Annotated in this window: 98 protein-coding genes and 1 other RNA gene (1 of these 99 running past the window's edge); 48 read left to right on the top strand and 51 right to left on the bottom strand. The window is 61.6% G+C overall.

Going from position 1 to position 115,343, the window contains the following annotated elements:
- Positions 1-513: 513 nt before the first annotated feature.
- The 5 genes from QWI18_RS16365 to QWI18_RS16385 all read left to right on the top strand — a co-directional run bounded on the left by QWI18_RS16365 (position 514) and on the right by QWI18_RS16385 (position 6,948).
- Positions 514-1,347 carry an aldo/keto reductase gene (locus QWI18_RS16365; RefSeq protein WP_192130100.1) on the top strand — a complete coding sequence of 278 codons (834 nt, stop codon included), beginning with the start codon at positions 514-516 and terminating at the stop codon, positions 1,345-1,347.
- Positions 1,348-1,454: 107 nt separating this feature from the next.
- The gene (locus tag QWI18_RS16370) at positions 1,455-2,471 is read left to right on the top strand and encodes a transporter (protein WP_065988674.1); all 1,017 of its coding nucleotides are present in this window, start codon (positions 1,455-1,457) and stop codon (positions 2,469-2,471) included.
- Positions 2,472-2,601: 130 nt separating this feature from the next.
- On the top strand, positions 2,602-4,218 hold the full coding sequence (locus QWI18_RS16375) for an inorganic phosphate transporter (protein WP_065988675.1): 1,617 nt from the start codon (positions 2,602-2,604) through the stop codon (positions 4,216-4,218).
- A 344-nt stretch (positions 4,219-4,562) separates the two neighbouring features.
- Positions 4,563-5,699 carry an FMNH2-dependent alkanesulfonate monooxygenase gene (ssuD, locus tag QWI18_RS16380; RefSeq protein ID WP_369319271.1) on the top strand — a complete coding sequence of 379 codons (1,137 nt, stop codon included), beginning with the start codon at positions 4,563-4,565 and terminating at the stop codon, positions 5,697-5,699.
- A gap of 145 nt (positions 5,700-5,844) precedes the next feature.
- A complete protein-coding gene (locus QWI18_RS16385) occupies positions 5,845-6,948 on the top strand; it encodes a sigma-54-dependent Fis family transcriptional regulator (protein WP_065988758.1) in 1,104 nt (367 codons plus the stop codon).
- 31 nt (positions 6,949-6,979) lie between these two features.
- Here QWI18_RS16385 and QWI18_RS16390 read toward each other — a convergent pair whose 3' ends face one another.
- Positions 6,980-7,321: an antibiotic biosynthesis monooxygenase gene (locus QWI18_RS16390; protein WP_369319272.1), complete on the bottom strand. Its 342-nt coding sequence runs from the start codon at positions 7,319-7,321 to the stop codon at positions 6,980-6,982.
- Positions 7,322-7,500: 179 nt separating this feature from the next.
- Between QWI18_RS16390 and soxR the strand changes: the two genes are divergently transcribed.
- The gene (gene soxR, locus QWI18_RS16395) at positions 7,501-7,962 is read left to right on the top strand and encodes a redox-sensitive transcriptional activator SoxR (RefSeq protein ID WP_065988678.1); all 462 of its coding nucleotides are present in this window, start codon (positions 7,501-7,503) and stop codon (positions 7,960-7,962) included.
- Positions 7,963-8,051: 89 nt separating this feature from the next.
- On the opposite strand, the gene QWI18_RS16400 is transcribed toward soxR, so the two are convergent.
- Both QWI18_RS16400 and rlmM read right to left on the bottom strand, forming a co-directional pair.
- Positions 8,052-9,479, bottom strand: a complete 1,428-nt coding sequence (locus tag QWI18_RS16400) for an FAD/NAD(P)-binding protein (protein ID WP_369319273.1) — start codon at positions 9,477-9,479, stop codon at positions 8,052-8,054.
- 76 nt (positions 9,480-9,555) lie between these two features.
- A complete protein-coding gene (rlmM, locus tag QWI18_RS16405; protein WP_369319274.1) occupies positions 9,556-10,623 on the bottom strand; it encodes a 23S rRNA (cytidine(2498)-2'-O)-methyltransferase RlmM in 1,068 nt (355 codons plus the stop codon).
- A 235-nt stretch (positions 10,624-10,858) separates the two neighbouring features.
- Here rlmM and acnA point away from each other — a divergent pair, with 235 nt between their 5' ends.
- The 5 genes from acnA (at position 10,859) to QWI18_RS16430 (ending at position 18,379) form a co-directional block, all read left to right on the top strand.
- Positions 10,859-13,600, top strand: a complete 2,742-nt coding sequence (acnA, locus tag QWI18_RS16410) for an aconitate hydratase AcnA (RefSeq protein WP_369319275.1) — start codon at positions 10,859-10,861, stop codon at positions 13,598-13,600.
- 276 nt (positions 13,601-13,876) lie between these two features.
- Entirely contained in the window at positions 13,877-14,668 is a 792-nt protein-coding gene (locus QWI18_RS16415; protein ID WP_369319276.1) for a lysostaphin resistance A-like protein, read from the top strand.
- A 101-nt stretch (positions 14,669-14,769) separates the two neighbouring features.
- On the top strand, positions 14,770-16,335 hold the full coding sequence (locus tag QWI18_RS16420) for a methyl-accepting chemotaxis protein (RefSeq protein ID WP_369319277.1): 1,566 nt from the start codon (positions 14,770-14,772) through the stop codon (positions 16,333-16,335).
- Between the two features lie 284 nt (positions 16,336-16,619).
- Positions 16,620-17,291, top strand: a complete 672-nt coding sequence (locus tag QWI18_RS16425; RefSeq protein ID WP_369319278.1) for a hypothetical protein — start codon at positions 16,620-16,622, stop codon at positions 17,289-17,291.
- A gap of 422 nt (positions 17,292-17,713) precedes the next feature.
- On the top strand, positions 17,714-18,379 hold the full coding sequence (locus tag QWI18_RS16430) for a hypothetical protein (RefSeq protein ID WP_369319279.1): 666 nt from the start codon (positions 17,714-17,716) through the stop codon (positions 18,377-18,379).
- Between the two features lie 76 nt (positions 18,380-18,455).
- Here QWI18_RS16430 and QWI18_RS16435 read toward each other — a convergent pair whose 3' ends face one another.
- A complete protein-coding gene (locus QWI18_RS16435; RefSeq protein ID WP_369319280.1) occupies positions 18,456-20,768 on the bottom strand; it encodes an autotransporter outer membrane beta-barrel domain-containing protein in 2,313 nt (770 codons plus the stop codon).
- A 355-nt stretch (positions 20,769-21,123) separates the two neighbouring features.
- Here QWI18_RS16435 and QWI18_RS16440 point away from each other — a divergent pair, with 355 nt between their 5' ends.
- The 3 genes from QWI18_RS16440 to QWI18_RS16450 all read left to right on the top strand — a co-directional run bounded on the left by QWI18_RS16440 (position 21,124) and on the right by QWI18_RS16450 (position 25,637).
- Positions 21,124-22,995, top strand: coding sequence for a hypothetical protein (locus QWI18_RS16440; RefSeq protein WP_192130090.1), 1,872 nt, complete (start codon positions 21,124-21,126; stop codon positions 22,993-22,995).
- 64 nt (positions 22,996-23,059) lie between these two features.
- On the top strand, positions 23,060-24,970 hold the full coding sequence (locus QWI18_RS16445) for a hypothetical protein (RefSeq protein ID WP_369319281.1): 1,911 nt from the start codon (positions 23,060-23,062) through the stop codon (positions 24,968-24,970).
- Positions 24,971-25,139: 169 nt separating this feature from the next.
- Complete coding sequence (locus QWI18_RS16450) at positions 25,140-25,637, top strand: hypothetical protein (RefSeq protein WP_369319282.1); 498 nt, start codon at positions 25,140-25,142, stop codon at positions 25,635-25,637.
- Here QWI18_RS16450 and QWI18_RS16455 read toward each other — a convergent pair.
- Positions 25,612-26,301 carry an alpha/beta family hydrolase gene (locus QWI18_RS16455; protein ID WP_296308309.1) on the bottom strand — a complete coding sequence of 230 codons (690 nt, stop codon included), beginning with the start codon at positions 26,299-26,301 and terminating at the stop codon, positions 25,612-25,614. The genes QWI18_RS16450 and QWI18_RS16455 overlap by 26 nt on opposite strands.
- 856 nt (positions 26,302-27,157) lie before the next feature.
- On the opposite strand from QWI18_RS16455, the gene ccoN reads away from it, so the two are divergent.
- The 12 genes from ccoN to QWI18_RS16515 all read left to right on the top strand — a co-directional run bounded on the left by ccoN (position 27,158) and on the right by QWI18_RS16515 (position 39,017).
- A complete protein-coding gene (gene ccoN / locus QWI18_RS16460; RefSeq protein WP_369319283.1) occupies positions 27,158-28,600 on the top strand; it encodes a cytochrome-c oxidase, cbb3-type subunit I in 1,443 nt (480 codons plus the stop codon).
- Positions 28,600-29,211 carry a cytochrome-c oxidase, cbb3-type subunit II gene (ccoO, locus tag QWI18_RS16465; RefSeq protein WP_369319284.1) on the top strand — a complete coding sequence of 204 codons (612 nt, stop codon included), beginning with the start codon at positions 28,600-28,602 and terminating at the stop codon, positions 29,209-29,211. The genes ccoN and ccoO overlap by 1 nt, the downstream gene beginning before the upstream one ends.
- A gap of 5 nt (positions 29,212-29,216) precedes the next feature.
- Positions 29,217-29,438, top strand: a complete 222-nt coding sequence (locus QWI18_RS16470; RefSeq protein ID WP_369319343.1) for a cbb3-type cytochrome oxidase subunit 3 — start codon at positions 29,217-29,219, stop codon at positions 29,436-29,438.
- The gene (gene ccoP, locus QWI18_RS16475; RefSeq protein WP_369319285.1) at positions 29,435-30,421 is read left to right on the top strand and encodes a cytochrome-c oxidase, cbb3-type subunit III; all 987 of its coding nucleotides are present in this window, start codon (positions 29,435-29,437) and stop codon (positions 30,419-30,421) included. The genes QWI18_RS16470 and ccoP overlap by 4 nt, the downstream gene beginning before the upstream one ends.
- A 56-nt stretch (positions 30,422-30,477) precedes the next feature.
- Positions 30,478-31,893 carry a cytochrome c oxidase accessory protein CcoG gene (gene ccoG, locus QWI18_RS16480; protein ID WP_369319286.1) on the top strand — a complete coding sequence of 472 codons (1,416 nt, stop codon included), beginning with the start codon at positions 30,478-30,480 and terminating at the stop codon, positions 31,891-31,893.
- 12 nt (positions 31,894-31,905) lie between these two features.
- Complete coding sequence (locus QWI18_RS16485) at positions 31,906-32,439, top strand: FixH family protein (protein ID WP_369319287.1); 534 nt, start codon at positions 31,906-31,908, stop codon at positions 32,437-32,439.
- 19 nt (positions 32,440-32,458) lie between these two features.
- Entirely contained in the window at positions 32,459-34,924 is a 2,466-nt protein-coding gene (locus QWI18_RS16490) for a heavy metal translocating P-type ATPase (RefSeq protein WP_369319344.1), read from the top strand.
- Between the two features lie 25 nt (positions 34,925-34,949).
- Positions 34,950-35,165 carry a cbb3-type cytochrome oxidase assembly protein CcoS gene (ccoS, locus tag QWI18_RS16495; RefSeq protein ID WP_296316103.1) on the top strand — a complete coding sequence of 72 codons (216 nt, stop codon included), beginning with the start codon at positions 34,950-34,952 and terminating at the stop codon, positions 35,163-35,165.
- A gap of 138 nt (positions 35,166-35,303) precedes the next feature.
- Positions 35,304-36,050, top strand: a complete 747-nt coding sequence (locus tag QWI18_RS16500; RefSeq protein WP_369319288.1) for a sulfite exporter TauE/SafE family protein — start codon at positions 35,304-35,306, stop codon at positions 36,048-36,050.
- 89 nt (positions 36,051-36,139) lie between these two features.
- Positions 36,140-37,522 carry an oxygen-independent coproporphyrinogen III oxidase gene (gene hemN / locus QWI18_RS16505; RefSeq protein ID WP_369319289.1) on the top strand — a complete coding sequence of 461 codons (1,383 nt, stop codon included), beginning with the start codon at positions 36,140-36,142 and terminating at the stop codon, positions 37,520-37,522.
- 148 nt (positions 37,523-37,670) lie between these two features.
- On the top strand, positions 37,671-38,405 hold the full coding sequence (gene fnr, locus QWI18_RS16510) for a fumarate/nitrate reduction transcriptional regulator Fnr (RefSeq protein WP_065988695.1): 735 nt from the start codon (positions 37,671-37,673) through the stop codon (positions 38,403-38,405).
- 63 nt (positions 38,406-38,468) lie between these two features.
- Positions 38,469-39,017, top strand: a complete 549-nt coding sequence (locus QWI18_RS16515; RefSeq protein ID WP_065988696.1) for an adenine phosphoribosyltransferase — start codon at positions 38,469-38,471, stop codon at positions 39,015-39,017.
- A 179-nt stretch (positions 39,018-39,196) separates the two neighbouring features.
- Here the strand turns inward: QWI18_RS16515 and recR are convergent, their stop codons facing one another.
- From recR to dnaX, 4 genes are all read right to left on the bottom strand, one after another.
- Positions 39,197-39,799 (bottom strand): recombination mediator RecR, encoded by a 603-nt coding sequence (recR, locus tag QWI18_RS16520; RefSeq protein ID WP_065988697.1) that lies wholly within the window; start codon positions 39,797-39,799, stop codon positions 39,197-39,199.
- A 69-nt stretch (positions 39,800-39,868) separates the two neighbouring features.
- Positions 39,869-40,897, bottom strand: coding sequence for an NADP-dependent oxidoreductase (locus QWI18_RS16525; RefSeq protein ID WP_369319290.1), 1,029 nt, complete (start codon positions 40,895-40,897; stop codon positions 39,869-39,871).
- Between the two features lie 180 nt (positions 40,898-41,077).
- Positions 41,078-41,404 carry a YbaB/EbfC family nucleoid-associated protein gene (locus QWI18_RS16530; RefSeq protein WP_065988699.1) on the bottom strand — a complete coding sequence of 109 codons (327 nt, stop codon included), beginning with the start codon at positions 41,402-41,404 and terminating at the stop codon, positions 41,078-41,080.
- A 96-nt stretch (positions 41,405-41,500) separates the two neighbouring features.
- Positions 41,501-43,666 carry a DNA polymerase III subunit gamma/tau gene (dnaX, locus tag QWI18_RS16535; protein WP_369319291.1) on the bottom strand — a complete coding sequence of 722 codons (2,166 nt, stop codon included), beginning with the start codon at positions 43,664-43,666 and terminating at the stop codon, positions 41,501-41,503.
- A 231-nt stretch (positions 43,667-43,897) separates the two neighbouring features.
- Between dnaX and QWI18_RS16540 the strand changes: the two genes are divergently transcribed.
- Together QWI18_RS16540 and acpA are read left to right on the top strand one after the other, a co-directional pair.
- Complete coding sequence (locus QWI18_RS16540) at positions 43,898-44,653, top strand: substrate-binding periplasmic protein (protein WP_369319292.1); 756 nt, start codon at positions 43,898-43,900, stop codon at positions 44,651-44,653.
- A 391-nt stretch (positions 44,654-45,044) separates the two neighbouring features.
- Entirely contained in the window at positions 45,045-46,751 is a 1,707-nt protein-coding gene (gene acpA / locus QWI18_RS16545) for an acid phosphatase (protein WP_369319293.1), read from the top strand.
- A gap of 46 nt (positions 46,752-46,797) precedes the next feature.
- On the opposite strand, the gene QWI18_RS16550 is transcribed toward acpA, so the two are convergent.
- The 5 genes from QWI18_RS16550 to ffs all read right to left on the bottom strand — a co-directional run bounded on the left by QWI18_RS16550 (position 46,798) and on the right by ffs (position 50,596).
- On the bottom strand, positions 46,798-47,994 hold the full coding sequence (locus QWI18_RS16550) for a nitrate/nitrite transporter (protein ID WP_369319294.1): 1,197 nt from the start codon (positions 47,992-47,994) through the stop codon (positions 46,798-46,800).
- A 100-nt stretch (positions 47,995-48,094) separates the two neighbouring features.
- Positions 48,095-48,463: a Rap1a/Tai family immunity protein gene (locus QWI18_RS16555; protein ID WP_065988704.1), complete on the bottom strand. Its 369-nt coding sequence runs from the start codon at positions 48,461-48,463 to the stop codon at positions 48,095-48,097.
- On the bottom strand, positions 48,463-49,389 hold the full coding sequence (gene coaA / locus QWI18_RS16560) for a type I pantothenate kinase (protein WP_065988705.1): 927 nt from the start codon (positions 49,387-49,389) through the stop codon (positions 48,463-48,465). Before coaA ends, QWI18_RS16555 begins: the two co-directional genes overlap by 1 nt.
- A gap of 102 nt (positions 49,390-49,491) precedes the next feature.
- The gene (locus tag QWI18_RS16565) at positions 49,492-50,163 is read right to left on the bottom strand and encodes an HAD-IA family hydrolase (RefSeq protein WP_296315473.1); all 672 of its coding nucleotides are present in this window, start codon (positions 50,161-50,163) and stop codon (positions 49,492-49,494) included.
- 336 nt (positions 50,164-50,499) lie between these two features.
- Positions 50,500-50,596: signal recognition particle sRNA small type (ffs, locus tag QWI18_RS16570), an RNA gene on the bottom strand.
- A 235-nt stretch (positions 50,597-50,831) separates the two neighbouring features.
- On the opposite strand from ffs, the gene QWI18_RS16575 reads away from it, so the two are divergent.
- A complete protein-coding gene (locus tag QWI18_RS16575) occupies positions 50,832-51,326 on the top strand; it encodes an N-acetyltransferase (RefSeq protein WP_192130074.1) in 495 nt (164 codons plus the stop codon).
- Positions 51,327-51,330: 4 nt separating this feature from the next.
- Here QWI18_RS16575 and QWI18_RS16580 read toward each other — a convergent pair whose 3' ends face one another.
- From QWI18_RS16580 to QWI18_RS16610, 7 genes are all read right to left on the bottom strand, one after another.
- Positions 51,331-53,136, bottom strand: coding sequence for a putative bifunctional diguanylate cyclase/phosphodiesterase (locus QWI18_RS16580; protein WP_369319295.1), 1,806 nt, complete (start codon positions 53,134-53,136; stop codon positions 51,331-51,333).
- 171 nt (positions 53,137-53,307) lie between these two features.
- Complete coding sequence (locus QWI18_RS16585; RefSeq protein WP_192130072.1) at positions 53,308-54,474, bottom strand: putative zinc-binding metallopeptidase; 1,167 nt, start codon at positions 54,472-54,474, stop codon at positions 53,308-53,310.
- Between the two features lie 700 nt (positions 54,475-55,174).
- On the bottom strand, positions 55,175-56,278 hold the full coding sequence (locus tag QWI18_RS16590; protein ID WP_369319296.1) for an IS110 family transposase: 1,104 nt from the start codon (positions 56,276-56,278) through the stop codon (positions 55,175-55,177).
- Positions 56,279-56,955: 677 nt separating this feature from the next.
- Positions 56,956-59,304 (bottom strand): NAD-dependent DNA ligase LigA, encoded by a 2,349-nt coding sequence (gene ligA / locus QWI18_RS16595; protein ID WP_369319297.1) that lies wholly within the window; start codon positions 59,302-59,304, stop codon positions 56,956-56,958.
- A 74-nt stretch (positions 59,305-59,378) separates the two neighbouring features.
- Complete coding sequence (gene zipA / locus QWI18_RS16600) at positions 59,379-60,227, bottom strand: cell division protein ZipA (protein WP_065988711.1); 849 nt, start codon at positions 60,225-60,227, stop codon at positions 59,379-59,381.
- Positions 60,228-60,501: 274 nt separating this feature from the next.
- Entirely contained in the window at positions 60,502-63,990 is a 3,489-nt protein-coding gene (gene smc, locus QWI18_RS16605; protein WP_369319298.1) for a chromosome segregation protein SMC, read from the bottom strand.
- 3 nt (positions 63,991-63,993) lie between these two features.
- Positions 63,994-64,653 carry a GntR family transcriptional regulator gene (locus QWI18_RS16610; protein ID WP_065988713.1) on the bottom strand — a complete coding sequence of 220 codons (660 nt, stop codon included), beginning with the start codon at positions 64,651-64,653 and terminating at the stop codon, positions 63,994-63,996.
- Between the two features lie 318 nt (positions 64,654-64,971).
- On the opposite strand from QWI18_RS16610, the gene xdhA reads away from it, so the two are divergent.
- The 4 genes from xdhA to guaD all read left to right on the top strand — a co-directional run bounded on the left by xdhA (position 64,972) and on the right by guaD (position 71,186).
- Positions 64,972-66,441 carry a xanthine dehydrogenase small subunit gene (xdhA, locus tag QWI18_RS16615; protein WP_369319299.1) on the top strand — a complete coding sequence of 490 codons (1,470 nt, stop codon included), beginning with the start codon at positions 64,972-64,974 and terminating at the stop codon, positions 66,439-66,441.
- On the top strand, positions 66,434-68,842 hold the full coding sequence (gene xdhB, locus QWI18_RS16620) for a xanthine dehydrogenase molybdopterin binding subunit (protein ID WP_369319300.1): 2,409 nt from the start codon (positions 66,434-66,436) through the stop codon (positions 68,840-68,842). Before xdhA ends, xdhB begins: the two co-directional genes overlap by 8 nt.
- 163 nt (positions 68,843-69,005) lie before the next feature.
- The gene (gene xdhC / locus QWI18_RS16625; RefSeq protein WP_369319301.1) at positions 69,006-69,845 is read left to right on the top strand and encodes a xanthine dehydrogenase accessory protein XdhC; all 840 of its coding nucleotides are present in this window, start codon (positions 69,006-69,008) and stop codon (positions 69,843-69,845) included.
- Between the two features lie 24 nt (positions 69,846-69,869).
- Positions 69,870-71,186, top strand: a complete 1,317-nt coding sequence (guaD, locus tag QWI18_RS16630) for a guanine deaminase (protein WP_369319302.1) — start codon at positions 69,870-69,872, stop codon at positions 71,184-71,186.
- Positions 71,187-71,445: 259 nt separating this feature from the next.
- Here the strand turns inward: guaD and QWI18_RS16635 are convergent, their stop codons facing one another.
- The gene (locus QWI18_RS16635) at positions 71,446-72,210 is read right to left on the bottom strand and encodes a GntR family transcriptional regulator (protein WP_192130065.1); all 765 of its coding nucleotides are present in this window, start codon (positions 72,208-72,210) and stop codon (positions 71,446-71,448) included.
- 356 nt (positions 72,211-72,566) lie between these two features.
- On the opposite strand from QWI18_RS16635, the gene QWI18_RS16640 reads away from it, so the two are divergent.
- Complete coding sequence (locus tag QWI18_RS16640) at positions 72,567-73,913, top strand: NCS2 family permease (RefSeq protein WP_296311766.1); 1,347 nt, start codon at positions 72,567-72,569, stop codon at positions 73,911-73,913.
- 1 nt (position 73,914) lies between these two features.
- Here QWI18_RS16640 and QWI18_RS16645 read toward each other — a convergent pair whose 3' ends face one another.
- The 4 genes from QWI18_RS16645 to uraH all read right to left on the bottom strand — a co-directional run bounded on the left by QWI18_RS16645 (position 73,915) and on the right by uraH (position 78,079).
- Positions 73,915-75,504: a gamma-glutamyltransferase family protein gene (locus QWI18_RS16645; protein WP_369319303.1), complete on the bottom strand. Its 1,590-nt coding sequence runs from the start codon at positions 75,502-75,504 to the stop codon at positions 73,915-73,917.
- Between the two features lie 23 nt (positions 75,505-75,527).
- Positions 75,528-76,799, bottom strand: a complete 1,272-nt coding sequence (gene oxlT, locus QWI18_RS16650) for an oxalate/formate MFS antiporter (RefSeq protein WP_369319304.1) — start codon at positions 76,797-76,799, stop codon at positions 75,528-75,530.
- A gap of 450 nt (positions 76,800-77,249) precedes the next feature.
- Positions 77,250-77,675, bottom strand: coding sequence for a DUF3830 family protein (locus tag QWI18_RS16655; protein ID WP_065988722.1), 426 nt, complete (start codon positions 77,673-77,675; stop codon positions 77,250-77,252).
- A gap of 50 nt (positions 77,676-77,725) precedes the next feature.
- Complete coding sequence (gene uraH / locus QWI18_RS16660) at positions 77,726-78,079, bottom strand: hydroxyisourate hydrolase (RefSeq protein WP_065988723.1); 354 nt, start codon at positions 78,077-78,079, stop codon at positions 77,726-77,728.
- Positions 78,080-78,463: 384 nt separating this feature from the next.
- Between uraH and puuE the strand changes: the two genes are divergently transcribed.
- The 7 genes from puuE to QWI18_RS16695 all read left to right on the top strand — a co-directional run bounded on the left by puuE (position 78,464) and on the right by QWI18_RS16695 (position 85,652).
- A complete protein-coding gene (gene puuE / locus QWI18_RS16665) occupies positions 78,464-79,390 on the top strand; it encodes an allantoinase PuuE (protein ID WP_369319305.1) in 927 nt (308 codons plus the stop codon).
- Positions 79,387-79,902, top strand: a complete 516-nt coding sequence (gene uraD / locus QWI18_RS16670; RefSeq protein WP_369319306.1) for a 2-oxo-4-hydroxy-4-carboxy-5-ureidoimidazoline decarboxylase — start codon at positions 79,387-79,389, stop codon at positions 79,900-79,902. Before puuE ends, uraD begins: the two co-directional genes overlap by 4 nt.
- 41 nt (positions 79,903-79,943) lie before the next feature.
- Positions 79,944-80,939: an allantoicase gene (gene alc / locus QWI18_RS16675; protein ID WP_369319307.1), complete on the top strand. Its 996-nt coding sequence runs from the start codon at positions 79,944-79,946 to the stop codon at positions 80,937-80,939.
- A gap of 172 nt (positions 80,940-81,111) precedes the next feature.
- Positions 81,112-81,615 carry an ureidoglycolate lyase gene (locus QWI18_RS16680; RefSeq protein WP_122622636.1) on the top strand — a complete coding sequence of 168 codons (504 nt, stop codon included), beginning with the start codon at positions 81,112-81,114 and terminating at the stop codon, positions 81,613-81,615.
- Positions 81,616-81,662: 47 nt separating this feature from the next.
- Positions 81,663-83,018, top strand: a complete 1,356-nt coding sequence (locus tag QWI18_RS16685; protein WP_369319308.1) for a urate hydroxylase PuuD — start codon at positions 81,663-81,665, stop codon at positions 83,016-83,018.
- Positions 83,019-83,149: 131 nt separating this feature from the next.
- Positions 83,150-84,505 (top strand): nucleobase:cation symporter-2 family protein, encoded by a 1,356-nt coding sequence (locus QWI18_RS16690; RefSeq protein WP_296309575.1) that lies wholly within the window; start codon positions 83,150-83,152, stop codon positions 84,503-84,505.
- 358 nt (positions 84,506-84,863) lie between these two features.
- Complete coding sequence (locus tag QWI18_RS16695) at positions 84,864-85,652, top strand: hypothetical protein (protein WP_296309577.1); 789 nt, start codon at positions 84,864-84,866, stop codon at positions 85,650-85,652.
- A 131-nt stretch (positions 85,653-85,783) separates the two neighbouring features.
- Here QWI18_RS16695 and QWI18_RS16700 read toward each other — a convergent pair whose 3' ends face one another.
- Complete coding sequence (locus QWI18_RS16700) at positions 85,784-86,008, bottom strand: hypothetical protein (protein WP_065988731.1); 225 nt, start codon at positions 86,006-86,008, stop codon at positions 85,784-85,786.
- 239 nt (positions 86,009-86,247) lie between these two features.
- Here QWI18_RS16700 and QWI18_RS16705 point away from each other — a divergent pair, with 239 nt between their 5' ends.
- Entirely contained in the window at positions 86,248-86,856 is a 609-nt protein-coding gene (locus QWI18_RS16705; protein WP_192130053.1) for a TetR/AcrR family transcriptional regulator, read from the top strand.
- 3 nt (positions 86,857-86,859) lie between these two features.
- Here QWI18_RS16705 and QWI18_RS16710 read toward each other — a convergent pair whose 3' ends face one another.
- Positions 86,860-87,258 (bottom strand): response regulator, encoded by a 399-nt coding sequence (locus QWI18_RS16710; RefSeq protein ID WP_369319309.1) that lies wholly within the window; start codon positions 87,256-87,258, stop codon positions 86,860-86,862.
- 620 nt (positions 87,259-87,878) lie between these two features.
- On the opposite strand from QWI18_RS16710, the gene QWI18_RS16715 reads away from it, so the two are divergent.
- The 4 genes from QWI18_RS16715 to QWI18_RS16730 all read left to right on the top strand — a co-directional run bounded on the left by QWI18_RS16715 (position 87,879) and on the right by QWI18_RS16730 (position 92,068).
- Positions 87,879-89,510 (top strand): methyl-accepting chemotaxis protein, encoded by a 1,632-nt coding sequence (locus QWI18_RS16715; RefSeq protein ID WP_369319310.1) that lies wholly within the window; start codon positions 87,879-87,881, stop codon positions 89,508-89,510.
- A 207-nt stretch (positions 89,511-89,717) separates the two neighbouring features.
- Positions 89,718-90,584 (top strand): ion transporter, encoded by an 867-nt coding sequence (locus QWI18_RS16720; RefSeq protein WP_369319311.1) that lies wholly within the window; start codon positions 89,718-89,720, stop codon positions 90,582-90,584.
- Between the two features lie 134 nt (positions 90,585-90,718).
- A complete protein-coding gene (locus QWI18_RS16725) occupies positions 90,719-91,720 on the top strand; it encodes a sulfate ABC transporter substrate-binding protein (RefSeq protein ID WP_369319312.1) in 1,002 nt (333 codons plus the stop codon).
- A gap of 156 nt (positions 91,721-91,876) precedes the next feature.
- Positions 91,877-92,068, top strand: a complete 192-nt coding sequence (locus QWI18_RS16730) for a hypothetical protein (RefSeq protein WP_369319313.1) — start codon at positions 91,877-91,879, stop codon at positions 92,066-92,068.
- Positions 92,069-92,722: 654 nt separating this feature from the next.
- Here the strand turns inward: QWI18_RS16730 and QWI18_RS16735 are convergent.
- From QWI18_RS16735 to ccmA, 10 genes are all read right to left on the bottom strand, one after another.
- The gene (locus QWI18_RS16735; protein WP_369319314.1) at positions 92,723-93,139 is read right to left on the bottom strand and encodes a hypothetical protein; all 417 of its coding nucleotides are present in this window, start codon (positions 93,137-93,139) and stop codon (positions 92,723-92,725) included.
- Positions 93,140-93,170: 31 nt separating this feature from the next.
- The gene (ccmI, locus tag QWI18_RS16740) at positions 93,171-94,376 is read right to left on the bottom strand and encodes a c-type cytochrome biogenesis protein CcmI (RefSeq protein WP_369319315.1); all 1,206 of its coding nucleotides are present in this window, start codon (positions 94,374-94,376) and stop codon (positions 93,171-93,173) included.
- A complete protein-coding gene (locus QWI18_RS16745; protein ID WP_369319345.1) occupies positions 94,373-94,843 on the bottom strand; it encodes a cytochrome c-type biogenesis protein in 471 nt (156 codons plus the stop codon). Before QWI18_RS16745 ends, ccmI begins: the two co-directional genes overlap by 4 nt.
- 98 nt (positions 94,844-94,941) lie before the next feature.
- Positions 94,942-95,478: a DsbE family thiol:disulfide interchange protein gene (locus QWI18_RS16750; RefSeq protein WP_369319316.1), complete on the bottom strand. Its 537-nt coding sequence runs from the start codon at positions 95,476-95,478 to the stop codon at positions 94,942-94,944.
- The gene (locus tag QWI18_RS16755; RefSeq protein WP_065987326.1) at positions 95,475-97,448 is read right to left on the bottom strand and encodes a heme lyase CcmF/NrfE family subunit; all 1,974 of its coding nucleotides are present in this window, start codon (positions 97,446-97,448) and stop codon (positions 95,475-95,477) included. Before QWI18_RS16755 ends, QWI18_RS16750 begins: the two co-directional genes overlap by 4 nt.
- A gap of 3 nt (positions 97,449-97,451) precedes the next feature.
- The gene (gene ccmE / locus QWI18_RS16760) at positions 97,452-97,925 is read right to left on the bottom strand and encodes a cytochrome c maturation protein CcmE (protein WP_369319317.1); all 474 of its coding nucleotides are present in this window, start codon (positions 97,923-97,925) and stop codon (positions 97,452-97,454) included.
- Entirely contained in the window at positions 97,922-98,098 is a 177-nt protein-coding gene (gene ccmD / locus QWI18_RS16765) for a heme exporter protein CcmD (RefSeq protein WP_065987324.1), read from the bottom strand. The genes ccmE and ccmD overlap by 4 nt, the downstream gene beginning before the upstream one ends.
- Complete coding sequence (locus QWI18_RS16770) at positions 98,095-98,874, bottom strand: heme ABC transporter permease (RefSeq protein ID WP_369319346.1); 780 nt, start codon at positions 98,872-98,874, stop codon at positions 98,095-98,097. Before QWI18_RS16770 ends, ccmD begins: the two co-directional genes overlap by 4 nt.
- 165 nt (positions 98,875-99,039) lie before the next feature.
- Positions 99,040-99,711, bottom strand: a complete 672-nt coding sequence (gene ccmB / locus QWI18_RS16775; protein WP_369319318.1) for a heme exporter protein CcmB — start codon at positions 99,709-99,711, stop codon at positions 99,040-99,042.
- Positions 99,708-100,343, bottom strand: coding sequence for a cytochrome c biogenesis heme-transporting ATPase CcmA (gene ccmA / locus QWI18_RS16780; protein WP_192130044.1), 636 nt, complete (start codon positions 100,341-100,343; stop codon positions 99,708-99,710). The genes ccmB and ccmA overlap by 4 nt, the downstream gene beginning before the upstream one ends.
- Positions 100,344-100,504: 161 nt before the next feature.
- On the opposite strand from ccmA, the gene QWI18_RS16785 reads away from it, so the two are divergent.
- Together QWI18_RS16785 and QWI18_RS16790 are read left to right on the top strand one after the other, a co-directional pair.
- Positions 100,505-102,133 carry a flagellar hook-length control protein FliK gene (locus tag QWI18_RS16785; protein ID WP_369319319.1) on the top strand — a complete coding sequence of 543 codons (1,629 nt, stop codon included), beginning with the start codon at positions 100,505-100,507 and terminating at the stop codon, positions 102,131-102,133.
- Entirely contained in the window at positions 102,133-102,453 is a 321-nt protein-coding gene (locus QWI18_RS16790; protein WP_065987321.1) for an EscU/YscU/HrcU family type III secretion system export apparatus switch protein, read from the top strand. The genes QWI18_RS16785 and QWI18_RS16790 overlap by 1 nt, the downstream gene beginning before the upstream one ends.
- Before the next feature lie 130 nt (positions 102,454-102,583).
- Here the strand turns inward: QWI18_RS16790 and QWI18_RS16795 are convergent, their stop codons facing one another.
- The 13 genes from QWI18_RS16795 to flhF all read right to left on the bottom strand — a co-directional run.
- Positions 102,584-102,988: a DUF2802 domain-containing protein gene (locus tag QWI18_RS16795; protein ID WP_065987320.1), complete on the bottom strand. Its 405-nt coding sequence runs from the start codon at positions 102,986-102,988 to the stop codon at positions 102,584-102,586.
- Positions 102,989-103,468: a chemotaxis protein CheW gene (locus tag QWI18_RS16800; protein ID WP_065987319.1), complete on the bottom strand. Its 480-nt coding sequence runs from the start codon at positions 103,466-103,468 to the stop codon at positions 102,989-102,991.
- An 84-nt stretch (positions 103,469-103,552) separates the two neighbouring features.
- On the bottom strand, positions 103,553-104,509 hold the full coding sequence (locus QWI18_RS16805) for a chemotaxis protein CheW (RefSeq protein ID WP_369319320.1): 957 nt from the start codon (positions 104,507-104,509) through the stop codon (positions 103,553-103,555).
- Positions 104,510-104,622: 113 nt separating this feature from the next.
- Entirely contained in the window at positions 104,623-105,411 is a 789-nt protein-coding gene (locus QWI18_RS16810; RefSeq protein WP_065987317.1) for a ParA family protein, read from the bottom strand.
- A gap of 37 nt (positions 105,412-105,448) precedes the next feature.
- Complete coding sequence (gene motD / locus QWI18_RS16815) at positions 105,449-106,330, bottom strand: flagellar motor protein MotD (RefSeq protein WP_065987316.1); 882 nt, start codon at positions 106,328-106,330, stop codon at positions 105,449-105,451.
- Between the two features lie 7 nt (positions 106,331-106,337).
- Entirely contained in the window at positions 106,338-107,078 is a 741-nt protein-coding gene (locus QWI18_RS16820; protein WP_065987315.1) for a flagellar motor protein, read from the bottom strand.
- Positions 107,078-108,250, bottom strand: a complete 1,173-nt coding sequence (locus QWI18_RS16825) for a chemotaxis response regulator protein-glutamate methylesterase (protein ID WP_065987314.1) — start codon at positions 108,248-108,250, stop codon at positions 107,078-107,080. Before QWI18_RS16825 ends, QWI18_RS16820 begins: the two co-directional genes overlap by 1 nt.
- A 415-nt stretch (positions 108,251-108,665) precedes the next feature.
- The gene (locus QWI18_RS16830; RefSeq protein ID WP_065987313.1) at positions 108,666-111,008 is read right to left on the bottom strand and encodes a chemotaxis protein CheA; all 2,343 of its coding nucleotides are present in this window, start codon (positions 111,006-111,008) and stop codon (positions 108,666-108,668) included.
- Between the two features lie 144 nt (positions 111,009-111,152).
- Positions 111,153-111,941 (bottom strand): protein phosphatase CheZ, encoded by a 789-nt coding sequence (locus QWI18_RS16835; RefSeq protein ID WP_065987312.1) that lies wholly within the window; start codon positions 111,939-111,941, stop codon positions 111,153-111,155.
- Between the two features lie 19 nt (positions 111,942-111,960).
- The gene (locus QWI18_RS16840; protein WP_172612850.1) at positions 111,961-112,335 is read right to left on the bottom strand and encodes a chemotaxis response regulator CheY; all 375 of its coding nucleotides are present in this window, start codon (positions 112,333-112,335) and stop codon (positions 111,961-111,963) included.
- A gap of 243 nt (positions 112,336-112,578) precedes the next feature.
- On the bottom strand, positions 112,579-113,322 hold the full coding sequence (gene fliA, locus QWI18_RS16845; RefSeq protein WP_065987311.1) for an RNA polymerase sigma factor FliA: 744 nt from the start codon (positions 113,320-113,322) through the stop codon (positions 112,579-112,581).
- A complete protein-coding gene (gene fleN, locus QWI18_RS16850) occupies positions 113,319-114,152 on the bottom strand; it encodes a flagellar synthesis regulator FleN (RefSeq protein ID WP_037011520.1) in 834 nt (277 codons plus the stop codon). Before fleN ends, fliA begins: the two co-directional genes overlap by 4 nt.
- 117 nt (positions 114,153-114,269) lie before the next feature.
- Positions 114,270-115,343: the 3' portion of a flagellar biosynthesis protein FlhF gene (gene flhF / locus QWI18_RS16855; protein WP_065987310.1), read on the bottom strand. 270 nt of this gene lie beyond the right edge of the window; the window shows 1,074 of its 1,344 coding nt (coding positions 271-1,344); its start codon lies off the right edge, out of view; its stop codon occupies positions 114,270-114,272.

Genomic DNA, 115,343 nt, shown 5'->3' on the forward strand with positions numbered 1-115,343 from the left:
AGCCGGTCCTACTGGGCTAGCAGGTCCCAATGACTGATCGCGTTCGTTGTAGGACTGGCTTTAGCCGGGAAGGCGTCATGTGTCACACCGCGAGATTGTTGTCGCCTACACCGGCCTCTTCCCGGCTGAAGCCGGTCCTACTGGGCTAGCAGGTCCCAATGACTGATCGCGTTCGTTGTAGGACTGGCTTTAGCCGGGAAGGCGTCATGTGTCACACCGCAAAACTGATGTCGTTCACGCAGGCCTCTTCCCGGCTAGAGCCGGTCCCGCTATGGGTGCGCAGTCCCGCTGACTGACCGGGTTCGTTGTGGGACCGGCTTTAGCCGGGAAGGCGTCATCTGTCACGCTGCAAAACTGATGTCGTTCACACAGGCCTTTTCCCGGCTGAAGCCGGTCCTACATTAGATACGCAGTCACGCTCACGCACTGCGAACTCGCTTGAAATTGAACCCCTGCCGGCCAGTACTGCCTGACTCTTAATCAATCAGTCCTATCCGCCCGGAGGCACCCCCGATGCGCACGCTTGAACTGGCAGACAAAACCGTCCCCGTTATCGGTCAGGGCACCTGGCACATGGGTGAGGACCGCCATCAGTTCGAGGCGGAAGTCTCGGCGCTGCAACTGGGCATCGACCTCGGTCTGACGCTGATCGACACCGCCGAGATGTACGGCGAAGGCGGCGCCGAGAAAGTCGTCGGCCAGGCCATCGCCGGGCGGCGCGACGAGGTCGTGCTGGTGAGCAAGGTCTACCCGCACAACGCCAGCCGCGCGGGCATTCCGGCGGCGTGCGAGCGCAGCCTCAAACGCATGAACACCGACTATATCGATCTGTATTTGCTGCACTGGCCCGGTCAGTACCCGTTGGAAGAAACCGTTGAAGCCTTCGAGCGTCTGCGTGAAGCGGGCAAGATCGGTCGCTGGGGCGTGTCCAATTTCGACGTGTCAGACCTGCTTGAGCTCGACGCGTTGGGCCTCGGCGGCGGGTGCGCCACCAACCAGGTGCTGTACAACCCGGAAGAACGCGGCATCGAATACGACCTGCTGCCCTGGATGCAAACCGCCCGGATGCCGCTGATGGCGTACTGCCCGATCGGCCAGGCCGGCAACTTGCTGATGAACCCTGCCATCCTCGAAGTCGCCGAGCGCCATGACGCCACCCCGGCGCAGATCAGCCTGGCGTGGGTACTGCGTCAGGACGGCGTGATCGCCATTCCCAAGGCCGTCACTCCCCATCACCTGGAATTGAACGCTGCGGCGGTTGATATCGAGCTGTCCATCGAGGATGAATTGCTGATTGATACCTCATGGCCGGCGCCCCTGCGCAAGACGCGGCTGTCAATGGTCTGAACAAGATCGCTGCCGGACACAAACCGTCACAAAACTGTCAAAACCCCTTGCGATGATGCCGCTTTCGATCTCGTGCCCTGCGGGGCACTTCCCGTCTGCGAGCCTTCATGAATCAACGCATTGCCCATCACCAGGACTCGGATCTGTTTGGCTTGCTGTACGGGTTCCGCTTCCGTCCCGAGGAACCCGGCCGTGAGCTGGATTCGACGTCTGCGCTGGAGTGCCTGCGCCACCCGACCGAGCCCGACGAGTTCGTCTGGCTGCACCTGAATCTCGCACACGCCAGCTGCGAACGCTGGCTGAAAACCAACCTCGACCTGCCCGACGAATTCCTCGAAGCGCTGCACGAAGGCTCACGCTCCACGCGCATCGAACACGTCGACTCCGCCCTGCTCGCGGTGGTCAACGACGTGGTCTTCGACTTCAACCGCATCTCCACCGACATCGCCACATTGTGGGTGTGCGTGCGCAGCAACCTGATGATTTCCGCACGCCATCAGCCGCTGCGCTCGGTAGACCGGCTGCGCTCCTCGGTCAAACAAGGCGAAACCTTCCGCTCCCCCCTTGAACTGCTCGCCCACCTGCTGCGCGATCAGAGCGACGTGCTGAGTCAGTTCATGCGCAAGACCAGCCTCAGCGTCGACAAGATCGAAGACCAACTCCTCTCCCAACGCCTGAGTAACAACCGCTCGGAGCTCGGCGCCATGCGTCGGGTGCTGGTGCGCCTGCAGCGGCTGCTGGCGCTGGAGCCCGGCTCGCTGATGCGCCTGCTGCACCGACCGCCGCAATGGCTGCTGGAAGACGACCTGCAAGAACTGCGGCAATCCACCGAAGAGTCGGCGCTGGTGATCAGCGACCTCACCGCCCTGGGCGAACGGATCAAACTGCTGCAGGAAGAAATCGCCGCCAACCTCAACGAACAAAGCAGCCGCACGCTGTTCACCCTCACCGTCGTGACCGTGCTGGCGCTGCCGATCAACATCGTCGCGGGTTTCTTCGGCATGAACGTCGGCGGCATCCCCCTGGCCAGCGATCCCCACGGGTTCTGGGTGCTGGTCGCGCTGGTGGCAACCTTTACGTTTATTGCGGGACGGTGGGCGTTTCGCAAGAGTCGGGATTATTGACGGCAGCATTATTGGCGCGCCCACTGGTCCCTAACCCCAGTAAATCCAGCCAAAACGTGACCCGTGTCGCATCTCTGTCACATTTTGTAATGATCATGGTCACCATCCCACCTCAACAGGATCGCGACCCATGGCAACCCCCTCACTGGCTCAACGCCCTCTGCAACAGGGGCCCGGACTGAGTGCTCAATTCGGGCGCAAGCCTGGCGTGCTGACGATGGTGATTTTCTGCGTCGTACTGGTATTGGGCCTGTTTTACACCGGCTACAGCCTCAAGCAGGACATGGACGATCTGGGTACCGTCGTGCTGACCTGGACGCCTTTCATTCTGCTCGGCGTGGCGCTGGTCATCGCGCTGGGCTTTGAGTTCGTCAACGGTTTCCACGACACCGCCAACGCCGTCGCCACCGTCATCTACACCCATTCCCTGCCGCCGAACTTCGCCGTGGTCTGGTCGGGAACGTTCAACTTCCTGGGTGTGCTGTTTTCCAGCGGCGCGGTGGCGTTCGGCATCATTGCCTTGCTCCCGGTCGAGCTGATCCTGCAAGTCGGCTCATCGGCGGGTTACGCGATGATCTTCGCCCTGCTCATCGCGGCGATCCTGTGGAACCTCGGCACCTGGTGGCTGGGTCTGCCGGCCTCCTCTTCCCACACACTCATCGGCTCGATCATCGGCGTCGGTATCGCCAACGCCTTGATGCACGGCCGCGACGGCACCAGCGGCGTGGACTGGTCTCAGGCGACCAAAGTCGGTTATTCCCTGCTGCTCTCACCGCTGGTGGGCTTCACCTGCGCCGCGCTGTTGCTGATGGCGCTGCGCATGTTCGTGAAGAACCGCGCGCTGTACAAGGCGCCGGAAGGCAACAAGCCGCCACCGATCTGGATTCGCGGCCTGCTGATCCTGACCTGCACCGGCGTGTCCTTCGCCCACGGCTCGAACGACGGTCAGAAAGGCATGGGCCTGATCATGCTGATTCTGGTGGGCACGCTGCCGATGGCCTACGCGTTGAACCGCGCCATGCCGGCTGATCAGTCGGTGCAGTTCGCGGCGGTCGCCCAAGTCACCCAACAGGCCCTGAGCAAAGCGGCGCCCCTGCCCGCGCCGGCCGATTCCAGACAGACACTTTCCGTTTACATCCGCGACAAGCAGGCGACCCCTGAACTGGTCCCGGCGCTGGCCGTCATGGCCGGCAAGATCGGCGATCAGGTCGCCAGTTACGGGTCACTGGCCAAGGTGCCGGCCGAGGCCACCGCCAACGTGCGGAACGACATGTACCTGACCTCCGAAGCCATCCGCCTGATGGACAAAAACAAGGTCGGCAACTTCGACGCGGACACCCAGGCCAAGGTCGACACGTTCAAACAGCAGATTGATACCGCGACGCGCTTCATTCCGCTGTGGGTCAAGGTGGCGGTAGCGATCGCGCTGGGCCTGGGCACCATGGTGGGCTGGAAACGCATCGTGATCACCGTCGGTGAGAAAATCGGCAAGACTCACCTGACCTACGCCCAGGGCGCATCGGCGGAAGTCGTCGCGATGCTGACCATTGGTGCAGCGGACATGTATGGATTGCCGGTGTCGACCACCCACGTTCTGTCCTCCGGGGTGGCCGGCGCCATGGTCGCCAACGGCTCCGGCCTGCAGATGCGCACCCTGCGCAATCTGGCGATGGCATGGGTGCTGACCCTGCCTGCCGCGATCCTGTTGTCGGGCAGCCTGTACTGGCTGTTCACCCAGATTTTCTGATTTCGAAGAGTCTCCCGTACTCTCTTTCAGGCGCTTCGGCGCCTGTTTTTTTTGCGCGGTGCTTTTCAGTGGGACCGGCTTCAGCCGGGAAAAGGCCAGCGCGAACGCCATCAATGTTGCGGTGTGACACATGACGCCTTCCCGGCTAAAGCCAGTCCCACAAAGAGCGCTCCTGCAGGTTTATTCGCCACTCAAGCATTCTTTTCCCTCTTGATAAGCAAGAAACAGGGCATATCACTAACGGTTATAAAAATATGGGATTCAGTTCTTTTACGGAATAAATCGGAGCCTTTATAACGGGTGCACTTGTCACAAGCCCACCGATTCCGCTCGAAGGATTTCTCATGGATGTTTTCTGGTTTCTACCGACACACGGCGACGGCCATTACTTGGGCACGACCAAGGGCGCGCGCCCGGTCACGCTCAATTACCTGAAGCAGGTCGCCCAGGCCGCCGATGATCTGGGTTACCACGGCGTGCTGATTCCGACCGGCCGTTCCTGCGAAGACTCCTGGGTGATCGCATCGGCCCTCGTGCCGTTGACCGAGCGTCTGCGTTACCTGGTGGCGATTCGTCCGGGGATCATTTCTCCGACCGTTTCTGCGCGCATGGCCGCGACCCTGGATCGCTTGTCCGGCGGACGCCTGCTGATCAACGTCGTGACCGGCGGAGACCCTGATGAGAACCGTGGCGATGGCAGCTTCCTCGATCACAGCGAACGTTACGAAGTCACCGACGAATTCCTGAAGATCTGGCGCCGCGTGTTGCAGGGCGAAGCCGTGGACTTCGAAGGCAAGCACCTGAGAGTGCAGAACGCCAAAGCCCTGTATGCGCCGATCCAGAAGCCCTATCCGCCGCTGTATTTTGGTGGTTCCTCCGAGGCAGCCCACGAACTGGCCGCCGAGCAGGTCGATGTTTACCTCACTTGGGGCGAGCCCCCCGCCGCCGTGGCCGAGAAGCTGGCGGACGTGCGTGAACGCGCTGCGCGCAACGGCCGTACCGTCAAGTTCGGCATCCGTCTGCACGTGATCGTCCGCGAGACCAGCGAAGAAGCCTGGAAAGCCGCCGACACCCTGATCGAGCACATCAGCGACGACACCATCGCCGCCGCACAGAAATCTTTTTCCCGTTTCGACTCCGAAGGCCAGCGCCGCATGGCCGCATTGCACGACGGCCGTCGCGACAACCTGGAAATCGCCCCCAACCTGTGGGCCGGCGTCGGGCTGGTACGGGGCGGTGCGGGCACGGCGCTGGTGGGTAATCCGCAGGAAGTCGCCGAGCGGATCAAGGAATACGCGGACCTGGGCATCGAAAGCTTCATCTTCTCCGGCTACCCCCATCTGGAAGAAGCCTACCGCTTCGCCGAGCTGGTGTTCCCGCTGTTGCCCGAGCCGTATCGCAGCCTGGCAGGCCGCGGCATCACCAACCTCACCGGCCCGTTCGGCGAGATGATTGCCAACGACTTGCCACCGCAGAAGTAAGTTTCGCCGCCCCCCTGGAAACACCCGTTTGCTGCGCAACCGCGCAGCGCGTGGGAAACGGTTGATCTGCCATCGCGACAACGGCCATCGCGACAAGGAGTCCTTCATGACAGCCAGCTTACCGTTCCAACCACAAGTGACCCCCATGCAGCTATTGACCCTACCGCCCTCGCCGGCCCTGGCGACTTCGATTCGTGCCACCGCGCAGGTGTTCGAAGACCCGAGATCCCAGGCGCTGCTGGCCCATATCGAACAAGTCGCGCCCAGCGATGCCAGCGTGCTGATCATCGGCGAAACCGGCACCGGCAAAGAGCTGGTGGCGCGTCACATTCACAACTTGAGCAGCCGTCGTCATCAGCCGTTCGTGGCGGTCAACTGCGGCGCGTTTTCGGAATCACTGGTGGAAGCGGAGCTGTTCGGCCAGGAAAAAGGCGCGTTCACCGGTGCCCTCACCGCCAAGGCCGGCTGGTTTGAAGAAGCCAACGGCGGCACGCTGTTTCTCGACGAAATCGGCGATCTGCCCCTGGCCATTCAGGTCAAGCTGCTGCGCGTCCTGCAGGAGCGCGAAGTGGTGCGGCTGGGCTCGCGCAAAAGCACGCCGATCAACGTGCGGGTGCTGGCCGCGACCAACGTGCAGCTGGAACGCGCGATCAACGCCGGGCACTTTCGCGAAGACCTGTTCTACCGCCTCAACGTCGTCAATCTGGAGCTGAGCACCCTGCGCGAACGGCCGGGCGACATCATGCCGCTGAGCCGGCACTTCATCGACGTCTACAGCCAGCGTCTGGGCTGCGGACCGATCCAGATCAGCGCCGAGGCCGAGCACAAGTTGCGGACCTACGGCTGGCCGGGGAATATTCGCGAGCTGGAAAACGTCATTCACCACACCCTGCTGATCTGCCGCAACGGCGTGATTCAGTCCAGCGATCTGCGCCTGTCGAACCTGCGCCTTGAGCGTCAGGAAGATTCTGCCCCCATCGTCGACGATTCAACCGAAGCGCTGCTGGCCAGGGCGTTCCAGCGCCTGTTCGAAGAGCAGGCCGGCGCGCTGCACGAAAAGGTCGAAGACGCCTTGTTGCGCGCGGCCTATCGCTTCAGCCACTGCAACCAGGTGCACACCGCGCAGTTGCTGGGGTTGAGCCGCAACGTAGTGCGTGCGCGGCTGATCAAGATCGGTGAACTGGCCGTCAACAAGCGCCGCCCCGGCGAGCAGACCCAGGGTGAACGGATGCTGCATTTGTCGGTGTGAACCCACAGCGATGCAACCTGTGGGACTGCGTTCACCCGTGACGCGGTCCTACGATTTCCCCCGCCACTTCGTACGCGTTGAAGATCATCGACGTCGCCCGGTGTTGACGAATCAACTCCCACAAATCCCCTTCGCCCTGCTCGGCATTTTCGAACGCCCGCTCGCAGTCGGTCTTCGACAGCCATTGCACGTGGCTCAGCACCCGCTGGCGGTCTTCACTGACCTGCACGCTGGCGCGGACAAAACCTGGGTAGGTGCGGGTGAATCGCTCGAAACGCTCGTTGAGCGCCCCGACCAGCCCGGCCTGATGTCGGGGGTCGACGGCGAACTCGACGAATTGACTGAAAGGGAGATGAGCGGCTGCTGGTGTCATGAACGTTCTCCACGGATGACGGTTGTTGCTGAACAGGATGCTGCGCAAACCGGCATGGCCCCATACGTTTCTTGCGCCGGTGCCCCACTTGCCAAGCCGGTCCGGCCAAGCGATGCTGCGCAGGATAAAACCTCCAGTTAACTGGAGGTCAAGCGTCGTTCGGCACACAGGAAGATTGCATGCTCACCCAGGACATCCCGCCCATCGCCCGCGAACTCACCGTCGGCCAGTTGTCCGCGCGCAGCGGCGTGGCCATCACCGCGCTGCGCTTTTATGAGGCCAAAGGCCTGATCAGCAGCCAGCGCAACGCCGGCAATCAGCGGCGCTACCCCCGGGATGTGCTGCGTCGGGTGGCGTTGATCAAAACTGCCCAGCGCCTGGGCATTCCGCTGGCGACCATTCAAACCGCGCTACAAACCCTGCCCCAGGACCGCCCGCCCAGCCTTGACGACTGGACGCGGCTGTCCGAGCGCTGGAAAGCCGATCTGGATGAACGCATCAACCGTCTCACCGCTCTGCGCGACCAGCTCAGTGGCTGCATCGGTTGCGGCTGCCTGTCGATGGAGGCCTGCCCGCTGCGTAACTTCGGTGACAGCCTGAGCGAGCAAGGCGCCGGGCCGCGCCTGCTGGATCAGGATTGAAGGTTTTGCGGACTGACCCGGGTATCGGCAAGAGTCTGGTCGACCAGTGACAGATAATTGCGTCGTGGGGGACGCAATCTCCTGGTTATTCAGATTGGCACGTTGCACACCGCCGCCAGTCGCGCCGCCAGCAGCTTGGCCTGCAACGCCACGTCGGTCACCGCGGTGCTTTCCCACCACAGCCCGCGCAAGGGCGGGCCCATGGCGTAGAGCCGCGCCGAAATCCGTCCTTCGGCGTCCATGACCGCACCACCCGCGTCGGCGGCAATGCCAAGCGCCAACGGCCCCGGCTGAATCAGGCCACGGGCCAGCAGATTGCGCGGCAAGGCCCGGTCAACCCGGCGCCAGTCGTATTGAATGCCGGTCGAGTTGATCAGCGCTGCGCCACTCTCCGTCGTGGCCATGTCCTGCCCGCGATAGCTAACGCTGATGGAAATCTGCCCGGCCTCGGCGCCCTCCACCCTGAGCAACGAGGCGGCGTGGATGTGCAGGCGCCCTTCGTCGATCAGCCGCTCCAGCAACTTCGCACTGGGCGGCGGCGAGCGGTGATGATGGCTTTCCCACCACGGCCGCACGTGGCGTACGAATTGGCGGCGCTGCAGGTCAGAGGCCTGACTCCACAGCCGTGGAATATGCACGCGCACAGTGTCGAGCGGCGCCTGCCAGTCGATGCCCTGCTCCGCCGCTTGCGCGCACTGCTCGCGCAAGGCCCTGACCAGTTGCCGGGTGCTGCGTATGTTCAGGTCGGCGGCGAGAAAGTCCGGCCATGTCGGCGGTTGGCGGCGAACGTGGGGCAGCAGGCCGTGGCGGGAAAACACGTCAATGGGCCCACGGTGACCGGCTTGCTCCAGGGACACCACGGCGTCGACCATGGTCAGGCCCGAGCCGATGATCAGCACCCGGCCCTGGGGGTCGAGCTGGCCCATAGCATCGACATCCCATGGATCGACGGCAGCGGCGTTGAGGGCGTTTGAATCGCGCTGAGGCGTGCGCGCGGCGGCGAACATGCCCGTTGCCAATACGCCGAATCGGCCAGTCAGGTGTTCGCCGCTGGCGAGGGTCAGGCGCACGCCGGCTGCGTCAGCCTGCAGGTCGGTCACTTCGCCGCGCACGTGCTCGACGGTGGAACCATAGCGCTCGCCGACCACCCGTGCCTCGGCCAGACGCTGCTGAACGTACAGCCCGAAAATCCCGCGGGGCGGAAACAGCTCGGCCACCGGCACGTGCTGCTGGTCAGACTCCGGCCAGCCACCGGCGGCAATGTAGTCGGTCAGCCAGCGGGTGAGATCGTCGACGTCGTCCGGGTCGACGCTCATGCGTGCGGCGTTGCCGTTCAGCGTGTGGCCCGGCTCGGTGGCGCTGTAGGCCTCACCCCGGCCCAACTCGCTGCGTGACTCGACGATAACGATGCGCCGTTGCCCCGGCAGGCGCAGCAGCTGCACCGCGAGCATGGTGCCGCTGAGGCCACCGCCGACGATGAGGATGTCGGCATCAGGTCCATTGTGTTCAGCGCTCATTGCTTCCCCCCTTCTCTTCGCCCCGCAGGCGCGCATGGCTGATTATGGACAGCGTGGCACCGGATTCAACCCAACGTCAGCCCTTGCGTTTCATGTCCAGGCGCCGCAGATGGCAGGTCACTTCTTCGCGGTCGTGGTACAGCTGCTTGCAGCCGATGGAAACCTTGACGCCGCGGGCCTTGAAGCCGTCTTCGATGCGCTCCAGCAAGCGTCGCACTTCGGCGTAACGCTGCTTCATCGGCAATTTGAGGTTGACCACCGCCTCGCGGCACAAACCCTCGCCCAGCCAGGTTTCCAGCAGCGCGGCGTTGCGTGCGGGCTTTTCGACGATGTCGCAGACCATCCAGTCCACCGGCTGACGGGGCTTGAAGGTAAAGCCGTCGGCCATCAGGTGCTGCACCAGCCCGGTGTCCATCAGGCTTTCGGCCATCGGACCGTTATCGATGGCGGTGACCAGCATGCCGCGCCGCACCAGCTGGTAGGTCCAGCCCCCGGGCGCCGCGCCCAGGTCGACGCCGGTCATGTCGCCCGACAGGCGCTCGTCCCACTGATCCCGGGGGATGAAGTGGTGCCAGGCCTCTTCCAGCTTGAGGGTCGAGCGGCTGGGCGCTTCCCGGGGGAATTTCAGGCGCGGAATGCCCATGGGCCACATCGCCGAGTTGTTCGCGTCGGCCAGCCCAAGGAACACTTCGCGCCCGCTTTTGAACGTCAGCAGCAAACGCGGCAGGCTCGGGTTGTCGACCAGTTTGCCGGCCTTCTCAAGCGCCTTGCGCAATGGCGCCTCGAACTTGCGGCAGAACGTCGAAAGCTCCTTGCCGTCGTTGGTGTCGACCACTTCCAGCCACAGGCTGCCGCACGGCGCGAACCCGGCCATGTGTTCGAGTATCACGCTGATGCGGTCGGTTTCCGGCAGCTGGACAAACACGCCACGGGCCCACTGCCGGGGGAAAATCAGTTCGCGGAACTTCAGGCTGTTCATCAGCCGCTCTGCCCCCTCGGGCTCGGTGCAGATGAATTCGGCAAAAGCGGCGTCGGTCTTCGCCTTGGCGTAGCCGGACACCTCAAGGCGGGCGGCGTGCTCGCTGAGCTCCGAGCAGACCTCGCTTTCGAAGCCGGGGCGGCAATGCATGAAAAGGGTGTTCACGGGACGGTCTCCTCGCGCGCCACGAATCGAGTCGCGGCGCAAGCTGTACATGAGGATTAACCTCAATGACTCGAAAGCGGCGCATGATAGCCGAATCAGGAACCACTGGCTCAGCCGGTGGGTCCAGTACTACTCAACGATCATTTAAAGCCGCCAACCAGAGCGCTGCTGCAAGCCCCGTCTTACCGTCGATCGCCCGTCCGCGCGTGCTGCGCGGACCGTCAAGGAGTCAGTCATGCCCTCCCTCGATAGCCTGAAAAGCCTCAAAACCCTCGAAGTCAGCAACAAGACCTACCACTACTTCAGCCTCCCGGATGCCGCGCGCACGCTGGGCAATCTCGACAAACTGCCGATGTCGCTCAAGGTGCTGCTGGAAAACCTGCTGCGCTGGGAAGACAACCACACGGTGACCGGCGACGACCTCAAGGCCCTCGCCGACTGGCTGACCGAGCGCAAATCCCACCGGGAAATCCAGTACCGCCCCGCGCGCGTGCTGATGCAGGATTTCACCGGCGTGCCGGCCGTGGTTGACCTGGCCGCCATGCGCGCCGCCGTGGCCAAGGCCGGTGGCGATCCCCAGCGCATCAATCCGTTGTCGCCAGTGGATCTGGTCATCGATCACTCGGTCATGGTCGACCGCTTCGGCGACGACAAGGCCTTCGGCGAGAACGTCGACATCGAGATGCAGCGCAACGGCGAGCGTTACGCGTTTCTGCGCTGGGGCCAGAACGCGTTCGATAATTTCAGCGTAGTACCGCCGGGCACCGGGATCTGCCATCAGGTCAACCTGGAATACCTTGGCCGCACCGTGTGGACCAAGGAAGAAGACGGCCGCACCTACGCCTTTCCGGACACGCTGGTCGGTACCGATTCCCACACCACAATGATCAACGGCCTCGGCGTACTTGGCTGGGGCGTCGGCGGCATCGAGGCGGAAGCGGCCATGCTCGGCCAACCCGTGTCGATGCTGATTCCGGAAGTCGTCGGCTTCAAGCTCAGCGGCAAACTGCGCGAAGGCATCACCGCCACCGACCTGGTGCTGACCGTGACGCAAATGCTGCGCAAGAAAGGCGTGGTTGGTAAGTTCGTCGAATTCTATGGCGATGGCCTGGCGGACTTGCCGCTGGCGGATCGGGCCACCATTGCCAACATGGCCCCGGAATACGGCGCGACTTGCGGCTTCTTCCCGGTCGACGACGTCACCCTGGATTACCTGCGCCTGTCGGGCCGTCCGGACGAAACGGTGCAATTGGTCGAGGCCTACTGCAAGGCCCAGGGCCTGTGGCGTTTGCCCGGTCAGGAACCGGCGTTCACCGATGCGCTGGAGCTGGACATGGGCTCGGTGGTCGCGAGCCTCGCAGGGCCTAAACGTCCGCAAGACCGCGTCGCCCTTCCCGATGTGTCCAAGGCCTTCAGTGACTTCCTGGGCCTGGCAGTCAGCCCGAGCAAACACGAAGAAGGCCGACTGGAAAGCGAAGGCGGCGGCGGTGTCGCGGTGGGCAACGCCGCCCAGGTGGGCGAGGCCGAGTATGAATACAACGGCCAGACCTATCGCCTGAAAAACGGTGCAGTGGTCATTGCCGCTATCACCTCCTGCACCAACACGTCCAACCCGAGCGTGATGATGGCGGCCGGTCTGCTGGCGAAAAAGGCCGTGGAGAAAGGCCTGCAGCGTAAACCGTGGGTGAAGAGTTCGCTGGCGCCCGGCTCGAAGGTCGTGACCGATTACTACAACGCCGCCGGCCTGACCGAGTACCTCGATAAGTTGGGCTTCGACCTGGTGGGCTACGGCTGCACTACCTGCATTGGTAACTCCGGGCCGCTTCCTGACCCGATCGAAAAAGCCATTCAGCAGTCGGACCTGACCGTCGCGTCGGTTCTGTCGGGCAACCGAAATTTCGAGGGCCGCGTGCACCCGCTGGTGAAGACCAACTGGCTGGCCTCACCGCCGCTGGTGGTCGCTTACGCCTTGGCCGGCACCGTGCGCACGGATCTGAGCAGCGAACCCCTGGGCGAAGGCAGCGACGGCCAGCCGGTTTACCTCCGTGATATCTGGCCGACCCAGCAGGAGATCGCCGACGCGGTCATGAACGTCAGCACAGGCATGTTTCACAAGGAATACGCGGAGGTCTTCGCCGGCGACGAGCAGTGGCAGGCGATTGAGGTGCCCGAGGCGGCGACCTATGTATGGCAGCCGGACTCGACCTACATTCAGCACCCGCCGTTCTTCGAGGAGGTCGCCGGGCCATTGCCGGTCATCGCCGACGTGCAGCAGGCTCGCGTGCTGGCGGTGCTGGGGGATTCGGTGACCACTGACCACATCTCCCCCGCTGGCAACATCAAACTGGACAGCCCGGCCGGGCGCTACCTGCGCGGCAAGGGCGTGGAGTACAAGGACTTCAACTCCTACGGCTCGCGGCGCGGCAACCATGAAGTGATGATGCGCGGCACCTTCGCCAACATCCGCATTCGCAACGAAATGCTCGGCGGCGAAGAAGGCGGCTACACGCTGCATGTCCCCACCGACGAGAAGCTGCCGATCTATGACGCGGCCATGCGTTACCAGGAAGAAGGCACGCCGCTGGTGGTCATTGCCGGTCAGGAATACGGCACGGGCTCCAGTCGCGACTGGGCGGCGAAAGGCACGAATCTGCTGGGCGTCAAAGCGGTGATTGCCGAGAGTTTCGAGCGTATCCACCGTTCCAACCTGGTCGGCATGGGCGTCCTGCCGCTGCAGTTCAGGGCGGGCGAAAGCCGCAAAACCCTGGGCCTGACCGGCAAGGAAGTGCTGAACATCACCGGGCTGACCGGTGCCACGCTGCAACCGGGCATGGGCCTGGCGGTGCAGATCACCCGCGAGGATGGTCAGCAGGACAATATCGACGTGCTGTGCCGGATCGATACCCTGAATGAAGTGGAATACTTCAAGGCGGGCGGGATTCTGCATTACGTGCTGCGGCAGTTGATTGCGTCCTGAGGCGATGTCTGGCTAGAAGATGATGGCGCTTGTTCGGGCCTCTTCCCGGCTGAAGCCGGTCCTACATGTGGGACCGGCTTTAGCCGGGAATGCGTCGTCTGCCTCACCGCAAATTGCCAGTGTCCAAACCAAATCCGTCGTTATCAGAAACGCCCTACACAACCTCCGCCCTGCATCCCCGAAATAATCGGACCAACTCCACGTTTGATCCGACATACACCCGTGTTTAATCAACGTTAAAATCGCCAGCCTATTCCGACACTCAAGGTCGACTCCATGTCGGTGCAACGCTGGACTTCCCTCTTTTTGCTCTCTCTCGGCTACTGCCTGGCGCTGCTCTACGGCCAGCTCAGCGTGCCCGTGGTTATCACGTTCGGACTGCTGATCATGGCCGGCATCTGCGTCGGCCATTTCCAGCACCGCGCCGTGCGCCTATTCGGTCACGCCCTGTTCATCGTCATTGCAGCGGGGCTGGCCAGTCACTGGTTGCCCGGTTTCCTCAGCGCCAGAGCGATTGCCGGCGTGCGCCTCAGCCCCGAGGCCGCGCCGTATTCGATGTACCTGAACCTCGACAAACCTCTCATCGGCTTCTGGATCGCCATCGCCTGCCCCTGGGTGTTTATCGCGTTGAGTCCCAAACGCTGGCTGGGCGTCACCAGCATCGCGCTGCCCGTCACCGCCGCCGCGTGTTTATCAACCGCGATGTTGATGGGTCTCGTCGGTTGGTCGCCCAAGTGGCCCGAGCAAACGGGCATCTGGGCGCTGAATAACCTGCTGCTGGTCGCGCTGACCGAGGAACTGCTGTTTCGCGGTTACCTGCAGGGCAGTTTGAAAAGATGGCTGCAACACTTCCCCTGCCACGACGCCCTCGCAATCGGGGCGGCATCTGCGCTGTTCGGCCTCGCGCACATCGGTGCCGGGTGGGAATGGGCGCTTGTGGCGGGCATCGCGGGCGTGGGTTATGGCGTTGCCTGTCGACTGGGCGGTCTGCCCGCTGCCGTGCTCACCCACTTCGGCCTGAACCTGCTGCATTTCAGCGTGTTCACCTACCCGATGTTCGACCGGTAAACGCCTCCACCACACCCGACCTATGACGCAGTTCACAAAAGCTTAATATTTTTTCGCTTCGGGCCGATAACCCTTCACAGCCTTCCTGGATCGAATAGCTCATGCGAAATAACCAGCCCATCACTCAACGCGAACGGACCTTCCCGGCGCAGCAACGGTTGATCTCTACCACCGATGCGCGCGGCGTCATCACCTACTGCAACGACGCCTTCATTGAAATAAGCGGTTTTTCCCAAGATGAACTGATCAAGTCGCCCCACAACACCGTGCGTCATCCGGACGTGCCGGCGGCGGTCTTCGAACACATGTGGGCCACGCTCAAGCAGGGCCTGCCGTGGATGGGGATCGTCAAGAATCGCTGCAAGAACGGCGACCACTATTGGGTCAACGCTTACGTCACGCCGGTCTTCGAGAACAAGCAGGTGGTGGGCTTCGAGTCCGTGCGCATCAAGCCAACCGCTGAACAGGTGCGCCGCGCCGAAGCACTCTACAAACGCCTTAACAGCGGCAAAAGTGCCGTGCCAAGCCGCGACAAATGGCTGCCGATGTTGCAGGACTGGCTGCCGTTCATTCTGGTCAGCCAAGTGAGCTTTTTGATTGGTGTGTGGCTGAATTCCCATTGGGGCTTCCTGCTCGCCGCCGCGCTGTCGGTCCCCCTTGGCCTGCTGGGGTTGAGCTGGCAACAGCGTGGCCTCAAGCGCCTGCTGCGCCTGGCCGAGCAAACCACGTCCGACCCGCTGATCGCGCAGATGTACACCGACAGTCGCGGCGCACAGGCGCGGCTGGAAATGTCGATCCTCAGCCAGGAAGCGCGTCTCAAGACGTGCCTCACCCGCCTGCAGGACACCGCCGAACACCTCAACGCTCAGGCGCGTCAGTCCGACACCCTGGCCCAGGCCAGCTCCTCCGGCCTGGAACGTCAGCGCGTCGAAACCGAACAGGTCGCCACCGCTGTCAACCAGATGGCTGCGACCACCCAGGAAGTCGCCAATCACGTGCAGCGCACCGCTGACGCCACACAGCAGGCCAACGAGCTGACCCGTCGCGGCCGCGAGATCGCCAGTGACACCCGCGAAGCCATTCAGCGCTTGTCCACGTCGGTGGGCGAAACCGGCCTGACCGTGACTCAGCTGGCCAAGGACAGCAACGAAATCGGTGGCGTCGTCGATGTCATCAAAGGCATCGCCGACCAGACCAACCTGCTGGCCCTCAACGCCGCCATCGAAGCCGCTCGTGCGGGCGAAATGGGTCGTGGCTTCGCCGTCGTCGCCGATGAAGTCCGGCAACTCGCCCAACGCACCACCGAATCCACCGGCCAGATCCACGCCCTCATCGCCAAGCTGCAACAGACGGCCACCAACGCGGTGCAGACCATGGACACAGGCCGGCGCCAGGCTGAAGAAGGTGTCGAGCAGGTCATGGAAGCCGACAGGGCGCTGGTGGGCATCAGCGACGCAGTGGCCAACATCACCGACATGACCACGCAGATCGCCGCTGCCACTGAGGAGCAAAGCTCGGTCGCGGAAGAGGTCAGCCGCAACATCAGCACCATCGCGCATCTGGCCGACCAGACCTCCGACGAGGCCCGTCGCTCTGCCGCGCTCAGTGCGGAACTGACCCACACAGCCAACACGCAATACTCATTGGTGGAGCGCTTTAACCGCTGAGTGATTGACGGGTTAAAAGAAGGCCCCGGCAGATCGTCTGCCGGGGCCTTTTTGTTTGTGTCGGGGTTTAAGTAGGACATTTCTGAAAATCATTTGGGAGTGCGGTTTTTGGTTTGTAGCGGGGGGTTGGGTGTTGACAGGATTTGTAGAACTCTATTAGTTGATTATTGAAAGACGATAGATAGTTACCACCATTGGTGGGGTATTTGTTGATCTGGATAATTATTTAACCCGCACTCTTTCTACGGATAGAAGTGGTGAGATGTGCTTGATGGAGTTTTGTTATGAATGACGCTGTATTGAGACACCCTATCCCCCTGCCACCCCCTGTTGTTCCCAGTGCTGCCCCTGAAGACGGTTTACTCAACATCTCAGCGCTCGAAAACCCAATCCCGGTCGAAGTACAGGTGTGGGAAGCAGCAGAACCCGGCTACTACTTTCAATTGGTGCTTGATGGTGCACCACTGGGCAACATCCGAGTCATTACGGAAGATGATCGGGTTGGAGACATGATCACTGTGCATCTGAGTGAAGTGCTCTTTAACCATGATGGCTTCTATGAAATGGGCTACATGACAACGAGCCCAAACACGGAGGTTTCGGATTACTCCCCTCCAATCACATTAAGGGTCGACCGCACAAAACCCGGCGCCACCCTCCTCGCCCCACTTATCTTCCCCACCGCCACCCTCGGTGATCAACTCATTGGCCTCCTGCCAAGCTACGCCGGCATGGCACCTGGCGATGTCATCCAGACATTACTCAACGGCGTTGCAGGCCCGTCCCATAAGGTCGAGGCGGATGAGCTCACCCTCAGACCCGTCGAAATCGCGTTCAGCCGCGAACACCTGCAAGCCCATGCAGCCGAAACGGTGTCCGTCGAGTACTTCGTCACCGACCGGGCGGACAACGTCTCCATCACCAGCCTCCCGACCCTGGTTTCAATTAAATTGTAACCGGCGTTCGCGCCATTCATCTGAATACCAAAAGTAACCACCTCCACGCTAATGCGTGGAGGTTTTGTCAACAAATTCACCCCAAGAAAATAATTTAAATTATTTTTGGGCATCTCGATTCCACAGAACCTACATCTCCGTAGGAAGTGTCTGATGGACTACCAAAATTTTATAGACTACGCGCGATATATAATTATTTAAATCGCTCAAAAAACCACTGAAAACGGCCGGACTCACACATTAAAGATCTATTCAACCGCGAATTTTTTTCAAAGAAGCCATGCAATCCCATGCACTTCGCTTGTTTGACAGTACTATTTTTCGAATCGATCATAGGCATGTGCAGCGCCGCAGTCCTACAAGCAAGCGCACAACACACAATCCTGTAATCCTCGCACTAGCGATCTGATCAAGGAGTTCCAATGGAAGATGAAACGGATATCCAGCCGTCACCCCACTCACAACCGATCGAGTCAGATAACAATAAAAAATTAACAGTACCAAACCCGAAAAATACCCGCAGGACCAAACGCAAACCACCCGGCAAGAGTTCAATCCCGCTCTACGAAGATCTGCAGGCGGTGCCGCCCGTGGCCAAGAGTGCGGCTGAACAGGCGATGGTCTACGCCGGCCAGCTTCAAAACGCCCCGGGATTTCCCTGGCATCACGAAATGAAGGACCCACCTCCGGCGCCTGTATTCGAAGCGCCCTTCATCACCGGTGCCGACCCCGAAGGCCCGACCGACGCCCAGTTGAACGTGGGCATCTACATCAACATCCCGCGCTCTCCGAAACTGTGGTTTGGGGATCACCTGAAGCTGCGCTGGGGTCACAACACGTTCTACACCACCGTCGGCAAGGTAGAAGGTCGCAAAGGCCCTCGCCTGGTTCAGTACCTCAACAATGAAACCCTCGCGGACTACGAGAGCGGGTGCGTCGAGGTGCGCTACGAAGTGGTGAGGCGCGCCAGGCTCGTGGGCATTTCGGAAACGCTCACCGTCAACCTGCCCCGCCTGAGGAAGCGACGCGGCAAAGGCTCGCCCCTTGGCCGTCTACAGCGACGGCGCCGGATGCAGCCCAAACCCTGAGCCCACGTAAAAAAGCCCCGACTGCATCGCTGCAGCCGGGGCTTTGGAACCGCGTTTCAATCAACTGACGCGAATGTCAGAACGCCAGACGCACCCCCACGTTCGCACCCCAAGGCTGCTCAACATGCTCACCCTTCATGTAATCGAAATCAGCGTGCACCTGGAGTCGCTCGGACAGCGACACCGAAACACCTGCACCCAATTCCGCGCGGGAGCCGAACAAGTCGTTGTCAAAACGCTGACCGTTCACGCTGACGTCATTACTGCGGGAGAACTCGTGGGCCATCGCCACTCGCGCGTACGGTTTAACAATGCCGCCGTCTTTCAGCGTGAAGCTGCGCCCCACGGTAGTGCCGACCTTGCCCAGCATAGACTGCGTCTGGTTGGTCCTGGCCTGCATGCCGTTGTCCAGCGCGTAGCTGCTGCCATCGATCCAGACGCTGGACACCTGCGCGAACGGCTCGACGAAATACTCATCGCCCAGCTTTATATGCTTGCCGACTTCCACCGACCCACCCAATGCCTTGTTGCTGTAATCGCCTTTGGCTTTGGTGCCATCGCTCATCGCCACCTTGGACTCGTTATGGAACTGGTTCAGTTTCACCACGCCGTCCAGGTAATAACCGCCCTCCGACAACCACGTGCCATACGCGCCGACGTAGTAGCTGTCGACCTGACCCGACGTGCCTCGGCCGATGTCCAGATCCGACTTGCTGTATCCCCCCATCAAACCGAGCAACAGCTGACCGTTGCTCACGGGCACGGGCGCATCCGCACCGAACGACAGACCCTGCTGCTTCTGACTGTAATCAACGCCGGAATCCAGCGCCGCATTGAAACGACTGCCATAGGTACGCATCCAGCCGCCGCCCTGCCCTTGGCCGCGCACCTCCCCCATGCGACTGCGCAACGTCGTCAACTCGCTGTTCCATACCGTCGGTGCGGTATTGAACAACGCCAGCGCACTTTTCGTGGAAGGGCTGATCTCCTTGCCGGAGCCGACGATAAACCAGTCAGTGCCCTGGCGTTCGAGCTCGTAGGAATACACCCCAAGATCTGCCCGACCGCCCACCAGCCCGAACTCCGCATCCCCGCCTTCGGTGTGAACCACCCGAAGCGGGTCGAACTCGGCGGGGACGGCTTCAGTGCCGGTGTTCTGGATACGCAGTCGATGCTTGCCCGACGCCTCCCCATTCACGCTGAGCAGGTCGCCGGTGCCGTCGTCGAGGTTGATACGCATATCGAACAGCCCGGAGCCGGACAGCTTGCCCAGCGAAAGCGAATGAAAGCCGTCTCCGGTGAAGCCAACGCTGCCGCCGTCCAGCGCGAGCGAATTAACGCTGTTATCCGCCGCAAGCTGCCAGCGACCACTGGAATCGATGGTCACGGAATCGCCATTGACGATATTCCCGTTCAACTGCCCGTGATTGCGCAGCACCACGTTGAGGGTGCTGGTGTCGTCGGCGACGAAATCACCGGAGAGGGTGCTGTTGATCACTTTTACGTTGGCGGTACTTTCCTGATCCACGTCGACAAGGCGACCATTGCCCGCCTGCAGTACAGCATTATCGGTAATAATTATTTGGCCAATCGTCGTCTCTGTTTCAAAGATAGAACTCTTCGTTACCTTGATAGCAGAGCCCACAGTTGCCGAAACAGTGGAGCCGTCGATTTGCACCCGATTATCTTGCTCGCTGAGACCGTGAGAGCCATTAATTATGCGGATCCCTGATTCGCTTCCTGATACATGGCTTCCTTCGCTGATCCGCGCGATTCCACCTGCGAGCTTCAACCCTGCATTACCCTCTTGATCGCTAAGTGTGCCAATCCCTGTTACCAAGGAGTTTGCCAAACGAATCTCACCCGTCGTCCCCACGGCGGCTCCAAAACCTACGCCAGTAACGCTACTGCTTTTGAGAGTCACAACTGATGGTGATACGAGATCAGAACCTGTGAGGTACAGACGTATCCCGATACCATCGGCGTTACTTACATCTGAATCCTGGATCAGGACTTCTCCAGAGTGGACGCCGATCCCATCACGCACAAAGCTGCGACTGACATTCAAAGTAGAGTTTTGGATCTCGACCCAGTCGATGGTCGAACCGTTTACTAAATTCAACTCGCCGCCGTTGATCACTCTGAAATTTCCAGCATTGGAAACACCATCAAGGGTATGAGGTACTCCGTCGACCTCATGCACCAGTATTTTTTTTCCATCAACGAGCTCAGTTTTGGTCCGACTCAATTCTACATCACTCCCCGCTGAGAGGCCGACAGTAAAGTCCAAGGTAGATTTAGCGAGCAAGAGTGGGGAAAAAAAGCCCACCGATAAGGCCAGCACATTCCGTTGAAACGTTACAGGCGTGATATTTATGAGTGACAGCATAGGACCTCCATTACATGAGGCCTAGATTCTGCGAGGCAATAAATCTTCAATGAAATAATTTGGATTTTTTTTGAAGTAGGAAATTTCCCAAACTTATGAAGTACCGGGACTACACACAAATAGGGCGTGGGCCGACCTGCATTGGTCGACGTCATCGATCCGATGCATGACCTGTGTTTCCGATGACGTACAAACGTCCTACAACGACCCCCAGCCCTACAGAAGATCAAAAAAAACGCGTTGACCTTCGATCCACATTTCTATTAGTTAAATAGCGAACTGGTTGATACCCAGCCCAACATTCATAAAAGACAGAGTCGCACTGTTTATACATCTAGAAACTAAAAGGAATCTTATGAACACCTCCCCACAATCGCCAATCATCATTAATCCTCGACAAGAGCGGGCACCTATTCCGTTGGATGCTCCCGACATCGCCGTTGCATTCCACGATCAAGATAATTTTGGTTTGATTCCCGTAAGTGAGTTAGGCGGCAACCTGATTCTGGATCTGAAAGTCTGGGAAGCCGCACGGCCAGGATTTACATATCAGCTCGTGTGGGATGGCGAACCCACGGGCCCTGAAAAAGTCATCGAGGATACAGACGTCCCGGGCAACCCCCTTACACTCGAAATCGCAGTGACGTTACTCATTGAGGGTGAGCACACCGCAGGGTATCGAGTATTCAACCCTGCGACAGAATATGAGAATTTCTCGGACCCTTTCCCGGTAGTGATTGATAAAACCGAGCCAGGCAAACCAGAGCTTTCAGCCATCCACTTCCCGGTGGAAGTTCAGAATGGACTGACCGCTGCAGAGCTTGCCCAACTGGGGGACCAAGTCGACGCTCATGTAGCGGGATACACGGGAATGGCCAAGCACGACCTGATACGGAGTATGTGGGCAGGCGTGGACGGACCCACAGCAGTTGTGAACGAAGACGACATGGGTTTAAACAAGGTGGTATTGCGCTTTTCGGGTGACTTCTTACGGGCCATTCCCCCCGGCGCCCAAGCAGTAACGTACGAGGTCATAGATCGGGCGGGAAACAGATCAAAATCTTCCATCCCTGTAGATATTTTGCTGCTACTGGAACAACTGCCTGAAAACTACCCGGCGCCTATTCCTGATCCAACCATTGGTGATGTCATTGAATATAGTGAAGCGCGAGCTGGCGTGAGGGTTGATATTCCCCGCTACCCAGGGGCTCAAGCCTTTGATCAAATCACCCTATTTTGGGGTGCGGAAAAACCCATGCTGCCGGTACAACTTCCACCAGAGAGTGAGGGTGAGGACATTGTCTTATCCGTCCGTGTACCCTACGAAACAATTGCACTTACACCCGTTGGAGACATCGCAATTAGTTATGAGGTCGCTCGACAGAACCAGCTTACCGGCTCATCGCTGAGCACTGAAGTTGAAGTGTTTCTGACCCTTCCGATTGCAGAGCCAGCAATTGCCCCAGTTGTCCAGGGAACGAGCCTGAACAACCCTGACAAAACTGATAACTTCATTGATGAAGATGACTACGAGCTCAATGCGCGCGCAATTGTCAAATGGGATCCGCAGTTCCGGATCAATGACGATATCAATCTATTTTGGGGTGAGCAGTCAAGACTGCAGTGGTATCAGATCAAAGAAGAAGATATCGCGGCAGGACGAGACTTGATTATCCCTGTTGCGAACTCAATTATGAGGGCACAGGGTACCGGCGCTGAGATTCCGGTTCGATATGCCGTTGTTCGCGCTGGTAACCCCAACGCCGTAATGTCTACCACGCAGCCGATCACTGTTCGCTCAAAGGAGGAACTGCCGGGCGGCACTGAAGGCATCGAAGGTCCTGCATTCAAACTTACCGCAGCGGGGCTTATCTCGCTTACCGTTGCGGCGAATGGAACAGATGGGCATATCGCTCCCTACGCAAACATTGCGGAGAATCAGAAACTTTTTTTCACTTTCCGAGGATTTGACGAAAGCAACAACCCTGTCGAAGCAGCGACCTTCACGGCGACGAGGGAACTGGACGATATTGACATTGTGAACGGCTATAGTTTTCATGTTCCATTCAATACGTTAAGAACCATCTGCGCTGGGTATTGCGAAGCCTACGTGCGGGTCGAACCAGCCCCTGGCAGCAATCAAAGCGCTGTTACATCTAAACTAACGCGAGTGCCAGTTGATATGAGAGAAGCAATCGAAACAACCTGCACCATCCGATTCGACTAACTATTAATCACCGCAGGGCAGCGCGAGCTGCCTTGCCCTCTTAACACCAATTAGGGAATAAAATATGAGTAATCAGAACATTAATGAACCCCGCGCGCCCATCCCCCTTGACTTGCCACAGGTACCTGCGGCTATTGACGATGGTCTGATACCGATCGAGCGCCTGGACTCGCCTCTCAACGTAAACTTTCCAGTCTGGGCAGCTGCGGTGCCTGGCCATACATATGAGTTAGTCTTCGATGGCAATAAAATTCCACCCCAGAAACCTATCGTTGGGGCCAACAAGCCAGGGGACATTCTTACTCTAGAGGTGCCTGTAGCGCTGTTGACCGAGGGCTCGCATCAAGTCTCATATCGCGTCTATAACCCGAATACTGACTTTGAGAACTTCTCCGGCACAACCCCCATCCAAATCGACCGAACCGCCCCAGGCGCACCACAACTCGCCCCCATCATCTTCCCCGACGTCATCCAGAACGGCCTTACCTCCTCCGAGCTGGAAGGCCTCAACAATATCCTCCCGGGCAAGATTGCAGGGTACAGCGGCATGGCCGCTGGCGACGAAATCCGCACCTATTGGGGTCCTCTGGAGGGGCCGATGACCGTCGTTGATGCCAACGACATGGGCCTGAACCGGGTGATGGTGGACTTCACGCGTCCGTTCATGGAACAGGCGGACTGCCAGACGTCCGCGGTCACCTATACCGTCACCGACCGCGCGGGCAACGTGTCGATGGTCTCCGATCCGGTGATGATCCAGCTCGACCTGGGGATGCGCCAACCGCTACCGGCACCGGTCATCCGCGAAGCCAACAATCAGATCCTGGACCCGGCCGATGCGGTGAATGGCGCCACATTGGTGATCGATGCCACGGCTGATCTGCGCGAAGGCGAAACGGTCATTGCTCACTGGAATGGTCCGAAGGGCAACGATCGCCAGGAGAACATCATTTCGGCCGCTGAAGCCGGGCAGGCCCTGGCGCTGGTGTTCCCTGGCGGCGTAGTCGCGGTCAATGACGGGCAAAACGTCGAGGTGTCATACACCGTGACGCGCGGCAGCGGCATCGTGCAGGAATCGGCCAAACTTGCGCTGAAGGTCATGAGTGCTGCGCTGGAACTGCCCGCGCCAACCGTCGACACGGTCGGGCCAGACGGCGTTCTGCGTCCTTCACTGATTACCGGCTGGGACGCGATGGTGCGTGTCAGTTATCGCGGGATGGACCCTAGGGATCTGGTGCGAGTGCGCTGGGTCGGCGCACGCACGTTCGAGACCATGATGATGAATGTCGGCAGCATGACGGAACTGGTCTTTGGCGTGCCCAAAATGTTGATCGAGATGAGCATCGGCAGCACCGCGACCCTGAACTACATTGTGACGCGCAATGGCGTCGACATGGAGTCCGAGCCCCTGCAACTTCAGGTGCGCGAGGGCATGATGTTTGACACGTCTCCGGTGACCCTGGCCGGTAAGGTCTACCTGCTGCCCGCTTATCCGGATTTGCTGCCGGCATTCCCGAGTGGTACTACGGTCCATCGCATCGCCAGCGGCGGTAGCCCTCCTTATACCTATTCGACCAGCGATGCGAAGGTGGCCGTCGTAGCAGCGTCCGGCTGGACATCGGTACGCGGCAACGGCGTAGCAACCATCACCGTCACCGATTCAGCAGGCGAACAGCAGAGTTACGACGTAACCGTCACCGGCGTCATCGAATGCCACGGCATCGGCTCCGGCAACCTGACTCAAATCTCCAACGCCGCGAACCGCATCGGCGGGCGCATCCCGAGCATCCATGAGCTGATCGAGATCTATAACGCCTATGGCAACCGCTGGCCGATGGGCAACGGCAACTATTGGTCCTCCACCGTTGCCAAGAACGTGTTCGGTGCGAAGTGGTACTACGTGAAGAACCTCAACACCGGCAAGGATTTCAAACTGCTGCACATCAATGGCAGCCTGGGCGTTGCAATTCGCTGATTCGCCAGTTCGCTAATCTGTAATTCGCGCGAGCCTGCGAGCTTCACCACCTGGCCTCAACGAAATAAGCAGCACCCCCTTTCAAAGACGTCGTCGCCACCCGACGGCGTCTTATAAGTGTGCGGTGCCCACCCAGCCCCTAAAACCCATTCACGGAAATCTCGGAAAAATGCCGGCAAAACCACCCCTTCAACGACCGCAGGCAGCGGCGGCGCGCGGCACGTTCATCGCAACTGTCAACGGCCACCCTTTCATCACCCATAGCCTGAGTGCCATGGCGTGCCTGCGCCCGGGCCGGTCGGATCCGACCACGTGCCGAATCTGGAAGATCCTCGCCACCGGCACGGTTCGTCGGCACCGCACCATGATCGGCCTGTTCATCGACGAAACGGTGCAGCCCGGCAACCACAACCTGCTGCGCAACGATCAGATCACCGTTATCTATCACCTGACCCCCACGCGGATGGCGAAGATTTATCACTCGCGTGATCTGCAGCAAGGCAACCTGACGCTGCTGGGCTGCGATGCCGCATCCGGCGCACTGCACGGCAACTTCGAGTTTGCGGTCCCGACCAAGGACTTCCACGTGACCGACGGCCGGTTCGACCTGGTCTGTGACCTAAACGCTGAGGAGCATCCCGCTATCCGATCAGCCGACGCGCCATAAGCTCAGCGATTTCCTGCATGCACGCCTCGACACTGAGGCCGGATGATTTCAACGGTTTGAGGTCATGGTTGGCCGTCGGCACCCAGTGCACGTCAATGGCCTTCGACAGCTCGTACGCTTCAACTGCCTCTCGATTGCCCAGCGCATCCCGTTCGCCCTGAATGATCAGCGTCGGCGTCTTCAGTTCCGCCAAGTGCGCGACCCGCGGCTTCTCGGGTTTACCTGCCGCATAGAACGGGTAGCCCAGACAGAACAACCCATCGGCTTCCACGTCGTCAGCAATAACACTGGCCATGCGTCCGCCCATGGATTTGCCACCGATCGCCACTCGCCCGCTCACTCCCCCACGCACCGCGGCGTACACCCCGTGCCAGCACTCCAGCAATTTCGGCTGAGGATTGGGAGGTCGTCTGCGCCCGTCGATTCGGCGCTGGGCCATGTAGGGGAATTCAAAGCGCAGCACGCCAACACCCAAGGCCGCCAGACGCGTGGCGATGTCGTTCATGAAGTCGCTGTCCATCGGGGCGCCCGCGCCGTGGGCGAGAATCAGCGTCGATGGCGCGTCCGCCGCCGGGCCGGTCGGCGCATTCCAGACCCAGCCGTGCTCATGCGCCAGTTGCGCGCAATGATCGGCCGTTCGCTTCGCCGCCTGTTGTTTGCTCATGCCGCTCTCTTCTTTCAAAACATTGATCACCCACCGACTGAGGCGGGCACCACGGCCGCCATTATGCAGCAACGTCGGCGTGCCATGACCCTGCGCGCCGATTGCCCTGTGCCGACAGCAAGGGTTCAGCTCCCAGGCGTTATTCTGGCGCGGCACTTCGGCAACGAGCACCGAATCCTGAGCGCCCCAACCTGCACACAACCGGGCGGTTTCATCGACGGAATATGCTTTTTGTCCGCTCCGGACGATCACCCGTGACGATCGCCGGCCTTTCTGCCAGCTCGGGCCAATTATTTCTGGGCAGAACAAAGTGCCAATGTCAGCGGCTTTTTGTATACAACTTCGTTGTATAAACGCTCTCTCGACGCGCAGGAACAGCAGGCAGAGAACCGTTTCAGCTATCTCCGGAAATGGTTGATCGCCGCGTCCCGGCCAGGGCGCGGCAACTTCCCCTCGAGCGCGGCCAAGTGTCGCAGGTGCGGCGCCAAAGCCTTCCCTCCGCGATCATTCGCGTCTAAGCTGTGTCCGCACAGTGGACCGGCGACAGCTAGCCACAGGCCCAGCGACAAGATTGTGCCCGGCAACGCAACCCTCTTGCAGACAAGCAGCCCCAGCGCTGTTTTCACCCGCAGGGTTGTATCCAATCCCTCCCACTCACGCGCGCGATCCAGCTCGACCTGTCTTCCTTCCTCCAGGCCACTCAGCCAGAACCCTCCCACGCCTCGGCGACCGGGCGTCTGCGTGCACCGCGTCTATCGCTTCCTCGATCCCCAGCCACGCCACTGCGTGACGGGTGACGCGCGATCGAAGGTGCGGCTGTTACCACACTAATAAAATACACACCGTGGAACCTGACATGAGCACAGCACCCAGTCCGACTGCTTATAACTACAAGGTCGTCCGCCAGTTCGCCATCATGACGGTGGTCTGGGGCATCATCGGCATGGGCCTGGGCGTCTTCATCGCCTCCCAGTTGGTGTGGCCTGACCTGAATTTCGGTTTGCCGTGGACCACATTCGGTCGACTTCGCCCCCTGCACACCAACCTGGTGATCTTCGCATTCGGCGGCTGTGCACTGTTCGGCACCTCTTATTACGTGGTCCAGCGAACCTGTCAGACGCGGCTGATTTCCGACGGACTGGCGGCCTTTCATTTCTGGGGCTGGCAGGCGGTGATCATCGGCGCCATCGTCAGCCTGCCGATGGGTTACACCACCACCAAGGAATACGCCGAGCTCGAATGGCCGATTGCGATCCTGCTGACGGTTGTCTGGATCGCCTACGGCGCGGTGTTTTTCGGCACCATCGTCAAACGCAAAACCAAACACATTTATGTCGCCAACTGGTTCTATGGCGCGTTCATTGTGGTCACGGCGATGCTGCACATCGTCAACCACATCTCGCTGCCGGTGAGCCTCTTTAAATCCTATTCCGCCTATGCCGGCGCCACCGATGCCATGATCCAGTGGTGGTACGGGCACAACGCCGTCGGCTTTTTCCTCACCACCGGCTTTCTCGGGATGATGTATTACTTCGTGCCGAAACAGGCCGAACGCCCGATCTATTCCTATCGCCTGTCCATCGTGCATTTCTGGGCGCTGATCACCCTGTACATCTGGGCCGGCCCGCACCATCTGCACTACACCGCCCTGCCCGACTGGGCGCAATCGCTGGGGATGGTGATGTCGGTCATCCTGCTCGTGCCGAGCTGGGGCGGCATGATCAACGGCATGATGACCCTCTCGGGCGCATGGCATAAGTTGCGCACCGACCCGATTCTGCGCTTCCTCGTGCTGTCGCTGGCGTTCTACGGGATGTCGACGTTCGAGGGGCCGATGATGGCGATCAAGACCGTCAATGCGCTTTCTCACTACACCGACTGGACCATCGGCCACGTTCACTCGGGCGCGCTGGGCTGGGTGGCGATGATCACCATCGGCGCCGTCTACCACATGATCCCGAAACTCTATGGCCGTGCGCAGATGCACAGCGTCGCGCTGATCAACACGCACTTCTGGCTCGCCACTGTCGGCACCGTCCTCTACATCGCCGCGATGTGGGTCAACGGCATCACCCAGGGGCTGATGTGGCGGGCGATCAACGATGACGGCACCCTGACCTACTCGTTCGTCGAGGCCCTGCAGGCCAGTCATCCGGGGTACATCGTCCGCGCCTTGGGCGGGGCGATTTTCGCCAGCGGCATGCTGTTCATGGCCTACAACGTGTTCCGCACCATTCGCGCAGCGAACGCGGAAGAAGCCGAAGCCGCCGCGCAGATTGCTGTCGTGGGGGCCCACTGATGATCAAGCACGAAGCACTGGAAAAGAACATCGGCCTGTTGTCGATCTTCATGGTCATCGCGGTGGCGATCGGCGGGCTGACGCAGATCGTCCCGCTGTTCTTTCAGGACGTCACCACCCTGCCCGTCGAAGGCATGAAGCCGCGCCCGGCGCTGGAGCTCGAAGGCCGCGACGTCTACATCGCCAACGGCTGCGTGGGTTGCCATTCGCAGATGATCCGGCCGTTCCGCGCCGAAACCGAGCGCTACGGGCATTACTCGGTGGCCGGTGAGAGCGTCTGGGATCACCCGTTTCTGTGGGGCTCCAAACGCACCGGGCCGGACCTGGCGCGGGTCGGCGGTCGCTACTCGGATGACTGGCACCGCGCTCATTTAAACAACCCGCGGGACCTGGTGCCGGAGTCGATCATGCCGGCCTACCCCTTCCTGGCGGACACCAAAATCGACGGCCAGCTGACCGGCAAGAAGATGGAAGTGCTGCGCAGCCTGGGCGTGCCGTACACCGATGCCGACATCGCAGGTGCAGCCGACGCGGTGAAGGGCAAGACCGAAATGGATGCGCTGGTGGCCTACCTCCAGGGCCTGGGCACCCTCATCAAGAGCAAACGGTGATCGCCATGGACATGGGAACGATTCGAGGCCTGGGCACCGTTGTGGTGATGGTCGCCTTCATCGGTCTGGCGTTGTGGGTGTTCAGCCCGCGGCGCAAAGCGGAATTCGACGATGCAACGCTGCTGCCGTTTGCCGATGACCCCGAGGCGATTGCGCAGGTCAGGCAGGCGCAGGACCAGCGCCAAGCACACGCAAACCCGAAAGCCGAAAGGAGCCCGAAACCATGAGCACCTTCTGGAGCCTTTACGTCACGGTGCTGACCCTGGGCACGATCTTCGCAATGGGCTGGCTGCTGATCGCGACGCGCAAGGGCCAGCGCGCCGACACCACCGATGAAACCGTCGGCCACGCCTTCGACGGCATCGAGGAGTACGACAACCCACTGCCCAAGTGGTGGTTCTGGCTGTTCATCGGCACGATCATCTTCGCTTTGGGTTATCTCGCGTTTTACCCGGGCCTGGGCAACTGGAAGGGCCTGTTGCCGGGCTATGACTACGCCGACAACGACAAGAAAATCCCGTTTTCCGACGGCGCCACCGGCTGGACCGGCGTGCACGAATGGGAAAAGGAAATGGTCCGCTCGGAGGCGCGCTACGGGCCGATCTACGCCAGATTCGCAGGGATGCCCATTGAAGACGTGGCCAAGGACCCACAAGCACTGAAGATGGGTGGACGGCTGTTCGCGTCGAATTGCTCGGTCTGCCACGGCTCCGACGCCAAGGGCGCCTACGGCTTCCCCAACCTGGCCGACGCCGACTGGCGCTGGGGGGGTGATGCGCAGAGCATCAAAACCTCCATCCTCAACGGCCGTCATGCGGTGATGCCGGCGTGGGGGGCGGTGATCGGCGATCAAGGCGTGCGCGACGTGTCGGCTTACGTGCTGACCCAACTGAACGGGCGCACACTGCCGGCTGATGCGAAAGCCGATCCGGTGGCAGGCGCGAAAATCTATGCCACTACTTGCGTTGCCTGCCACGGGCCGGAGGGCAGAGGCGTTGCCGCACTGGGTGCCCCGGACCTGACCCACCCCGGCGCGTTCATCTACGGCGCCAGCTTTGCGCAGCTGCAACAGACCATCCAGTATGGCCGCCAGGGGCAAATGCCGGCCCAGGCGTTGTTGCAGGGCAACGACCGGGTGCACTTGCTGGCGGCGTACGTTTACAGCCTGTCCCACGGGCACGGGGAAGAACCGGCGGCAAAGCCCGAGTGAAGCATATCGCCGTCGCACACGCTGATGATTCGGCCCGAAGGGCGTAGGACGCTGCCATGAGCAATCAGATTCCGCTGCACAACGTCACGCCGCCGACTGAAAAGGACGGCGACACCGTTGACCTGTATGCCTCGCGGGAGAAGATCTACACCCGCGCGTTCACCGGGGTGTTCCGCACGCTGCGCATGGGTGGCGGCGCGGTGTTGTTCCTGCTGTATTTCGGCACGGTCTGGCTCAACTGGGGCGCGCATCAGGCGGTGTGGTGGAACCTGCCGGAGCGCAAGTTCTACATCTTCGGCGCGACGTTCTGGCCGCAGGATTTCATTCTGCTCTCGGGCATCCTGATCGTCAGCGCGTTCGGGCTGTTCTTCATTACCGTGTTCGCCGGGCGCGTCTGGTGCGGTTACACCTGCCCGCAAAGCGTGTGGACGTGGGTGTTCATGTGGTGCGAAAAGGTCACCGAAGGCGACCGCCATCAGCGCATCAAACTCGACAAGGCGCCCATGGACGCCAACAAGTTCGCGCGCAAGTTCGCCAAGCACAGCCTCTGGCTGCTGATCGGGTTGGTCACCGGTCTGACTTTCGTCGGCTACTTCTCGCCCATCCGCGAACTGCTGCTGGATTTCTTCACCGGCCAGGCCGATGGCTGGTCGTATTTCTGGGTCGGTTTCTTCACCCTCGCCACCTATATCAACGCCGGCTGGCTGCGGGAACAGGTGTGCATTCATATGTGCCCCTACGCGCGCTTTCAGAGCGTGATGTTCGACAAGGACACACTGATCGTTTCCTACGACCCACGGCGCGGCGAGGCACGGGGTGCGCGCAAGAAGGAAACGGATTACAAGGCTGAAGGCCTCGGCGACTGCATCGATTGCACGATGTGCGTGCAGGTCTGCCCCACCGGCATCGACATCCGCGACGGCTTGCAGATCGAATGCATCGGTTGCGCGGCGTGCATCGATGCCTGCGATTCGATCATGGACAAGATGGACTACCCGCGCGGCTTGATCAGTTACACCACCGAACACAACCTTTCCGGTCAGGTAACCCATACACTGCGGCCCCGGTTGATCGCCTACGCCGTCGTGCTGTTGGTGATGACCGGCGTGCTGACCAGTGCGTTTTTTATGCGTTCGCTGGTGGGTTTTGATGTGAGCAAGGACCGCATGCTGTATCGGGAAAACGCCGAGGGCCGGATCGAAAACGTCTACAGCCTGAAAATCATGAACAAGGACCAGGTCGCCCACACCTATGTGCTCGACGCCACAGGATTGCCGGACCTAAAGCTGCAAGGCCGTCGCGAGATCAAGGTGCCGGCGGGCGAGATCATCAGCCTGCCGGTGGAGCTGTCGGTCGCGCCCGAGCAACTGCCGTCGAGTAGCAACGACGTCAGTTTCGTCCTCAGGGACGTCGAGCATAGCGGCACCGAAGTCCACGCCAATAGCCGTTTCCTCGGCCCGCCCATTCGCTGAGAGATGTCAGAAATGATCCCAGTCACCGCAGCACGTCCCTGGCACCGGCATCTATGGCCGTGGATCATCATCGGCATTCTGGCCTGCTCGGTGGCGTTGACCCTGGCCATGGTCACCATCGCCGTCACCCACCCGGACAACCTGGTCACCGACAACTATTACGAGGCCGGCAAAGGCATCAATCGCTCACTCGATCGCGAGTTGCTGGGTCAGTCCCTGAACCTGCACGCCCGCGTGGCTCTCGACGAGCTGACCGGCGAAGTGGATGTGCAACTGAGCGGCACCAGCCAGCCGGAAACCCTGGTCCTGAACCTGATCTCCCCGACCCAGCCGGACAAAGACCGCAAAGTGGTGCTGGCGCGCACGCCGTCGCAGCCGGGGCGCTATGTCGGGCAGCTGGCCGACAGGGTCGAAGGCCGGCGCTTCGTCGAATTGCTGGGAGTGGAAAACGCCCAGACCTGGCGCCTGTTCGAGGAAGAACGGATCGTTCCCGGGCAGCCACTGACCCTGGGCGACGAGCCGCTTCAGGGCGCTGGCGGGCATTGACGTGAAAGCGACTGAGGGAATTACCCTGCGGCCTTGCTACCACTGCACGCTACCGGTCCCGCCGGGCGGGCGCTTCGTGGCCTCGGTGCTGGGTGAGCCGCGGGAATTCTGCTGCCCCGGCTGCCAGGCCGTGGCCCACGCCATCGTTGCCGGCGGCCTGGAAAGCTACTACCTGCATCGCAGCGAAGCGTCGGTCAACCCGCAGGTGTTGCCCTCGCCGTCAGCCGATGAACAGGCCCTCTTTGATCGTCCCGACGTGCAAGCGCCCTTTGTCCGCCATGACACCCCCTCTGGCGATGTCGCCGGCGATGTGGCTGAAACGACGCTGATGATCGAAGGCATCACCTGCGCGGCGTGCGGCTGGCTGATCGAGCGCCACCTGCGCAGGTTGCCCGCCGTGGTCGAAGCGCGGCTGAACCTGTCCAGTCACCGCTTGCACCTGCGCTGGCATGACCAGCCATTGCCTTTGAGCGAGGTCCTGTCCGAGCTGCGGGGCATCGGTTACGCCGCCCACCCTTATCATGCGGATGCAGCCACCGAGCGCCTGGCCCTGGAAAACCGTCGCAGCCTGCGTCAACTGGGCGTCGCCGGGCTGCTGTGGTTTCAGGCGATGATGGCGACCATGGCGACCTGGCCCGAATTCAACCTCGACCTCAGCCCGGAGATGCACACGATCCTGCGTTGGGTGGCGATGTTTCTGACGACGCCCATCGTGTTCTACAGCTGCGCGCCGTTCTTCAAAGGGGCGCTGCGCGACCTGCGCGCCCGCCATCTGACCATGGACGTTTCGGTGTCGATGGCGATTGGCGCAGCGTACTTCGCCGGCCTCTGGACAGCGGTCACCGGGGTCGGCGAATTGTATTTCGACGCGGTCGGCATGTTCGCGCTGTTCCTGCTTAGCGGCCGCTACCTCGAACGCCGCGCCCGGGAACGCACCCGCTTAGCGACCGAGCAACTGGTCAATCTGCTGCCGGCCTCCTGCCTGCGACTGGATGCGGACGGTCAGACCGAGCGTGTCCTGACTGATCAGTTGCGTGTGCACGATCACGTGCTGGTGCACCCCGGCGCAATGTTGCCGGCGGACGGCCGAATTATCGCGGGTCGCTCGAGCATCGACGAATCGCTGCTCACCGGGGAGTACCTGCCTCAGCCGCGCCAGGTGGGAGACGCCGTTACCGCCGGCACCGCCAATAGTGAAAGCGTGCTCACTGTGGAAGTGCTCGCGTTGGGCGCTGACACCCGGCTCTCCGCCGTCGTCCGACTGCTGGACCGCGCACAATCGGAGAAGCCGCCCCTGGCGCAGATGGCGGACCGCGCGGCGCAGTGGTTTTTGCTGATTTCGCTGGTGCTGGCGGCGTGTGTCGGTGTGGTCTGGTGGCAGCTCGATGCCGGCCGCGCATTCTGGATCGTGCTGGCGATGCTGGTCGCCACTTGCCCGTGCGCCTTGTCGCTGGCGACCCCGACCGCGCTGACCGCCGCCACCGGCACGCTGCACAGGCTCGGGCTGCTGCTGACCCGAGGCCATGTGCTGGAGGGGCTGAACCGGATCGACACGGTGATCTTCGACAAGACCGGCACGCTGACCGGAGGGCGCCTGACGTTGAGGGCGGTTCGCAGCCTTGGTGCCCTGAGCAGTGACGACTGTTTGAGCCTGGCAGCGGCGCTGGAAAGTCGGTCTGAACACCCGATTGCCCGGGCGTTCGGCAAAACGGCGCTGACCGCTGAACGGGTGGTCGCGACGCCGGGCCTGGGCCTGGAAGGCGAGGTCAACGGGCGCCTCTTGCGCATCGGTCAGCCCGGGTTTGTCTGCGCCTTGAGTGGCGTCGCCGTGCCCTCCATGCCGGAGGAGCCCGGTCAGTGGTTGCTGCTGGGGGATGACACCCAAGCCCTCGCCTGGCTGGTGCTGGATGATCGGCTGCGGGACGACGCGGCAGGGTTGGTCACGGCGTGCAAACAGCGCGGCTGGCAGACGTTGTTGTTGTCCGGCGACAGTTCGCCCATGGTGTCCATTGTCGCGACTCAGTTGCAGATCGATGACGCCCGGGGCAGCCTGCGGCCGGATGACAAACTCGCCATTCTGCAAGGGCTGCGCGCCGAGGGCCGGACCCTTCTGGTGATCGGCGACGGGGTCAATGATGTGCCGATGCTGGCGGCGGCCGACATCAGCATCGCCATGGGCTCGGCCACCGATCTGGCCAAGACCAGCGCCGATGCGGTGCTGCTGTCGAATCGTCTGCACGTGTTGGTCGATGCGTTTGGCCTCGCTCGGCGCACGCGGCGGGTCATTCTGGAAAACCTGGCGTGGGCCGGGTTGTACAACGGGCTGGTGCTGCCCTTCGCGGCGCTGGGCTGGGTGACGCCGTTGTGGGCGGCGGCGGGAATGTCGGTGAGTTCGCTGGTGGTGGTGGTGAATGCGTTACGTCTGACGCGGATGAAGCCGCTTTCTGCAGAATCCATGGCTGCCCGTCAGACGGTGACCCCATGAACCCATGCCCCGATTCGGAGGCCCGATGCCTGCGCTCTACATCATGATTCCGGCGGCGCTGCTGATTGTGGTGGTGGCGATCTACGTCTTTTTCTGGGCAGTGGACAGCGGTCAGTACGACGACCTCGACGGCCCGGCCCACAGCATTCTGTTCGACGATCAGGATCCAGGGCACAAGGCTGGGGTGGATGAGGCGTCGGGGAAAGGCAGAGCGGACCATAAAGGGGATCTGACCCAGTGAGTCAGTTGGTTTATGCAGCGCGTTTGAGTAAGCCATCGCGAGCAAGCTCACTCCTACAGGGGTATGCGTTCTCCTGTAGGAGTGAGCTTGCTCGCGATGGCGTACTAACGCTCACCGGAAAGCTTTCGGATAGCGCCCATGCATGACCTCCTCCCCCAACTCCTCTCCGCCCTCGTGCTGGGCCTGCTCGGCGGCGGTCATTGCCTGGGCATGTGCGGCGGTCTGATGGGCGCGCTCACCTTTGCCATCCCCCCGGAGCAACGCGGAAGACGCCTGCGCCTGCTGGTGGCCTACAACGTCGGGCGTGTTTTCAGCTACGCCTGCGCAGGATTGCTGATCGGCATGCTCGGCTGGGCCGTCGCCAACAGCCCGGGGGCGATGCTGTTGCGGGTGATCGCGGGGTTGCTGATGATCACCATGGGCCTGTACCTGGCCGGATGGTGGAGCGGCCTGACCCGCATCGAAGGGCTGGGACGCGGGGTCTGGCGCTACCTGCAACCGCTGACCCGCCGCTTGATGCCGGTGTCGACGACGCCCCGGGCTTTACTGCTGGGCGCGGTGTGGGGCTGGCTGCCATGCGGGCTGGTTTACAGCACGCTGCTGTGGTCGGCGAGCCAGGGCGATGCGCTGCACAGCGCGATATTGATGTTCGCATTCGGCGTCGGCACCTGGCCGGTGCTGCTCGCCACGGGCCTGGCCGCCGAGCGCATCACCGCCCTGCTCCGTCGGCGCAGCGTGCGCGTGGCTGGCGGAGTGCTGGTGATTCTGTTCGGCCTGTGGACACTCCCCGGCCCCCATCAACAGTGGCTCATGGGTCACACGCATCACACGATGAATCACGACATGCATCCCGCCATGGATCATGCAGGCATGGGCCACGAGTAACCCAGCCCCCATCCGTTGACCCAGATCAATGCCCTCACCGGCGGCTTCCCTACACTTCCCGCACCGCCATCCTTATCGGGAACGCCCCCATGCTCGACGACCTTCGTTGGGATTCTGAACTCATCCGTCGCTACGATCTGGCAGGGCCGCGTTACACGTCCTACCCCACCGCCGTGCAATTTCATACGCAAGTTGGCGCCTTCGAGCTGCTCCATGGGCTGCGAGACAGCCGCAAGGCGTCGCGGCCGTTGTCGCTGTACGTGCACATCCCGTTCTGCGCCAACATTTGCTACTACTGTGCCTGCAACAAAGTCATCACCAAGGACCGCGGTCGCTCCCAGGCCTATCTGCAGCGGCTCGAACGCGAGATCAGCCTGATCGCCGCCCACGTCGATGACCGTCAGGTGGTGGAGCAATTGCACTTCGGCGGCGGCACGCCGACCTTTCTCAGTCACCTTGAACTGCGCCAGCTGATGGCCCATTTGCGCCAGCACTTCACCCTGCTGGATGACCACTCCGGTGACTACGGCATCGAAATCGATCCGCGCGAGGCGGACTGGTCGACCATGGGCCTGTTGCGCGAGCTGGGCTTCAACCGGGTCAGCCTCGGCGTGCAGGACCTTGATCCGCTGGTGCAGCGGGCGATTAACCGCCTGCAGAGCCTGGAAGAAACCCGCGCCATCGTCGAAGCCGCGCGCACCCTGCAGTTTCGCTCGGTGAACATCGACCTCATCTATGGCCTGCCGCTGCAGACACCAGAGGGTTTTGCCCACACCGTCGAGCAAGTCATCGCCTTGCAGCCTGACCGGCTGTCGGTGTTCAACTACGCCCACCTGCCCGAGCGCTTCATGCCCCAACGGCGCATCGACACCGCTCAGTTGCCCAGCCCGGAACAGAAGCTGGAGATGCTCCAGCGCACCATCGAGCAGCTGACGCGTGCAGGCTATCGCTACATCGGCATGGACCACTTTGCGCTGCCCGATGACGACCTCGCCATCGCTCAGGAAGAAGGCACGTTGCAGCGCAATTTTCAGGGCTACACCACCCATGGCCACTGCGACCTGATCGGCCTCGGCGTCTCGGCAATCAGCCAGATCGGCGAGCTGTATGCACAGAACACCGTCGACCTCACCGAGTACCAGACCCTGCTGGCCAGCGACCAACTGGCAACCAAACGCGGTCTGCTCTGCAACGAAGACGATCAGTTGCGGCGCACCATCATCAGCCAGCTGATCTGCCATTTCCGCCTGGATTTCGCCACCGTCGAAAACGCATTTGCCATTCACTTTCGGGAATATTTCCGCGAGCAGTGGCCGCAATTGCTGACCATGGCCACGGACGGGCTGATTCTGCTTGACCCGACCGGCATCACCGTCACGCCGGCAGGACGCCTGCTGGTGCGCTCGATCTGCATGGTGTTCGATGCGTATTTGGGCACGCAGTACCGTCAGCGCTATTCCCAGGTGATATAGGCCCGCGTGATATAGGCCCAGGTGATATAGGAATGTTCCGCCTGGCGCGGAGGAATGATTTCGGGCCAAGGAAGGCGCGTGGTAGTCGCAGGGCTGACCCTGAGTTACCCTTACGACTTATGTGTGTTTCTTCACAAGGAATTACCCGATGTCTGAGCCAGTCAAACTGCGTGCTCACACCCAGGCTCATTGCAAGGATTGCAGCCTGGCCCCGTTGTGCCTTCCGCTTTCATTGAACATGGAAGACATGGACGCACTGGACGAAATCGTCAAACGCGGCCGCCCCTTGAAGAAAGGCGATGTTCTGTTTCGTCAGGGCGACACCTTCGCTTCCGTCTACGCCGTCCGTTCCGGCGCGTTGAAAACCTTCAGCCTCAGCGACAGCGGCGAAGAACAACTCACCGGTTTTCACCTGCCCAGCGAACTGGTCGGGCTGTCGGGCATGGACGCCGAGGCGTATCCCGTCACGGCGCAGGCCCTGGAGACCACGTCGGTGTGCGAAATCCCCTTCGAACGGCTGGACGAATTGTCGGTGCAACTGCCGCAATTGCGTCGCCAGTTGATGCGGGTGATGAGCCGGGAAATCCGCGATGACCAACAAATGATGCTGCTGCTCTCGAAGAAAACCGCCGACGAGCGCATCGCCACGTTTCTGGTCAACCTCTCCGCCCGCTTCCGCGCCCGGGGTTTCTCCGCCAACCAGTTTCGCCTGAGCATGTCGCGCAACGAGATCGGCAACTACCTGGGTCTGGCGGTGGAAACCGTGTCCCGGGTGTTCACCCGCTTTCAGCAAAACGAGTTGATCGCCGCCGAGGGCAAGGAAATCCACATCCTTGACCCGATTCAGCTCTGCGCGCTGGCCGGGGGATCGCTGGAAAGCTGATGCATGATGGTCCGGGCGGGCTTAGACTGGCGTCTTTTGAGTCATGTCCTGCCCGAGATCCTTATGATTTTCGACGAAGTCAGCATCAAATCCCTCATCCGCCCTGTGGTGGACTTCCCCAAACCCGGCGTGATTTTCCGTGACATCACCCCGCTGTTCCAGTCACCCAAGGCCCTGCGCCTGGTCATCGACAGCTTCATCCAGCGTTACATCGACGCCGAGTTCACCCACGTCGGCGCCATGGACGCGCGCGGGTTTCTCATCGGTTCGATCGTCGCCTACGAACTGAACAAACCGCTGGTGCTGTTTCGCAAGCAAGGGAAGTTGCCGGCCGATGTGCTGGCCGAGGCCTATCAGACCGAATACGGCGAAGCGCTGCTGGAAGTCCACGCCGACAGCTTGTGCGACGGGGATTCAGTGGTGATGTTCGATGACCTGATCGCCACCGGCGGTACCCTGGTCGCCGCCGCCAACCTGATCCGCCGCATGGGCGCCAAGGTCCACGAAGCCGCTGCGATTATTGATTTGCCGGAGCTGGGCGGTTCACAACGCCTGCGCGACATGGAAATCCCGACGTTCTGCCTGACCCAGTTTGCGTTGACGGAGAAGTAAGGCCACGATCAAAGTCGATCGGTTCGCCGGATGTCTGTAGGACAGGTTTTAGCCGGGAACAGGCCAGTGAGGGCACCCTGGATTCGGGGTGTGACACCTGCCGCCTTCCCGGCTAAAGCCGGTCCTACACCCGAGTTCACTCCGACAGGTACTCAGCGCATTGAAGACGGAGAGACTCGTTACAACTGAATCGGCTTGCGCCCTGCAAACGAGTGCGCGAGCGTGCCGCCGTCGACCAGTTCCAGCTCGCCACCCAGCGGCACGCCGTGGGCAATGCGCGAGGTGACCAGGCCTTTGTTGGTCAGCAGTTGGGCGATGTAGTGCGCCGTCGCTTCGCCTTCGACCGTGGGGTTCGTGGCGAGGATGACTTCGGTGAACGAGCCCTGCTCTTCGATCCGTGCCACCAGCTGCGGAATGCCAATGGCTTCAGGCCCCAGACCGTCCAGCGGCGACAGATGCCCCTTGAGCACGAAGTAGCGCCCGCGGTAACCGGTCTGTTCCACCGCATAAACGTCCATCGGGCCCTCCACCACGCAGAGCAGCGTGTCGTCGCGCCGGACGTCCGAGCATTGCGGGCAGAGTTCTTCTTCGGTGAGGGTGCGGCATTGTTTGCAGTGCCCAACGCCTTCCATCGCCTGACTCAACGCCTGGGACAGACGCGAGCCACCACTGCGATCACGCTCCAGCAGCTGCAACGCCATGCGCTGGGCGGTTTTCTGACCGACGCCGGGCAGGATGCGCAGGGAGTCGATCAACTGGCGAATCAGGGGGCTGAAGCTCATTGGAGAAACGTCCGACAAAAACACGAGACGCGGTTTATACCCGCGCCTCCGATTACCGTCAAATCAGGGTCATGAGACCTTGACCACCAGCTTGCCGAAGTTCTTGCCGTCGAGCAGGCCAATGAATGCGTCCGGGGCATTCTCCAGGCCCTCCACTACGTCTTCGCGGAATTTCACCTTGCCGTCCTTCACCAGCGGAATCATGGCCTGCATGAATTCGTCCAGACGATCGTAATACTCTTCGTAGACGATGAAGCCCTGAATCTTCGCACGCTTGGTCAGCAGCGTGCGCATCAACAGCGGCAGCCGATTCGGCCCCTCTGGCTCACTCTGGGCGTTGTAATGGGCGATCAGCCCGCACAACGGCACCCGCGCACGCTCATTGAGCAGCGGTATGACCTTCTCCAGCACCTTGCCGCCGACCAGTTCGAAATAGATGTCGATGCCGTCCGGAACGGCCGCCTTCAGCTGCTCGGCGAAGTCCTCGCTGCGGTGATCGATGCAAGCGTCAAAACCCAGCTCATCGACCACGTAACGGCACTTGTCTTCGCCACCGGCAACGCCCACCACCCGCAGGCCATTGAGCTTGGCCACTTGACCCACCACCGAACCGACTGCCCCCGAAGCCGCCGCGACGACCAGGGTTTCGCCCGCTTTCGGATTGCCGATGTCCATCAAGCCCATGTAACCGGTGATGCCCGGCATACCGAGCACGCCGACCGCCATTGACGGGCTGGGCAGGTCCTTCGGCGCCATCAACAGATTGCTGCCATCAGAAATGCTGTGGGTCTGCCAGCCGGTCTGACCCACGACCAGATCACCTTCCTTGAATGCCGGATTGCGCGACTGCTCGACCACGCTGACCGCGCCGCCCTCCATCACCGCGTCGATTTCCACCGGTGCCGCGTAGGATGGCGCGTCGCTCATGCGACCGCGCATGTAGGGATCGAGGGACAGGTAGAGCGTGCGCAGCTGCACCTGGCCGTCTTGCAGGTCAGGCAGCGCCTCGCGCTCGAGTCGGAAGTTTTCCGGGGTCGGCGCGCCCTGGGGACGGGATGCCAGGACCACACGCTGGTTGAGGATCAATTCTTGGGTCATCGGAATGGGCTCCATGATGAAGGGTTGCAAGGGTATAGAAAGCAGACCGTGGGCAGCCGGACGGGTTCGGTCGGATGTGGGCTCCCTATGACGCGCTTCGTGCTGACGGCTTGCCGCCGTGCCCAAACGAAAATGCCAGGCACGAGGGCCTGGCATTTTGATGTCGCGCCAGCCGTCCGATCAGAACGGCATTTTCATGCCCGGCGGCAGCTGCATGCCGGCGGTCATGCTGGCGGTCTTTTCCTGGCTGGCCGCTTCGATCTTGCGCACAGCGTCGTTGACGGCCGCAGCGATCAGGTCTTCCAGAATTTCCTTCTCTTCCTGCATCAGGCTGTCGTCCAGGCTGACGCGCTTGACGTCGTGACGCCCGGTCATGACAACGCTGACCAGACCGGCGCCAGACTGGCCCGTCACTTCAGCGTTGGCCAGTTCTTCCTGCATCTTGGCCATTTTTTCCTGCATTTGCTGAGCCTGCTTCATCAGGCCTGCCATGCCACCTTTCATCATGGGAGTTACTCCTCGGAAGTCATCGGATAGAAAGTCATTGAACAATTAGGGGCGCCCTATCAGCTTAGCGCCCCCCGGGAATCATCGGGCGTGGACTTACGCCTGGGTCGGCGCATCCACCGGAACAATAGTGTCATCGCGAATCGACGCACCGAACTGCTGCATCATCTGCTGAATGAACGGATCGCCGTGGATCGCCGCCTCGGCCTGCTTCTGCCGATCGGCACGCCGACGCGCCGCTGCCTGAGCCGGGGTTTCCTGCTCGGGCTTGATCAGTTCGATACTCAGGTTGAGGGTGCGTTCATGGTATTGGTTCAGCGCGTCGTTCAGACGGCGCTGCTGCGTCGAGTTGAACAGCGCACTGTGGGCCGGATCAAGGTGCAGCAGCCAGTTGTCGCCTTCCACCGAAATCAGCGTGCAGTTGGCGGCGATGCTGCCGGTCATGCCGGAAATCGGCAGTTTCGGGAAAAGCTCAAGCCAGTCCGCCGCAAGACCGGTGGCAGGTTTGGAGGCCGGCAGCAGCTCGGGCTCCTTCTCCACGGCTTCGACGGCTTCGTGGGCCAGGTCATCGAGATAAGCGAACGACGCCGGGTCGATGTCGATGTCCGGCTCGATGTAGTCGTCATCGGGCGGCGGCTCGTCGTCGCGCTCCATCGGCGCCGGAACGTAAGGTGCGGCATCGGGCACGTGCTCGATCATTTGCGGTGTCACCGCCTCGGCAGCGGCTTGCAGCTGTTCTGACGATGCGAGTTCGGGCGCGTCCGGCACAGGGCTCGCGGGGGCCGGCGCCGGCATTGGTGTCAGGTCCGGCTGCTCGGCGACGGTGTCGAGGACGGCCTCGGGCCTCTCGGCCACGGACGCGGGCTGTGGGGACGGCTCGTCCTCGGGCTCAGGCTCAGGCTCAGGCTCAGGCTCAGACTTGGTCTCGTTCTCAGGCTCGGCGGCAGTGGCTGGAACCGCGGCGTTTGGCTCGTTCCACGGCAGATCGATCTCTGCCTCCGCTTTTGCCGCCACAGGCTCGGGCACGGCGACAGGCGCCGACGTGTCGATGACAGGCGCCGGGGCGGTCTGGGGTCGGGATGCTGCGGATGCTGAACTCGCCACCGCTGTCCGGGAATCAACCGTGGCCGGGTTGATCCCCACTGACTTTAACGGCTGCGTCGGCGCGTTGTCGGCGTCTGCGGGCCGGAACGCCAGCATGCGCAGCAGCACCATCTCGAAACCGCCCCGGGGATCCGGCGCCAGCGGCAGATCGCGGCGACCGATCAGGCCCATCTGATAGTAGAACTGCACGTCTTCGGCGGGCAACGCCTGGGCCAGGGCCAGCACGCGATCGCGATCGCCGTGGCCGTTATCGACCCCTTCAGGAAGCGCCTGGGCGATGGCGACCCGGTGCAATACGTTCAGAATCTCCGAGAGCACGCCGCTCCAGTCCGGCCCCTGTTCGGCCAGATGCCGCACGGCTTCAAGCAACGAACGGGCATCCCCCTCGATCAACGCGGTCAGCACGTCGAACACCTGGCCGTGATCCAGCGTGCCAAGCATCGCGCGCACGTCGGCCGCCAACACTTTGCCTTCGCCGAAAGCAATCGCCTGGTCGGTAAGGCTCATGGCGTCACGCATCGAGCCATCGGCCGCGCGACCGAGCAGCCACAGCGCATCGTCTTCGAACGGAACGTTCTCCACGCCGAGCACGTGGGTCAAATGCTCGACCACACGCTCAGGCGTCATGTTTTTCAGGGAGAACTGCAGGCAGCGCGACAGAATGGTGGCGGGCAGCTTCTGCGGGTCCGTTGTGGCGAGGATGAACTTGACGTAGGGCGGCGGCTCTTCCAGCGTCTTGAGCAACGCGTTGAACGAGTGGCTGGAGAGCATGTGCACTTCGTCGATCAGGTAGACCTTGAAGCGACCGCGACTGGGCGCGTATTGCACGTTGTCGAGCAGCTCGCGGGTGTCTTCGACCTTGGTGCGGCTGGCGGCGTCGATCTCGATCAGGTCGACAAAACGGCCCTCGTCGATCTCGCGGCACACCGAACATTCGCCACACGGCGTTGACGTGATGCCGGTTTCACAGTTCAGGCACTTGGCGATGATCCGCGCGATGGTGGTCTTGCCGACCCCCCGCGTGCCGGTGAATAAATAGGCGTGGTGCAGGCGCTGGCTGTCCAGCGCGTTGATCAAGGCCTTGAGCACATGGGTCTGGCCGACCATTTCGCGGAACGAGCGCGGACGCCATTTACGTGCAAGAACCTGATAACTCATTGAAAACCGTCGCGACTGGGTTGCGGAAGACCGCCAATGCTAGCGGAGCAGGGGCAAAATTGCATCTGGTGTCCGACGCTTATCGCTTTATTATGGCTGGCCTGGCTCCGCAAGACGGCTCCGCGAGACGGTTCCCTCACAAGGTCCCACACCTGGATTCCGAAGACACAGCAGGCTTGAAACGTCGCACTGTTACTTCGAGGGATCCGGATGCGAGTGTGGGTGAGTGGCTTGGGACTTTCGAGTGCCTTGGGGTTATGGAGCGCGTCGGCGCTCGCAGACGGTCCGCCGTTGCGCTTTGCCGTGGCCGACAGTTGGTCGATGCCGCTGATGCAGGTGGGCCCCGACGGGCCAGAGGCCGGGATTCTGTTCGACATCATGGAAAGTCTGGCCCGCCAGATCGGCCAGACCGCCCAGTACCGCGTGTACCCGCGGCTGCGTGTGCAGGCGGCCACCGAGCGCGGTGACGTTGACGTGCGGTGTTACGCCGCCCAGTCCTGGTTGCCGGACATGTCGGGGGACTTCACCTGGAGCCTGCCGCTGCTGACCCAGCGCAACGTGCTGGTGGGCAGCGCCTACGACACCGCCACCTTCGAGCTGAGCGCGATTCTCGGCGATCACATCGGTACGGTGCTGGGCTACGCCTACCCGGTGCTGGACCCGCTGTTCGCCACCCGCGATCTGATCCGCGAAGACGCGAGGTTGCAGGAGCAGGTTCTGCAAAAGCTCTCGGCCCACCGCTACCGATACGCCGTGGACACCCAGTGGTCGCTGGATTGGTACAACCGCGATCAGAAAGCCGACGAGAAACTCAGGGCCGTGTGGGTCATCGATGAGCAGCCGGTGGGCTGCATCGCCCGCAACGACCCGAGCGTGCCGGCGCAACGCATCATGCGCACGCTGCTTAGGATGAAGATGTCCGGGGAGATCGAGCGGATTGTCGAGCGGTATCAGGTGCATTCGGGGAATCCGGCCGATCCCTATTGAGCCTGCGACGTTTTCCGATCGTGTGACTGGCGGCGACTTTCGATTGTGGGGCTGGCGCCGATTGTAGGACTGGCTTTAGCCGGGAAAGCGTCATGTGACACACCGCAAGACTGATGGCGTTCCCACTGGCCTCGTCCGTGTAGGACCGGCTTTAGCCGGGAAGGCGTCATGCGTCACACCGCAAGACTGATGGCGTACACACTGGCCTCTTCCCGGCTAAAGCCGGTCCCACTAAGTAGATCGCGTGCATTGTAGGACCGGCTTTAGCCGGGAAGGCGTCATGGGGCACACCACAACTTTGATGTCACCCACCGCTGTAGCAATCCCGTCATATTCCCTCGCTAGGCTCCGGCGACACATGTTGTAACAACTCGACCTGCGAGCGCCCGCCATGAGCAAGAAACCGGAAGATCCAGCACAGGCTTCAGTCCCCCGGCCACAGGTGGATGATAGCCGCCGACGCTTCCTCGGTGGCGTTGCGGTGCTGGGCGCAAGCGCGACCCTGAGTGGCGTGGTGGGCGCTGCCGAATCAGGCGTTGAAGGCAAGCCTGCAACGGACGCCCTGCTGACCGGCCCGGCGCTGGACAAAGCGCTGCAGGACAACGTCAAGACCATCGTGGTCATCTACGGCGAGAACCGCAGCTTCAATAACCTGTTCGCCAACTTCCCCGGCGTCGAGCACCCGCTTTCCGCCGTGAAAGCCGACCACTACCGTCAGCGCGACCGCGACGGCAAAGTCCTCGACACCCTGCCGCAGTGCTGGGGCGGTGTCTGCCAGATCGGCCCGCAAAGCGTCGACGGCGTGACCTACGCCACGGGCATGCAGTACCAGGAAAACCTGCCCAACGCGCCCTTCCCCCTCAAAGGCCCGAGCGGCGAGGACCTGCCACTCAGCGTCGTCACCCGGGACTTGTGGCACGTGTTTTACCAGAACCAGATGCAGATCAATGGCGGCAAGAACGACGCCTTCGTCGCTTGGGCGGATTCCGGCGGCCTGACCATGGGCTATTACGCCCAGACCCAATATTCCCTGCGCCTGTGGGACGTCGCCAAAGAATTCGTGCTCTGCGACAACTTCTTCCAGGGCGCTTTCGGCGGATCGTTCCTCAACCACCAATACCTGATCTCGGCCCGAGCGCCCTTCTACCCGGACGCGGCGAACTCTCCGGCCAAGTCGCAAATCGCCGTGCTGGAAAGCAGCGATCCGCTGGACTACAGGCTCAAGCCGCTGGAGAAATCACCGGCCAGCGCCATGACCGGCCCGCCACAATTCGGCCCGAGCGCGCTGACGCCGGACGGTTACGGCGTCAACACTATGGCCCCGCCCTACTGGCCGACCTGGCTGCGTGACAAGGAGAAACCGGACTATTCGCAGCCGGGGCTGGCCAACGTCCTGGTGCCGCAAACCCATGAACACATCGGCGACAAGCTCTCGAAAAAGAACGTCGACTGGGCCTGGTACGCCGGCGCCTGGCAGGTGACGCTGGATGAATACAAAGACTCGACCGGCATCCCGAAAATCCCGAACTTCCAGTACCACCACCAGCCGTTCAACTACTTCAAGCAGCAGGGCCCCGACAATCCGGCAGAGCGCAAGAAGCGCCTGCGCGACGGCGGCCTGGGCGACGAGTCCTCCAGCAATAAATTCCTGGCCGACGCCGAGGCGGGCAAGCTGCCCGCAGTGACCTTCTACAAACCCCAGGGCAACCTCAACATGCACGCCGGTTACGCCGACGTGGCGGCCGGCGACCGACACATCGACCGTACGATCAAGGTGCTGCGCAACAGCCCGCAGTGGAAGAACATGGTGATTGTCGTCACGGTCGATGAAAACGGCGGCTGGTGGGACCACGTCGCGCCGCCCAAGGGCGACCGCTGGGGACCGGGCACGCGGGTGCCGGCGATCGTCATCTCACCCTTCGCGCGCAAAGGCACGGTCGACCACACGGTGTACGACACTGCCTCGATCCTGCGTCTGATTACACGGGTGCATGGTCTGGAGAAACTGGACGGACTGACCGAGCGCGACAACGCCATGGCCGCGCGCGGGCAGACGCCGATGGGTGATCTGAGCAATGCGCTGCAATTTCCGGCGTAGACAGGCGCGCAACCATCGCGGGCAGGTGGTCTGATCTTATGGGTAATCAAGCCGCCTGCCGACCGCCGCGCTCGTTCGGCAAGCAGGCGGTCAACACCGCCAGCACCACCGCGACCCCCGCGATCACGCTGTACACGGCGACGAACGAACCACTCATGCTCGCCAGCATCCCGGCGCAGTAATTACCGAGCATGCCGCCGATGCCTTGCATGATGTTGGCGATGCCGAAGATGGTCACGGCCAGCGCAGCACGGGACGCCATCTTCGACACGTACGCCGGTATCAATCCGAAGATCGGGTAGAACGCCACGGCAAACACGACCCCTGCCACCATCGGCCAGTAGCCGGTCGGCGCGATGACCAGAATCACCGCTGCCGTTGCCACGCAGACGTACACCATCAGCATCGCCCCACGCAGACCGATGCGGTCCGACAACGCGCCGAGCGCCAGGCCGCTGAACATGCCGACGAAACCGATGCTGGCCCAGATCTGCGCGGTGTATTCGACGCCGAAATGCAGCTCCGTGCGCAAGTAGGACGACAGGTAGTTCTGAAACGGAAAGGTCGAGAAACCAATCAGAAAATTCATCGACCAGACTTTGTACAGCCAACCCTGCAGCGCCTCACGCAGTACGCCTTTGCGTGGTGCGCCATCACTGCCGTCCTCGTCTTCCCGAACAAACAACCGCGCGCGCTTGAACACCACAAGGACGCAAACGACCAGCACAATGGTGATGATCCCGACGATCCACCACACCGTGCGCCACTCGCCTTGTGGCGCATAAAAAGGCACCAGCAGGCTGTTGATGAACACCCCATAACTGGTGCCGCTCGACACCAGCCCCATGGCCATGCCGCGGTATTGATAGGGCACGGCGCGCGCGATCACTTCGACCATCGGCACGAACACCGTCGCCGCCGTGCCGGCCAGCACCGTCAACAGCACACCGATCAGCACCACGTTCTGCGCCAGGGGCATGAGCAGCAAGGCCAGGGCGCACACGGCGCCCGATCCGAAGATCATCCAGCCGCCGCCAACACGAGGCGTCAGCCAGGCCGCCAACAGCGCGCTGGCGAGAAACCCCGCCTGCCCCGCCGCGGTGATGGTGCCGACGTAAGCGATATCGAAACCCAGGCTGGCGCGCATGTCCGGCACCAGTTGGGCGAAGAGGTAGATCCCGAAACCGTAGGTGGCCGCCACGAGCCCCGTGAGTAACAGCACAATCAGTGCATTGGCACGCATCATCGGCATCCTTGCTGAGGTCCGTCGCCGGCGCGGCGGCAGGGGTCGACCCGGATAATCAGTGCCGGATCAATCCACAGGCTAGCGTAAAACCGGCGCATTACTGACAGGGAAACGCGTTTTTCAACGCCGCGACCACCAACACTGATTCATTCAGATGCAAGCTCTCGGGATGGGCCTGCAAGGACTGCACAATAATGCGCATCGACTGGATCATCGGAATGCCACCTTCGGGCACGCACACCAGCCGGGGCAATCCGCCCGCCTCGTGGAACAGATCCAGAGTGTCCATCGTCGCTTGCAGCACCCCGACACAATGCCCGACGCCCACGCCGTTCTGCGCCACGCCGCCGCTCATGCTGTTGATCCCGTCCTGGCATTCGAGCAGCAACTTGTTGCCGTCCGCCAGAGCGCCAGCGCTCACGCAGAGCGCGAATAACGCCGACACGCCCGCGATTGATTTACCCATCAGCGTAGCCACAATTCCTTCACCGAATGGTCCGACGCCTTACGCACCACGAGACTGGCGCGCTCACGGGTCGGCAGGATGTTTTCCAGCAGATTGGGCCGGTTGATGTCGTGCCAGATTTTGCGCGCCGCGTCCGGGGATTTCTCCGGCGGCAGATCTGCCAGTTCGCGGAAGTAGGCGCCTCGCGCGCGAAACGCGGTGCGTTGCAGCATCAGAAAGCGCTCGACGTACCAGCGCTCGATGTCGCCCTCTTCGGCGTCCAGATAGATTGAAAAGTCGAAGAAATCCGAGACGATGCTGCCCGGTTTCTGCCCGTCATTGCCCGCGGTCTGCAATACGTTCAACCCTTCGAAAATCAGGATGTCGGGCTGGCTGACCTTGAAGAACTGGTCCGGGACGATGTCGTAGCTGATGTGGGAATAGACCGGGGCGGTGATTTCCGGCGTGCCGGCCTTCAGGTCAGAGAGAAACTTGACCATGCGCTTGCGATCGTAGCTTTCCGGAAAGCCCTTGCGGTGCATGATGCCGTCGGCGACAAGCCGGGCATTGGGGTGCAAAAAGCCGTCGGTGGTGATCAGATCGACCCGGGGATGATCCGGCCAGCGCGCCATCAGCGCCTGCAACACCCGGGCGAAGGTGCTCTTGCCGACCGCGACGCTGCCTGCCACCGCGACGACATAGGTCTGTCGCTTGGCAGGGCGTCCGAGAAAGGTGTCCTTGATGCTGTCGAGATTGCGCGCGGCACTGACGTGCAGATTGATCAGGCGCGATAACGGCAGGTAGATGTTGGCAACATCCTCCAGCGAGATGTCCTCGTTCACGCCCCGCAATGCGGCAAGGTCCTCTTCGGACAACGTCAATGGCGTACTGGCGCGCAGCCCCGCCCACTCCGCGCTGCTCATTACCAGATAGTCATCAGGGGCCATCAATCGCGTTCCAGTCAGGTGTCCGTATCAACAATGGTGCGAAGACTATCGTATTGGTCCAAATGGAGGGCAGATTTATTTGAATCTGCCGGGGCGACTGGCTTACCTCGCTGACGGCATCTCTGCCAGATCCGCAGCCAGGGTTTCCAGCGTCGGCCGCATGATCAGAGGCGCCGGCGCACCTTCGGGCGCAGACAGGCCAAGACGGTTATGCCAAATCGTCGGCAGTCCCACCTTGGCCGTGCCGAACAGATCGTACGCCGAACCCGCGACGAACACAGCATGGCTGGCATCCACACCCACGGTGTCCAGCGCCAGACGATAAGGCGCGGGGTCGGGCTTATAAAAGCCGGCTTTCTCCGAGGTAATGACCACGTCGAACGGGATACCCAGCACCTCCGCCGCGATGTGGCCCAGGCGCTCCGAACAGTTGGTGACGATACCTAGCTTGTAATGAGGCTTCAGGGATTCGAGGACCGACTGGGCTTCCGCCCAGGGCTGCAACTCCCCGAAGCGCCGATCGAGTTCTGCGGCGGCATGCTTGCCCAGGCCGACTTCCATCGCCGCCTCCTCGACCAGCGTGTCATAGGGGCGATAGCGGCCGCAGCCGTAGGTCGCCTTCAGATAGGCCATGCGCCAGGTCCGGCCCAGCTCCTCGGAACCGGCGACTGAATTCCACAGGGTCCAGGAGTCCAGCAAAGCGGTGAGCAGGTCGAAAAGTACGAGTTGAATGGGGGGTGTTGGACGGAGGGGTGATGGGGTGTCGGTTGTCATTATTGTTATTCCTGAGCGGAGGGGTGGCGTGCGGAGGATGCCCGGCCAGTCAGCGTGATGGGCCTGTGGGTTTCTTCGCGATGGACTCCATTCTAGGCGGCGCATACGGCGATGAACCGCATGAGGCCTAACACTATGGTTCAGCGTTGGTTAAGGATCATTCCCTCAAGGTCGGGTTCCGACGAGCCACGCGATCAGAGATAACAACGTTGAGACACGCAGCCATTTGCCAACAAGACAGGGATGAAAAATTTGAGAGAGTGGAAGGGATCGAGGCCGCCAGGGATGCGGATCATCAATACTCGTCATGGCGACGAGAGTGCGTTATGGAGGCAACCCCACCAGCCACACCCCGGCACACAATGTTCCCGCTGTGGCTGCTGCCTTCCGGCTCTGACCAGGTTCACGGGTAATCGTTGCGGGGGGACCGATGGGGTCACCATAACGACGCTCGCCAGTGGCGAGCCGCGCCATTGTACCGGTCTCGCGAGAAGTTACAACCTCTTGTTTCAGATTAAGATTTTGAGCGTCGTCAGCCCTTCGCCGCCTGCCCAATGCAGCGCCTGAGGCGCTGAATGCGGCACAATGGCGCCTGCCTTTTCACCTCCCACACGCAAGTGGCTGGCCCCTGCCCGGCCCCGCCAGGGCGCAAGACACAGGAACCACCGATGCATTTCGCGCTCACCCGCCATGAATCCCTCTCCCCCATCCAACAGCGCCAGTTGCTGGAGATCGAGCTGCTCCCCGAGCAGATCCGCCACGTCGGCGACATTCATGGCGGTCTGCACACGCTGACCGCACGTCCCATCGCCGACCGACAGGGCTTCGTACTGCTGGTGGACGACATCCCCCGGGGCTTTTTCGTGCTCAAGCGCAGGTCGCTGTTGCCGGAGTGGGCGCGTGAGCACGCGAAGGTGACCACCACGCTGCACGCGTTGATGGTCGATAAACGCTTTCAAGGCGGTGGTCTCGGCAAGCAATGCCTGCGCGCGCTGCCGGCGTTGGCGCGGGATTTATGGCCAGACACTGCACAGTTGATGCTGGCGGTGGAGGCCGGCAATCACCCGGCGCGCCAGCTGTACCTGGCGCTGGGTTGGCAGGCGTTGCCCGAGCGCGATCCGGACCACGTCAGTGTCGAGCGGCTGATGCTGCTCGCACTGTAATCATTCAATGGGCCAGTGATCGCAACTGCCAGACTTTGCTGCAGCACTCGACGTTCATCCAGTGCTCGAGCGCGGTGACGGTCATGGGCCGCGCGACCAGGAAGCCCTGCACTTCGTGGCAACCCAGCTCGCAGAGGATTTCGTAGACGCCTTCGGTTTCGGCGCCTTCTGCAACGACGCGATAGCCCAGGCGCATCGCCAGATCAACGATGGCTTCCACCAGGCCGCGATCCTTGTCATTGCTGTCGATGTTTTCCACCAGCGATTTGTCCAGCTTGACCGTGGTGGCGGGCAATTGCCGCAGGTAGGTCCAGTTGCTGTAGCCGGTGCCGAAGTCATCGATGGCGATGTCGATGTTCAATGCGCGCAAGCGCTCCAGCTGCAGCCGGGTGACTTCAGGGTTGTCGCACAGGGCGCTTTCGGTGAATTCAAGCTCGAAACCACTCGGGTCGAGACCGCTGACCGTCAATTGCTCGAACAGCGCATCGCTGAATGACGCGTTGGCCAGATCGATTGCCGACACGTTCATCGCGACTTTGAAGGCATAGCCCTGCGCCTGCCAGAGCGCCGCCTGCGCAACGGCCTTTCTCAACACCCAAAGGCTGAGCGAGCGAATCAGGGCGGTCTTTTCCGCCAACGGGATAAATTCCGCCGGGCTGATCGGGCCCAGCACCGGGTGCTGCCAGCGCAACAGCGCTTCGACGGTCACGATACGGCCGGTGGCCACTTCAAGCCTTGGCTGATACACCAGCGACAGTTGATCCGGGCTGCGCACGGCTTCGGCCAGCGCCGCCAGCAGCAGAAAGGCCCGTTGCTGGGCGAAGTCCAGGTGCGGCTCGTACCAGCGCCAACCCGTCGACTTGCCGCGGGCTTCGTCCGCCGCGCTGACCACCAGCCGAATCCAGTCGTGCTCATCACAGCGGTCCAGGCCCAACGGCAGCACGCCGATGCCGACGTCCATTTGAATGGGGATGTTGCGGCAGATCAGCGGCCGCCGAAAATGCTCGAGCAACTGCCGAAACAGCAGCTCGGCCTGCTCCGGCCGGGCGTTGCGGGTGATCAGCGCGATGCGCGTGGGGCTGACCTTGTACAACGCGGTGTCGTCAGGCAACTGGCTGCGGCAGTTTTCGATCATGCGGCGCACCAGTTCCTGGGCGAAGCTGTAGCCCAGCGCTTTGACGATGCTGTCGAGAAACGCTGGCGCGACCATGTCCAGCGCAACCAGCGCATATTTGCGCCGATCCGCCAAAGCGGCGAGGTCTTCTTGCAGGCGCAGACGGTTGAACAGACCGGTGGGCTGATCGACGTAGCTGGCATGGCGCAGGTTGTTGAGCCGCTTCATGACCAGCTGGCCATACATCTCCAGCATCGCCACGTCACGCGGGTCGAGTGGCGGCCGAGGCGTGCTGTCGATGATGCACAGCGTGCCCAGGGCCAGGCCGTCGGCGGTCACCAGCGGCACGCCGGCGTAGAAGCGGATGTGAGGCTCGCCAGTCACCAGCGGATTGTCGCTGAAGCGCGGATCGAGCATCGCGTCAGGGACCTGAAAGATTTCGGGGCTGAGGATGGTGTATGCGCAGAAGGCGATTTCGCGGGGCGTCTCGCGCTCGTCCAGGCCTGCCCGCGCGCGAAACCATTGGCGGTGCTCGCTGACGATGGAAACAAGGGCAATGGGGACCTCGAAATAGTGGGTCACCATCAAAATGATGTGGTCGAGCACGTCGTCCGCCGTCGCATCGATTAAACCCATGTGGGTAATGCGCGAAACCCGGGAACGCTCGTTTTGGGGAAATGGAGCACCAGTGGCCATAACTGAAGTCCCTTTAAGACCGCTTTGCCAATCGCCTTGCCAGTAGTGTCAAAACGATATGTACCGGGAAAATAGCACCCCTTTTTCCCCGTTGCAGGCATCGCGGACAAGCGGCGAAGTCCTTTCACCGCTTCGTACCCGTGCTTTTTAGCCCTCACTCACCTGAGTGAATCACTGCACCTGCAGCACCTCATCAGCCTTACCGCCAGCACCCTGTATGACCAGATGGATGAAATGCAGCTTGGTGATGACCGCCGGAGGCAACACGAACGGATAGAAATCCGCCTGACCCATGGCGCGGGACAATTCGTTGAGCATGCCCGCCAGCTCGATCCACGCATTGACGAACGAGAGAAACGCCGGACCGCCCGGATGCTGAGGGTCGTACAGGGTTTCCAGCGGGAACGGCTGGTAGTCGAGATCCATGTCACGGGCACTCATGCCCAGGCTCAGCGCGGTGTCGACAGCGTCCATCATGTGCAGGTAATGCGCCCAGGTTTCGGCCCAGTCTTCCCACGGGTGCATGGTCGCGTAGGCGCTGACAAAGCTCTGCTGCCAGTCGGCCGGCGCGCCATGCTGGTAGTGATGGTCAAGGGCGTCGGCGTAGCTGGCGCGGTCGTCGCCAAACAGGTTGCGGAAACCGTCCTGCCAGTAGGTGTCGGCGATCAGGCGATCCCAGTAGTAATGCCCCACTTCGTGACGGAAATGCCCGAGTAGCGTGCGGTAGGGTTCGTGCATCTGCACGCGAACCTTCTCACGAATGGCGTCGTCGGCTTCTTCGACGTTAAGGGTGATCAAGCCACTGGCATGGCCGGTGGTGGGCAGGTTGCCTTCCAGGTCGACGCCGAGGAATTCGAAGGCCAGGCCGCGTTCTTCGTCGACGCTTTTGGGGACGACGTGAAGGCCGAGGGTGATCAACTGTGCAACCAGCCGGCGCTTGGCGGTCTCGATCTTGCCCCAGCGCTCAGGGTTTTCCGGCACGGACAGGTCGGGGATGGTCTTATTGAGGCTGCAAGCGATGCAGAAGTCGCCGGCGTTCAGCGCCGGAAACATCCAATTGCAGGCGGCTGCCGTGTCGAGGTTGGCGCAACGGCGGTAGAGCCCGGCCTGGGGCTCGTCGGTGAGACGCCAGGTCTGCGCCTCGGGGCCCGGTTCCAGCGCGGCAATCTTGCTTTGCTCGGGGAGATAACCCAACGCCGCCGAGCAGGCCAGGCACTGGCTGTTGCGGAAAAACACCGACTGTCCGCAATGGCATTGCCAGACTTTGCTGTTGCGTTTGTTCTCACCGGCGAACGGCGCCGCGATCCGTGTGCTGAGTTGCTCGAAGAACTGGAACATGGCGATATCCTGATGGGGCTGCTAGCACTAGATCGTCAAGGGTGGCGGGGGTTCCGTGGGATTTTCTTACTCTTGGGTCCCGCTTATCGGCGGGACTACTTCACTCAGGTCCAGATCCGGGGACCCGCCTAACGGCGGGCATTTCGCCTTCGGCGAGTTACTTGGAAAAGTCGAAAGTCGCACCATCCCCAAGTAACCAAGGGTGCCTGCTCCTGGTTTGGCCCTTCGTTCCTCAGGGTTCCCTCACTCCGACGACGCTCCGTGGGCCCGCGCCGAACGGACATCCATGTCCTGACGGCGCTCTCGCGGCATCCATGCCGCTCGGCCCACTCCGCGTCGTCTGCGTTCGGCCTGCACCCAAGTCGCGATTGGCGGTGTCTGGGCTGGCTGTGTATGAAGATCAAGATCAAGTGCAGATCAAAGGCTTCCCGGCTGAAGCCGGTCCTATGTATGGACTCGCCCCCACATTCAACCTGCTTTTCGAACACTGCTACCCGGTTGCATCTATGTATAAGGCCTGTTCGAGGAAGCATCATCAGCTTCTGGCCAACATTGGGTGAGCTCGCGGTATGCCGATTACGATAAGGCCTCAAAGGGCCAGTAGGACCGCAGGCATCTGTCCGCGACGGTCTGACCAAGGGTCAATGTTCTTCAGCAGCGGTTGAGGTGACTCAGCACCCCGGTGGCAGAACTCGGTTGATTAATGATTCATCGCCGCCTCCTGGCAATCTGCTGGCTGGCGACGATAGGTTTGATCGTTTTGCAGCAAGACCCAGACGATACGCAGGTTTCGGTTGGCCAGCCTGACGGCCGCCCCTTTTTGACCGTGCCGACTTAGCCAGCGTCGCAACCGGCGATCATCCGGATGCTCCGAATCAGGCCGCACCTGTCTTAACACGGCGTGCGCTCCCTGAATCGACAGGCTGCGAATATAGCCATCACCACGTTTGCAAATTTTACCCAGTCGGGTTTTCTGTCCGCTGCTGTTTTGTTCAGGAACCGTGCCGAAGTAGGCGGCGAACATTCGTGCGTTGGCGAAGCGCTCAGGTTCAGTCTGTTTGGCCAGCAAGGCCGTGGCGATGACAGGGCCGATGCCGCGTACCGTCATCAGACGCTTTGCCGTCTCGTCTTGGCGTGCTGCTGCTTCCAGACGCCCCGTCAGCACATCGATGCGTTCACCCAGCTGACTCCATTCGCCCAGCAGTTCGTCGATCAGCTCGCGCAACATATCTGGCAACGGCTGGGTGGCGTCTTCCAGTATCCGTGGGACATTTCGACTTAGGGCTACCGCCCCTTGCGCCATCGCAATGCCCTGTTCCAGCAACAACCCGCGTATCTGATTACCCATCGCGGTAAGCCGCTTTACATACCCTTGTCGAATCCGATGCAAGGCCTGCATGGCCAATTGAGCGGTGCTTTTGACGGGTACTGAAGCAATGTTTACATCTCGTCCCGAGCGCAATATCGCCAGCGCATCGTTGCGGTCATTCTTGGCGCCGCTGCGATGATTGGCGACATGTTGCGCCGGTAAAATTCGCACCGGGTTGCCTTGCGCCTGCAACAGCCGCGCCCATGACTGTGCGCCAGGGCCGGTTTCCATCAGCACCGTTACACCTGGCGGCAGGGTTTTTAAAAATGCCACAAAGGCTTCGCGTGACTTGATGCGGCTTTCGTAAATGACCTCACCAAAGGCGTCCTCTCCGGCTATCTGGAACACGTTTTTGGCAAGATCCACAGCCACTGTCGAACAAGCCGATACATCGGCTGAAGACAAGGCGTTACTTTTGATCGTATGCTTTTTCATGGGCTCGCCCTCGCTGTCGTTGGCTTCTTAAGAATGCCACCGTGGCGCTACTGACGCCTCGGCTTGGGCGAGTCCATCCAATTACGGGTGCGCGTTGTTTCTGCTGATCGTTGATCGTTCCCACGCTCCGCGTGGTAACGCCGCCTCGGACGCTCCGCGTCCCTGCATGACGCGGAGCGTCTTGGGATGCATGCCCACGCGGAGCGTGGGAACGATCAGTTGCCGAACTGCGAAATTGATGGTGACTCAACCGGCCTCTTCCCGGCTAAAGCCGGTCCCACTAAAGGCAGCGCGTGCATTCTGCGAGAGTCGCGGCAGACCTCGACTGTAGGACCGGCTTTAGCCGGGAAGCTTTTGATCTGCTTTAAAAGCGCTTTTGATCTTCCTGCACAAAAAGCCCAAACACCGCAGAACGCGACTTGGGTGCAGGCTGAACGCAGGTCTCGCGCAGTGGGCCGAGCCGCAGGGATGCGGCGAGAGCGCCGTCAGGACATGGATGTCCGTTCGGCGCGGGCCCACGGAGCGAGACCGGAGTGAAGGAACCCGACGAAGTCGGGCCCAACCAAGAGCACAAGCCCTTGGTTACTTGGGGCTTTATCAAGTAACTCGCCGAAGGCGAAACAGTCTGCCCCCAGGCAGACGCTCTTGATCTTAAGGACCTTGATCTTGATCTTGATCTAGCCGACCTCAACGCCTTGTTGCTTCAGAAACCCCACAAACGCCTCTTCGTCGAGCACCTTCAGCCCCAGCTCGTTGGCCTTGGTCAACTTCGAGCCCGCCCCCGGCCCGGCCACCACCGTGTGGGTCTTCGCCGAGACCGAACCCGACACCTTCGCCCCCAGCCCCTCCAGCTTCTCCTTCGCCACATCCCGGCTCATCAACTCCAGCGAACCGGTCAAGACCCACGTCTGCCCGGCCAGCGGCAAACCCTCCACCACCTTTTTCTCGCTCTGCCAGTGCATGCCGAAACCCTTCAGCTGCTGCTCGATCGCCAACGCCCGCTGCGCATGCTCCGGGACATCGAAAAACGCCCGCACCGCCTGCGCCTGCTTCTCCGGCAGCGTCTGCCGCATATCCAGCCAGTCCGCCGAAACCACCGCCTCAAGGGTGCCGAACTTGTCCGCCAGTTTCTGCGCCGCACCCGGCCCTACCGACGGAATATTCAGCTTGTCCAGCATCCCGCCCAAGGTCGCACTGGCTGCGAACTCAGCGCCCAAGTCGCCCGTGTCCTGAAGCTCCATCTGGCATTCGCCGAGCAAGGCCCCGATCACGTTCTGGTTGTGCTCGTCTTCGAAAAAACTGTGGATCTCATGGGCGACTTCCAGGCCCACGTCCGGCAGATACGTCAGCACCTCCGGCAGCGCGACAATCACCCGATCCAGCGAACCCAACGAGCGCGCCAGCACCTTGGCCGTCTCCTCACCCACGTCCGGAATGCCCAGCGCATAGATGAAGCGCGCCAGCGTCGGCTGCTTGCTGTCATCGATGGCCTTGAGCAGCTTCTTGCTGGAGATCTCGGCAAAACCCTCCAGATCGATGATCTGCTCGTACTTCAGCTTGTACAGATCGGCGGGCGAACCGATGAGCTTCTCGTCCACCAACTGCTCGATGGTCTTGTCGCCCAGGCCTTCGATGTCCATCGCCCGACGGGACACGTAATGGATGATCGCCTGCTTGAGCTGCGCGCCGCAGGCCAGACGGCCGACGCAGCGATACACCGCGCCTTCGCTAATGGTTTCCTTGCCCTTGCTGCGCTTGATCAACTGCGTGCGCTCGACCTGGGAGCCGCACACCGGGCAGGTCTGCGGGATCTCGACGGCGCGGGCGTCTGTCGGGCGTCGTTCTTGCACGACCTGCACCACCTGGGGAATCACGTCCCCGGCGCGGCGGATGATCACCGTGTCGCCGATCATCAGGCCCAGACGCGCCACTTCGTCCATGTTGTGCAGCGTCGCGTTGGCGACCGTCACACCGGCGACTTTCACCGGCTTCAAACGCGCCACCGGCGTGACGGCGCCGGTGCGGCCGACCTGGAATTCCACGTCGATCAGCTCGGTGAGTTCTTCCATGGCCGGGAATTTGTGGGCGATGGCCCAGCGTGGTTCACGGGCGCGGAAACCCAGCTCGCGCTGGGCGGCAACGCTGTTCACCTTGAACACCACGCCGTCGATTTCGTACGGGAGCGTGAGACGTTTCTCGCCGATGTCGTGGTAGTACGTCAGACAGTCTTCGATGCCGTGGGCAACTTTCATCTCGCGGCTGATCGGCATGCCCCACTCTTTCAGCTGCTGGAGGTTGCCGGTGTGGGTGTCGGCGATGTCGTGGGACACCTGGCCGATGCCATAGCAGCAAAATTCCAGCGGGCGGTTGGCGGTGATTTTCGAATCCAGCTGGCGCAGGCTGCCGGCCGCCGCGTTGCGCGGATTAGCGAAGGTCTTGCCACCCACTTCAAGCTGACTGGCGTTCAGGCGCTCGAAGCCGGCCTTGGACATGAAGACTTCGCCGCGCACTTCGAGGATGTCCGGCCAGCCCTTGCCGTGCAGCTTCAGCGGGATATTGCGCACGGTGCGCACGTTGACGCTGATGTCTTCGCCGGTGGTGCCGTCGCCGCGGGTGGCACCACGCACCAGCGCGCCGTTCTGGTACAGCAGGCTGACCGCCAGGCCGTCGAGTTTCGGCTCGCAGCTGTATTCCACCTTCTTCGAAGCAGCCGGCAGGTCCAGCCCTTCGTTGACCCGACGATCGAACTCGAGCATGTCGGTTTCTTCGAAGGCGTTGCCGAGGCTCAGCATGGGGATTTCGTGGCGCACCTGGGTGAACGCCGACAGTGCCGCACTGCCCACCCGCTGGGTCGGCGAGTCAGGGGTCACCAGATGCGGGTTCTCCGCCTCCAGCGCCTTCAGCTCGTGGAACAGCCGGTCGTACTCGACGTCCGGGATGCTTGGCTCGTCGAGCACGTGATAGCGGTAATTGTGCTGATCCAGCTCAGCGCGCAGTTCAAGGATGCGGGTTTCGGCGGCTTTCATAAAAATAATCTCGAAATGCAAAAGAGCAGCCGAAGCTGCTCAATTGGTGATGCTTGAATCTGTGGGAGCGCCAATCAACGGCGCTGGGTCAGGGCGCGGCGTTCGAACTCGACGATGCGCTGACGGTAATGCTCGATGGTTTGCGCGGTCATGACGCTGCGCTGGTCATCTTTCAATTCACCGTTGAGCTCGTGGGCCAGCTTGCGAGCGGCGGCGACCATGACATCAAACGCCTGCTTCGGATGACGCGGCCCTGGTAGACCGAGGAAGAAGCTGACGGCGCGGGTGCTGAAGTGGTCGATATCGTCCAGATCGAACACGCCCGGCTTGACCGCATTGGCCATCGAGAACAGCACCTCGCCGTTGCCGGCCATGCTTTCGTGACGGTGGAAAATGTCCATTTCGCCAAAGCGCAGGCCGCTTTCCAGAATGTTCTGCAACAGCGCCGGACCTTTGAAGCCGCTTTCGTCCCGGGAGATCACGCTGATCACCAGCACTTCTTCCACCGGTGGCAGGTCCTTGTCTTCGGTGATGCGCTGGTTCGGCTTGTCGTCCGGGAAGTCGTCGTCGCGGGCACTGAACAGGTCAGGACCGGCGCTCAGGTTGAGGTCGCCCTGATGCGGCTCGTCCTTGCGCTTGCCCCGTCGCGGTTCACGTTCGGCGCGCTCCCGGGGCGCTGCACTCATCGTCGGCAGGTCATGCTCGTCGAGTTTCGGTTCTTTATGGGTGTCGAGGACGCGCGCAGGGCCCAGCACTTCGGCGGACGTTGGTTCGTCGTCGTCCGGCAGGTTGGATAAGTTGCGGTCCAGCCTGAATTTCAATTTGCCCTTGCCGCCGCGCATACGGCGCCAGCCGTCAAACAGAATACCGGCAATCACAATAATGCCGATGACGATCAGCCACTCTCGCAGACCGATTTCCATGTAGTCCCGTGCCTCTAATGAAATTCTGAAAATTAAGGGCGCAAACCCCTTTAAAACGTGGAGCCAACTCTATGTTCTGAATGGCCTTTTACCCACGCGAAATGGAAAAGTGGACATTAAGCTAGCACGACCAAAGGCAACTTTACACCGTCTGTTACATCTGGCAGGTCACAAGCATCTGTCACGCTGCGGCGGTGGTTCCTGTACTGGACGTCCGTGCGCCACTTTTCCCTGCAAATCTTCATGATCGCCACGCGATCAACTGCGCATCCTGCTATGACTCCACCAGCGCCATCGCCTCCTCTACGTCCACCGCCACCAGCCTTGAACAACCCGGTTCGTGCATGGTGACGCCCATCAACTGGTCAGCCATTTCCATGGCGATCTTGTTGTGGGTGATGTAGATGAACTGCACCGTCTGGGACATCTCTTTGACCAACCGGGCGTAGCGCCCCACGTTTGCGTCGTCCAGCGGCGCATCGACTTCGTCGAGCATGCAGAACGGCGCCGGGTTGAGTTTGAAGATGGCAAAAACCAGCGCCAGCGCGGTCAGGGCTTTCTCACCCCCGGACAGCAAATGGATCGTGCTGTTTTTCTTGCCGGGAGGACGCGCCATGATCGTCACCCCTGTATCGAGTAAATCTTCGCCCGTCAGTTCCAAGTAAGCGCTGCCGCCACCGAAAACTTTTGGAAAAAGTGCCTGAATTCCGCTGTTTATCTGATCAAAGGTCTCTTTGAAGCGGTTGCGGGTTTCCTTGTCGATTTTGCGAATCACGCTTTCCAGCGTGTCCAGCGCTTCGACCAGATCGGCGTCCTGGGCGTCCAGATAGCGTTTGCGTTCGGACTGCTGCTGATACTCGTCGATGGCTGCAAGGTTGATGGCGCCCAGACGCTGAATCCGTGCGGCGATGCGCTCCAGTTCTTCTTCGGCGGCCTTCTCGTTGGCGTCGGCGGTCAGGGTCGCCAGCACGCCATCCAGGTCGTAGCCGTCTTCGTGCAGTTGCTCCTGAAGCGCCTTGCGCCTTACGGTCAGGGTCTGCCATTCCAGGCGCTGTTGCTCTAGTTGCCCACGCAACAGCGCCGATTGCTGCTCGGCCTGGTTGCGACGTTTCTCGGCTTCCCGCAGTTCGCGGTCGGCGTCTTCCAGAGCGTTCTTGGCGGTGCGCATCTCTTCGTCGACGACCATGCGCTTTTCCAGCAGCTCTTCGAGCTTCATGCGCAATTCTTCCAGCGGCGCGGCGCCCTCCTCCAGATTCAGGCTCAACTGCTCGCGCTTCTCGGTCAGGCGCTCGGACTGCATCTCCAGCCGCTCCAGGGCCTGACGGGTGGAATCATGCTGCGCGCGCAGCGAACCCAGGCGCACGGCCAACTGGTTGGCGTGATCCTTATGCTGCCGGGCTTCCTGACGCACCCGGTCCAGGCGCTCGCGCAGGCTGTCGCGCTGGGCCAGCAGCAGCTCGCGCTGTTCGGTGTCCAGCGCCATGCTGTCGAGGGCGTCCTGCAACTGCAGGCGGGATTCGCCGAGGGTTTCCTGCTCCATGGCCCGCTGTTCAGCGAGCTCGGCCAATTCTTCATCGAGCCGCGTCCGGCGCAGGGTCAGTTGCTCGACCTTGGCTTTGGCAGCGGACAACTGCGCCTTGAGCTCGCTCTGCTGACGGGCTTCGTCCTGCAGGCGACGGCGCAATTGCTCGCGGTTGTCTTCCTGGGTGCGTTGCTGCTCGCGCTGAGTTAGCAATTGTTCATCTAGCGCGGCCAGGGTCGCCTCACGTTCGTCGCGCTCGGCTTCAAGGCGCTGCAATTCCTGACCCCGCGCCAGCACGCCGCTTTCGGCCTCGCTGGCGCGGCGCACGCGGAGAAAGTCCCTACCGACCCAATAGCCGTCGCGGCTGATCAGGCTTTCACCGGCGCCCAGTTGGCCGCGAAGCGCCAAGGCATCGTCGAGGGTTTCCACGGGTTTGACTTGGCCCAGCCAGTGGGCCAGATCGACCTGCGTATCGACTTTGTCCAGCAAACTGCCAGGTATGCGCGTGACATCAGCGCCGGGACTCACCAGGCGCAGGTCGCCCTGACTGAATCCGGCCAGATCGAGCCCGGCGAAATCATCCACCAGCACCGCATTCAGGTCGGCGCCCAGCACGGTTTCCACGGCCATTTCCCAGCCCGCCTCGACCCGCAGCCCTTCGGCCAGACGCGGACAGTCGCTGAGCTGATGATCGCGCAGCCATTCGGCTGTGCCGGTGCCGGGATCGAGTGCCGCCTGTTGCAAGGCTTCCAGCGAAGCGAGGCGACCGTTCAAGCGTTGCAGATCGCCCTGGGCCTGTTGCTGCGCCTGGGTGGCCTGTTGCAGATCGACGCGCAGTTGCTCAAGGCGCTCGATCAGGTGTTCTTCTTCAGCGGTCAGTTCTTCGAAAGCCATTTCCCGCGCGGCGAGGTCTTCGCTGAGTTCGAGAATCGCGGCGTCTTCGGGGTCAGCCGCGAGCAATTGGCGCTCTTCACCCAAACGCCGCTGACGCTCGGCCAGGCGCTCCAGGCTGGTTTCCAGCTGCTGAATGCGCGACTGCTGCACTTCCGCCTGCCGCCGGGGTTCGGCGGAGGTGAGGTTGAAGGCGTCCCACTGCTCCTGCCAGCCGTGCATGGCGGTTTCGGCGTCTTCCAGCGCGGCGGCGGACTCTTCGGCGGCGGCGAGGGTGATTTCCTGCTCCGGCTCGAGCATTTCCAGCTCTTCGCCAAGGGTCGCCAGCAGTGTGCGGTCGTGGCCCAGGTGGGATTCGGTTTCCAGGCGCGCGCGCTCGGCTTCGCGCAGGTCGTCTTGCAACTGACGCAAGCGTTGCTGACCGTGCTGGATGCTCTGCTCGACCCGGGCGATGTCGCCGCCCACGGAATAGAAGCGCCCCTGCACGAGGTTGAATCGCTCGGACAGGTCGTGATGGCCATCGCGCAGGCGCTCGATGGCCGCGTCGGCGCTGCGCTGGTCGGCGACCAATGACTCGAAGCCGACCTCCTGATTGCCGATCACCGATTCGCGCTGGGCCACTTGCTCGTTCAGCGCCTGCCAGCGCAACGCCGACAGCTGCGCCTTGAGCTGACGCTCTTCGGCTTTGTATTCCTGATACTTCTCGGCCGCCTGGGCCTGACGCTGCAGGCGCTCCAGCTGCCGACCCAGTTCTTCGCGCAAATCGGTCAGGCGCGCGAGGTTTTCGTGGGTGCGGCGAATGCGGTTTTCGGTGTCGCGGCGGCGCTCCTTGTACTTGGAGATGCCGGCAGCTTCTTCGATGAAATTGCGCAGGTCTTCGGGCTTGGCTTCGATCAGCTTGGAGATCATGCCCTGCTCGATGATCGAGTAGCTGCGCGGGCCCAGGCCGGTACCGAGGAAGATGTCGGTGATGTCGCGGCGACGGCATTTGGTGCCGTTGAGGTAATAGCTGTTCTGGCTGTCGCGGGTGACTTTGCGGCGAATGGAGATTTCCGCGTAGCTGGCGTATTCGCCGACCAGGGTGCCGTCGGAGTTATCGAAAACCAGCTCGATGCTCGCCTGACTCACCGGCTTGCGGCTGGTGGAGCCGTTGAAGATGACATCGGTCATCGACTCGCCGCGCAGGTTCTTGGCCGAGCTTTCGCCCATGACCCAGCGCACCGCGTCGATGATGTTGGATTTGCCGCATCCATTGGGACCGACCACGGCCGCCATGTTGCTGGGGAAGTTCACCGTCGTCGGGTCGACGAACGATTTGAACCCGGCCAGTCTGATGCACTTGAGGCGCATGAATCAGCTGGCCGCCAGGGCAGACAAAACCGATTGGCAGCTGCGCTCGGCGTAGCAGGTCAGCACGTCGCGGATGCGCGCCAGATCCCGCGCCACCACCGCTTCGAGCAACTGGCCGAACAGAGTCAGGTATTCGCTCATTTCCGCCTCGCGTTGATCCAGGGCGAGGAAATAGAAGCGGCTCATGGAGGGCTGCAGGTTCTCGACGGTCTCTTCCAGGTACGGGTTGTTGGCGAACGGATAGGCCGCGCGCATCACGTTGAAGCTCTCTTCGACGAAGCCTTTCACGTCCTGGCGCTCGCAACTGGCCATGAGCCGCTGCTGAATCTGCTGGAACGGCGCCAGATCGACCGGCTCCTTCCAGCTGCGCGCCACGGCCAGACCGAGCAGGATATACATCTCGCTCATCAAGGCGCAGAGGCTGGTGATGTTGTGCGGGGTCAGGACCGACACCTGCGCGCCACGACGGGGCAGGATCACGATCAGGTGGCGGCGTTCGAGAATCAGCAACGCCTCTCGCACCGAGCCCCGGCTCACGTTCAGCGCGGCCGTGACCTTCTGCTCCTGAATCCGCTCCCCTGGCTTGAGCTCGCCGCGGATGATGCGCTCGGCAAGGTGGTGAGCGATCTGCTCGGCGAGGCTGTCAGGTGCCTTGAACGTCATTTCTTACCTTCAACTTCTTGGGTCGCAAACAAGCGGCGGAGTGTATCGCACTGCAGGTCTGTGGCGCAGGGCCATACTGTGGAAACTGGCACGAATTAAGCAGAAACACGGATATGTTCTGCTCACGCGCACCCAGTCTTTAAACATCATGTTCACCTGAGTTATCGGCCATATTTCGAAATAATGAATTTCTTGACCTTTGAGTCAGAAATTAATTGACCCGATAGTCAGAGCTGATAGATTCATCGACATGTTCGATGACCCCTCCGCCGGCAGCTGTGACCAGTGCTTTTAAATGACAAGAACGAGGCGCGACCCGTGATCCAGTTTCTCCTGAACCAAGAGCTGAAAACCGAACAGGCTCTGGACCCCAATGTGACGGTGCTCAACTATCTGCGCGAGCATCTGCACAAGTCCGGCACCAAAGAAGGCTGCGCCAGCGGCGATTGCGGCGCGTGCACCGTGGTCGTTGGCGAGCTGACCACCGATGCGGCGGGCCGGGAGCAACTGAGTTATCGCAGCCTCAATTCCTGTCTGACCTTCGTGGCCTCGCTGCACGGCAAGCAACTGATCAGCGTTGAAGACCTCAAGCATCAGGGACGCTTGCATAGCGTTCAGCAGGCGATGGTCGACTGCCACGGCTCCCAGTGCGGTTTCTGCACGCCGGGCTTTGTCATGTCGCTGTTCGCGCTGCAAAAGAACAGCGCCGAATCCGCCTCCTCCGACACCAGGCACGCCCAGGCCCACGAAGCCTTGGCCGGAAACCTATGCCGTTGCACCGGCTATCGACCGATCCTCGCGGCGGCCGAGCAAAGCTGCAGCCAACCGCAGGCTGACCAGTTCGATGCCCTGAAAGCTCAGACCATCGCCCGCCTCAAGGCCATTGCGCCGACGCAAACCGGCGAGCTGAACAGCGGCGACAAGCGCTGCCTGGTGCCGCTGACCGTGGCGGATCTGGCCGAACTCTACGAGGCCAATCCCCAGGCCCGGCTCTTGGCCGGCGGCACCGACCTGGCCCTTGAAGTGACGCAATTCCATCGCCCGCTGCCGGTGATGATCTACGTCGGCAACGTCGCGGCGATGAAGAAGATCGAGCATTTCGAAGACCGCATCGAGATCGGCGCGGCCACGGCGCTCACCGATTGCTACGAAGCACTGAGCCGCGAGTACCCGGATTTCGGTGAATTGCTGCACCGTTTTGCATCGCTGCAGATCCGCAATCAGGGCACCCTCGGCGGCAACATCGGCAACGCGTCCCCGATTGGCGACTCGCCGCCCCTGCTCATCGCCCTGGGCGCGAAGATCGTGCTGCGCAAAGGCGAGCAGACCCGCACCCTGGCGCTGGAGGATTACTTCATCGATTACCGGGTGACGGTACGTCAGGAAAGCGAGTTCATCGAGCGCATCATCGTGCCCCGCGCCAACGCCCGACAGACGTTTCGCGCGTACAAGGTTTCCAAGCGGCTGGACGACGACATCTCGGCGGTCTGCGCAGCGTTCCGCGTGCACGTCGAGAACGGTGCCATCGTCGACGCCCGCGCGGCGTTTGGCGGCATGGCGGCGATCCCCAAACGCGCCGCCCATTGCGAAAAGGCACTGATCGGCCAGCCGTGGACGTCGGCCACCATCGAGCGTGCCTGCGCCGCACTGGCCGAAGATTTCACGCCGCTGACGGATTTCCGCGCGAGCAAGGAATACCGCCTGCTCAGCGCACAGAACCTGCTGCGTAAGTACTTCATCGAAGTGCAAACGCCCCACATCCAGACGCGGGTGACAGCTTATGTCTAACCATCATTCAGCCAAGTCCCAGGAAGAAATGGTCGCCCTGTTCCAACAGGACCTGACCACCGGCGTGGGCCGCAGCGTCAAGCACGACAGCGCCGACAAGCACGTCTCCGGCGAAGCGATCTACATCGACGACCGCCTCGAATTCCCCAATCAGCTGCACGTGTATGCACGGCTGTCCGACCGTGCCCACGCGCGCATCGTCCGCGTCGACGTGTCGCCCTGCTACGCCTTCGACGGCGTGCGCATCGCCATCACCCATGAAGACATTCCGGGGCTCAAGGACATCGGCCCGCTGCTGCCCGGCGACCCGTTGCTGGCCATCGACACGGTCGAGTTCGTCGGTCAGCCGGTCATTGCCGTGGCCGCCCGGGATCTGGAAACCGCACGCAAGGCGGCCATGGCCGCGATCATCGAATACGAAGACTTGGAGCCGGTGCTCGACGTCGTCCAGGCCTACCGCAACAAGCACTTCGTGCTCGACAGCCACACCCACCAGCGCGGTGATTCAGCGACGGCGCTGGCGTCCGCCACCCACCGCATTCAGGGCACGCTGCACATCGGCGGTCAGGAACACTTCTACCTGGAGACGCAGATTTCGTCGGTGATGCCCACGGAAGACGGCGGCATGATCGTCTATTGCTCGACGCAGAACCCGACCGAGGTGCAGAAGCTCGTCGCCGAAGTGCTGGACGTGTCGATGAACAAGATCGTCGTCGACATGCGCCGTATGGGCGGCGGCTTCGGCGGTAAGGAAACCCAGGCCGCGAGCCCCGCGTGCCTGTGCGCGGTGGTTGCGCGTCTGACCGGTCAGCCGACCAAGATGCGCCTTCCCCGCGTGGAAGACATGATGATGACCGGCAAGCGGCACCCGTTTTACGTCGAGTACGACGTGGGGTTCGACGACGACGGACGCTTGCACGGGATTCAGCTGGAGCTGGCGGGCAACTGCGGTTATTCGCCGGACCTGTCGGCGTCCATCGTCGACCGCGCGATGTTTCACGCCGACAATTCGTATTACCTGGGCGACGCCACGATCAACGGCCATCGCTGCAAGACCAACACCGCGTCGAATACCGCTTATCGTGGCTTCGGCGGCCCCCAGGGGATGGTCGCTATCGAGGAAGTCATGGACGTCATCGCCCGGCATCTGGGCAAGGACCCGCTGGCGGTGCGCAAGGCCAACTATTACGGCAAGACCGAGCGCAACGTGACCCATTACTACCAGACGGTCGAGCACAACATGCTCGAGGAAATGACCGCCGAACTGGAAGAAAGCAGTGACTACGTCGAGCGACGCAAAGCGATCACGGCCTACAACGCCCACAGCCCGATTCTGAAGAAAGGCCTGGCCCTGATTCCGGTGAAATTCGGCATTTCCTTCACTGCCAGCTTTCTCAACCAGGCCGGCGCGCTGATCCACATTTACACCGACGGCAGTATCCACCTGAACCACGGCGGCACCGAGATGGGCCAGGGTCTGAACGTCAAGGTGGCGCAGGTGGTGGCCGAGGTGTTCCAGGTCGACATCGACCGTGTGCAGATCACCGCGACGAATACCGACAAGGTGCCGAATACATCGCCGACGGCCGCCTCCAGCGGCGCTGACTTGAACGGCAAGGCCGCGCAGAACGCTGCGGAAATCCTCAAGCAGCGGCTGGTGGAATTCGCAGCCAGGCATTATCAGTGCGATGAGTCGCGGGTCGAGTTTCGCAACGGTCATGTGCGCGTCGGCGAGCAGGTCATCAGCTTCGACACCCTCGCCCAGCAGGCGTGGATGGGCCAGGTGTCGCTGTCGAGCACGGGCTATTACAAGACGCCGAAGATCTTCTACGACCGCAGCCAGGCGCGCGGCCGGCCCTTCTATTACTTTGCCTTCGGCGCGGCTTGCACCGAGGTGCTGGTCGACACCCTGACCGGCGAATACAAAATGCTGCGCACGGACATCCTTCATGACGTCGGCGCCTCGCTGAACCCGGCCATCGACATCGGCCAGGTCGAGGGCGGCTATATTCAGGGGATGGGCTGGCTGACCACCGAGGAACTGGTCTGGAACGACAAGGGCAAACTGATGACCAACGGCCCGGCGGGCTACAAGATTCCGGCCGTGGCCGACATGCCGGCGGACCTGCGGGTGAAGCTGGTGGAGAACCGCAAGAACCCCGAAGACACGGTGTTCCATTCCAAAGCCGTGGGTGAGCCGCCGTTCATGCTGGGCATCGCCGCGTGGTGCGCGATCAAGGACGCGGTGGCGAGCCTGGGCGATTACCGGCATCAACCGAAGATCGACGCGCCGGCGACCCCGGAACGGGTGTTGTGGGGGTGTGAGCAGATGCGCGCGTTGCGGGTTGCGGCGCCGGAAGCGGAAGGTGTCGCCCATGAGCTGGCGGGTTCGCCAGTTTGAACAGTGGTGGCTTGAGCCAACGCCTTCGCGAGCAAGGTGGAGCGCCACCCCGGTCGTTCCTACAGTCCAAATGCGAGCCTGTAGGAGTGAGCTTGCTCGCGATGAGGCCAGCACGGGCAATGACGATGTTTGATCTGCCAACCCGCCGATCAGGAGAAATCACATGAATAACTGGATCAGCGCTCTCGCCGATTTGCAGCAGCAGGGCGAGGCCTGCGTGCTGGTGACCATCATCGAGGAGCGGGGCTCGACGCCGCGCAATGCCGGCTCGAAAATGGTCGTCAGCGCCGGGCGGATCTTCGACACCATCGGCGGCGGGCATCTGGAATACAAGGCCATGGAAATTGCCCGGGAGATGCTCGCCAGCGGTAGCCAGCACACCCGCCTGGAGCGCTTCAGCCTTGGCGCCAGCCTGGGTCAGTGCTGCGGCGGCGTTAACGTGTTGCTGTTCGAACCCATGGGCCAGCCCCAGGCGCACATTGCCGTTTTCGGCGCCGGCCACGTGGGTCGGGCGCTGGTGCCGCTGCTGGCCAGCCTGCCCTGCCGCGTGCGCTGGATCGATTCCCGCGAGGCCGAATTTCCCGCGCACCTGCCAGACGGCGTGACGCAGATCCTAAGCGAGGACGTCATCGAAGAAGTCGATAACCTCCCCGCTGGCAGCTATTGCATCGTCATGACCCACAATCATCAGCTGGACCTAGAACTCGCCGCTGCGATTCTCAAGCGTGGCGACTTCAGCTATTTCGGCCTGATCGGCTCGAAAACCAAGCGCGTGAAGTTCGAGCATCGCCTGCGGGATCGCGGCTTCGATGCTGCGGTGCTGCAGCGGATGCGGTGCCCGATGGGCCTGACCGAGGTCAAAGGCAAGCTGCCTATGGAAATCGCCGTGTCCATCGCCGGCGAAGTGATCGCCACCTACAACGCTCATTTCGGCGAGCAAAGCACCACCGCCGAACCTGTCGCCAAGCTGCTGCCGGTGTCCCGCCGCAGCCAGGCCCAATGAATCCCGGAAGAACGATCAACTGACATGACCACAGATATCAGCACCGCCCAAAAAGCCTACCGCGCCGCCATCATTCACAGCATCGCCGACCCTGCCGACGTAGCGGTGGAAGCGTCGTACGAATATTTCGAAGACGGCCTGATGGTGGTCGACAACGGCAAGATCATCGCCCTCGGCAATGCCGAAGACCTGTTGAAGACCCTCGCCGACGACGTCGAAATCGTCAGCTATCAGGACGCGCTGATCACCGCCGGTTTCATCGACACCCATATCCATTTGCCGCAGACCGGCATGGTGGGGTCCTACGGCGAGCAGTTACTCGACTGGCTGAACACTTACGTCTTTCCCTGCGAGAAGCAGTTCGAAGACCCCGAGCATTCGGCGCAGGTGGCTGACATCTTTCTCAAGGAACTGCTGCGCAACGGCACCACCACGGCTCTGGTGTTCGGCAGTCGTCACAAGGAGTCGGTGGAGGCGCTGTTCAGTGCCGCCGAGAAGCTCAATCTGCGCCTGATTGCCGGCAAGGTGATGATGGACCGCAACGCGCCGGATTATCTGGTGGACACCGCTGAATCCAGCTACGTCGACAGCAAGGCGCTGATCGAGCGCTGGCATGGCAAGGGCCGTCTGCATTACGCCGTCACCCCGCGCTTCGCCCCGACCAGCACGCCCGAGCAATTGACCCTGGCCGGCCAGTTGCTGACCGAATACCCCGACCTGTACATGCAGACCCACATCAGTGAAAACCTGAAGGAAGTCGAGTGGGTCAAGGCGCTGTTCCCGGAGCGCAAGAACTACCTGGATGTGTACGACCATTTCAACCTGCTCGGAGAGCGCTCGATGTTCGCCCATGGCGTGCACCTGTGCGACCAAGAGTGTGAACGCCTGGCAGAAACCGGGTCAGCCATTGCCTTCTGCCCGACCTCCAACCTGTTCCTCGGCAGTGGGCTGTTCAACTTGCCGATGGCGGAAAAGCACAAGGTCAATGTAGGACTCGGGACTGACGTCGGCGCCGGGACGAGCTTCTCGCTGCTGCACACGCTGAACGAGGCGTACAAAGTCATGCAGCTGCAAGGCGCCAAACTGAGCCCGTTCAAATCGCTGTATCTGGCGACACTGGGCGGCGCACGGGCACTGCGGCTGGAAGACAAGATCGGCAATCTGCAGCCGGGCAGCGAAGCGGACTTCGTGGTGCTGGACTTCAACGCCACACCGCTGCTGGCCTACCGCATGAGTCAGGCGACCAGCATCGAAGAGCGGTTGTTTGTGCTGATGACCCTGGGGGATGACCGGACCGTGAGCGAAACGTATTCGGCGGGGGCGTTGGTGCATAGGCGTTGAGGCGATTCCGCAAACGGTAGGAGCGCTAGCCCGCGAATGCAGTGTGTCAGCCGACGTTGATTTCGCAGGCCCGACGCTTCGCGACCGTCGTAACCTCCGATTGCTCCTACAGGAGATCTGCGCTCGACGCGGATTTGGATGACAGCTGGAAACTGTAGGAGTGAGCTTGCTCGCGAAGGCGTTTTGTCAGTCAGCCTGGATGAGGCTGACCCACCGCATTCGTGAGCAAGGTGGAGCGCCACCCCGGTCACTGTCACATTCAGACTGCGGTGCTGCGCCCTGCTTTTTTCTTCGGCAGCATCAGGTGGGAGAACACGGCGTGGAGGTCGTCGGAGGCGCTGTCTTCGTCGAGGTTGAGCTTGCTGTCGATGTGATCCATGTGGTGCATCATCAGGTTCACCGCCAGGGTCGCGTCGCGGGCTTCGATGGCGTCGATCAGTTGGGTGTGTTCATCGTATGAGCAGTGCGAGCGGTTGCCGCTTTCGTACTGCGCGATGATCAGCGAGGTCTGCGAGACCAGACTTCGCTGGAAGCTGATGAGCGGAGCGTTTTTCGCCGCTTCCGCCAGCTTCAGATGGAATTCCCCCGACAGACGAATGCCTGCTCCGCGATCCCCTTTGGAAAAACTGTCGCGCTCGTCGCTGACCATCTGGCGCAGCTCGCTGAGCTGTTCCGCGGTGGCGTGCTCGACCGCCAGTTCAGTGATCGCCTTCTCCACCAGACGCCGGGCGAAGAACACCTGTCGTGCCTCTTCGACGCTCGGGCTGGCCACCACCGCCCCACGGTTAGGGCGCAACAACACCACCCCCTCGTGGGCCAGTCGCGAGAGTGCGCGACGAATGATGGTGCGGCTGACGCCGAAGATTTCACCCAGGGCTTCTTCACTCAGTTTGGTGCCGGGCGCCAGGCGCTGTTCGAGAATCGCCTCGAAAATGTGCGCGTAGACGATGTCGTCCTGGGTGCCGGTACGGCCGGATTTGGCCGTGCGTGAGTGTTTCTTGAGGGGTTGCAGCTGATCGTTCATGGGCACTCGTGGTAACAGAATCCGGCGCGGGGCCTTGCCGTGATCAGAGCGGGTACGACCACTGTTGGAGCAACCAATAGCAGATATCCCGGCAAACTCACAGTAAAAGTAATGGCGCATTGTACACAGCCGGCAACGTCTGCACAGGCCCCGAACCGACGGTGCGTTATGCACACAATCCGCCAAATATCCCGAACAATATCGAAAACATTATTTGCATTATTTGTATACAAAAGCATAATCCCTCGTGCTTGTTGCTGACCTCTCAGTCAACAAATCGGCCTGACAGGTCCACCGCCTCCCGGAGCCCGCAACCGGCTTTGTCATAACAACAAAAACGTCCCGAGGATTTCACTGTGGAAAGTCGCAAAACCGAAGCCACGCCGCTGGATCTCACGCTGCCGCGCAAAGGCCTGCTTGAACGCCTCTTCAAACTGAGCCTGCACGGCACGACCGTCCGGACCGAGCTGCTGGCGGGGCTCACGACCTTCATCACCATGGCCTACATCATCTTCGTCAACCCCAACATCATGGCCGACGCCGGCATCGATCATGGCGCGGCGTTCGTCGCGACCTGCATCGCCGCGGCGCTGGGTTGCCTGCTGATGGGGCTGTACGCCAACTGGCCGGTGGGCCTGGCGCCGGGGATGGGCCTGAATGCGTTCTTCACCTACACCGTTGTCGGCACCATGGGTTACAGCTGGGAAACGGCCTTGGGCGCGGTGTTCGTCTCGGGCGTGATCTTCATGTTCCTGACGCTGTCGCGGATCCGCGAATGGCTGCTCAACAGCATCCCGGTCAGCCTGCGCTACGCCATGGGCGCCGGGGTCGGCCTGTTTCTCGGGCTGATCGGCCTGAAGACCGCCGGCATCGTGGTCGACAGCCCGGCGACGCTGATCAAGCTCGGCTCGTTGCGCGAACCCGGTCCGCTGCTCGCCGCCATCTGCTTTCTGATGATCGCCGTGCTCAGTTACCACCGGGTCTTCGGCGCGATCCTCATCAGCATCATCGCGGTGACGCTGGCCGGCTGGGGCCTGGGGCTGGTGCATTACAACGGCATCTTCTCCACCCCGCCGAGCCTGGCGCCGACCTGGATGGCCATGGACCTGGCGGGCGTGTTCAACGTCAGCATGATCAGCGTAGTGCTGGCGTTTCTGTTCGTGCACATGTTCGACACGGCCGGCACGCTCATGGGTGTGGCACAGCGCGCCGGTCTGGTGCGCGAAGACGGTCGCATCGAGAACCTCTCACGGGCCTTGAAGGCAGACAGCGCCTCCAGCGTGTTCGGCGCAATGGTCGGTGTGCCGCCAGTGACCAGCTACGTGGAGAGCGCCTCGGGCGTGGCGGCCGGGGGGCGGACGGGGCTGACCGCCGTGACCGTGGGCGTGCTGTTCGTGGCGGCGATGTTCTTCGCCCCGCTGGCTGGCATGATTCCCGCCTACGCGACGGCAGGGGCATTGATTTATGTGGCGATGTTGATGATGGGCGGCATGGCGCACATCGACTGGGACGAAGCCACCGACAGCATCCCGGCGATCGTCACGGCGATCATGATGCCGCTGACGTTCTCAGTCGCCGACGGCATCGCGCTGGGCTTTATCACTTACGTAGTGCTCAAAGCCGGCACCGGCAAACACAGGGAGATTTCGGTCAGCCTGTGGGCGCTCTGCGCGATCTTCATCGCCAAGTTTGTGTTTCTGTAAATCAATAGCCGGCGGCGGCGCCATTGCCACGCGGATCGAAAGCGCCTTCAAAGCTGCCATTGACCAACCGCACCGCAGCCCCGGCATGCCCCATGGTTTCAGTGAAGGCCGCAAGCAACTCGACCTCGTGGCCACGGCGCTTGAGTTCATCGACAACGGACGCCGGGAAACGCGACTCCAGTTTCAGGGTGTCCGACGTATCACCCCAGGTCCGCCCCAGTAACCAGCGCGGCGCCGTCACCGCCTGCTGCAATGGCTGACCAAACACCGCGTAGCGGCTGAACACCGCCGCCTGCGTCTGCGGCTGACCGTCTCCACCCATGGTACCGTAGACCATGGTGCGGCCATCCTTCAAGCGGGCCGCCGCAGGGTTGAGCGTGTGGAACGGCTTCTTGCCCGGCTTCAAGACCAACAGGTGCTCAGGATCGAGACTGAACGAGGCGCCGCGGTTCTGCCAGTTCAAGCCCGAGCCCTGCAACACCACGCCGCTGCCGAATTCGTGGTAAATGCTCTGAATGAACGAAACCGCCAGCCCGTCGTTATCGATCACACCCATCCAGATCGTGTCGCCCGGCCCCTTGCCTTCACCCCACGGCGCGGCTTGCTGCGGATCAATGCGCGCGGCCAGCGCTTGCAGATTGTCCGGCGCCAGGCAGCTCTGTGGATCGATAGTCATGTGCTCGGGGTCCGTTATGTGACCATCGCGCAGCGCGAATGCGAGCTTGGTCGCCTCCACCAGGGTATGAATATGGTCTGCCTCGTCCGCGGCATGTGAGGCCAAACCTGCGTGATCGGAAATCCCCAGGATCAGCTGCGAAACCAGCCCCTGGCTAGGGGGTGTCAGGTTGTAAACCGTGCCTGCGCTGTGGGTCAGCTCAAGGGGGCGCACACGCCTGGCCCGGTAGCCGGCCAGATCGGCGCGGGTCACCGGCGCGCCCAGAGCTTCCAGATCATGGGCAATGGAATCGGCAAGCGCCCCGCGATAGAAACTGTCGAGACCGTCGTCGGCCAAGGCTTGCAGCGTGTCCGCCAGACGCGGTTGCCGGAACAGACTGCCAGCTTGCGGTGCTGCGCCGTTCGGCAAAAATGTCTCTGCAAAACCCGGCACATGCTGCAGCTCAGCCTGCTTGGCAGAAGTGGCGACGTGTTGCGAGACGGTGGTGGGGATTCCAGACCGTGCATAGTGGATCGCGTCTTCGAGCAGGCGCGGCAAAGGAGTATGGCCACCCCGTTGCGCCGAAACGGCCAAGGCCTCCTGCCAGCCGCCTACGGTTCCCGCCACGGTCAGCGCCGCATCGACGCCACGGGTCGGGATCTTGCTCATGCCTTCGTAGCGGCTCAGGGTGGCCAGACTGCCAGCCGGACCGCTGGCGTCAATCGCCACCGGCTCGCCCTGAGCAGGCATGATGAGCCAGAAACCGTCGCCGCCCAGGCTGTTCATGTGTGGGTACACAACGGCGATCGTGGCGGCTGCCGCGACCATGGCCTCGATCGCGTTACCGCCCTCGCGCAATACTGCCAGCGCCGATTGGGCAGCGAGGCTGTGAGGTGCAACGGCAATGCCCCGAGCGGCCAGTGTGGTGTTCAACATGCGCAGATTCCTTGTTGTAAAAATTACAGAGCGTGTGCGGCAAGCCAGTTCATACGCATGCGTTTGAGCACGAAGAAGGCCAGCAGAGCGGTGACGATGTCAAAGCTGATGGCCACTGCGAATACCGGGTACCAGCTACTTGTGTACTGGTGCAGCAGCGCTGCAACCGGACCGCCAAACACCGCACCAATCCCCTGCGCCATGTACAGAAAACCGTAGTTGGTGGTGGCGTGGCGGGTGCCGAAGGTGTCGGTCAGGGTCGAAGGAAACAGCGAGAAGATTTCGCCCCAGCCCAAGAACACGACACCCGACAACAGCACGAACAGGACCGGATTATCACTGGTCAGCAACCACAGCGTCATGGCTACACCTTCAAACAGGAACGCGAACGCCATGGTGTTTTCACGGCCGAAACGGTCGGAAATCCAGCCGAACAATGGCCGGGTCAGGCCATTGCAGACCCGGTCGATGGTCAGGGCCAGTGGCAAGGCCGCCATGCCCATCACCATGACGGTGGTCATGCCGAAATCCTTGGCGAAGCTGGCCATCTGCGAAGTCACCATCAGACCGGACGTGGACATCATGGTGAACATGGCAAACATCAGCCAGAAGACGGGAGTCTTGAGCATCTCGCGGGGCGCGACATCAGAAACGGTCTGGGGCGTTTGCGCCACCGCCGCATCACGCAACAGTGCCGGTGGTTGACGCAAAAACCGCGACGCGGCAAGCCCGACCACCCCCAGCACCAGGCCGAACGTCATCATGGTCTGTTCCATGCCAGCACTTTGCAGACTGTTGCTGATAGGAAACGTGGTGAGCATTGCGCCCATTCCATAGCCTGCCGCCACAGCGCCTGCCGCAAAACCGCGACGGTCCGGGAACCAGCGCACCATCAGACCGACAATTCCCACGTAGACAATCCCGGTACCCAGGCCACCCACCACGCCATAACTCAAGTACAGCATGCTCAGAGAGGAAGCCTGACTGGCCAGCACCCAACTAAGGCCGGACAACGTGCAACCCAGACCGACCAGCAGGCGAATGCCAAAACGATCGACCAGATAGCCCTGCACGGGGGAAAAGAATGTCTGCAAAATAATCAACAGGGAAAAGGTGATTTGCACTTGCGCCAGCGAAACACCAAGTTTATTGGTCAGCGGGCCGGTAAACAGCGTCCAGACATATTGCGGACTGGAAATCGCCATCATGCACACAACACCGATGAAAAGTTGATACCAACGGGCGGTCGCAACAGGCGTACGTGCGCCTTCAATAATGTATTGATCACTGCTCATGGCATTAGGCTCGAAGGTGGGTTTATCGAGTCAAAGCAAAGAGCAAACGGCATGCCAGCTAATTAAATCGTCTCAACTTATCCGCCTATTAAAAACCAAACTTACGCCGGTCAAAACCTTTCGTCCGCGCCTCCGCCTTCCGGCTATTTATCCGAAATTCAATGTATATATAAGTCCAACTAAACAATGAGTGGAAAAGAACGTACGCGCCAAGCGCAGGCTTGTCTATCGCTAAAGGGACGGCGTATATCGCCTAACGGACACGCGCAAAATTCGAGGTCAGCTTATCGCCCGACGTCGGTGCAGCGACGCACGCCGCGCACCAGGCTGACCCGATTTACAACGGCGGCAACGGTATTGCCGGGCATGAGAAGAGCGGTCCGAACCCGGCCGCCCTCTTCATTCATAGCGCGCCGGGAATAGATCCAGCCGCCTTTGCGAGCGCGAACTTCACGCCCGCTCGAATACGATCTCTTGAGCCCCTTCCCATAACGTCTTCACGCCCAGGGCGCGCAAGTTTTCCTTGCCTTGCACGATGGTCAGAAAGTGATTGCCCGCCAGTTGCCCCATTTTGCTGGCAAAGCAGCAAGAGCCGTAGGCCACGAGAATCTCGGTTTCGCTGTAGGGGCCGGGGTAGAAAAGAATGTCACCCACGGAAGGATGACTGGTGTGATTCTCGAAGCCAATGGGCTCCTCGCCCTTCAGAAGTTGATACTCACCCAATGGCACCCAGCATCCCTCGCCACTCCAACGCACGTGAATCAGCTTCTGACGATACGGCAGCAATGCGAGAAACGCCGAGACAGTTTCCGGGGCATCGGGGTGAGTTTCGGCGAGAAACTGATACCCGCCTGCGGTGATTTTAAGAGTGGTCATGCAGCATTGTCTCCTCAATAGGCATGGCGATGATCCGAGGCGCGGCGACCCTAGCTCCCGCGATAGGTCGAATAACTATAAGGCGAGATCAGCAGTGGCACGTGATAGTGGTCCTGCGCCGCATCAATGCCGAAGCGCAGCACGACCACATCAAGAAACGCGGGGTCGGGCAGTTGAACGCCTTTGGCGCGGTAGTAATCACCTGCGTGGAATTGCAACTGGTAGACGCCTGAACGGTAATCATCGCCCTGCAACAATGGCGCGTCGCATCGACCGTCGGCGTTAGTGACGGCGTCGGCGACTTTCTCCAGCCGTTCGCCTTCAACCCGGTAAAGCACGATGTGAATGGAGCTGCCGGGGCAGCCGTGAGCGGCGTCCAATACGTGTGTGGTCAGTCGTCCCATGCTTGTCGGGGCCTCGCTTGAGAAGTGGAAAATCAGGTACGCGCACCAATTGGGTGCTCAGCGGGTGGGGGTGATGAACGATTAAGACACTTCGAGCTTAAATTGTACACAATAGATATCGTTCCATAGCCCGTTTTGCTTGTCGCGTCTGGATAACCCATATTTCAGAGCCGAGTCAGGTAATTATTAGGGTTTTTGTAAAGATCCTGACCAATAAGGCAGGTTTCTTGCAGCGCCAGCCTTCGCAAGAAAAGAAAAAACAGGCTTACAAAAAGCGGACGAGGTTGTATACAATCTTTTCACCGCAACGGCAGTCCACTGCATCGTTCCTGCAATGTCAGACAGCCAACAGCAACAGACAACACGCACAGAAGGAATCTCGCAGTGAGCGCCGACTACCCACGCGACCTGATCGGTTACGGCAGTAAACCGCCCCATCCCCACTGGCCAGGCAACGCCCGTATCGCGCTGTCGTTCGTGCTCAATTACGAAGAAGGCGGCGAGCGCAACATTCTGCATGGCGACAAGGAATCCGAGGCGTTCCTCTCTGAGATGGTCGCCGCGCAACCGCTGCAGGGCCAGCGCAACATGAGCATGGAATCGCTTTACGAATACGGCAGCCGCGCCGGCGTATGGCGCGTGCTCAAGCTGTTCAGGCAATTCGACATCCCGCTGACCATTTTCGCGGTGGCCATGGCCGCCCAGCGTCACCCGGACGTGATCCGCGCCATGGTCGACGCCGGCCATGAGATCTGCAGCCACGGCTATCGCTGGATCGACTACCAGAACATGGACGAGGCCCAGGAACGCGAGCACATGCTCGAAGCCATCCGCATCCTCACCGAACTCACCGGCGAGCGTCCGCTGGGGTGGTACACCGGGCGCACCGGCCCGAACACCCGGCGGCTGGTGATGGAAGAAGGCGGCTTTCTCTACGACTGCGACACCTACGACGACGACCTGCCCTACTGGGAGCCGAACAACTCCACCGGCAAGCCGCATCTGGTGATCCCCTACACCCTGGACACCAACGACATGCGTTTCACCCAGGTGCAGGGTTTCAACAAGGGCGATGACTTTTTCGATTACCTGAAAGACGCCTTCGACGTGCTCTACGCCGAAGGGGTCGAAGCGCCCAAAATGCTTTCGATCGGCCTGCACTGCCGCTTGATTGGCCGCCCGGCCCGGCTGGCCGCGCTGCAGCGTTTTATTGAATACGTCAAAGGCCACGAGCAGGTCTGGTTCGCCCGTCGCGTGGAGATCGCGCGGCACTGGCACCAGGTTCATCCCTTCAACGGAGCTGCCGAATGAGCCGTTTTAAGACCCTGACGCCCTCCTCCCTCAGCCGCGAAGCCTTCGTCCAGACCTTCGCCGACATCTACGAACACTCGCCTTGGGTCGCCGAAAAGGCCTATGACCGGGGCCATCTGCACGAACTCGATGATATCGAGACGCTGCATGCACGCATGAGCGACATCCTGTTGAGCGCCGATCACGCCGCGCAACTGGCGTTGATCAACGCCCACCCGGACCTTGCCGGCAAAGCCGCCGTGCAAGGCCAACTGACCGAAGCCAGCACCTCTGAACAGGCTGGCGCCGGTATCCACCAATGCACGGCCGAAGAGTTTCAGCGCTTCACCGAGCTGAACGACGCCTACAAAGCGACGTTTGCGTTCCCCTTCATCATGGCGGTGAAAGGCAGCAACCGACATCAGATCCTCGCGGCCTTCGAGACGCGCATTCACAACACGGCAGACGCCGAGTTTGCCTGCGCCCTCGCCGAGATCAACAAGATCGCGATGTTCCGCCTGCAAGCCCTCTGACCGACCGTTCCCACGCCCCTTATCAAAGGCACACAAAAAGAATGAAAGCTTACGCCGCACCCTTCGAGAAGTTCGTCAACCTGGCCGATGCGCGTCTGGGGACGAAGATCCTGTCCGTCACCGATGACTGGTTCGCCGACGCCAACCGCCTGTTCCAGCCGACCCCTGCGGTCTGGAAAGAAGGCGTGTTCGACGACAACGGCAAGTGGATGGACGGCTGGGAGTCGCGCCGCAAGCGCTTCGAAGGTTACGACAGTGCAGTGATCCGTCTGGGCGTCGCCGGTTCGATCAAGGGCGTGGACATCGACACCTCGTTCTTCACCGGCAACTATCCGCCATCGGCCTCCCTGGAAGCGTGCTTCCTGGCGTCGGGCGAGCCGGACGAGTACACCGTGTGGACCGAAGTGCTGCCGGCAGTGGAGCTCAAGGGCGACAGCCACCACTACCACGAGATCGCGGACGCCAAGGCCTACAGCCACTTGCGTTTCAATATCTACCCGGACGGCGGCGTGGCGCGTCTGCGGGTGTACGGCGTGCCTCACCGGGACTGGTCGCCAGTGGGCGACAACGAGCAGATCGACCTGGTCGCGGCGCTGAATGGCGGCCGTGCACTGGCCTGCTCCGACGAGCATTTCGGGCGCATGAGCAACATCCTCAACCCGGGCCGTGGCGTGAACATGGGCGACGGCTGGGAAACCGCACGTCGCCGCACCCCTGGCAATGACTGGGTGATCGTGGCGCTGGGGCATGCCGGTGAGGTCGAGCAGATCGTCGTCGACACCCTGCACTTCAAGGGCAACTACCCGGACAGCTGCTCGATTCAGGCGGCGTTCGTCAAAGGCGGCACCGACAGCCAGATCGAAACCCAGAGCCTGTTCTGGCGCGAACTGCTGCCGAGCCAGAAGCTGGAAATGCACGCCGAACACACGTTCGTCGAGCAGATCAGGGCGCTGGGACCGATTACCCATATCCGCCTGAACGTGTTCCCGGATGGCGGTGTGAGCCGGTTGCGGGTGCTGGGCAAAGTCGCGAAATAAACGCTTGGCCCCTGATGACTGATGGTTCCCACGCTCCGCGTGGTAACCCCTTTGCGGACGCTCCGCGTCCAGGGTGACGCAGAGCGTCAGGGGATGCATTCCCACGCGGAGCGTGGGAACGATCAAAGACCACAGTGTTTTCATTTACGAATAACGAGAAAGAAGACCCCGCATGCGCACACTGATCATCGAGCCGTTGACCAAGGCAGCCTTCGCCCCGTTTGGCGATGTCATCGAAACCGACGGCAGCGATCATTTCATGATCAATAACGGCTCGACCATGCGCTTTCACCGTCTGGCCGAGGTTGAAACGGCCACGCCGGACGACAAGGCGATCATCAGCATCTTCCGTGCCGAGGCGCTGGACATGCCGTTGACTATCAGCATGCTGGAGCGCCATCCGCTGGGCAGCCAGGCCTTTATTCCGCTGCTCGGCCATCCTTTTCTGGTCGTGGTCGCGCCACTTGGCGATGCACCTGAACCCGAGTTGACCCGCGCCTTCATCACCAATGGCAGGCAGGGTGTTAATTACCATCGCGGCGTCTGGCACCACCCGGTGCTGACGATCGAAAAGCGGGATGACTTCCTGGTGGTTGATCGCAGTGGCAACGGCAATAACTGCGATGAGCATTTCTTCGAAGAGAGTCAGAAGATGGTTCTCGATCCCCAACTATAAGAAGGGTCTGACCACCCGCCAAGGGGTGGCAGGCAAAGGGTAAGACTGTGGCTGCACATCTGATGGAATGGCTGAATCTGGGCGTGCGCTGGATTCACATGATCGTCGGGATCGCCTGGATCGGCGCGTCCTTTTATTTCGTCTGGCTGGAGAACAACCTCAACCGCGCCAACCCCCGTGAGGGTCTGTCGGGCGACCTCTGGGCGATTCACGGCGGCGGTATCTATCACCTGGAAAAGTACAAACTGGCCCCGCCGACCATGCCGGACGACCTGCACTGGTTCAAATGGGAAGCCTACTGGACCTGGATGTCGGGCGTCGCGCTGCTGTGCATCGTGTTCTATTCCAACCCCACCCTTTACCTGCTGGCACCCGGCAGCACGCTGAGCGGCGGCGCAGGCATCGCCATCGGCGTCGGCTCATTGATCGCCAGCTGGACGATCTACGACATCCTCTGCGATTCACCGCTGGGCAAGCGCCCTGTCCTGCTGGGCCTGGTGCTGTTCGTGCTGGTCATCGCGGCCTGCTTCGGCTTCAGCCAGGTGTTCAGCGGGCGAGCAGCTTACCTGCACACGGGTGCGATCATCGGCACGATCATGGTCGGCAACGTGCTGCGCATTATCATGCCGGCCCAGCGCGCGCTGGTCGCCGCCATCGCCGAGAACCGCACGCCGGACCCGTCGCTGCCCGCCAAAGGCCTGCTGCGTTCACGGCACAACAACTACTTCACCCTGCCGGTGCTGTTCATCATGATCAGCAACCACTTCCCGAGCACCTACGGCAGTCAGTACAACTGGCTGATCCTGGCCGGGATCGCGGTGTGTGCGGTGCTGGTCCGTCACTTTTTCAACACCCGCCACAACAGCCACAAATATGCCTGGGCCCTCCCGGTCGGCGCGTTGGGGATGATGTGTCTGGCGTACGTCACCGGCCCGGCGCAAACATTTCGCAGCCCGGACGTGGCGGCGAACATCCAGTACCAGCCGCTGCCGGGCACGGCCATTGGCGGTCATCGCGCCGACGAGCCGAAGCCCGAGGTCGCGCCAGCGCCCGTCGCCGCTGCGCCTGAAACTGCAACTGCGCCTGCGCCCGCTGCCACTGCCCCCGCTGCCGCGAAACCCGCGCAGGCCAGCAGCGGCGGTGTGGATTTCGAGAAAGTCCACAGCGTGATTCAGGAACGGTGCACCGTCTGTCACTCCGCCAAACCCACCAGCCCGCTGTTCAGCAGCGCGCCGGCCGGAATCATGTTCGACACGCCGCAACAGATCCAGCAACTCGCCCCGCGCATCCAGGCCCAGGCCGTGACCGCGCAGATCATGCCGCTGGGCAACATCACCCAGATGACCCAACAGGAACGTGACCTGCTGGGGCAATGGATCGATAAGGGGGCGCAGACGAACTAAGCAGCTGCAAGCTTCAAGCGGCAAGCCACAAGTCAGAAGCAGTACGCGATCGGCTTTAGCTTGAGGCTTGAAGCTTGTCGCCTCCACCGATTCAAAGCTTCAACCCTAAAATAAAAACAATGAGGTGTTGCATGTCCGAGTCAACTCACGCGCGCATCCCTGCCGCGCCGCCACGACAGCCCCTGCCCTTGCTGCAACTGATTCTGGTGGGCCTGCAACACGTCCTGTTGATGTACGGCGGTGCCGTTGCAGTGCCGCTGATCATCGGCCAGGCCGCCGGGCTTTCCCGGGAAGACATTGCCTTTCTGATCAACGCCGACCTGCTGGTCGCCGGCATTGCCACGGTGGTGCAATCGCTCGGCATCGGTCCGCTGGGGATTCGCATGCCGATCATGATGGGCGCCAGTTTCGCCGCTGTCGGCAGCATGGTGGCGATGGCCGGGATGAGCGGCGTCGGCCTGCCGGGGATCTTCGGCGCGACCATCGCGGCGGGCTTCTTCGGCATGCTGATCGCGCCGTTCATGTCGAAAATCGTGCGCTTCTTCCCGCCGCTGGTGACCGGCACCGTGATCACCTCCATCGGCCTGTCGCTGTTCCCGGTGGCGGTCAACTGGGCCGGCGGCGGCAGCAAGGCGGTGAGCTTCGGCGCCCCGGTGTACCTCGGCGTCGCCGCGCTGGTGTTGCTGACGATTCTGCTGATCAACCGCTTCATGCGCGGGTTCTGGGTGAACATCTCGGTGCTGATCGGCATGGGCCTGGGCTACATCCTCTCCGGCTTCATCGGCATGGTCGACCTCAGTGGACTGGGTCAGGCCGAATGGCTGAAAGTGGTCACGCCCCTGCACTTCGGCATGCCGCAATTCAGCCTCGCGCCGATCCTGTCGATGTGCCTGGTGGTGGTGATCATCTTTGTCGAATCCACGGGGATGTTCCTCGCCCTGGGCAAGATCACCGACCGCGACGTCACGCCCGGCATGCTGCGCCGGGGCCTGCTGTGCGATGCGGCCGCCTCTTTTCTTGCGGGCTTTCTCAACACCTTCACCCACTCCTCGTTTGCGCAGAACATCGGCCTGGTGCAGATGACCGGCGTACGCTGCCGCTCGGTGACCATTGTCGCGGGCGGGTTTCTCATCGTGCTCAGCCTGCTGCCGAAAGCGGCCTATCTGGTCGCCTCGATTCCGCCTGCCGTACTCGGCGGCGCGGCCATCGCGATGTTCGGCATGGTCGCCGCCACCGGGATCAAGATCCTCCAGGAAGCGGACATCTCCGATCGGCGCAACCAACTGCTGGTCGCGGTGAGCATCGGCATGGGCCTGATCCCGGTGGTGCGGCCGGAGTTCTTCAGCCAGCTGCCGCAGTGGATGGGCCCGATTACCCACAGCGGCATCGCCATGGCGACGCTGAGTGCCGTGCTATTGAACCTGCTGTTTAACGTGCTCGGCGGTGCCGATCGTGCGGTGATGGCCGGGCCGCTGCATCCACACTGAGGGGTTGCCCTGTTTTCGACGAGAGTGCGCTGTGACAGAGCACTTGAGCACCGCTGCGCGAGTCAGTATCCTCCGCCGCCGCTCGAATTCACTCCAATAACAACACCGCAACTGACCTGACTGGCCGGACAACTCTCCGATCAGCCCGTGCCTCTTCCAAACGGCATCGATAAAACGACCCATCGACTGTTCTTTAAACAGCCGGCGGGGCTTTTTCGTCTTTTTTCAAGGTGTTGGCTCAGCTCTTGCTATCAACTCGAAGCTGACCAAACAGACAACTTAGTAGATTAAAACCAAGGCGCCATAACAGAGCGTCAGTTCGCAAAAAACCACGACGTCAATCCAAGGGAGTATTTACATGAACCGCACGCTTTCCAGCCTGATGGCCGCCAGCAGCCTGCTTGCCGCGGCGCCGGCCATGTCGGGTGATCTGCTGCAGTGGCAGAGCAACAGCCTGACTTATCTCTACGGCAAGAACTTCGCCGTGAACCCTGAGAACCAGCAGACGTTCACCTACGAACATGCCGATGGCTGGAAATACGGCGATAACTTCGTCTTCCTCGATTACATCAACTACAACGGCAAAAAAGACGGCAGCCTGGGCAACGCCTCGACGTACGGGGAGATCTCCCCTCGCCTGTCCATGGGCAAGATCTTCGATCAGAAGTTTCAGCTGGGGCCGATCACTGACGTGTTGTTGGCGACGACGTACGAGTTTGGCGAAGGGGATGTCGAGTCGTACCTGATCGGCCCGGGTTTTGACTTGAAAGTGCCTGGCTTTGATTACTTCCAGCTGAACTTCTACAAGCGTTACACCGACGGCCACCGCGCCGGTTACGGTGCCTGGCAGATTACCCCGGTCTGGTCCTACACGATCCCGGTGGGCAAGTCCGACATTCTCATCGACGGTTTCATGGACTGGGTCGTGGACAACAAACAGTCCAACAGCAAAGGTGATTACCACTCCAACCTGCACTTCAACCCGCAGATCAAATACGACCTGGGCAAGGCGCTCAATCTTCCGGACCGGCAGTTGTATGTGGGCGTCGAGTACGACTACTGGAGCAACAAGTACGGCATCAACGACACGCGCTCTTTCGACACCGATCAGAACACCGCCAGTTTGCTGGTAAAAGTATTCTTCTAACGAAGCGTTGATCTGCTGCCGATCAATGGTCGACCGGCAAGATCCTTGTCGACCTGAGGCGCAGCGGATCAGACACCAAAGGTCTCTGATCCGCCACTTTCAGCCGCTCCAGCCCTGCTGACAGCACCCGCTCAGGAGTGCCCTTCCCACGGCAGCGGCTTGCCCGCTCGCACCCTCGCGTTGAGTGAGCGCAACAGGTCGAGGGGATCACGGTCCTTCATCGCATGACTCTGCTCGTCGACCCAGGTCATGACCTGCTGCCGGTCGAGCGTTGGCCGGCGGTGCAGGATTTCCACCAGCTGTCGCTCGCAATGCTGGGCATACGCAACGACGCTGGAAAACAATGGGCTGTTCATGCTGCCGACACCTCGCCACCGAATACGCGTTCAGCCTTGATAAGGCGCCCGTTCTGTTACTGCCCTTCTGCTACTGCTCCCGATGCAACCCGCCACACAATACCACCGGCACGCCGTCGCGCCAGTGACAAAGCCGGTGGACAAAGGGGTTGTTGTTGCACAGCAGTGGCAATGTTGAGCCTGCTGCGAGGCCGGTGCTAACATTCGCCACCGCCGAGCAGGCAAGGACATACCGGTTTATGAGCAGCATCCGCGAGCGCAACAAAGAACTGATCCTGCGCGCAGCCAGTGAAGAATTTGCCGACAAAGGATTCGCCGCCAGCAAGACCAGCGACATCGCCGCCAAGGCGGGTGTGCCCAAGCCCAACGTCTATTACTACTTCAAATCGAAGGACAACCTGTACCGAGAGGTGCTCGAAAGCATCATCGAGCCGATCATGCAGGCGTCGACGCCATTCAATCGTGAGGGGGTGCCGGCTGAAGTGCTGACAAGCTACATCCGCTCGAAGATCCGCATCTCCCGCGACCTGCCTTTCGCTTCCAAAGTGTTCGCCAGCGAGATCATGCACGGCGCGCCGCACCTGACCCCCGAGCAGGTTGACCAGTTGAATGGTCAGGCCAGGCACAATATAGAGTGCATCCAGGGCTGGATCGATGACGGCCTGATCGCACCGATCGACCCCCATCATCTGATGTTCAGCATCTGGGCGGCGACCCAGACCTACGCCGATTTCGACTGGCAGATCTCAACAGTGACGGGCAAAGCGACCCTGGACGACGCTGATTACGAAGCGGCCGCCCAGACCATCATCCGGCTGGTGCTCAAAGGGTGTGAGCCGGACCGCTGAGGGTCACAGGCTTTCGTGCTTGTCGTAGCCCAAGGCCTTGTTAACGCCTTGTAAAAGCTGGCCGAAACTCCAGGGCTTGCGAATGAACACGACCGGGTGCACGACGCCAGAACTCTCGGGGGTCTCGTGACCTGACATGATCAGGATCGGGATGTGCGGATACTTGTTGCCCGACAGGTTCGCCAGATCGGCACCGTTCAACTGACCCGGCATGAGGATATCGGTGAGAAGGAGCGCCACGTCGTCGGAGTTGCTCTCGAGGTACATCGCGGCCTCGTCGGCAGTCTCCAGCGCATAGGTCATAAAATCTTCGTCCTGGAGGATTTCGCAAACAAACTCGCGAATGATTTGCTCGTCCTCAACCACCAGAATGAGTCTCTTGTTCGGTACGTCTGCTGCCATTTGCGCCACATCCACAATAATTATTTCCCATGCCTGCCCGGCCGGCCCTGTCCTGGACTCGGGTGTAGTCCGTACTGTGAGCGGCGCGAGCGCAGGAAATTCCATCGGGAAGCAACATTTGGTCGAAACGCTGTACAGATTCGGTAAATGAATGGGTACAAAAGGGCGTTCGCCAAATCGCGGGCAATAAAAAACCCGCCGAAGCGGGTTTGTGCAACACCGTCCAACTTCCTGTTGGCCGCCAATGCCTGGCAACGGTCGATCATCCTTGATCCTGCAGCGGTCCGTTGCTGCAGTTGATGGATCCAATGTACCGCGCCGAAGTGTTTCAACCTAGAGCCAAGTTCCTCAGGGCGTGTAAGCCTTTCGCTATACCTGTATCGGATCTGACGTCAGGCGAAGGCATTTCTTACAGCTTATTTGGCTTTGATAACTACCATTGCAGATATATCCCTGCACCGCTCTCACGTTTGTCACAAACAAGCCGAGACGCTTAATGACACCGCGTCCTCTGTCTGTCGTTTGACGGTCATCGATCCGCTGTCCCGCAACCAGTTTGACTGGCGCGCTGCCCAAGACGCCAGACCCAATAAAAAGAACAAAGAAACGGAGTGACGATCATGAACATGCGCAATCTTTCCATCAGCCGGCGCCTGTGGTTGATTCTCATCGTCGCGGTGGTGATGTTGTTTACGCTGGCAGCGGCGATGCTCAAGCAGATCCATGACGATCTGTACGAAGCCAAAGCCGTCAAGACCATGCACGTGGTGCAGACCGCCAGTGGGCTGCTTGATTACTACCATGGCCTGGAAACCGCCGGCAGCCTGACCCGCGAGCAGGCGCAGCAGCAGGCCATGGATGCCATTCGCGGGCTGCGCTATAACCAGACCGACTACTTCTGGATCAATGACCTGCGCCCGGTGATGATCATGCACCCGGCCAATCCCAAGCTGGTGGGCCAGGACCTGTCCGGAATCAAAGACCCGGACGGCTTCCAGGTCTTCAACGAGATGGTCACCCTGGCCAAGGCCAAAGGCGCGGGCATGGTCAACTATCGCTGGCCCAAGCCCGGCGCCACTGACGCGGTCGGCAAGACCTCCTACATCTCGTTGTTCGCGCCGTGGGGCTGGATCATCGGCTCAGGCGTTTACATCGATGACGTGCAGGGCGAGTTCTACAAGCAGGTGGTCAAGGCACTGTCGATCAGTGCCGGCATTTTTCTGGTCATGGCGCTGCTGTTGATTCTGATCGCACGCAGCATCGCCGGCCCGCTCAAGGCCACGGTCGAAGCGATGGCCAATATCGCCAGCGGCGAAAGCGACCTGACCCGCACCCTGGAAACCCAGGGCAACGACGAAGTCACGCAGCTGGCCCGGCACTTCAATGCGTTCACCGCCAAACTGCGGCGGGTGGTCAGCGAGCTGCAGTCGTCTGCGGTCGGTCTCGGCCAGGCATCCAGTGAGCTGGGCAGCAATGCCATCCAGGCCCAGGAGCGCAGCCAGCAGCAGTCGCTGCAGATGGAGCAGGTGGCGACGGCGGTCAATGAGGTCACGTACGGCGTACAGGACGTGGCGAAGAATGCCGAGCACGCCGCCAGCGAGATGCGCAATGCAGAGTCCCAGGCGCAGCAGGGTCAGGCCAACATCGACAGCAGCCTGAAGCAGATCGGGCACCTGTCCGGCACCATCGATCAGGCCGTGGAGGTCATTCGGACACTGGCCAGCGAAAGCACGCAGATCGGCGGGGTGCTGGAGGTGATCAGTTCGATCGCCGAGCAAACCAACCTGCTGGCGCTCAACGCCGCCATCGAAGCCGCCCGCGCCGGTGATCAGGGCCGAGGCTTCGCCGTGGTCGCAGACGAAGTCCGCCTGCTGGCCCAGCGCACGCAGAAATCCACGGCGGAAATCCAGGCGATGATCGAGCGCCTGCAAGCCCATTCGGACGCTGCAGTGAAAGTGATCGCTGACAGCAGTCGTTCGTCGCAGCTGACCATCGAACAGGCCAACCTGGCCGGCCAGAGCCTGACATCGATCAGCCAGGCACTGCGCAACCTCAACGGCCTCAACGCCTCGATCGCCAGCGCCACCCTTGAGCAATCCCACGTGGTGGAAGACATCAACCAGAACGTCACCCAGGCCGCACAACTCTCCCAGAGCACGGCGGTGGCGGCGGAACAGTCCAGCGCGGCGAGCAATCAGCTCAAGGGGTTGAGTGAGCAGTTGAATGGGTTGTTGAAGCAGTTTCGGGTTTAAGCGACTGACGCCTTCCAGGCTGAAGCCGGTCCTACAGGGGTCGTAGTAGCCAGTTCCATCGGATGTACGCAATGCTCTGCGTTGGACTGGCTTTAGCCGGGAAGAGGCCCGTTTTGACGCCATCAGATGTGCGGTGCGGCGCCTCACAGGTTGCGCTCCTGAGCGCTTTGTCCCACGCTCTGCCGACCTTGCACGCGGAACGACCCCATGGACAGCAACATCAGCTGGCGCGAACAGCTACGCATCATCGTTTTTCAAAGTGACACCAAACCCGGCCGACGCTTCGACAAGATTCTGCTGGTGCTCATCCTCTGCAGCCTGCTCGTGGCGATCATCGACAGCATCGAGGCCGTGCACCGCAATTACGCCGCGCCATTGGCCTGGGTCGAGTGGACCTTCACCTTCATCTTCGCGGTCGAGTACCTGGTGCGCCTGTACTGCTCGCCCAAACCCCTCAAATACGCGTTCAGCTTCTACGGCCTGATCGACCTGCTGGCGATCGTGCCGGGCATTCTGGCGATCTATTACAGCGACGCGCAGTACCTGCTGATCGTGCGCGTGGTGCGGATGCTGCGGATCTTCCGCGTGCTCAAGCTCAGCCCTTATCTGAAACAAGCCAACTACCTGCTCGCCGCCCTGCGTGGCAGCAAACAGAAGATCATCGTGTTTCTCGCCACCGTGTCGACGCTGGTGACGGTATTCGGCACCTTGATGTACGTCGTCGAAGGCCCGGAGCACGGCTTCACCAGTATTCCCAAGGGCATCTACTGGGCGATCGTCACGCTGACCACGGTGGGCTTTGGCGACATCGTGCCGAGAACACCGATCGGGCAGATCCTCTCGTCGCTGGTGATGATCACCGGTTACTCGATCATCGCCGTGCCCACCGGGATTTTCACCGCCGAACTGGCCAATGCCATGCGCGGCGATCAACTGCAGCACGACTGCCCGGTCTGCGCCAAGAATGCCCATGAACCCCAAGCGGCGTTCTGTTCGCGCTGCGGCAATGCGCTGTTCCCCAAGCTCGGCGCGATCGCTGGACCGGCCAATGCAGAACCCGACATAAGCACATGAGTTTTTGATCTATTGGGGGGCTGGCGACTTTGGTTATAGTCGCCAGCCATTGGCCCTCTCGTCTGGTTATGACAACGGCTCAGTCAAGAGCGAATCAATAAACGCCTCATGCTCAACGCCACAAGGAATCCACAGTGAAAAAGATCTTCGCCGCTTCCCTGCTCGCCGCAGGACTGGCGCTGGGCAGCGCTGCACAGGCCGCCGCGCCATCGCTGCTCAACGTGTCGTATGACGTGATGCGCGATTTCTACAAGGACTACAACGCCGCGTTCGAGAAGCACTGGAATGCAGAGCACCAAGAGACCCCGACGATTCAGATGTCCTTTGGCGGGTCGAGCAAACAGGCGCGTTCGGTGATCGACGGCCTGCCGGCCGATGTCATCACCATGAACATGGCCACTGACATCAACGCGCTGGCCGATAACGGCGAGCTCGTGCCCAAGGACTGGGTCACTCGCCTCCCGAACAACAGCGCGCCGTTTACCTCGGCCACGGTGTTCATCGTGCGCAAGGGCAACCCGAAGGCGTTGAAGGACTGGCCGGACCTGGTCAAGGAGGGCGTTGAAGTCGTGGTGCCCAACCCGAAAACCTCCGGCAACGGCCGCTACACCTACCTGTCGGCGTGGGGCTATACGCTGAAGAAGGGTGGCGATGAAACGGCGGCCAAGAAGTTCGTCGGCGAGTTGTTCAGCCATGTGCCCGTCCTCGACACCGGTGGCCGTGGCGCGACCACCACGTTCATGACCAACCACATCGGCGACGTGCTGGTGACCTTCGAAAACGAAGCGGAGATGATCGCCCGCGAATTTGGTCGCGATCAGTTCGAAGTGGTCTACCCGAGCGTCTCCGCTGAAGCTGAGCCGCCTGTGAGCGTGGTGGACAAGGTGGTCGACAAGAAAGGCACCCGCGCGGTGGCCGAGGAATACCTGAAGTACCTGTGGTCGCCAGAAGGCCAGGAAATCGCGGCCAACAATTACCTGCGCCCACGGGACCCGGCAGTGCTGGCCAAATACACCGACCGCTTCCCGAAAGTGGATTTCCTGTCAGTGGAAAAAACCTTCGGCGACTGGCGCACCGTGCAGAAGACCCACTTCAACGATGGTGGGGTGTTTGATCAGATTTATCCGGCGAAATAAAGCCCCCGGCTTAGTACGCCAAGATCAAGAGCGTCTGCCTAGGGGCAGACCGTTTCGCCTTCGGCGAGTTACTTGATAAAGCCCCAAGTAACCAAGGGCTTTTGCTCCTGGTTGGGCCCCTCGTTCCTCGGGGTTCCTTCACTCCGGTCTTGCTCCGTGGGCCCGCGCCGAACGGGCATCCATGCCCTGACGGCGCTCTCGCGGCATCCATGCCGCTCGGCCCACTGCGCAAAACCTGCGTTCAGCCTGCACCCAAGTCGCGATGGGTGTCGTCTGGACGTCTTGCGTATGAAGATCAAGATCAAGATCAAGATCAACATGAAGATCAAGATCAAGATCAAGATCTAAAGCAAATCAACAGCTTCCCGGCTGAAGCCGGTCCTACGGGGGTAAGCGCTGCTCTTAGTGGGACCGGCTTTAGCCGGGAAAGCGTCAGCAGGCACGCCGCGAAATTGATGATCGTTGATCGTTCCCCCGCTCCGCGTGGGAATGCATCCCGTGACGCTCCGCGTCACCTCTCCAGGCCTAAATGCGGGTCGTCTGAGGGACGCGGAGCGTCCGGGGCGGCGTTACCACGCAGAGCGTGGGAACAATCAGAATTGATGGTGAGCAACCCGGCCTCTTCCCGGCTGAAGCCGGTCCCACTAACAGACCTCGCACGTCCGTAGGAGCGGCTTCAGCCAGGAAGCTTTTGATCTGCTTTTGATCTTCATACGCAAAAGGCTCAAACACCGCCAAACGCGACTTTGGTGCAGGCCGAGCGCAGACGACGCGCAGTGGGCCGAGCCGCATGGATGCGGCGAGAGCGCCGTCAGGACATGGATGTCCGTTCGGCGCGGGCCCAAGGAGCGTCGTCGGAGTGAGGGTACCCTGACGAAGGAAGGGCCCAACCGAGAGCAGGCACCCTTGGTTACTTGGGGTGCTTTTCCAAGTAACTCGCCGAAGGCGAAACAGTCTGCCCCCAGGCAGACGCTCTTGATCTTGACCTCGCCGAACCAGGCCTTAATTCCCGAATTGCTTGCTCAACCCCGGCGGCACGCCACTGGGATCGGTCTCCTGCCAAGGCCCGCTGGGCGAAGTCGACCAGGTCCAGCCATCATTCCAGCGGTAGTACGTGCGCTGGCGATAGAACGTGTTCGGCACGTTATCCAGCACATGCACACCCAGACGCGCATCCCAGTGGCTGTTACCACCCGGCGGCGGCGCGAAGTGCGAAGACGTTTTCGGGCCGGGCGCAGGGATCGGCGTCGACGGCGGTGTGTGCGGCGCAGTGCGCGGGGTGCCGGGCTGCGGCGTCGGCGACGGACCGGGAACGGTCGGGATCGGTTCGGAACTCTGCGGCCCTGGATGCTGCACCGCACAGGCTGCGGTCAATCCCACCACCAGACTCAACAAGGCAAAACGGGCGACGCGATACATAAGGGTTCTCTACTCGCTGCGTTAACGGAGGTTACTGATCAGGGCTGTCGATGGTCAGGGTCTGCAGCGCCGTCACATTGCTCGGCAACGGCTGGCTGCGGCCGATCCATTCGCCCGCCGTGGGTTGACCGGCGCGGGACACCCGGGCCACGAGTTGGACTTCGGCAAAGTTCGACAGTTTCAGCTGCGGCATCATAGCGTCGGCGTCGCTCAGCTCGACCTCCACCGGCAAGTCGGCCACGGTCACGCGCTTGACCGCCAGCGGCGCCGGCGGGCCTGACACCGCGCGGGCGAACACAAACACCGTGTCGCCCGGCTGGACCTTGGCTTTCAACGCCGCAGACAGCGTGACACGCACCTTCATGCGTGCGGCCTGCACCGCCAACGGCTGGGTGTCTTCCAGCTTGCCGCCGCTTTGCACGAGTTTGTCTTTGGCACGTTTGATCCCGCCTTCCAGCGCCCCACGGGAGGGATCGTCCGGCGGCAACACGGCCAGCAAACGCGTCCAGTAACTGACTGCCTGATCAAACTGCTGGCTTTCAAACGCGTTGATGCCCATCAAGCCCAGGCTGGTGACTTCCTTGGGATTGAGCTTCAGCGCTTCTTCGGCAATCCCCTGAATCTGCGGGCTCCAGGCCTTGTTGCCAGCGAAATACAGCGCCTGAGCCCATTGCCCCAGCAGTTCGGGCTGACGGCCGGCCAGCTTGGACGCGCGCTCGAACATCCGCGCGGCATCGGCCGGGCGATCCTGGGCCATGTAGGTCCGCGCGAGGAAGTACGCGCTCTCGGCGGAATCCGGTTGCGCCTTGACCGCGCGCTCTAGCCGCTCGGTCATCTGCGCCAGCGAACCCGGCGGCTGGGAGAACTCTCGGGTCAGCTCGACCTTGTCCGATGCGCCGAAATGCAGATACAGGCCCAACGCCAATACCGGGACCAGAATCGCGGCGAGCAGCGGCAGCGGCTTGCCCAGGCGCGAAACCCGCTCGCCCTCCACGCCTTCGGTGTCGGCGAGCAATTCACGGGCAGCCTCGGCACGACCGCCGTCCAGTTGCGCCACCGAGAGCACGCCCTCCTCCTGCTGCGCTTGCAGCTCGGCGATGCGCTCCTGATACAAGGCGACGTTGAGGGCGGTGCGATCTTCTTCAGTTTGTGCGCGACGGCCGCGCACCACAGGGATCAGCAGAAAACTCAGGGCCACCAGCAACAGCAGGCCGGCGGCCATCCAGAAATCGATCATTCGCGGTTTTTATCCAGCAAGTGGGCGAGGCGCTGACGCTCCTCGTCGGAAAGCACATCGGCGTCTTCGCGGCCTGAGCGACGGCGGCGCACGACGATCACACCAATCAACACCGCGCCAACCGCCAGCAGCCCGGCCGGGCCGAACCAGAGGAGCCAGGTGTGGGCATTGAGCTCGGGCTTGTAGCGCACAAACTCGCCGTAGCGATCGACCATGAAATCGATGATCTGCTGATTGCTCTGGCCTTCGCCGAGCATGCGGTAGATCTCTTTGCGCAGGTCTGCGGCGATGGGCGCATTGGAATCGGCGATGTCCTGATTCTGGCATTTCGGGCAGCGCAGCTCGCGAGTCAGCTCGGTATAGCGGGCACGCTCGGCGTCGTCCTTGAAGGTATAAGCGTCAATGGCCGCCTGAGCAACACCTGCAAAACCCAGCGCCAACACCGCAGCAGCAGCCCATCGCCGCACTCCCTTGAGGAGCAAGCCAGCAGACACACCGCCGAACCCCTGTGGGAGCGAGCTTGCTCGCGAAGAGGCCCGACCAGCCGGCACATCATCGCGCCTGATCATGGCTTGCCCTCATCCACCAGCGCCTGATACTGGCCCGCCAGCTTCTCGCGCCAGACCGTCTCGTCGATCACGCCGACATGCTTGTAGCGAATGACACCCTTGGCATCGATCAAAAAGGTCTCCGGCGCGCCATAGACACCCAGATTCAAACCCAGGCTGCCGGCCTCATCATTGATGTTCAGCTGATAGGGATCGTGAAAATCCTTAAGCCACTTCTGCGCCTCGACGTTCACGTCCTTGTAGTTGACGCCGTAGATCACCACGCCCTGTTGCGCCAGCTTGGTCAGCACCGGGTGCTCGACGCGGCAGGCCACGCACCAGGTGCCCCAGACGTTAACCAGTGCCGGTTTGCCAAGCAGGTCGGCGCGGGTCAGCGGCTTGCCGTCCTGCACCGCGGGCAAGCTGAACTCAGGGAAGGGTTTGCCGATCAGCGCCGACGGCAATTCCGATGGATCCAGATACAAACCCCGGTACAGCAACCCCGCCATGCCGAGGAACAACACCAGCGGCGCCAGCAACATCCAGCGCTTCATACCGCCGCTCCCGTCATGCCCAGCGCGTCGCGCACTTTCGCGCGGACTTTGACGCGATATCGTTTATCCAGCGCCGCCAGCACCCCGCCCAGCGCGGTGATCAACCCACCAAACCAGATCCAGCGCACGAACGGCTTGACGTGGACACGCACCGCCCACGCGCCGTTTTCCAGCGGTTCGCCCAGCGCCACGTACAGATCGCGGGTGAAACCGGCGTCGATGCCGGCCTCGGTCATCATCGAACGCTGCACGGTGTACAGGCGTTTTTCCGGGTGCAGCACGGTGATTTCCTTGCCGTCTTCCAGCACGCGAAGGGTGCCGCGATCGGAGGTGAAATTCGGGCCCTGATAATGCTGAGCGCCCTCGAACACAAACGTGTAGCCGCCCAGGTCCACCGATTCTCCGGGGGCCATGCGCAGGTCGCGTTCGGCGCTGTTCTGGCTGGACAGCACCACGCCCAGCGCCAGCACCGCGATGCCGAGGTGCGCCACTTGCATGCCCCAGTAACTGCGGGTCAGCGAACGCATGCCTTTGAGCAGGCCTTTGTGCCGCGTCTTGTCGAACAGGTCGCGCACGCCGGCCAGCAGCACCCAGGCCGCGAGCAAACAGGTGGCAAGCACGGCCCAGTGGAAGTCGGCCATGGCGAAACCGGCGATCACCGCCAGCACCGCGCTGCCCACCAACACCGGCGCGAGCATGCCCATCAGCCACTTGACCGGCGTGTCCTTCCAGCGCACCAGCACGCCCACCGCCATGACCGCCATGAGCAACCCCATCAGCGGCACGAACAACGCGTTGAAATACGGCGGGCCGACCGACATCTTCGCCCCGCTCAGGGCATCCAGCACCAGCGGGTACAGGGTGCCGAGCAGAATCATGGACGCGGCCACCACCAGCACCAGGTTATTGCCCAGCAGCAAGGTTTCCCGCGACCACAGGCCAAAACCGACGTGGCTCTTCACCACTGGCGCGCGGAGAGCGAACAGGGTCAGTGAGCCGCCGACCACCATCAGCAGAAAGATCAGGATGAACACGCCACGGGCCGGGTCGGAGGCGAAGGCATGGACCGACGTCAGCACGCCGGAGCGCACCAGGAAGGTGCCCAGCAGGCTCAACGAAAACGCCGCAATGGCCAGGAGCACGGTCCAGCTTTTGAACACGCCGCGCTTTTCGGTGACCGCCAGGGAGTGAATCAGCGCCGTGCCCACCAGCCATGGCATGAACGAGGCGTTTTCAACCGGGTCCCAGAACCACCAGCCGCCCCAGCCGAGTTCGTAATAGGCCCACCACGAACCCAGGGTGATGCCAACGCCGAGGAAGGCCCAGGCGACGATGGTCCACGGCCGCGACCACCGCGCCCACGCTGCATCAAGACGACCGCCAAGCAACGCGGCGATGGCGAAGGCAAACGCCACGGAAAAACCGACATAACCCATGTACAGCATCGGCGGGTGAACGATCAGGCCAATGTCTTGCAGCAACGGGTTGAGGTCGCGCCCGTCCTGGGGAATCTGCGGCAGGATGCGGCTGAACGGGTTGGAGGTGAGGATCAGAAACAGCAGAAAGCCGACGCTGATCATGCCCATCACGGCCAGGACACGGGCGAGCATGACCTGGGGCAATTGCCGGGAAAAGATCGATACGGCGAAGGTCCAGCCACCGAGGATCAGCGCCCAGAGCAGCAACGAGCCTTCGTGCGCCCCCCACACGGCGCTGAACTTGTAGTACCAGGGCAGCGCGCTGTTGGAGTTTTCGGCGACGTAGGCCACGGAAAAGTCATCAACCATGAACGCGTGGGTCAGGCAGCCAAAGGCAAACACCAGAAAGGCAAACTGCCCCCATGCGGCGGGCTGGGCGAGGCTCATCCACAGGCGGTCGCCGCGCCAGGCGCCCATCAGCGGCACGACGGCCTGCACGATGGCGAAGCACAGGGCCAAAATCATGGCCAAGTGGCCGAGTTCGGGAATCATCGTTTACCCCTGTTTGTCCGGGAGAGCGGCGGGCGTGGCGGCGGGTGCGGGCTGGCCGCTGTCTTTCAGCGCTTTCGCGACTTCCGGCGGCATGTATTTCTCGTCGTGTTTGGCCAGCACTTCATCGGCAACGACCACGCCGTCGGCATTGAGCTTGCCGAGGGCGACGATCCCCTGCCCTTCACGGAACAGGTCCGGCAGGATGCCGCGATAGGTGATGGGTACCGACTTGTTGAAATCGGTGACGGCAAACGTCACGTCCAGGGAATCCGGCGAGCGCTGCAGCGAGCCCTGGACCACCATGCCGCCGGCGCGAATCCGCGTGTCACGGGGCGCTTCGCCGCTGGCGATCTGGGTCGGGGTGTAAAACAGATTGATGTTTTCCTTCAGCGCGCTGAGTGCAAGGCTGACCGCGATGCCGACCCCGGCGAGGATCGCCAGGATGATCAACAGGCGCTTTTTTCGCAGCGGATTCACGTAATGCTCTCCCGGCGCAGACGGCGCGCCTCTTGTTGCAGGTAACGCCGACGCGCGAAAACCGGTGCCAGTACATTGATCGCCAGCACGGTGAAACAGATGCCATAGGCCGACCAGACATACAGCCCGTGCTTGCCCATGGCGAGAAAATCACTGAAAGACTCGAAGCTCATCGTTCGGCTCCGTGGCGAGGGGACGTGGTGTGGCCAAGGTGCTTCGCTACTGCCTCTTTGACCCAACCGGCGCGGGCCTCGCGCTTGAGCACGTCCAGGCGCATGCGCATCAGCAGCACCGCCCCGAAGAAGCAGTAAAACCCCAGCACGGTGAACAGCAGGGGCAGCCACATTTCAGCGGGCATGGCAGGCTTTTCCGTCAGGCTGAAGGTCGCGCCCTGGTGCAGGGTGCTCCACCACTCCACCGAGTACTTGATGATCGGAATGTTGATCACGCCGACAATCGCCAGCACGGCGCAGGCTTTGGCGGCGCTGTCGCGGTTGGTGATCGCGTTGCCCAGCGCGATCAGGCCGAAATACAGAAACAGCAGAATCAGCATCGACGTCAGCCGCGCGTCCCAGACCCACCACGAACCCCACGTCGGCTTGCCCCAGATCGCGCCGGTCACCAGCGCCAGGGCAGTCATCCACGCACCGATGGTCGCCGCGCATTGCAGGGCGACGTCGGCCATTTTCATCTTCCAGACCAGCCCGACCACGCCGCACACCGCCATCATCACGTAGCAGGACTGGGCCAGCATCGCCGCCGGCACGTGGATATAGATGATGCGAAAACTGTTGCCTTGCTGATAGTCCGGGGGCGCGAACGCCAGGCCCCAGACCACGCCAATGCCGATCAACAGCGCCGCAGCGATGCTCAGCCACGGCAGCAGACGGCCGCTGATGCCGTAAAACCATTTGGGCGAACCGAGTTTGTGGAACCAGGCCCAACTCATGCCGCCTTTAGCCTTGGCGCTTGTGTTCATCACGCTGCCTTTTCATCACGGTGCTCTTCATAACGGTGCGTCTCAGCACGAGTTGCTATCAGGGCAAGGCGCTTCTTATGGCTGAAGCGTCCGTGACCTGCCGACGGAAAAACTGTCCGCTCGGTCAGGGTGCGATTATTCGCCAACGCTGATCTTCAAACCAGCGGCAATTGCAAAGGGCGTCAGGGTTACCGCCAGTGCGGTGAGGCTGCCAAGCCAAAGCAGATAACCGGTCGCGGGCATGCCCTCAAGGGCAGCCTGCAAGGCGCCGCTGCCGAGAATCAGCACCGGGATGTACAGCGGCAAAATCAACAGCGCCAACAGCAGACCGCCGCGCTTGAGCCCTACGGTCAAGGCCGCGCCCACCGCGCCAAGCAGGCTCAACACCGGCGTGCCCAGCAACAGCGACAGCAGCAGCACCGGCAAACATGCGGTGGGCAGGCCGAGCATCAGCGCCAGCAGCGGAGACAGCAAGACCAGCGCCAGCCCGGAAAACACCCAGTGCGCCAGCACTTTGGCAAGCACCAGCAATGCCAGCGGTTGCGACGACAGCACCCATTGTTCGAGGGAGCCGTCTTCGAAATCACTGCGGAACAGGCCGTCCAGTGACAGCAGCACGGACAACAGCGCGGCCACCCACACCAACCCCGGCGACAGCCGCTGCAGCAGTTGCGTGTCAGGGCCGACGGCCAGGGGAAACAGGGCGATGACGATGGCGAAGAACACCAGCGGGTTGAGCAGTTCGGCCGGGCGCCGAAACAGCAGGCGCGCTTCGCGGGCGATCAACAGGGTGAACACGTGACTCATGCCGCCCACTGCCCCAGGTCCAGCTCGCGATAACCCGAGGGGGTGCGACTCAGCGTGTGGTGGGTGGTCAGGACCACGGCGCCGCCCTTTTCACAGTGAGCGGCCAGGTGCGCTTCCAGTTGGGCGACACCCTGCTTGTCCAGCGCCGTGAAGGGCTCGTCAAGCATCCACAGGCCGGGGCCCGGCAAATACAGGCGGGCCAGTGCCACCCGACGGCGCTGGCCGGCCGACAAGGTATGGCACGGCACGTCTTCAAACCCGCGCAGTCCGACCGCTTCGAGGGCACGCCAGATCTCGGCGGCCGCCACGGGGGTGTGCAGCGCGCAGAGCCAGGCGAGGTTCTCCAGGGGTGTGAGCACGTCTTTGATGCCGGCGGCGTGGCCGATCCACAGCAGGTGGCGGGTCAGTTCGCTACGCTGGCTGGCAAGGGGCTTGCCGTCGAGGAGCACATCGCCGGCGGTGGGCTGCATCAGTCCGCACAACAGGCGCAGCAGGCTGGTCTTGCCGCTGCCGTTGGGGCCGCTGATCTGCACCATGTCGCCTGCGCTCAGCCGCAATTCGAGATGCTCGAACAGCAGGCGCCAGTCACGCTCGCAAGTCAGCGCCACGGCTTCAAGAACGGGGATCGGCATCGGGACCTTCTTTTCGGTAGCAGCGGCACGGCGGTTCAAGTCGGGATCATGACGGCCGTTATACTGGTGCAGCTTAACGGTGGACCGCCGACGCAGTCGGTGCCGGATTATACATACCCGGGCCCGCCACCCAGAGCGCAAATTCACCGAGTCGGGATCTGATGACAGGCGATATACCCAATCTTTCTCCAGTAAACGTGGCCACGGCCTTGCTGCGCGCAGGTGTGCCGGCGGGCGAAGTGCTCAAGCTGATGGAGCCGCGCGAAGGGCTGTTGTCCTCAGGTCAGGTGGCCAGCGCTGAAGTGGTGAGCCTCAAGCAACTGGGGCAGGACTTTCAGCTCTTGCTCAAACTGACCATGGTCAACGGCCGGCAAACCACCCTGCCCGTCAGCAGTTCGCTGCCGCTGACGCCGGGCACCAGCGTCAACGTCGCCCAGGGCTCGGCCGACACCCTGACCATCAGCGTGCAGGACCTGCAGAAAGCCGCCACCAACAGCCTGACCAGCATCGACACGCGACAACTGCCCGCTGGCACGCTGCTGCAAGGCAAAGTGCTGACCACGCAAGTCGCGGCGCAGAATGTCGCGCAGTTGGCGGGGCAATCCCCCGTGCAATCGTCGGGCGGGGCGCAGCCGGCGAATTACCGCTCCATCGTCATCCTGCTCAACACGGCCCTGGCCGGCACCAGCCTGACCGTCGACAGCCCGCAGCCGTTGCGGGTCGGCAGTCTGCTCAGCGCCCAGGTGCAGAACAGTCAGGCGCTGAATTTCGTCGCCCTGCCCAATCGTCTGGATGAACTGGCCCTGGCGCAGCAGTTGTCGACACAACAAAGCCGGCAGGGCTCGCTGCAGGGCCTGATCACCGCCCTGCAGAACCTGCCGCCACCGGCCGATGGCGACAACCTTTCGCCGTCACTGCGGGCCAGCATCGAGCAACTGTTGGCCGATCTGCCGGACGTCCCACAGATGACCACTGCCAAGGGCGTGGCCCAGGCGCTGAATGCCAGCGGCCTGTTCATGGAACCGCGTTTGCTGGCCGGGCAGAACCCGACGCTGGTGCCGGACATGAAAGCCAACCTGCTGCGCCTGATCACGCAAATTCTGCCGGGCCTGCCGGACAGCGTCAGTTACAGCGCTGCCGCCGCCGGCAATACCCTGGCGCGGGCGATGCCCAGCGTGTTGCGCAGCGCCTTTGGCACTTTGGGGCTGGTGGCGCCGCCGAGCGAAACGATCAACTTCCCATTACCACCGCGCACCCTCGGCCATCCGGAAAGCAAAGACGATCTGGAGATGCTGTTGAAACTGGCGGCGGGGGCGATATCGCGGCTGCAGAGCCATCAGTTGGGTGGCCTGGAGCAAACCCGAACCCATGCCGACGGCACCCAGGTGACCACCTGGCAGCTGGAGATCCCGATGCGCAACGCCCACGACATCGTGCCGTTGCAGGTCAAGGTTCAGCGCGAGGAGACGCCCGAGCGCGACGAGCATGCCGATACGCCGGCGCAGGAAGCCAGGGAGCGAGAAAAACTCTGGCGGCTGGAGTTGGCGTTCGATCTGGAACCTCTCGGCCCGTTGCACGTGCAGGCGCAACTGATTGCCGGCAGCATCGCCAGCCAGTTATGGGCTGAACGCGAAGGCAGCGCCGAGCTGATTTCCAGCGAGCTGGGCAATCTGCGTGCGCGCCTGGTGGCATGCGGTCTGAACGTCAAGGAACTGGAATGCAATCGCGGCGTACCGCCCCAGGGGCCACGCGCCGTGCTCGAACAACGCTGGATCGACGAGAACGCCTGATGAGCAGACCCGAGCAGACACCGCGTCAGGCCATTGCCCTCAGCTACGACGGCCACCAGGCCCCGACGCTGACGGCCAAGGGCGACGACACCCTGGCGGAAGCCATTCTGGCGATTGCCAGGGAGTACAAGGTGCCGATCTACGAAAACGCCGAACTGGTGAAAATGCTCGCCCGCCTGGAACTGGGCGACAGCATTCCTCAGGAGCTGTACCTGACCATCGCGGAAATCATCGCGTTTGCCTGGCACTTGAAAGGCAAGTTTCCGGTGGGCTTTGACCCGAATGCAGGGCCGGTGGAGCGGGATATCACCCCTCGGTGAAATATGCACGGCGCCTTGACGGACGCCTTCCCGGCTAAAGCCGGTCCCACTAAAAAACGCGTACCCGGCAGGACCGGCTTCAGCCGGGAAGACATCAGTCGCAGCACCCGGAACTCGCGATTCCCGCCATTCAGGCGCCCCGATTGCCGCCATGCATCTTGGTCATCAGCTGCGCTTCGGCCTGGGTCAGGCCGCAGGATTGGGTGAGCTCGTCGATGCTGGCGCCCATCCCGACCAGGCGGGCGGCCTGGGCGAAGGACAGCGTGGAAGGATCGCGCTGCTCGAGGGCAGTGATCTTGTCCGGCAGCAGCGCGATGATGGAACGCAACTCGTGCAGTTCCTCACCCATTTTCACCGTGCCACCCTGGTAATTTTCCAGGCGCCGGGCCAGCTCACGGATGCGCTGATCACGCAGCGAATCCGCTTCCAGCTGCTGCACGGCCAGCGTGCGCAAGCGTTTGGTGTGGGCCATGAACATCGCGACGCTCGCGACCCACAACACCGCCAGAAAAATGACCGCTACATCAAGAATCAATCAGATGTTCTCCAGCTCGGACCACTCTTCCTCGGACATCATCTTGTCCAGTTCCACGAGGATCAGCAGTTCGCCGTTCTTGTTGCACACGCCCTGGATGAATTTGGCGGATTCGTCGTTGCCCACGTTCGGCGCGGTTTCGACTTCCGACTGACGCAGGTAAACCACTTCAGCCACGCTATCGACCAGGATCCCGACCACTTGCTTGTCGGCCTCGATGATCACGATACGCGTGTTGTCGCTGACTTCAACCGGCGGCAGACCAAAGCGCTGACGGGTGTCGATGACAGTGACGACGTTGCCGCGCAGGTTGATGATCCCCAGCACGTAGCTTGGCGCGCCCGGGACCGGTGCGATCTCGGTGTAGCGCAGCACTTCCTGAACCTGCATCACGTTGATGCCATACGACTCATTGTCCAGGCGGAAGGTGACCCATTGCAGAATCGGATCTTCGGAACCCTGTGCTGACGACTTCTTCATACCCCTAACCCCTTGCGTGTTGTGCCGTGCGGTCGACGATTCGTACGCCGGCCTGTGTTTATGTGATGTGCGTGATGACTGATGCTATTTGCGCGTGTGCATGTGCTTGACCGCGCCACTGGCGATCAGCTCGGCCAGCTCGGAAACGTCCAGCAGCGCACACATGTGCTCGATCACCGTCCCGGCAAGCCAGGGCCGCTGACCACGGTGGGTGCGCCATTTGATTTCATTGGGGTCCAGGCGCAACGAGCGGCTGACCTGGTGCACGGCCAGCCCCCATTCATAGCCCTGAACCGAGATCACGTATTGCAGGCCCTGACGGAAATCGTCGCGGTACCGGTCCGGCATGATCCAGCGCGCGGTGTCCAATACCTTCAGGTTGCCCGCCTGGCTGGGCAGGATCCCGAGGAACCAGTCCGGCTGGCCGAACAGCGGCGTCAGATCATGGCCCGCCAGTGGGTAAATCGAACCCAGACACACCAGCGGCACCGCGAGGGTCAGACCGGCGACGTCGAACAGCAGGCATTCGAACGGCTCGGCAGCCCAGGCCGGGCGCTCATCGCCGGTGGGCGGAGGCGTCGGTGTGCGCTGGGCAGACAGATGCACGTCAACCACCGGCTCGACCAGGGCCACTGGTGGTTCTTCCACCACCCGGGCCTCAAGGGCCGGGCTCTCAACCGCAGGCTCGACCTCCGGCATGATGACCGGCGGCAGAATCACCGGTGGCATCACCACTGGCCGTTCCATCACCCGCGCGGCGGCCGGTTCAGGCTGAGCCGTATAGGCCAGCGACACCGGCGCAGGCCGGCTCATCGGAGCTGGCTGGGACGCCGGCAGCCCAGGGGGCAACGCGGCAGCCACAGCCGCCGCTACCGCGGAACGCATGCGTGCGTCATGGGCCTGCTCTTCGAGCACGGCCGCTTGAAATTCATCGACGGACTCGACGACCTGCAACTCCTCGGTCGCGTCAAACAGCAACGCGTCAAGGTAGTTCTGCAGCGCCAGTTGTGGTCGTGTAGCGATGTCCAGGGGGCGGTTCATACGGGAGCCCGAAAAGTAGTGATGCGATTGCCGCCTGAAACAGATATCGGCTGCATAGCCGATGGACTTGAGCGTGCAGACGCGCCGCTCGACAAATAATGATCAGCGGACACTCAGGCCACCTGCCCGACAAGCTGTTCGGTGAGCATGTGTTTGAGCAACGCGCGGTAGGCCAGCACGCCACGGCTCTTGTTGTCGAACTGCGAAGGCGTCACGCCGGCGCGGCTGGCATCGCGCAACCGCGTGTCCACCGGAATGAACGCATTCCAGACGTGGTCCGGGTAGCTGTCACGCAGCAGCTTGAGGGTGCTCATCGACGCCTGGGTGCGGCGGTCGAACAGCGTCGGGACGATGGTGTACGGCAGCGGCACCTTGCGCGAACGATTAATCATCGCCAGCGTATTGACCATCCGCTCCAGGCCCTTCACCGCCAGGAATTCAGTCTGCACCGGGATCGCCAGTTGCTGGCTCGCCGCCAGAGCGTTGACCATCAACACGCCGAGCAACGGCGGGCTGTCGATGATCGCGTAATCGAAGTCCTGCCACAGCTGCGCCAGACTCTTGGCAATCACCAGCCCCAGGCCGCTCTGCCCCGGCGACTGGCGCTCAAGGGTGGCCAGCGCGGTGCTCGACGGCAGCAGGGAAATACGTTTGTCACTGGTCGGCAGCAGCAACTGGCCAGGCAAGCCTTCAGGCACCACGCCCTTGTTGAGGAACAGGTCGAAGCTGCTGTGTTCCAGCGTATCGGGGTCTTGACCGAAATAGCTGGTCATCGAGCCATGGGGATCGAGATCCACCACGACCACGCGCTTGCCCGCCTCTGCCAGCAAGCCGGCTAAAGCGATGGAGGTGGTGGTCTTGCCGACCCCGCCTTTCTGATTGGCTACTGCCCAGACTCTCATGTACTCGTTTTCCCCCCGACCAAAGCGACGACCGGGTTTAAGGGGCAGATGACGAAGATTTGACGCCTTGCGGCGGCTTGGCCGGGACCGGTGCAGTTTGTGTGCCAGCACGGCGCAGCGCAGCATCCGGTTTTGCATTGGCCGTGGTGCCCGAGCCTGTGAGGCTGCGGCGCACGTCCAGGTTGCGCGAGATCACCAGCACCACGCGGCGGTTGCGCGCGCGGCCGTCAGCGGTGGCGTTGGAGGTCAGCGGCTGAAATTCGCCGTAACCGACCGAGGCCAGCCGCGCCGGGTTGATCCCGTCCATGGCCAGCATGCGCACGATGCTCGATGAACGCGCCGACGACAGCTCCCAGTTGGTCGGGAACTGCCCGGTGTTGATCGGCTGGTTATCGGTGAATCCTTCGACGTGTACAGGGTTGTCGAACGGCTTGATGATTTTCGCGACCTTGTCGATCAGGTCGAACGCCTGATTGCTCGGCATCGCGTCGCCGCTGCCGAACAGCAGGCTGGAATTGAGCTCGATCTCGATCCACAGCTCGTTGCCACGCACGGTCATCTGCTTGGAAGCGATCAGGTCACCGAACGCCGCGTTGACGTCATCGGCAATCGATTTCAGCGGGTCGTCCGCAGCCTGACCCAGGGCGGCGTCGGTCTGGTCGCTGTCCTGAACCAGCGGGTCGGCGGGTCGTACGGTCTGCGGTTTCTGCTCGCCAATGGGGATCGGCCTGACACTGCGCTCAGGCTCATTGAAGACCCCGACCAGCGCCTCGGACAGCACCTTGTATTTGCCTTCGTTCAGCGACGAGATGGAATACATGACCACGAAAAAAGCGAACAGCAAGGTGATGAAGTCCGCGTAGGACACCAGCCAGCGTTCGTGATTTTCGTGCTCTTCGTGGCGACGTCGGCGGGCCATCAGTCCATCACTCCATGAAGCCTTGCAGCTTCAGTTCGATCGAGCGCGGGTTCTCGCCTTCGGCAATCGAGAGCAGGCCTTCGAGGAGCATTTCGCGGTAGCGCGACTGGCGGATCGCCACGGCCTTGAGCTTGTTCGCTACTGGCAGAAGAAACAGGTTTGCGGACGCTACGCCATAAATGGTGGCAATAAACGCGACAGCGATACCGCTGCCCAGTTGATTGGGGTCGGCCAGGTTGCCCATCACATGGATCAGGCCCATGACGGCGCCGATGATGCCTATCGTGGGCGCATAGCCGCCCATGCTTTCGTAGACCTTCGCGGCCTGAATGTCGCGGCTTTCCTGGGTGATGAAGTCCACTTCCAGAATGCCGCGAATGGCCGCCGGTTCAGCGCCGTCGACCAGCAGTTGCAGGCCTTTGCGTGAATAGGCATCGGGCTCCGAGTCCGCCACGGCTTCGAGGCCCAGCAGGCCCTCTTTGCGCGCAGTGAGACTCCAGGACACGACGCGATCAATGCCGCCGGCCAGGTCGATGCGTGGCGGAAACAGAATCCAGATGAAGATCTGCATCGCCCGTTTGAACGCGCTCATAGGCGTCTGCACCAGGCAGGCCGCCAGCGTACCGCCAAGCACGATCAGCGCGGCCGGGCCGTTGAGCAAGGCGCCCAGATGCCCGCCTTCCAGGAAGTTGCCGCCAATGATCGCGACGAACGCCAGGATGATCCCTATTAGCGTCAAGACATCCATCAGCTGCAGGCCTCCACCAGGTGGCGCCCGATGTCGTCGAGGCTGTAAACGGCGTCGGCCAGTTCGGCTTTGACGATCGCCATGGGCATGCCGTAGATCACGCAGCTGGCTTCGTCCTGCGCCCAGATCTGGCTGCCGCTCTGCTTGAGCAGACGCGCGCCTTCACGGCCGTCAGCGCCCATCCCGGTGAGGACGACGGCGAGGACTTTGTCACTGTAGGACTTCGCCGCCGAGCCGAAGGTGATGTCGACGCACGGCTTGTAGTTCAGGCGCTCGTCGCCCGGCAGGATTTTCACCGCGCCGCGACCGTCGACCATCATCTGTTTGCCACCCGGGGCCAGCAGTGCCAGACCGGGACGCAGGATGTCGCCGTCCTCGGCTTCTTTAACGCTGATGCGGCAGAGCTTGTCGAGGCGCTCGGCGAAGGCTTTGGTGAACGCGGCCGGCATGTGCTGGATCAGCACGATGGGCGCCGGGAAATTGGCCGGCAGTTGGGTCAGCACCCGCTGCAAGGCCACCGGGCCACCGGTGGACGTGCCGATCGCGACCAGTTTGTAGGCTTTGCGCTTGGGCGCAGCCGACGTCGGCGCGTGGTGATGGGACGCCGGTGCATGATGCTGCGGCGCTGGCGCGGCTGTACGTGCAGGCGCAGGGGCTGGCGCCGAACGTGACGGGCTCGGTGCGGCCGACGTGCTGCGCGGTGCCGGCGTTGAGGCGGAAGGTACCGCTGCCGGCGTTGCGGCAGGCGTGCTGGTGTAACCACCGAAACGACGGTTGCTGCGGGAAATGCTGTGTACTTTCTCGCACAGCATCTGTTTGACCTTCTCTGGGTTGCGCGAGATGTCTTCGAAGTTTTTCGGCAGGAAATCCACGGCGCCAGCGTCCAGCGCATCGAGGGTGACTCGGGCGCCTTCGTGGGTCAGGGAGGAGAACATCAACACCGGGGTCGGGCAGCGCTGCATGATGTGACGGACCGCGGTAATGCCATCCATCATCGGCATTTCGTAGTCCATGGTGATCACGTCGGGCTTGAGGGCCAGGGCTTGTTCAATGGCTTCCTTGCCATTGGTGGCGGTACCGACCACCTGAATCGTGGGATCTGAAGAGAGAATTTCCGAAACACGACGTCGGAAAAAACCCGAGTCGTCCACGACGAGAACCTTGACTGCCATAAACACTCCAAAGAGCGCGCGCCACCCCTGAGGGTCGGCGCGCCCTGAATCACGTAGCTTGGGTCACATTGGCGATACGGGACAGGCCAGTGAGACCGGTTTTCGCGCTTAAAACAGGACCGGGTCTATTTGTAGGACCGGCTTTAGCCGGGAAAGCGTGAGATGTCACACCGCAAAATCCATGGTGTCCATACCGGCCCTTTCCCTTAGTAGGACCGGCTTCAGCCGGGAACGCGTCGGATGTCACACCGCGCAATCCAGAGTGTCCATACCGGCCCTTTCCCGGCTGAAGCCGGTCCTACACAAGAAGGCGTCGGGTTTCACACCACAAAATCGAGGGTGTTCACCCTGCCCTCTTCCCGGCTGAAGCCGGTCCTACAGAACATCGAAAGCCGCCTGCTTAAGCCGATCCTGCCTAACCAATCCGTCGTGCCGCGTAGCGCTTGAGCATGCTCGGGACATCGAGAATCAGTGCAATGCGACCGTCACCGGTGATGGTGGCGCCCGACATGCCCGGCGTACCTTGCAGCATCTTGCCCAGCGGCTTGATGACCACTTCTTCCTGGCCGACCAACTGATCCACCACGAAGCCGATGCGTTGCGTGCCGACCGACAGGATCACCACGTGACCTTCGCGCTGCTCCTCGTGAGCCGCCGAACTGACCAGCCAGCGCTTGAGGTAGAACAGTGGCAGCGCCTTGTCGCGGACGATGACCACCTCCTGACCGTCGACGACGTTGGTGGTCGACAGGTCCAGGTGGAAGATCTCGTTGACGTTGACCAGCGGGAACGCGAAGGCCTGATTGCCCAGCATGACCATCAGCGTCGGCATGATCGCCAGAGTCAGCGGGACCTTGATGACGATCTTCGAGCCCAGGCCCTTGGTCGAATGGATGTTGATCGAGCCGTTGAGCTGGGAAATCTTGGTTTTCACCACGTCCATGCCCACGCCACGCCCGGACACATCGGAAATCTCGGTCTTGGTCGAGAAGCCCGGTGCGAAGATCAGGTTGTAGCAGTCGGTGTCGCTGAGGCGATCCGCTGCGTCCTTGTCCATCACGCCACGCTTGACCGCGATCGCACGCAGGACCGCAGGGTCCATGCCTTTGCCGTCATCGGAAATCGACAGCAGGATGTGATCGCCTTCCTGTTCGGCCGAGAGAATCACACGACCGTTCCGGGCCTTGCCCGACGCCTCGCGCTCTTCAGGCGACTCGATACCGTGGTCGACCGCGTTGCGCACCAAGTGGACCAGCGGGTCGGCCAGGGCTTCGACGAGGTTTTTGTCCAGGTCGGTTTCTTCACCCACCAGTTCAAGGCTGATTTCTTTCTTCAACTGACGCGCCAGATCGCGAACCAGTCGCGGGAAGCGACCGAACACTTTCTTGATCGGCTGCATGCGGGTCTTCATGACCGCGGTCTGCAGGTCAGCAGTCACCACGTCCAGATTGGACACGGCCTTGGACATGGCTTCATCGGCGCTGTTGGCGCCCAGGCGCACGAGGCGGTTACGCACCAGCACCAGTTCACCGACCATGTTCATGATTTCGTCCAGCCGCGCGGTGTCGACGCGCACGGTGGTTTCGGCTTCAGCCGGCGGTTTTTCGCTGGCCGCCGGAGCAGCAGCACGCGCCGGAGCAGGCGCAGAGGCAGGCGTCGCTTTGGCCGGTGCCGCCGCAGCAGGCGTCGGTTTGGCGGGTTCGGCTTTGGCCACGGGCTCAGGCTTGTTGACCGGTGCAGCAGGCGCAGCCGGTGCCGCGGCGGCCACCGCAGGTTCGAACTTGCCTTTGCCGTGCAACTGGTCCAGCAGGTCTTCGAATTCGTTGTCGGTGATTTCGTCCGAGGCCGCCGCTTTCGACGGGGCCGCAGGTGCAACCGGCGCGGCAGGCGCAGCGGCAGCAGGAGCAGCATGAGCCGCGGCGTCAGGAGCAGCAGTACCAACGGCATCCGGCGAGAACGAGCCTTTGCCATGCAACTGATCCAGCAGCGACTCAAATTCGTCGTCAGTGATTTCGTCACTGGCCGGTGCGGCAGACGGCGTCACGGCCGCCGGCGGTTGCACGGCATCGACGGCGAACTGGCCTTTGCCATGCAACTGATCGAGGAGTGATTCGAATTCAGCGTCGGTGATTTCATCGCTGGCCGCAGCGCCGGCCGGTGCAGCGGGAGCCGCTGCCGCCGGTGCTGCCGCGACAGGTGCGGCTGCCGCAGGGGCAGAGGCAACCGGTGCAGGACCGCCCGCCGCTTGCGCCTTGACGGCGTTCAGCGAATCCAGAAGCTGTTCGAATTCAAGGTCGGTGATGTCTTCGGACGGCGCTTCAGCCACCGGCTCTTCGACCACCGGGGCTGCAGCCACTTCCTCTTGCGAAGCAGGCTCGGCCAGGCGAGCCAGCGCGGCCAGCAATTCAGGTGTGGCGGGGGTAACGCTGGAGCGCTCGCGCACTTGACCGAACATGCTGTTGACGGTGTCGAGTGCTTCAAGGACCACGTCCATGAGCTCCGAGTCGACGCGGCGTTCACCCTTGCGCAGGATGTCGAACACGTTCTCGGCGATGTGACAGCATTCAACCAGCTCGTTGAGCTGGAGGAAGCCGGCGCCCCCTTTTACAGTGTGAAAACCGCGAAAAATTGCATTGAGCAGGTCCGCATCGTCCGGCCGGCTTTCCAGCTCGACCAACTGCTCTGACAACAGCTCGAGAATCTCGCCGGCCTCTACCAGAAAATCCTGAAGGATTTCTTCATCGGCGCCGAAGCTCATTGGGGGGTGCTCCTAAAATTAACCGTCAAACCGATCCGGAGGCTGCACTGACGGCCTGCGCGCATTGCTTTCGTCGAAGCATTGGCGCGCGGGTCCAGCAGCCACTTTCACAGAAAACCTGAAGACCGAGACAGAATGACCGAATCAGAATCCGAGGCTGGATAGCAGATCGTCAACATCATCCTGTCCGGATACAACGTCTTCACGTTTATCGGCATGAATCTGCGGACCTTCACCCTTGGAGTGAAGTTTTTCTTGTTCTTTTTGCTGACGGAACATTTCCTGGTCGTGCTCGATGCCCGCGAAGCGGTCCACCTGGCTCGCCATGAGCACCAGCTTGAGCAGATTGCGCTCGACTTCGGTGACCAGCGTGGTCACGCGCTTGATCACCTGACCGGTGAGGTCCTGGTAATCCTGAGCGAGCAGAATGTCGTTCAGGTGCGCGGAGACTTCGGTGGTCTCTTTCTCGCTGCGGGTCAGGAACACATCGACGCGGCGGGCCAGATCACGGAACTCTTCGGCGCTGATTTCGCGGCGCATGAAGCGTCCCCAATCGGCGCTCAACGCCTTGGCGTCGTCACTGAGCCCGTGCATCAACGGCGTGCTCTGCTCCACCAGGTCCATGGTCCGGTTGGCCGCGTTTTCGGTCAGCCTGACCACGTACGACAGCCGCTCGGTGGCGTCGGTGATCTGGGAGACCTCCTCGGCCTGGGGCATGTTCGGGTCGATCTGGAAGTTGACGATCGCGCTGTGCAGCTCGCGCGTCAGTTTGCCGACTTCCTGATACAGGCCGCGGTCGCGGGTCTGGTTAAGCTCATGGATCAGTTGCACGGCGTCGCCGAACTTGCCTTTTTCAAGGCTCGCGACCAGCTCTTGTGCGTGTTTCTTCAGGGTTGACTCAAAGTCACCCATTGTCGAATCTTTGGAATCCATAGCGCCCTCGCAGCGGACATCAGCTATTGACGCGCTCAAATATTTTTTCGATTTTTTCTTTGAGCACTTGCGCGGTGAACGGCTTCACCACGTAGCCGTTCACACCGGCCTGAGCGGCTTCGATGATCTGCTCGCGCTTGGCTTCGGCAGTCACCATCAGCACCGGCAGACTGCGCAGACGCTCGTCGGCACGCACCTGACGCAACAGGTCGATGCCGGACATGCCCGGCATGTTCCAGTCAGTGACGAGGAAGTCAAAAGCGCCGCTTTGCAGCATGGGCAATGCGGTGAGTCCGTCATCTGCTTCGGCCGTGTTGGTGAACCCAAGGTCACGCAACAGGTTTTTTATGATCCGCCGCATCGTTGAGAAGTCATCAACGATGAGGATTTTCATGTTCTTGTCCAATTCGACCTCCAAGCAGTCTTTAACGCGTTCAGCACCTGAACGCGCGTCCAATCAATACCGGCTGTGCCGAACATGAAAAGGGGTTTCAATCGACCGGAACGAGCGCAGCGAAACCGGATCATTTACGACCCGGTTCGACCGACTCCTGCCGTGTCTCTTTTGCTTCCCGCTCACGTCTTGCACAGCCGGTCTTACAAGCAAAACACGCAGGCCTCATGGCCTGCGCCTGATTCACGAACGTGCGCGCCACTCGCCAAGACGACCGCGCAGCCGCGCCGCGCATTGACTGTGCAGCTGACTGACACGCGATTCGCTGACCCCCAGGACCTCACCGATTTCCTTGAGGTTCAGCTCTTCGTCGTAGTACAGCGACAAGACCAGGCGTTCACGTTCGGGCAAGTTGGCGATCGCCTCGGCCAGCGCGGCCTGGAAACGCTCGTCTTCCAGATCCCGCGACGGTTCGAGGGACTGGCTCGCGCCGTCCTCGTGCAGCCCTTCGTGTTCGCCGTCCTGCAACAGGTCGTCGAAACTGAACAGGCGGCTGCCCAGGGTATCGTTCAAAATCCCGTAGTAATCGTCGAGACTCAATTCAAGTTCGGCAGCAACCTCGTGATCTTTAGCGTCACGGCCGGTTTTTGCTTCGATTGCACGAATCGCGTCGCTGACCATGCGCGTGTTGCGGTGGACCGAGCGCGGTGCCCAGTCCCCCTTGCGCACTTCGTCGAGCATCGCGCCACGGATACGAATACCCGCGTACGTCTCGAAACTGGCCCCTTTGGTGGAGTCGTATTTGGTCGAGACTTCGAGCAAGCCAATCATGCCCGCCTGAATCAAATCCTCGACCTGCACACTGGCCGGCAGACGCGCCAGCAAGTGGTAGGCGATTCGTTTGACCAGCGGTGCATAACGCTCGATCAGCTCATACTGGGAGTCTTTGGACGATTTGCTGTACATGCGATAGCCACTTGCTGTCATGAGACGGGCCCTGCGCTGGTGTGATGCACGAGGCGTTCTACGAAAAATTCCAGGTGACCGCGCGGGTTCGCCGGCAGCGGCCAGGTGTCGACTTTCTGCGCGATGGCCTTGAACGCCAGGGCACATTTGGAACGCGGAAACGCTTCGTACACGGCGCGCTGTTTCTGCACGGCCTTGCGTACGCATTCGTCGTACGGCACGGCGCCTACATACTGCAGGGCCACGTCGAGAAAACGGTCGGTGACTTTCGTCAGCTTGGCGAAGAGGTTGCGCCCTTCCTGCGGACTCTGGGCCATGTTGGCCAGGACGCGGAAGCGGTTCATGCCGTAATCGCGGTTGAGCAGTTTGATCAGGGCGTAGGCGTCGGTGATCGACGTGGGCTCGTCGCACACCACCAGCAGCACTTCCTGGGCGGCGCGGACAAAGCTCACGACCGACTCGCCGATGCCGGCGGCCGTATCAATGACCAGCACATCGAGGTTGTCGCCGATGTCACTGAAAGCCTGAATCAGCCCGGCATGCTGCGCCGGGGTCAGGTGGACCATGCTCTGGGTGCCCGATGCCGCCGGCACGATGCGTACGCCGCCCGGGCCCTGCAGCAGGACATCGCGCAGCTCGCACCGCCCTTCGATGACGTCAGCCAGGGTGCGCTTGGGGGTCAGACCCAACAATACGTCGACGTTGGCCAGACCCAGATCGGCGTCCAGCAGCATGACGCGACGTCCCAGCTCGGCCAGCGCCAGTGAAAGATTCACTGAAACGTTGGTCTTGCCTACGCCACCTTTGCCACCGGTCACCGCGATAACCTGTACGGGATGCATGCTGCCCATGTTAATTGTTTACCTTGTCTTGCTTAGACCTAAGCCACATGTCGGGCTGCACGTTCAGTGCCTGAACAATGCCTGGCAGACCATCGATGCAGGAAAATTCCACTGTCATTTCTCTACCTAGCCCGCACGCTTGCCGGTGCTGTGATAAAGATCCGCAAACATATCCGCCATCGCTTCCTCGCTAGGCTCCTCCTGCATCTGCACACTCACAGCCCGGCTCACCAATTGGTGCCGACGCGGCAAATGCAGATCATCCGGTATCCGTGGGCCATCCGTGAGATAGGCCACAGGCAGTTCGTGTGTCACGGCCAGGCTGAGCACTTCGCCGAGGCTGGCCGTTTCGTCGAGCTTGGTCAGGATGCACCCGGCCAGGCCGCAACGTTTGTAACTGTGATAAGCCGCTGACAACACCTGCTTCTGGCTGGTTGTTGCCAGCACCAGGTAGTTGCGCGCCTTGATGCCACGGCCGGCGAGGGTTTCCAGTTGCAGACGCAGTGCCGGATCGCTGGCTTGCAGGCCGGCGGTGTCGATCAACACCACGCGCTTGCGCAACAGCGGCTCCAGCGCCTGTGCCAGGGACTGGCCCGGGTCGACGTGGGTGACCGGTACATTGAGGATCCGGCCCAGGGTTTTAAGCTGTTCCTGAGCGCCAATGCGGAAACTGTCCATGCTCACCAGCGCGATATTTTGCGCGCCGTATTTCAACACATATCGGGCCGCCAGTTTAGCCAGCGTGGTGGTTTTACCCATGCCGGCAGGGCCGACCATGGCAATCACACCGCCCTCCTCCAGTGGCTCGATGTCCGGCGTGGCAATCATGCGGGCCAGATGGGCCAGCAGCATGCGCCAGGTGTGAGCCTGATCACCGGATTCCGGGACCATCGCCAAGAGATCGCGAGACAGTGGGCCGGAGAGACCAACGCGTTGCAGACGGCGCCACAGGTTGGCCTGCTGCGGACGGCTGCCTTGCAGCTGGTTCCAGGCCAGCGAGCCCAGCTGGACTTCCAGCAGTTCGCGCAGGCCGTTCAATTCGGAGCGCATCGCTTCGTAGGCACGGTCGCCGACGGCAGGCTCGGCGTTGCGTTCGGCACGCTCGGCGGCAACAGCGGCGTGGACCGACGGGCGAAACGGTTCTTCCAGGGTCGGTTCGATCTGCTTGCTGTCATCCATCGCCAGACCGACGAACAACTG

This window comes from Pseudomonas sp. W2Oct36 (assembly GCF_041060465.1).
Taxonomy (GTDB): domain Bacteria; phylum Pseudomonadota; class Gammaproteobacteria; order Pseudomonadales; family Pseudomonadaceae; genus Aquipseudomonas; species Aquipseudomonas graminis_B.

Coding starts and splice junctions, on each gene's coding strand:
- QWI18_RS16635 (WP_192130065.1), bottom strand. CDS start 72,210: ATGAACGATCAGCTGCAACCCCTCAAGAAACACTCACGCACGGCCAAA.
- QWI18_RS16575 (WP_192130074.1), top strand. CDS start 50,832: ATGCATTTCGCGCTCACCCGCCATGAATCCCTCTCCCCCATCCAACAG.
- QWI18_RS16805 (WP_369319320.1), bottom strand. CDS start 104,509: ATGAACCGCCCCCTGGACATCGCTACACGACCACAACTGGCGCTGCAG.
- QWI18_RS16580 (WP_369319295.1), bottom strand. CDS start 53,136: ATGGCCACTGGTGCTCCATTTCCCCAAAACGAGCGTTCCCGGGTTTCG.
- QWI18_RS16485 (WP_369319287.1), top strand. CDS start 31,906: ATGATCCCAGTCACCGCAGCACGTCCCTGGCACCGGCATCTATGGCCG.
- QWI18_RS16515 (WP_065988696.1), top strand. CDS start 38,469: ATGATTTTCGACGAAGTCAGCATCAAATCCCTCATCCGCCCTGTGGTG.
- recR (WP_065988697.1), bottom strand. CDS start 39,799: ATGAGCTTCAGCCCCCTGATTCGCCAGTTGATCGACTCCCTGCGCATC.
- QWI18_RS16565 (WP_296315473.1), bottom strand. CDS start 50,163: ATGACAACCGACACCCCATCACCCCTCCGTCCAACACCCCCCATTCAA.
- ccmI (WP_369319315.1), bottom strand. CDS start 94,376: ATGATCGATTTCTGGATGGCCGCCGGCCTGCTGTTGCTGGTGGCCCTG.
- motD (WP_065987316.1), bottom strand. CDS start 106,330: ATGGCCCGCCGACGTCGCCACGAAGAGCACGAAAATCACGAACGCTGG.
- acpA (WP_369319293.1), top strand. CDS start 45,045: ATGAGCAAGAAACCGGAAGATCCAGCACAGGCTTCAGTCCCCCGGCCA.
- ccmB (WP_369319318.1), bottom strand. CDS start 99,711: ATGAGTCACGTGTTCACCCTGTTGATCGCCCGCGAAGCGCGCCTGCTG.
- uraD (WP_369319306.1), top strand. CDS start 79,387: ATGAGCCGTTTTAAGACCCTGACGCCCTCCTCCCTCAGCCGCGAAGCC.
- QWI18_RS16840 (WP_172612850.1), bottom strand. CDS start 112,335: ATGAAAATCCTCATCGTTGATGACTTCTCAACGATGCGGCGGATCATA.
- QWI18_RS16710 (WP_369319309.1), bottom strand. CDS start 87,258: ATGGCAGCAGACGTACCGAACAAGAGACTCATTCTGGTGGTTGAGGAC.
- oxlT (WP_369319304.1), bottom strand. CDS start 76,799: ATGAGCAGTGATCAATACATTATTGAAGGCGCACGTACGCCTGTTGCG.
- QWI18_RS16525 (WP_369319290.1), bottom strand. CDS start 40,897: ATGACCCAAGAATTGATCCTCAACCAGCGTGTGGTCCTGGCATCCCGT.
- fleN (WP_037011520.1), bottom strand. CDS start 114,152: ATGGGCAGCATGCATCCCGTACAGGTTATCGCGGTGACCGGTGGCAAA.
- guaD (WP_369319302.1), top strand. CDS start 69,870: ATGACCACAGATATCAGCACCGCCCAAAAAGCCTACCGCGCCGCCATC.
- QWI18_RS16430 (WP_369319279.1), top strand. CDS start 17,714: ATGGAAGATGAAACGGATATCCAGCCGTCACCCCACTCACAACCGATC.
- ccoP (WP_369319285.1), top strand. CDS start 29,435: ATGAGCACCTTCTGGAGCCTTTACGTCACGGTGCTGACCCTGGGCACG.
- uraH (WP_065988723.1), bottom strand. CDS start 78,079: ATGGGACGACTGACCACACACGTATTGGACGCCGCTCACGGCTGCCCC.
- QWI18_RS16755 (WP_065987326.1), bottom strand. CDS start 97,448: ATGATTCCCGAACTCGGCCACTTGGCCATGATTTTGGCCCTGTGCTTC.
- QWI18_RS16385 (WP_065988758.1), top strand. CDS start 5,845: ATGCAGCTATTGACCCTACCGCCCTCGCCGGCCCTGGCGACTTCGATT.
- ccoN (WP_369319283.1), top strand. CDS start 27,158: ATGAGCACAGCACCCAGTCCGACTGCTTATAACTACAAGGTCGTCCGC.
- alc (WP_369319307.1), top strand. CDS start 79,944: ATGAAAGCTTACGCCGCACCCTTCGAGAAGTTCGTCAACCTGGCCGAT.
- QWI18_RS16790 (WP_065987321.1), top strand. CDS start 102,133: ATGAGCAGACCCGAGCAGACACCGCGTCAGGCCATTGCCCTCAGCTAC.
- QWI18_RS16835 (WP_065987312.1), bottom strand. CDS start 111,941: ATGGATTCCAAAGATTCGACAATGGGTGACTTTGAGTCAACCCTGAAG.
- dnaX (WP_369319291.1), bottom strand. CDS start 43,666: ATGAGTTATCAGGTTCTTGCACGTAAATGGCGTCCGCGCTCGTTCCGC.
- QWI18_RS16400 (WP_369319273.1), bottom strand. CDS start 9,479: ATGAGCGCTGAACACAATGGACCTGATGCCGACATCCTCATCGTCGGC.
- QWI18_RS16555 (WP_065988704.1), bottom strand. CDS start 48,463: ATGGGTAAATCAATCGCGGGCGTGTCGGCGTTATTCGCGCTCTGCGTG.
- QWI18_RS16445 (WP_369319281.1), top strand. CDS start 23,060: ATGAGTAATCAGAACATTAATGAACCCCGCGCGCCCATCCCCCTTGAC.
- QWI18_RS16695 (WP_296309577.1), top strand. CDS start 84,864: ATGAACCGCACGCTTTCCAGCCTGATGGCCGCCAGCAGCCTGCTTGCC.
- QWI18_RS16715 (WP_369319310.1), top strand. CDS start 87,879: ATGAACATGCGCAATCTTTCCATCAGCCGGCGCCTGTGGTTGATTCTC.
- QWI18_RS16365 (WP_192130100.1), top strand. CDS start 514: ATGCGCACGCTTGAACTGGCAGACAAAACCGTCCCCGTTATCGGTCAG.
- QWI18_RS16500 (WP_369319288.1), top strand. CDS start 35,304: ATGCATGACCTCCTCCCCCAACTCCTCTCCGCCCTCGTGCTGGGCCTG.
- QWI18_RS16425 (WP_369319278.1), top strand. CDS start 16,620: ATGAATGACGCTGTATTGAGACACCCTATCCCCCTGCCACCCCCTGTT.
- QWI18_RS16420 (WP_369319277.1), top strand. CDS start 14,770: ATGCGAAATAACCAGCCCATCACTCAACGCGAACGGACCTTCCCGGCG.
- xdhC (WP_369319301.1), top strand. CDS start 69,006: ATGAATAACTGGATCAGCGCTCTCGCCGATTTGCAGCAGCAGGGCGAG.
- QWI18_RS16800 (WP_065987319.1), bottom strand. CDS start 103,468: ATGAAGAAGTCGTCAGCACAGGGTTCCGAAGATCCGATTCTGCAATGG.
- QWI18_RS16820 (WP_065987315.1), bottom strand. CDS start 107,078: ATGGATGTCTTGACGCTAATAGGGATCATCCTGGCGTTCGTCGCGATC.
- QWI18_RS16690 (WP_296309575.1), top strand. CDS start 83,150: ATGTCCGAGTCAACTCACGCGCGCATCCCTGCCGCGCCGCCACGACAG.
- QWI18_RS16645 (WP_369319303.1), bottom strand. CDS start 75,504: ATGTTGAACACCACACTGGCCGCTCGGGGCATTGCCGTTGCACCTCAC.
- QWI18_RS16830 (WP_065987313.1), bottom strand. CDS start 111,008: ATGAGCTTCGGCGCCGATGAAGAAATCCTTCAGGATTTTCTGGTAGAG.
- coaA (WP_065988705.1), bottom strand. CDS start 49,389: ATGGCCCCTGATGACTATCTGGTAATGAGCAGCGCGGAGTGGGCGGGG.
- QWI18_RS16610 (WP_065988713.1), bottom strand. CDS start 64,653: ATGACGTTCAAGGCACCTGACAGCCTCGCCGAGCAGATCGCTCACCAC.
- fliA (WP_065987311.1), bottom strand. CDS start 113,322: ATGACAGCAAGTGGCTATCGCATGTACAGCAAATCGTCCAAAGACTCC.
- ccoS (WP_296316103.1), top strand. CDS start 34,950: ATGCCTGCGCTCTACATCATGATTCCGGCGGCGCTGCTGATTGTGGTG.
- QWI18_RS16705 (WP_192130053.1), top strand. CDS start 86,248: ATGAGCAGCATCCGCGAGCGCAACAAAGAACTGATCCTGCGCGCAGCC.
- acnA (WP_369319275.1), top strand. CDS start 10,859: ATGCCCTCCCTCGATAGCCTGAAAAGCCTCAAAACCCTCGAAGTCAGC.
- QWI18_RS16655 (WP_065988722.1), bottom strand. CDS start 77,675: ATGACCACTCTTAAAATCACCGCAGGCGGGTATCAGTTTCTCGCCGAA.
- fnr (WP_065988695.1), top strand. CDS start 37,671: ATGTCTGAGCCAGTCAAACTGCGTGCTCACACCCAGGCTCATTGCAAG.
- QWI18_RS16470 (WP_369319343.1), top strand. CDS start 29,217: ATGGACATGGGAACGATTCGAGGCCTGGGCACCGTTGTGGTGATGGTC.
- QWI18_RS16810 (WP_065987317.1), bottom strand. CDS start 105,411: ATGAGAGTCTGGGCAGTAGCCAATCAGAAAGGCGGGGTCGGCAAGACC.
- QWI18_RS16770 (WP_369319346.1), bottom strand. CDS start 98,874: ATGAGTTGGGCCTGGTTCCACAAACTCGGTTCGCCCAAATGGTTTTAC.
- xdhB (WP_369319300.1), top strand. CDS start 66,434: ATGTCTAACCATCATTCAGCCAAGTCCCAGGAAGAAATGGTCGCCCTG.
- QWI18_RS16720 (WP_369319311.1), top strand. CDS start 89,718: ATGGACAGCAACATCAGCTGGCGCGAACAGCTACGCATCATCGTTTTT.
- QWI18_RS16735 (WP_369319314.1), bottom strand. CDS start 93,139: ATGTATCGCGTCGCCCGTTTTGCCTTGTTGAGTCTGGTGGTGGGATTG.
- QWI18_RS16370 (WP_065988674.1), top strand. CDS start 1,455: ATGAATCAACGCATTGCCCATCACCAGGACTCGGATCTGTTTGGCTTG.
- QWI18_RS16585 (WP_192130072.1), bottom strand. CDS start 54,474: ATGTTCCAGTTCTTCGAGCAACTCAGCACACGGATCGCGGCGCCGTTC.
- ccmA (WP_192130044.1), bottom strand. CDS start 100,343: ATGCCGATCCCCGTTCTTGAAGCCGTGGCGCTGACTTGCGAGCGTGAC.
- soxR (WP_065988678.1), top strand. CDS start 7,501: ATGCTCACCCAGGACATCCCGCCCATCGCCCGCGAACTCACCGTCGGC.
- QWI18_RS16590 (WP_369319296.1), bottom strand. CDS start 56,278: ATGAAAAAGCATACGATCAAAAGTAACGCCTTGTCTTCAGCCGATGTA.
- QWI18_RS16450 (WP_369319282.1), top strand. CDS start 25,140: ATGCCGGCAAAACCACCCCTTCAACGACCGCAGGCAGCGGCGGCGCGC.
- ligA (WP_369319297.1), bottom strand. CDS start 59,304: ATGAAAGCCGCCGAAACCCGCATCCTTGAACTGCGCGCTGAGCTGGAT.
- QWI18_RS16680 (WP_122622636.1), top strand. CDS start 81,112: ATGCGCACACTGATCATCGAGCCGTTGACCAAGGCAGCCTTCGCCCCG.
- ccmD (WP_065987324.1), bottom strand. CDS start 98,098: ATGAGCTTCGAGTCTTTCAGTGATTTTCTCGCCATGGGCAAGCACGGG.
- QWI18_RS16435 (WP_369319280.1), bottom strand. CDS start 20,768: ATGCTGTCACTCATAAATATCACGCCTGTAACGTTTCAACGGAATGTG.
- QWI18_RS16390 (WP_369319272.1), bottom strand. CDS start 7,321: ATGACACCAGCAGCCGCTCATCTCCCTTTCAGTCAATTCGTCGAGTTC.
- QWI18_RS16455 (WP_296308309.1), bottom strand. CDS start 26,301: ATGAGCAAACAACAGGCGGCGAAGCGAACGGCCGATCATTGCGCGCAA.
- QWI18_RS16700 (WP_065988731.1), bottom strand. CDS start 86,008: ATGAACAGCCCATTGTTTTCCAGCGTCGTTGCGTATGCCCAGCATTGC.
- QWI18_RS16825 (WP_065987314.1), bottom strand. CDS start 108,250: ATGGCAGTCAAGGTTCTCGTCGTGGACGACTCGGGTTTTTTCCGACGT.
- QWI18_RS16750 (WP_369319316.1), bottom strand. CDS start 95,478: ATGAAGCGCTGGATGTTGCTGGCGCCGCTGGTGTTGTTCCTCGGCATG.
- zipA (WP_065988711.1), bottom strand. CDS start 60,227: ATGGAAATCGGTCTGCGAGAGTGGCTGATCGTCATCGGCATTATTGTG.
- ssuD (WP_369319271.1), top strand. CDS start 4,563: ATGGATGTTTTCTGGTTTCTACCGACACACGGCGACGGCCATTACTTG.
- QWI18_RS16440 (WP_192130090.1), top strand. CDS start 21,124: ATGAACACCTCCCCACAATCGCCAATCATCATTAATCCTCGACAAGAG.
- hemN (WP_369319289.1), top strand. CDS start 36,140: ATGCTCGACGACCTTCGTTGGGATTCTGAACTCATCCGTCGCTACGAT.
- QWI18_RS16550 (WP_369319294.1), bottom strand. CDS start 47,994: ATGCGTGCCAATGCACTGATTGTGCTGTTACTCACGGGGCTCGTGGCG.
- QWI18_RS16375 (WP_065988675.1), top strand. CDS start 2,602: ATGGCAACCCCCTCACTGGCTCAACGCCCTCTGCAACAGGGGCCCGGA.
- ccoO (WP_369319284.1), top strand. CDS start 28,600: ATGATCAAGCACGAAGCACTGGAAAAGAACATCGGCCTGTTGTCGATC.
- ccoG (WP_369319286.1), top strand. CDS start 30,478: ATGAGCAATCAGATTCCGCTGCACAACGTCACGCCGCCGACTGAAAAG.
- QWI18_RS16530 (WP_065988699.1), bottom strand. CDS start 41,404: ATGATGAAAGGTGGCATGGCAGGCCTGATGAAGCAGGCTCAGCAAATG.
- QWI18_RS16415 (WP_369319276.1), top strand. CDS start 13,877: ATGTCGGTGCAACGCTGGACTTCCCTCTTTTTGCTCTCTCTCGGCTAC.
- QWI18_RS16785 (WP_369319319.1), top strand. CDS start 100,505: ATGACAGGCGATATACCCAATCTTTCTCCAGTAAACGTGGCCACGGCC.
- smc (WP_369319298.1), bottom strand. CDS start 63,990: ATGCGCCTCAAGTGCATCAGACTGGCCGGGTTCAAATCGTTCGTCGAC.